Source organism: Vibrio sp. 10N.222.55.C6 (genome assembly GCF_041473395.1).
Classification (GTDB): domain Bacteria; phylum Pseudomonadota; class Gammaproteobacteria; order Enterobacterales; family Vibrionaceae; genus Vibrio; species Vibrio crassostreae_C.
The window spans coordinates 1-115343 of record NZ_JBFRSD010000016.1; the positions used below are offsets into that span (position 1 = coordinate 1).

General features: G+C 43.2%; 87 protein-coding genes and 3 pseudogenes (1 of these 90 running past the window's edge). 39 read left to right on the forward strand and 51 right to left on the reverse strand.

Going from position 1 to position 115343, the window contains the following annotated elements:
- A partial coding sequence (locus tag AB4486_RS12355) for an Lrp/AsnC ligand binding domain-containing protein (RefSeq protein ID WP_372117260.1) occupies nucleotides 1-261 on the forward strand: 261 nt, incomplete at its 5' end.
- A 29-nt stretch (nucleotides 262-290) separates the two neighbouring features.
- Here the strand turns inward: AB4486_RS12355 and tssG are convergent.
- The 13 genes from tssG to AB4486_RS12420 all read right to left on the reverse strand — a co-directional run bounded on the left by tssG (nucleotide 291) and on the right by AB4486_RS12420 (nucleotide 16179).
- Complete coding sequence (gene tssG, locus AB4486_RS12360) at nucleotides 291-1289, reverse strand: type VI secretion system baseplate subunit TssG (protein ID WP_029235222.1); 999 nt, start codon at nucleotides 1287-1289, stop codon at nucleotides 291-293.
- The gene (gene tssF, locus AB4486_RS12365; RefSeq protein WP_017064523.1) at nucleotides 1286-3034 is read right to left on the reverse strand and encodes a type VI secretion system baseplate subunit TssF; all 1749 of its coding nucleotides are present in this window, start codon (nucleotides 3032-3034) and stop codon (nucleotides 1286-1288) included. Before tssF ends, tssG begins: the two co-directional genes overlap by 4 nt.
- A gap of 10 nt (nucleotides 3035-3044) precedes the next feature.
- A complete protein-coding gene (tssE, locus tag AB4486_RS12370) occupies nucleotides 3045-3455 on the reverse strand; it encodes a type VI secretion system baseplate subunit TssE (RefSeq protein WP_017064522.1) in 411 nt (136 codons plus the stop codon).
- Nucleotides 3456-3515: 60 nt separating this feature from the next.
- Nucleotides 3516-4991, reverse strand: coding sequence for a type VI secretion system contractile sheath large subunit (gene tssC / locus AB4486_RS12375; RefSeq protein WP_017067544.1), 1476 nt, complete (start codon nucleotides 4989-4991; stop codon nucleotides 3516-3518).
- Between the two features lie 8 nt (nucleotides 4992-4999).
- Nucleotides 5000-5506, reverse strand: coding sequence for a type VI secretion system contractile sheath small subunit (tssB, locus tag AB4486_RS12380; protein ID WP_017064520.1), 507 nt, complete (start codon nucleotides 5504-5506; stop codon nucleotides 5000-5002).
- A 17-nt stretch (nucleotides 5507-5523) separates the two neighbouring features.
- Nucleotides 5524-7098 carry a type VI secretion system protein TssA gene (tssA, locus tag AB4486_RS12385; protein WP_029235906.1) on the reverse strand — a complete coding sequence of 525 codons (1575 nt, stop codon included), beginning with the start codon at nucleotides 7096-7098 and terminating at the stop codon, nucleotides 5524-5526.
- A 1-nt stretch (nucleotide 7099) separates the two neighbouring features.
- Nucleotides 7100-9091 carry a serine/threonine protein kinase gene (locus tag AB4486_RS12390; protein ID WP_371722020.1) on the reverse strand — a complete coding sequence of 664 codons (1992 nt, stop codon included), beginning with the start codon at nucleotides 9089-9091 and terminating at the stop codon, nucleotides 7100-7102.
- Nucleotides 9092-9758: 667 nt separating this feature from the next.
- Nucleotides 9759-10712 (reverse strand): hypothetical protein, encoded by a 954-nt coding sequence (locus AB4486_RS12395; RefSeq protein WP_102361670.1) that lies wholly within the window; start codon nucleotides 10710-10712, stop codon nucleotides 9759-9761.
- Entirely contained in the window at nucleotides 10705-11697 is a 993-nt protein-coding gene (locus AB4486_RS12400; RefSeq protein WP_372058373.1) for a DUF2169 domain-containing protein, read from the reverse strand. The genes AB4486_RS12395 and AB4486_RS12400 overlap by 8 nt, the downstream gene beginning before the upstream one ends.
- A complete protein-coding gene (locus tag AB4486_RS12405) occupies nucleotides 11678-12997 on the reverse strand; it encodes a hypothetical protein (protein WP_372117264.1) in 1320 nt (439 codons plus the stop codon). Before AB4486_RS12405 ends, AB4486_RS12400 begins: the two co-directional genes overlap by 20 nt.
- A gap of 25 nt (nucleotides 12998-13022) precedes the next feature.
- A complete protein-coding gene (locus AB4486_RS12410) occupies nucleotides 13023-13508 on the reverse strand; it encodes a hypothetical protein (protein WP_017062589.1) in 486 nt (161 codons plus the stop codon).
- Nucleotides 13508-15586, reverse strand: coding sequence for a type VI secretion system tip protein TssI/VgrG (tssI, locus tag AB4486_RS12415; RefSeq protein WP_372102461.1), 2079 nt, complete (start codon nucleotides 15584-15586; stop codon nucleotides 13508-13510). Before tssI ends, AB4486_RS12410 begins: the two co-directional genes overlap by 1 nt.
- Before the next feature lie 74 nt (nucleotides 15587-15660).
- On the reverse strand, nucleotides 15661-16179 hold the full coding sequence (locus tag AB4486_RS12420) for an Hcp family type VI secretion system effector (RefSeq protein WP_012600867.1): 519 nt from the start codon (nucleotides 16177-16179) through the stop codon (nucleotides 15661-15663).
- Between the two features lie 454 nt (nucleotides 16180-16633).
- On the opposite strand from AB4486_RS12420, the gene tssH reads away from it, so the two are divergent.
- The 3 genes and pseudogenes from tssH to AB4486_RS12435 all read left to right on the forward strand — a co-directional run.
- A complete protein-coding gene (gene tssH / locus AB4486_RS12425) occupies nucleotides 16634-19327 on the forward strand; it encodes a type VI secretion system ATPase TssH (protein ID WP_372117266.1) in 2694 nt (897 codons plus the stop codon).
- A pseudogene (locus tag AB4486_RS12430) lies at nucleotides 19314-20697 on the forward strand (sigma 54-interacting transcriptional regulator); the annotation flags it as partial. The gene tssH and the pseudogene AB4486_RS12430, both read left to right, overlap by 14 nt.
- 80 nt (nucleotides 20698-20777) lie before the next feature.
- Nucleotides 20778-20942, forward strand: a pseudogene (locus AB4486_RS12435) (helix-turn-helix domain-containing protein); the annotation flags it as partial.
- Between the two features lie 83 nt (nucleotides 20943-21025).
- Here AB4486_RS12435 and AB4486_RS12440 read toward each other — a convergent pair.
- From AB4486_RS12440 to AB4486_RS12465, 6 genes are all read right to left on the reverse strand, one after another.
- On the reverse strand, nucleotides 21026-25795 hold the full coding sequence (locus AB4486_RS12440) for an OmpA family protein (protein ID WP_372117268.1): 4770 nt from the start codon (nucleotides 25793-25795) through the stop codon (nucleotides 21026-21028).
- A complete protein-coding gene (locus AB4486_RS12445; RefSeq protein WP_017097120.1) occupies nucleotides 25792-26928 on the reverse strand; it encodes a hypothetical protein in 1137 nt (378 codons plus the stop codon). Before AB4486_RS12445 ends, AB4486_RS12440 begins: the two co-directional genes overlap by 4 nt.
- 81 nt (nucleotides 26929-27009) lie before the next feature.
- Nucleotides 27010-28368 carry a hypothetical protein gene (locus AB4486_RS12450; protein ID WP_372117270.1) on the reverse strand — a complete coding sequence of 453 codons (1359 nt, stop codon included), beginning with the start codon at nucleotides 28366-28368 and terminating at the stop codon, nucleotides 27010-27012.
- Nucleotides 28369-29600: 1232 nt separating this feature from the next.
- A complete protein-coding gene (locus tag AB4486_RS12455) occupies nucleotides 29601-29879 on the reverse strand; it encodes a hypothetical protein (RefSeq protein WP_372117272.1) in 279 nt (92 codons plus the stop codon).
- Between the two features lie 41 nt (nucleotides 29880-29920).
- Entirely contained in the window at nucleotides 29921-31018 is a 1098-nt protein-coding gene (locus AB4486_RS12460) for a hypothetical protein (protein ID WP_372117273.1), read from the reverse strand.
- Nucleotides 31019-31045: 27 nt separating this feature from the next.
- A complete protein-coding gene (locus AB4486_RS12465) occupies nucleotides 31046-38407 on the reverse strand; it encodes a hypothetical protein (RefSeq protein WP_372117274.1) in 7362 nt (2453 codons plus the stop codon).
- 258 nt (nucleotides 38408-38665) lie between these two features.
- Between AB4486_RS12465 and AB4486_RS12470 the strand changes: the two genes are divergently transcribed.
- The 3 genes from AB4486_RS12470 to AB4486_RS12480 all read left to right on the forward strand — a co-directional run bounded on the left by AB4486_RS12470 (nucleotide 38666) and on the right by AB4486_RS12480 (nucleotide 42178).
- Complete coding sequence (locus AB4486_RS12470) at nucleotides 38666-39616, forward strand: peptidoglycan DD-metalloendopeptidase family protein (protein WP_372117275.1); 951 nt, start codon at nucleotides 38666-38668, stop codon at nucleotides 39614-39616.
- A 318-nt stretch (nucleotides 39617-39934) separates the two neighbouring features.
- Nucleotides 39935-40870, forward strand: a complete 936-nt coding sequence (ylqF, locus tag AB4486_RS12475) for a ribosome biogenesis GTPase YlqF (RefSeq protein ID WP_029405588.1) — start codon at nucleotides 39935-39937, stop codon at nucleotides 40868-40870.
- Nucleotides 40871-41152: 282 nt separating this feature from the next.
- Nucleotides 41153-42178 carry a GGDEF domain-containing protein gene (locus AB4486_RS12480; RefSeq protein WP_372117276.1) on the forward strand — a complete coding sequence of 342 codons (1026 nt, stop codon included), beginning with the start codon at nucleotides 41153-41155 and terminating at the stop codon, nucleotides 42176-42178.
- Nucleotides 42179-42347: 169 nt separating this feature from the next.
- On the opposite strand, the gene AB4486_RS12485 is transcribed toward AB4486_RS12480, so the two are convergent.
- On the reverse strand, nucleotides 42348-42893 hold the full coding sequence (locus tag AB4486_RS12485) for an N-acetyltransferase (RefSeq protein ID WP_017062600.1): 546 nt from the start codon (nucleotides 42891-42893) through the stop codon (nucleotides 42348-42350).
- Between the two features lie 166 nt (nucleotides 42894-43059).
- Between AB4486_RS12485 and AB4486_RS12490 the strand changes: the two genes are divergently transcribed.
- From AB4486_RS12490 to AB4486_RS12500, 3 genes are all read left to right on the forward strand, one after another.
- Nucleotides 43060-44202, forward strand: coding sequence for a fatty acid desaturase (locus AB4486_RS12490; RefSeq protein WP_017062601.1), 1143 nt, complete (start codon nucleotides 43060-43062; stop codon nucleotides 44200-44202).
- 279 nt (nucleotides 44203-44481) lie between these two features.
- On the forward strand, nucleotides 44482-45870 hold the full coding sequence (locus AB4486_RS12495; protein ID WP_372117277.1) for an endonuclease/exonuclease/phosphatase family protein: 1389 nt from the start codon (nucleotides 44482-44484) through the stop codon (nucleotides 45868-45870).
- A 217-nt stretch (nucleotides 45871-46087) separates the two neighbouring features.
- Nucleotides 46088-46378, forward strand: a complete 291-nt coding sequence (locus AB4486_RS12500) for a putative quinol monooxygenase (RefSeq protein WP_372117279.1) — start codon at nucleotides 46088-46090, stop codon at nucleotides 46376-46378.
- Between the two features lie 230 nt (nucleotides 46379-46608).
- Here AB4486_RS12500 and manA read toward each other — a convergent pair whose 3' ends face one another.
- The 4 genes from manA to mngA form a co-directional block, all read right to left on the reverse strand.
- The gene (gene manA, locus AB4486_RS12505; protein ID WP_372117280.1) at nucleotides 46609-47796 is read right to left on the reverse strand and encodes a mannose-6-phosphate isomerase, class I; all 1188 of its coding nucleotides are present in this window, start codon (nucleotides 47794-47796) and stop codon (nucleotides 46609-46611) included.
- 2 nt (nucleotides 47797-47798) lie between these two features.
- The gene (locus AB4486_RS12510; protein WP_372117282.1) at nucleotides 47799-48965 is read right to left on the reverse strand and encodes a glycerate kinase; all 1167 of its coding nucleotides are present in this window, start codon (nucleotides 48963-48965) and stop codon (nucleotides 47799-47801) included.
- Nucleotides 48966-49010: 45 nt separating this feature from the next.
- Nucleotides 49011-51650: a mannosylglycerate hydrolase gene (mngB, locus tag AB4486_RS12515; RefSeq protein WP_372117283.1), complete on the reverse strand. Its 2640-nt coding sequence runs from the start codon at nucleotides 51648-51650 to the stop codon at nucleotides 49011-49013.
- A gap of 236 nt (nucleotides 51651-51886) precedes the next feature.
- Nucleotides 51887-53821 (reverse strand): PTS 2-O-a-mannosyl-D-glycerate transporter subunit IIABC, encoded by a 1935-nt coding sequence (gene mngA, locus AB4486_RS12520; protein ID WP_102320777.1) that lies wholly within the window; start codon nucleotides 53819-53821, stop codon nucleotides 51887-51889.
- A gap of 317 nt (nucleotides 53822-54138) precedes the next feature.
- Here mngA and AB4486_RS12525 point away from each other — a divergent pair, with 317 nt between their 5' ends.
- Both AB4486_RS12525 and AB4486_RS12530 read left to right on the forward strand, forming a co-directional pair.
- Nucleotides 54139-54855, forward strand: a complete 717-nt coding sequence (locus AB4486_RS12525) for a GntR family transcriptional regulator (RefSeq protein WP_009845448.1) — start codon at nucleotides 54139-54141, stop codon at nucleotides 54853-54855.
- A 267-nt stretch (nucleotides 54856-55122) separates the two neighbouring features.
- Nucleotides 55123-55875 (forward strand): YdiY family protein, encoded by a 753-nt coding sequence (locus AB4486_RS12530; RefSeq protein WP_372117284.1) that lies wholly within the window; start codon nucleotides 55123-55125, stop codon nucleotides 55873-55875.
- Nucleotides 55876-55963: 88 nt separating this feature from the next.
- Here AB4486_RS12530 and AB4486_RS12535 read toward each other — a convergent pair whose 3' ends face one another.
- The 4 genes from AB4486_RS12535 to AB4486_RS12550 form a co-directional block, all read right to left on the reverse strand.
- Nucleotides 55964-59041: an efflux RND transporter permease subunit gene (locus AB4486_RS12535; protein WP_102333513.1), complete on the reverse strand. Its 3078-nt coding sequence runs from the start codon at nucleotides 59039-59041 to the stop codon at nucleotides 55964-55966.
- Nucleotides 59028-60365: an efflux RND transporter periplasmic adaptor subunit gene (locus AB4486_RS12540; protein ID WP_371725142.1), complete on the reverse strand. Its 1338-nt coding sequence runs from the start codon at nucleotides 60363-60365 to the stop codon at nucleotides 59028-59030. Before AB4486_RS12540 ends, AB4486_RS12535 begins: the two co-directional genes overlap by 14 nt.
- Before the next feature lie 194 nt (nucleotides 60366-60559).
- The gene (locus AB4486_RS12545) at nucleotides 60560-61753 is read right to left on the reverse strand and encodes an outer membrane protein transport protein (RefSeq protein WP_372117286.1); all 1194 of its coding nucleotides are present in this window, start codon (nucleotides 61751-61753) and stop codon (nucleotides 60560-60562) included.
- Nucleotides 61743-63974, reverse strand: a complete 2232-nt coding sequence (locus AB4486_RS12550; RefSeq protein ID WP_372117287.1) for a lipase — start codon at nucleotides 63972-63974, stop codon at nucleotides 61743-61745. Before AB4486_RS12550 ends, AB4486_RS12545 begins: the two co-directional genes overlap by 11 nt.
- A 356-nt stretch (nucleotides 63975-64330) precedes the next feature.
- Between AB4486_RS12550 and AB4486_RS12555 the strand changes: the two genes are divergently transcribed.
- The 3 genes from AB4486_RS12555 (at nucleotide 64331) to dcuC (ending at nucleotide 67368) form a co-directional block, all read left to right on the forward strand.
- On the forward strand, nucleotides 64331-65035 hold the full coding sequence (locus tag AB4486_RS12555; RefSeq protein WP_229647837.1) for a winged helix-turn-helix domain-containing protein: 705 nt from the start codon (nucleotides 64331-64333) through the stop codon (nucleotides 65033-65035).
- Nucleotides 65028-65534 carry a hypothetical protein gene (locus tag AB4486_RS12560; RefSeq protein ID WP_372117289.1) on the forward strand — a complete coding sequence of 169 codons (507 nt, stop codon included), beginning with the start codon at nucleotides 65028-65030 and terminating at the stop codon, nucleotides 65532-65534. Before AB4486_RS12555 ends, AB4486_RS12560 begins: the two co-directional genes overlap by 8 nt.
- A 466-nt stretch (nucleotides 65535-66000) precedes the next feature.
- A complete protein-coding gene (gene dcuC, locus AB4486_RS12565; RefSeq protein ID WP_016788598.1) occupies nucleotides 66001-67368 on the forward strand; it encodes an anaerobic C4-dicarboxylate transporter DcuC in 1368 nt (455 codons plus the stop codon).
- A gap of 170 nt (nucleotides 67369-67538) precedes the next feature.
- On the opposite strand, the gene AB4486_RS12570 is transcribed toward dcuC, so the two are convergent.
- Together AB4486_RS12570 and narQ are read right to left on the reverse strand one after the other, a co-directional pair.
- Nucleotides 67539-68171 carry a response regulator gene (locus tag AB4486_RS12570; RefSeq protein ID WP_017062609.1) on the reverse strand — a complete coding sequence of 211 codons (633 nt, stop codon included), beginning with the start codon at nucleotides 68169-68171 and terminating at the stop codon, nucleotides 67539-67541.
- Complete coding sequence (narQ, locus tag AB4486_RS12575) at nucleotides 68158-69888, reverse strand: nitrate/nitrite two-component system sensor histidine kinase NarQ (RefSeq protein WP_017062610.1); 1731 nt, start codon at nucleotides 69886-69888, stop codon at nucleotides 68158-68160. Before narQ ends, AB4486_RS12570 begins: the two co-directional genes overlap by 14 nt.
- A gap of 253 nt (nucleotides 69889-70141) precedes the next feature.
- On the opposite strand from narQ, the gene napF reads away from it, so the two are divergent.
- The 6 genes from napF (at nucleotide 70142) to AB4486_RS12605 (ending at nucleotide 74783) form a co-directional block, all read left to right on the forward strand.
- Nucleotides 70142-70621, forward strand: a complete 480-nt coding sequence (napF, locus tag AB4486_RS12580) for a ferredoxin-type protein NapF (protein ID WP_017062611.1) — start codon at nucleotides 70142-70144, stop codon at nucleotides 70619-70621.
- Between the two features lie 23 nt (nucleotides 70622-70644).
- Nucleotides 70645-70950, forward strand: a complete 306-nt coding sequence (locus AB4486_RS12585; protein ID WP_017062612.1) for a chaperone NapD — start codon at nucleotides 70645-70647, stop codon at nucleotides 70948-70950.
- Complete coding sequence (napA, locus tag AB4486_RS12590) at nucleotides 70947-73436, forward strand: periplasmic nitrate reductase subunit alpha (protein ID WP_017062613.1); 2490 nt, start codon at nucleotides 70947-70949, stop codon at nucleotides 73434-73436. The genes AB4486_RS12585 and napA overlap by 4 nt, the downstream gene beginning before the upstream one ends.
- A gap of 125 nt (nucleotides 73437-73561) precedes the next feature.
- Nucleotides 73562-74023 carry a nitrate reductase cytochrome c-type subunit gene (locus AB4486_RS12595; protein WP_017062614.1) on the forward strand — a complete coding sequence of 154 codons (462 nt, stop codon included), beginning with the start codon at nucleotides 73562-73564 and terminating at the stop codon, nucleotides 74021-74023.
- 29 nt (nucleotides 74024-74052) lie between these two features.
- Nucleotides 74053-74634, forward strand: a complete 582-nt coding sequence (locus AB4486_RS12600; RefSeq protein WP_009845456.1) for a NapC/NirT family cytochrome c — start codon at nucleotides 74053-74055, stop codon at nucleotides 74632-74634.
- An 11-nt stretch (nucleotides 74635-74645) separates the two neighbouring features.
- The gene (locus AB4486_RS12605) at nucleotides 74646-74783 is read left to right on the forward strand and encodes a TIGR02808 family protein (RefSeq protein WP_010430103.1); all 138 of its coding nucleotides are present in this window, start codon (nucleotides 74646-74648) and stop codon (nucleotides 74781-74783) included.
- Between the two features lie 437 nt (nucleotides 74784-75220).
- Here the strand turns inward: AB4486_RS12605 and AB4486_RS12610 are convergent, their stop codons facing one another.
- Nucleotides 75221-75904 carry an SH3 domain-containing protein gene (locus AB4486_RS12610; protein WP_372117291.1) on the reverse strand — a complete coding sequence of 228 codons (684 nt, stop codon included), beginning with the start codon at nucleotides 75902-75904 and terminating at the stop codon, nucleotides 75221-75223.
- Nucleotides 75905-76021: 117 nt separating this feature from the next.
- On the opposite strand from AB4486_RS12610, the pseudogene AB4486_RS12615 reads away from it, so the two are divergent.
- Nucleotides 76022-76569 (forward strand): annotated as a pseudogene (locus AB4486_RS12615) (hypothetical protein).
- A 268-nt stretch (nucleotides 76570-76837) separates the two neighbouring features.
- Nucleotides 76838-77080, forward strand: a complete 243-nt coding sequence (locus tag AB4486_RS12620; RefSeq protein ID WP_017062621.1) for a hypothetical protein — start codon at nucleotides 76838-76840, stop codon at nucleotides 77078-77080.
- Between the two features lie 169 nt (nucleotides 77081-77249).
- Here AB4486_RS12620 and AB4486_RS12625 read toward each other — a convergent pair whose 3' ends face one another.
- A complete protein-coding gene (locus tag AB4486_RS12625; protein WP_017062622.1) occupies nucleotides 77250-77708 on the reverse strand; it encodes an Lrp/AsnC family transcriptional regulator in 459 nt (152 codons plus the stop codon).
- Nucleotides 77709-77857: 149 nt separating this feature from the next.
- On the opposite strand from AB4486_RS12625, the gene AB4486_RS12630 reads away from it, so the two are divergent.
- Both AB4486_RS12630 and AB4486_RS12635 read left to right on the forward strand, forming a co-directional pair.
- A complete protein-coding gene (locus AB4486_RS12630) occupies nucleotides 77858-78787 on the forward strand; it encodes a DMT family transporter (RefSeq protein WP_017064490.1) in 930 nt (309 codons plus the stop codon).
- Between the two features lie 158 nt (nucleotides 78788-78945).
- Nucleotides 78946-79410: a hypothetical protein gene (locus tag AB4486_RS12635; protein WP_017062624.1), complete on the forward strand. Its 465-nt coding sequence runs from the start codon at nucleotides 78946-78948 to the stop codon at nucleotides 79408-79410.
- Nucleotides 79411-79458: 48 nt separating this feature from the next.
- Here the strand turns inward: AB4486_RS12635 and AB4486_RS12640 are convergent, their stop codons facing one another.
- From AB4486_RS12640 to AB4486_RS12665, 6 genes are all read right to left on the reverse strand, one after another.
- A complete protein-coding gene (locus AB4486_RS12640; protein WP_372117293.1) occupies nucleotides 79459-80832 on the reverse strand; it encodes a sensor histidine kinase in 1374 nt (457 codons plus the stop codon).
- A gap of 66 nt (nucleotides 80833-80898) precedes the next feature.
- Nucleotides 80899-81630, reverse strand: coding sequence for a response regulator transcription factor (locus tag AB4486_RS12645; RefSeq protein WP_017067448.1), 732 nt, complete (start codon nucleotides 81628-81630; stop codon nucleotides 80899-80901).
- An 81-nt stretch (nucleotides 81631-81711) separates the two neighbouring features.
- Entirely contained in the window at nucleotides 81712-82392 is a 681-nt protein-coding gene (locus AB4486_RS12650; protein ID WP_017072230.1) for a spondin domain-containing protein, read from the reverse strand.
- A 9-nt stretch (nucleotides 82393-82401) separates the two neighbouring features.
- Nucleotides 82402-83085 carry a spondin domain-containing protein gene (locus AB4486_RS12655; RefSeq protein ID WP_372117294.1) on the reverse strand — a complete coding sequence of 228 codons (684 nt, stop codon included), beginning with the start codon at nucleotides 83083-83085 and terminating at the stop codon, nucleotides 82402-82404.
- The gene (locus tag AB4486_RS12660) at nucleotides 83078-83218 is read right to left on the reverse strand and encodes a hypothetical protein (protein WP_017067451.1); all 141 of its coding nucleotides are present in this window, start codon (nucleotides 83216-83218) and stop codon (nucleotides 83078-83080) included. The genes AB4486_RS12655 and AB4486_RS12660 overlap by 8 nt, the downstream gene beginning before the upstream one ends.
- A 266-nt stretch (nucleotides 83219-83484) precedes the next feature.
- On the reverse strand, nucleotides 83485-83826 hold the full coding sequence (locus AB4486_RS12665; protein ID WP_017062629.1) for a YggL family protein: 342 nt from the start codon (nucleotides 83824-83826) through the stop codon (nucleotides 83485-83487).
- Between the two features lie 254 nt (nucleotides 83827-84080).
- Between AB4486_RS12665 and AB4486_RS12670 the strand changes: the two genes are divergently transcribed.
- Complete coding sequence (locus AB4486_RS12670; protein WP_102428558.1) at nucleotides 84081-86108, forward strand: PhoX family phosphatase; 2028 nt, start codon at nucleotides 84081-84083, stop codon at nucleotides 86106-86108.
- A gap of 256 nt (nucleotides 86109-86364) precedes the next feature.
- Here AB4486_RS12670 and AB4486_RS12675 read toward each other — a convergent pair whose 3' ends face one another.
- From AB4486_RS12675 to AB4486_RS12685, 3 genes are all read right to left on the reverse strand, one after another.
- Nucleotides 86365-86985 carry a LysE family translocator gene (locus AB4486_RS12675; protein ID WP_017064486.1) on the reverse strand — a complete coding sequence of 207 codons (621 nt, stop codon included), beginning with the start codon at nucleotides 86983-86985 and terminating at the stop codon, nucleotides 86365-86367.
- Nucleotides 86986-87149: 164 nt separating this feature from the next.
- Nucleotides 87150-88436, reverse strand: coding sequence for a DEAD/DEAH box helicase (locus AB4486_RS12680; RefSeq protein ID WP_017062632.1), 1287 nt, complete (start codon nucleotides 88434-88436; stop codon nucleotides 87150-87152).
- A 182-nt stretch (nucleotides 88437-88618) separates the two neighbouring features.
- Nucleotides 88619-89602, reverse strand: coding sequence for a GTP-binding protein (locus AB4486_RS12685; protein WP_017069160.1), 984 nt, complete (start codon nucleotides 89600-89602; stop codon nucleotides 88619-88621).
- Between the two features lie 552 nt (nucleotides 89603-90154).
- Between AB4486_RS12685 and clcA the strand changes: the two genes are divergently transcribed.
- Both clcA and AB4486_RS12695 read left to right on the forward strand, forming a co-directional pair.
- A complete protein-coding gene (gene clcA, locus AB4486_RS12690) occupies nucleotides 90155-91561 on the forward strand; it encodes a H(+)/Cl(-) exchange transporter ClcA (RefSeq protein ID WP_102397989.1) in 1407 nt (468 codons plus the stop codon).
- A gap of 206 nt (nucleotides 91562-91767) precedes the next feature.
- A complete protein-coding gene (locus AB4486_RS12695; protein ID WP_104216296.1) occupies nucleotides 91768-92748 on the forward strand; it encodes a TDT family transporter in 981 nt (326 codons plus the stop codon).
- Nucleotides 92749-92906: 158 nt separating this feature from the next.
- Here the strand turns inward: AB4486_RS12695 and hmpA are convergent, their stop codons facing one another.
- Nucleotides 92907-94103 carry an NO-inducible flavohemoprotein gene (hmpA, locus tag AB4486_RS12700; RefSeq protein WP_017062636.1) on the reverse strand — a complete coding sequence of 399 codons (1197 nt, stop codon included), beginning with the start codon at nucleotides 94101-94103 and terminating at the stop codon, nucleotides 92907-92909.
- A gap of 368 nt (nucleotides 94104-94471) precedes the next feature.
- On the opposite strand from hmpA, the gene norR reads away from it, so the two are divergent.
- Together norR and AB4486_RS12710 are read left to right on the forward strand one after the other, a co-directional pair.
- Nucleotides 94472-96064 carry a nitric oxide reductase transcriptional regulator NorR gene (gene norR, locus AB4486_RS12705; protein WP_372117297.1) on the forward strand — a complete coding sequence of 531 codons (1593 nt, stop codon included), beginning with the start codon at nucleotides 94472-94474 and terminating at the stop codon, nucleotides 96062-96064.
- 89 nt (nucleotides 96065-96153) lie between these two features.
- The gene (locus tag AB4486_RS12710) at nucleotides 96154-96513 is read left to right on the forward strand and encodes a glutaredoxin (RefSeq protein ID WP_017062638.1); all 360 of its coding nucleotides are present in this window, start codon (nucleotides 96154-96156) and stop codon (nucleotides 96511-96513) included.
- A gap of 109 nt (nucleotides 96514-96622) precedes the next feature.
- Here AB4486_RS12710 and AB4486_RS12715 read toward each other — a convergent pair whose 3' ends face one another.
- Nucleotides 96623-97258, reverse strand: a complete 636-nt coding sequence (locus tag AB4486_RS12715; RefSeq protein ID WP_029235219.1) for an OmpA family protein — start codon at nucleotides 97256-97258, stop codon at nucleotides 96623-96625.
- Between the two features lie 258 nt (nucleotides 97259-97516).
- Between AB4486_RS12715 and AB4486_RS12720 the strand changes: the two genes are divergently transcribed.
- The 6 genes from AB4486_RS12720 (at nucleotide 97517) to AB4486_RS12745 (ending at nucleotide 103122) form a co-directional block, all read left to right on the forward strand.
- Entirely contained in the window at nucleotides 97517-98143 is a 627-nt protein-coding gene (locus AB4486_RS12720; RefSeq protein ID WP_017062641.1) for a thioredoxin domain-containing protein, read from the forward strand.
- Between the two features lie 76 nt (nucleotides 98144-98219).
- On the forward strand, nucleotides 98220-98693 hold the full coding sequence (locus AB4486_RS12725) for an FKBP-type peptidyl-prolyl cis-trans isomerase (RefSeq protein ID WP_017062642.1): 474 nt from the start codon (nucleotides 98220-98222) through the stop codon (nucleotides 98691-98693).
- 180 nt (nucleotides 98694-98873) lie between these two features.
- Nucleotides 98874-99464 carry a TetR/AcrR family transcriptional regulator gene (locus tag AB4486_RS12730; RefSeq protein WP_017062643.1) on the forward strand — a complete coding sequence of 197 codons (591 nt, stop codon included), beginning with the start codon at nucleotides 98874-98876 and terminating at the stop codon, nucleotides 99462-99464.
- 143 nt (nucleotides 99465-99607) lie between these two features.
- Nucleotides 99608-100639 carry an NADP-dependent oxidoreductase gene (locus tag AB4486_RS12735; RefSeq protein ID WP_102428560.1) on the forward strand — a complete coding sequence of 344 codons (1032 nt, stop codon included), beginning with the start codon at nucleotides 99608-99610 and terminating at the stop codon, nucleotides 100637-100639.
- 35 nt (nucleotides 100640-100674) lie between these two features.
- A complete protein-coding gene (locus tag AB4486_RS12740) occupies nucleotides 100675-101295 on the forward strand; it encodes a glutathione S-transferase family protein (RefSeq protein ID WP_017064479.1) in 621 nt (206 codons plus the stop codon).
- Between the two features lie 150 nt (nucleotides 101296-101445).
- Nucleotides 101446-103122: an RluA family pseudouridine synthase gene (locus AB4486_RS12745; protein WP_017064477.1), complete on the forward strand. Its 1677-nt coding sequence runs from the start codon at nucleotides 101446-101448 to the stop codon at nucleotides 103120-103122.
- Between the two features lie 166 nt (nucleotides 103123-103288).
- On the opposite strand, the gene AB4486_RS12750 is transcribed toward AB4486_RS12745, so the two are convergent.
- The 3 genes from AB4486_RS12750 to AB4486_RS12760 all read right to left on the reverse strand — a co-directional run bounded on the left by AB4486_RS12750 (nucleotide 103289) and on the right by AB4486_RS12760 (nucleotide 105708).
- Nucleotides 103289-103582 carry a YkgJ family cysteine cluster protein gene (locus tag AB4486_RS12750; protein ID WP_080582263.1) on the reverse strand — a complete coding sequence of 98 codons (294 nt, stop codon included), beginning with the start codon at nucleotides 103580-103582 and terminating at the stop codon, nucleotides 103289-103291.
- A 175-nt stretch (nucleotides 103583-103757) separates the two neighbouring features.
- Nucleotides 103758-104942 (reverse strand): D-alanyl-D-alanine carboxypeptidase family protein, encoded by a 1185-nt coding sequence (locus tag AB4486_RS12755; protein ID WP_017064476.1) that lies wholly within the window; start codon nucleotides 104940-104942, stop codon nucleotides 103758-103760.
- Between the two features lie 178 nt (nucleotides 104943-105120).
- Entirely contained in the window at nucleotides 105121-105708 is a 588-nt protein-coding gene (locus tag AB4486_RS12760; protein WP_017064475.1) for a DUF4136 domain-containing protein, read from the reverse strand.
- Between the two features lie 268 nt (nucleotides 105709-105976).
- Here AB4486_RS12760 and AB4486_RS12765 point away from each other — a divergent pair, with 268 nt between their 5' ends.
- Nucleotides 105977-106231, forward strand: a complete 255-nt coding sequence (locus AB4486_RS12765; RefSeq protein WP_017068159.1) for a YgjV family protein — start codon at nucleotides 105977-105979, stop codon at nucleotides 106229-106231.
- A gap of 135 nt (nucleotides 106232-106366) precedes the next feature.
- On the opposite strand, the gene AB4486_RS12770 is transcribed toward AB4486_RS12765, so the two are convergent.
- Complete coding sequence (locus AB4486_RS12770) at nucleotides 106367-107830, reverse strand: diguanylate cyclase domain-containing protein (RefSeq protein ID WP_372117299.1); 1464 nt, start codon at nucleotides 107828-107830, stop codon at nucleotides 106367-106369.
- 294 nt (nucleotides 107831-108124) lie between these two features.
- The gene (locus AB4486_RS12775) at nucleotides 108125-111292 is read right to left on the reverse strand and encodes a chitinase C-terminal domain-containing protein (RefSeq protein WP_136978166.1); all 3168 of its coding nucleotides are present in this window, start codon (nucleotides 111290-111292) and stop codon (nucleotides 108125-108127) included.
- Nucleotides 111293-111768: 476 nt separating this feature from the next.
- On the opposite strand from AB4486_RS12775, the gene AB4486_RS12780 reads away from it, so the two are divergent.
- Nucleotides 111769-113355 carry a BCCT family transporter gene (locus tag AB4486_RS12780; RefSeq protein ID WP_372117302.1) on the forward strand — a complete coding sequence of 529 codons (1587 nt, stop codon included), beginning with the start codon at nucleotides 111769-111771 and terminating at the stop codon, nucleotides 113353-113355.
- A gap of 128 nt (nucleotides 113356-113483) precedes the next feature.
- Here AB4486_RS12780 and AB4486_RS12785 read toward each other — a convergent pair whose 3' ends face one another.
- A complete protein-coding gene (locus AB4486_RS12785; protein ID WP_017062654.1) occupies nucleotides 113484-113846 on the reverse strand; it encodes a RidA family protein in 363 nt (120 codons plus the stop codon).
- Between the two features lie 281 nt (nucleotides 113847-114127).
- Between AB4486_RS12785 and AB4486_RS12790 the strand changes: the two genes are divergently transcribed.
- Nucleotides 114128-114574: a DUF417 family protein gene (locus tag AB4486_RS12790; protein ID WP_017062655.1), complete on the forward strand. Its 447-nt coding sequence runs from the start codon at nucleotides 114128-114130 to the stop codon at nucleotides 114572-114574.
- A 115-nt stretch (nucleotides 114575-114689) separates the two neighbouring features.
- On the opposite strand, the gene AB4486_RS12795 is transcribed toward AB4486_RS12790, so the two are convergent.
- Entirely contained in the window at nucleotides 114690-115208 is a 519-nt protein-coding gene (locus AB4486_RS12795; protein WP_372117304.1) for a GNAT family N-acetyltransferase, read from the reverse strand.
- Nucleotides 115209-115277: 69 nt separating this feature from the next.
- Nucleotides 115278-115343: the end of an acyltransferase gene (locus tag AB4486_RS12800; protein ID WP_017062657.1), read on the reverse strand. The gene runs 399 nt beyond the window's last position; the window shows 66 of its 465 coding nt (coding positions 400-465); its start codon lies off the right edge, out of view; its stop codon occupies nucleotides 115278-115280.

Genomic DNA, 115343 nt, shown 5'->3' on the forward strand with positions numbered 1-115343 from the left:
GTAGAAAATGACGGGAGAAAAGCGGCAAGTTATTTGCTAATTTCTTGTGAAAAAGGTAAGAAAAATGATGTAAGTAATGCATTAAAAGAACTACCTGAAGTCAGACTTACAAGCATTGTTGGGGGTACCTACGACATTATTTCTTTGATTGAAGCTCCTGATCTGCAATCAATACACCATTTATGTAATGAGATAGAGTCTTTCAATGGCATTCGCTCTCTCAATACAACAGTAGTGCTACACCAGCCAATCAGTCGTTAAAAATAAAGCCGCTCTTATGAGCGGCTTTTTTAAATGCCTCCAATTACTCTAATCTTCGCATCTTTCGTACCTGCTTGACCCAACCAAAAAGTTTGCCCCAAACTCGTCCCATCACCTTGACCGAGTTGGTTCTTTGGAACTGAGTCTAAATCAACGGTTAGCTTTAAATCCCAAGACATGGGGTCACGAAGAATAAAACGCATCAACCCCACTAAAGTTTTATGGAAATCTCCTCCATAGGAGAACTTTCGGAACGTCTCGAAATCAATGTTATCAATACAAAGATTAAACTTACCGTTTAGATCTGGGATGCTCTTACCTAAATGTAAATTTGAACCCAAAATACAATTCGTTCTATTTAATTGATTCCTTTGGCATTCGGCAATTTTTACTCTTCGAAAGACCCACTCTTCGATTCGAACACTTGGTAATGAAAAATAGTGCGCAACAATGCCAGAAATCAGTTTCGGAGAGCGTGTCCTGGTAGATAGCTGATTGACGTAAGACAAAATCTTTGCACGATCAAGCCCGATCGTATCAGACTCTTGAATAACATTAGACAACCCTGCTAGGTGCAGCATACGCCCAGAAAAGTCATCTGTTGCATCGCTTTGATACTGAACATGATAACGGTACTTTTTCCAAACACGATAGATTAAACTGGTATATCTATTATGAAAGAAATCAAAGAAGTCTCTAACTGGATTATCATCATCATCTCTACCTACTAATTTTTCTGTATAGTTCGCGGGCAAAGGTGAACTTGAACCGTGTAATCCTAAAAAGTTAGTTTCAATTCTCGAATAGTGCTCACCAGACCTTTCCATATGACTGATGAATTCCATATCACTTTTGGGGAAACAGAGGTTTGGTGAGACACTAAACGCAATTCTCTCTTGATAAAAATATTTGTTTTCACCAACCGCTACAAAATCACTGCCCGGTAATAGTTGGTAGTGCTTCTCTAACAACAAAACTGCTTGAAAAAAGCTAAATTCGTTTATTTTTTCTGATAATTCATCAATCATAAGATTGTTTGCTGTCCAGTTAAACTTGCCCATTGGTAGCTTTCGCCACTGCGTTCATCGTAGACTTCTAACTCTGTAAATGAGTTAACACTTGAATATAAGCGTATGAACTCATTCAATACATTTGCCATCAAAAACATGTCCCCTTCATTGACAAAAAAACTAGAGTTCATCTTAAGCTTAAATTGATTACCACGAACGGATACCCCTCTAAACACTCTATCGATAGGTTTCATTTCTGATGAGATAATGCCGTCAAGCCTGTGCAACGAAGCCCTATGAGCCTGCCTATCCACTCTAGAATGGAAGTCATATGTAGACAGTAAAACCTTGAGTACATCAATATTAGAGAGCGATAGATAATTCAATGACATATTAGCAATCAGTTGCCATTGGAGTTCGCCATTCACTTGCGGGCTAACAGATTGCGTAGGTTTAGTAATATTACTAAACGTGGCGTAAGTTGGAGATTTATGTGTGGTATATATGATGTCTCCTACAGACAATCTTTCAGACAAATCTGCATTACTGCACAATAACTTCATCAAAACCGTTTCGGTTCCTAGGTCTGCAATATCCCCATTGTGGGTATGAAAAGATATATAACGCTCAAGCCCTCTTCCACTCACTCGCTCTGAAACTTTTGACTTGTAGAAATCACGTTTATCTCTTTGATTTATTTGGTGTTCAAAGGACTCAAATTCAATAAGAGATTTTCGTCGCCTTTCATTTTTGCTCCAACTTTCTACTTGGTTTATTGAATAAACTTCGTAGTGATCCTGGTTGTCACTCTGTGGCCGAACTTTATACTCATTTCGGCGATGTTCAAGCCGAATTGGATCACCATCTTTTTCGAATAGGTTCACAGCTGGCGTGCAATGTAACCTTAAGTGCTTATCTTTCAGGACAACTTCGGCAGGTAATGCTCTCTTAAAATGGAATTTAAGGTTCACGGTACTTCTTTGTGGTATCCCTTTTAGCCAATCGAGACCCGTAATATCAAAAAACATAAATTTGTCTGGTAAAGAAAAATATTCTTGCAACAAACGATAACCTGCAAATGAATTGTCGCTATATGGCAGTATCGCTTCGTCGTCTTGGTACCCAACCGGTTTAACAAATTCAGGTCCAAGTTTACGTTTATACCCACCGCCCACGTCTAACTCGACGTAGTCTAAGTATCTAAATATCCATAAGAAAAGAATTCTAGTTATATGGATCTCACCATGTAAATGAAACCTTAATTTATCTAACCCGATACGAGATAACTCTAGCCCATGTTCAGTCGCAAGTGTCACATCAACAGATGAGCTTGTTCGACTGTTGCTTTGGTCAATGCTTGTGATTTTTAAGGGGAAAAGCTCTACGTCATAGCAGGTTCTGAATAAACATTGCGTACCTTCCACTTGTTCACTAGCCATCTCAGCCCCGCGCTTTACCACTGTTTTTTCAGTGACACTTCCCGAGTGTGGCGTTAGTTCGCTAATGCATAACGAAGGAATCGAGCGCATGTAATGTGGCCACAACAGCGTCATTAACGACTGAGTGAGCTCTGGGAGTTCATCATCAATCTTTTCTCTAATACGGCCAGTAAGAAACGCAAAACCTTCAAGAAGACGTTCTACATCAGGATCGAATGTTCCTTCAGACAAAAAGTTGGTCAGTTTTGGATTGTACTTGGCAAATTCGCTGCCGGATTCTCGTAGATATGTGAGTTCATCTTGAAAGTATTTACTGTTACTCAATGGGCACCTACTAAACGTTAAATTGGCCGTCAGTTCCCATATAGACATCGATAGACATCGGAACTTTTCCACCGTTGTGTAAGACTTCTCCGCATATGCCAAAGCCTAATTGAAGAGGGTTGTTGTGATTTTCTCGGTAATGTACTTCAACACTTCGTAGCCGAGGTTCGAAGCTTTCTATTGTGGAAGTGATGTTCTTTTGGATGTGACGAACTAAATTGGTGTTGTTCGATAGAACATCATTGAAATCAGGTAAGCCATATTCCCGATCGATCATTGAATTACCCGCATGAGTATTAAGCAAATCAGCAAGGTGCAGATGAATGGATTCAATTAAATGCCTATGTGAAACCACTTTTTCATAACAATTTTTCGGCTCACCAAGTTCAATTCGTTCTAATAATCGGTAACCTTTTTCCATATAACACTCTAAGAAAAAAAGCAGCCAGTAAACCTGGCCGCTTATTTATTTCCAAACTTATTATTGGTCTAGCTTACCAACCAAAGATAAGTCAAAGCTCGCGCCCATGTACTTGAAGTGAGGACGAACAGACATCGATACTTTATACCAACCTGGGTCACCCTCAACGTCAGACACTTCGACTTTAGCCGCTCGTAACGGTCGACGACCACGAACTTCTGCTGGCGGGTTCTCTTGGTCAGATACGTATTGACGGATCCATTTATTTAGCTCAACTTCCAAATCGGTACGCTCTTTCCAAGAACCAATTTGCTCACGTTGAAGTACTTTAATGTAATGAGCTAAGCGGTTAATAATGAACATGTAAGGTAGCTGAGTACCCAACTTGTAGTTCATCTCAGCTTGCTTGCCTTCAGGTGTATTCGCAAACACTTTTGGTTTTTGAACTGAGTTTGCCGAGAAGAACGCTGCGTTATCAGAACCTTTACGCATTGTTAAAGCCATAAAGCCTTCTTCTGCAAGTTCATACTCACGGCGGTCAGAAACCAGAATTTCGGTTGGGATCTTAGTTTCGATCTGACCCATCGCTTCAAAGTTATAAACCGGTAAATCGGTTACCGCACCACCACTTTGCGGGCCAATAATGTTTGGACACCAGCGATATTTTGCAAACGACTCACTGATCTTTGAAGCCATAGCATAAGCTGAGTTACCCCAAAGGTAATTGTCATGGCTGTCCGTAACCATTTCATCGTAGTCAAACGCCTTAATTGGGTTGTCTTCAACTGAGTATGGCGTACGCAGCATAAAACGTGATGTACACAGCCCAACATAACGTGCGTCTTCGTGCTCACGGAATCCGCGCCACTTAGTATACTGAGGACCTTCAAATACCGACTTTAAGTCTTTTAAGTTTGGTAATTCTTCATAAGAATCTAAACCAAAGAATTGAGAAGATGCAGAAGTAATAAATGGTGCATGAGACATAGCACCTACATTACCCATATATTCCATTAGTTTAATATCAGGCGAAGACGCAGATAGTTGGTAATCACAAATAACGGCACCTACAGGCTTACCACCAAATTGACCGTATTCACGAGTATAAATCTGCTTATATAAACCTGATTTCACTACTTCAGGAGCATCTTCAAAATCATCCAGAACTTCGTCTTTCTTAGCCGAAATAAGTTCGATTTGAATGTTTTCACGGAAGTCCGTGTGATCAACAAGATATTTAAGACCACGCCATGTTGATTCAATCGCTTGAACTTCTTCGTTGTGAAGAATTGCATCAACCTGTTTAGACAACTTTTGATCAATCTCAGAGATCATCAAATCAACTAAAGACTGGTCTACTTTTTCTACTGTTGAGCTGCTTAATAACTCACCAATGAATGCTTCAACGCCACGCTTTGCAACGTCAAAACCCTCATCACTAGGTTTAATGCGAGTCTCATTTAAAATGCTATCCAGAAGAGAGCCTGACTCAACTAGAGCTGCTTCTTGTTCTGGTGCTTGTGCTTCTGCCGACATGATCTTCCTTACTCTGCTTTTTCGCCTTGGTCTGCACCAATGCTTAGTTCATCCAAAAGTTTCTTTCTTGCTTCTTCATCTTGAAGAACTGCTGCAATCTTCTTACGGAAAGCAGGTACATTCCCTAGAGGGCCTTTCAATGCAACCAAGGCTTCACGAAGTTCTAGTAAACCATTCAGCTCAGGAACGCTCTTCGCAATCGACTCTGGAGTAAAGTCCTTCATATTTTTGAATGTAATATCAACGCCAATTTGCGCACCTTCTTCATCAGAAAGACGGTTTTCAACATTTGCTTTGATATTCGGTGCGTAACCTTCTAATACTTCGTTAAAGTTATCTTTATCGATATTAATCGGATTACGCTCTTCGATCGGAGTTTCATCTGCACGAGCAGTGAAGTCACCGACAACCATCATACTTAGGGGCAGTTCAACATCATCAGACGCATCGCCTGTTGCTGGAACATAACGTATATTAATTCGCTCTTTCGGAGCCACCGAGCCATCACGTGACATAATTAGTCCTTTCTAGTTTATTGCTGGTCATAAATTGTTTCCCATTCGCTATATCTCACAGGTAAAAAATCCTTAGTTCGATATAGTTCCTTTAGAGTTTTTTGAATTAGATTTTCTAAAGAAAAAAACAAATGGGGTTCCCAAATTGATAGATTTAGTTCCTTAGCCACCGCCCAACTTTGTTCCAAGTAAGGCAAGCACAAAGGGTATAAACCAACACTTTGGTAGGCTTTCACTAACTTTAAGTGCAACATGAATTGTCCACGACCGGAGTTATCCAACTCGAGTTTGTTTGACAGTTCAGCCACATATTTACCCAAGTCACCTAGGGCAATATCCTCCATCTCAGATAGATCATCTTCAGCTACAACAATAGTTTGAATTATTGACGACTTACCCGAAGGACAAGCGTTACCTGTAGACAACCAAGTAATCGTTGCTTCATCCGCAAATGGAATAGAATTTTTGAAAGAGAGGTTCTCAATTCCCTCAAAAGAATCGACAAATCTCTTTGTTTCTTGCTTTACAGCCAACGCAGCTTCGTCATACCCAAGATTGTCTAACATTGAATAAACGAAATAATGCCCAGTCAGCCAAAATGGCGCATCAGTAAGTGTTCGCTCTAAACGCTTGATCGTATCGATATCACTTTCTTGATTTGCTTTATCTCGATATTCCGCCTGCTGGTCTGATGACACAGCGAGGCTAAGAGGCGTTAGATTGTCTTTGTGATCAGGTAAACCATCAACGTCGGCCCATGTCAGGTGACGGTAAATCCGATATCCTAAAGGTTCAGTCGGATTTGAATGCACCATGATCTCAGACACTTTTTTTAACGTACGCTTTGATGCAGCCGGAGATGAAAAATCTGTGTCAACGTCTACAGTGCTGTGCTCTCGAGGTTTACTTCGTTTCTGATTAGGCGTGGTGTGCGTCTTCGGACTGTCAGCTTCGTGGCTTTGTGGAACGATCGCTTTCTCGGACAGTGCAACAACATCAATGAGCGGTTCGGAATCAGCCAAACTGTGTTCAACCAACGTTTCTTCATTTAAAGATGCGTTCTGCATTAGTTGATTCAAATGACTTTTTAATTCGAAAAAGTCTACATCAGAGTCTTGAAATATCTCGTCAAACTGACGCTGGATACCTTCAGTTAGTGTGATACATCGAGATAGAACTTCCCAGTCAAGGGATTCTGCAGACAATTTAGTCGCGACGAGTTTGAATTGATGATTGAGCCACTCAACAGCCCCATCTCTACCTCTTTTACGTTTAGGGTATAACTCATGACCAAAACGACTGATTGAGTCATTGAGCAAAGATAATCCTTCCTCAAGCCCTATCTCGCCTTTGTCCTCTACCAAAGAACGGATCAGATAACAAAGCGCTTTAAGATCCTTACTATGCTGACTTAGCACTTCAATCGAATGGACTTTTACTATATGCCAGTCAACAGTCTCACCAAATAATGAACCAAATTTTTTCACTTCGGCTTCCATCATTTCATAGCAAAACTCGTACCTAGCATCCTCACCAGTTGGTGAGTGTTCAGATATTGGTGCTAATAGCGTTTCAGTATCGATCAGACTCAAGTTAACCTCTGCTTTCAGAATTGTAATTTCTAATTGCTCGCTCGATTGCTATAGCACCTCGCGCTGGTTTAGATAGTTGATGACTTTTGTCTATAGAATCACTTGCCATGCTATTAAGAATTTCCGTTATTTCGCTGAATTTCTTAGGGGCATTAGTCTCTAGATCAGCTAACGAGTCGTGAAGTTTCTGTCGACCAAATACTGATTGTTCAGTTACAGTACTGAACAAAATAAATTCGCTTCTTGCTACTTTTAGAGCTCTTACTTTAGCTTTCAATTTTGGCGTGTTACCAAAAAATGATTGCGCAGCTTCTGCCTCAAGAATTGCTTTGGTGTAATAATGCTGCTTTGCATTTTTCTCTATCGAGGCATCTATTCCGCTGAGCACTTTGCGTGGTAATACATGACTATAAAAATAGGCTCTTGACTGGTTTACTTTCCAAGCAGTTTCAATATCACTGTCTGCAACATCTGATTTCCCATCTAAGATGAGTTCGACTAAACGCTGTTCTTGATTCCCACCAAAGGCGGCAATATTTTGTGAATTGATGGTCGCCTTATTCAGACTTGCCATCGTTTCCGTCAGCGCTTTATCTGCATAAGGAAATAGAGAGCCGTCACTGTTCAGTTTTTCTCGCAAAACAACGAGATCATGCCGGATCGACATCAGAGTTTTAGGAAGTAGATCGACCGCCCCTTCATATTCATTCAAGTCCGATTCATAGTTTTTATACAACTTAGCTAATTTGCTCTGTTGGACTTCATAAGCTTCTCGGTAAGGAGCTGTCGAGACGACATCTTTTTCCATATCTTGTAACGCGAATTCAATATCCCATGGAGACTGTGCTAAAAAAGACGCGGTTTGTGCAGGTTTAATAGTGCTCACAAGGCTACTCGAACTGTTGGTCGATTTAACAATCGATTTCCATTCAGGCTGACCTTGGTTATATAAATATGTACCAGTGATAATCACGACACACAGAACCAAACTCGCTTCTAAGTATCGAAGCCGACCACTTTGAATTCTGTCAATAGTTCGATGTTTGGTTAGAACGAGATCAGCATTCCGTAAACTACTAAATAAGGGAGCACTTACATCAGCACCAAATTTTTGGGTATCGATCTTGGCTAGTTGCTGCGCAAACGAAGTCGCTGTATACCTGTGCTGTCGAGGGTTGTTGACAACATCTTTAATTAACTTCCATACATGGTTAGGGATTAAACCTGGTCGTTTTTTTGCTTGTAATTGAGTTGTCCAAGCATCGCCAAATGCAGCTCCAAGAAATAGATGCCCAGTTAATAACGCCAATGAATAGACGTCATCTTGAGGTTGAGCCACGCCAGACTTTATAAACGCAGGAGACGCATAGCTCATGCTTGCTTCAGCGTAAGTATTAGATTCACCAACATAACGAGCAGCACCAAAGTCGATCAACTTTACATAATCGGACTCTGTAACAATAATGTTTGAAGGTTTAATATCTAAATGGCAGACACCTCTCGTGTGCATAAACTCAAGCGCACCAGACAATTGATATATCAGCCACGCAATATGGTCATGCCTAAAACCTTTAGGAGTATGACGAGCCATTTTTTCAGCCAAAGATTCGCCCTGAATCCACTGATACATAAAGTATGGTCGATCGAACTCTTTGCCTATTTTAATGAAATCAGCAACACTCGGATGTTGAGACATCTCAAGACGACTGGCTTCATTAATGATTAATTCATTCGCAAGTTCAGATGAACCTTCATTTAGAACCTTACAGCAAACCTGTTTTTCAGGGTTCCCTTTCTTGGCCAGGTGATAAACAGTCGTTTTGCCATTTTTTGAAGGTAATGTATCTAACACGTCAAATTGGGAGAAAATCACATACTCTAGCTTGGGCTTATTTTTATTAGCCATATTCTGAGCTTGCTGATTTTTCTTTTCGATCGCTTTCACAACCAACTTATCTAGATAACCTTTGGCTGTCCCTTGCTTTTCTGGCACGCTAAACTCTTTATCAAACGAAATAAATTAATGCTAGATAATAATTACTGTCCAATACCCTTTTCAATAGCAGTATTTAAAACCATCGGTAAGACTATTAATTCAGTTATTATTACTAAACAACCGAACATTACGACAAACGCTTTAACTAACTATTTTTGGCTAAAAATTAGGGTACTTATCCACGTAAATAACGAACTAAACATACATTGTTAACTGAGTCACATTTTTAGTTCATTCTAATAAAAACGAATTGTTCGTTTATCTGAGTAATGTTCAGAAATAATATTGATTATCTCTATAATTGGAATAGGTGTTTGGGAAGTGGATTCACCAAATAGGAATTAGGAATAGTTCGATATCAAGTGAGTATGGTAAAGCACTAAAATACTGCTCACTTATCATAAAACCATCAAGCCCCGCTCCTAAGCTTGAGTTCGTCATTGGAATGTACAACGCTATACTTAATTACGATGATAAAAATACACATCAGTTTCATCAAGGTGTTACAAATTTAGAAATAGAGCGGTGCAGCAACTAAAGCGGCTTGATGAATAAGGTGGATCTAAATAAACGCTAAGACTAACTTTGTCTACTGAATCGCCTTTCAGATAATTGTCGTGTGATAATGATTATAATATAAGCGTTTCGTATCACGGCTATGCAGTCAGGTCTGTTTCATACAAGTGAGTTGGAGCAACGCCCTTTCTCCTTTAACATCAAACATTAACAGGGTTACAGGGCTATTATGCGTTACCTCTTGGATAGTGCAGGCCATTAATGCCAATGCAGAACAACTACCCAATGTACCCCATAAATCATTAATTAAAGTGGGCTGCTGTGGGTTATCAAAACATTCGGCGCGTGCACCTAACGCGAACCCATAATCTTCAGTATGAGACCTCAGATTAGTCATATCAGAGAATACAGGCCCAAAACTCTTGATATTGCGACTCGCATTCCTGACGAGCTTCATTACTGACCTTCGCGTTGTATTTGCAGGTTCTACTTCGAAATAACCTAACTTTGCTTTGGGTTTAAGCTTTAACGTTTGCACCAAGTTATTCCGACATAACAGTAAACCCGCCCCGCCCTCACTCGGTATTATGCCCCATGGATTAGTTGAACTCATGACATCTCCAGCTTCGATTAAGTCACTGAGATCATCAACAAGTGAATCTACTGAGATACTCATTATTGCATCGAATTGGTTCAACTTAGCCAATGATGTGGTCAAGTATGATGGTCCACTTTGTTGAACCACTTCATAACGTGATATTGAATCACAATGCTTACATTCACTTAACCACTGACTCATCTCCACAGCAGAAATAGAGCCCGGTACATTGACGAGTAACGGAATAGGCTTTAATGATGTAGGTAACTGCTTTAAAAGAGAGTCGATCAAGCTCTCAATAAGCACCGAACACTTGTCAAACAATGATGTACTGGAAATGTATTCAATACTAGCGTACGTGAATCTTTCTATCCCATCACCGGCCACTTGCTGATCGAACCTTCCCAAATCCGCTTTGGCAACTGTTGTGGCAATATCAAGATTCATGCCCGTTGGTGTCATGGCTTCCATACCAATAACGAATCGTGCTGAATTGTTATTCATTATCCGACAACTCCTGTTTTTTATGGATCTTCGTTGACACTAAAAGATGCTCCTCGCCTTGACATGGAAAGGCAGCGCTGTAACTGATTGAAAGTATGCGAGCCTCTGTATCAATGAAAACCGTAGAAATAGGCATATCTACTTGATAGTTGGCATTTTTAAATTGAGCTTCTGCTACATACATCTCTTTGGGGAAACGGAAAGAGAGTGCATCATTATGGCAAAAGCCACTCATCATCAATCGTTCACCGCCAGATATGAAGCCTTTGCATTGTTGGTCTAGTGGCGCACTCTGATAAAAACGCTGGTCAAAGTCTACGGGATAAAGAGGTTTCCTATTCTCTAGCCAATCGTCATCAAAAGTGCCAGCGTATCGCTGACGAGCCCCGAAAAATGGGGCTAACGGGCCAAATCCAGCAACCCGTGTATTCTTGGGTGTCGCACTCCAATCTTCCGTAGGATAAAAAACCGAAGGAACCTTCTGTTTCAATAGTTCCCCTTTAGTATCAGCAATACCTCCGCCGAGCCGGTTTCTTAAATCGCCTCCGATAGCACAGGAGAAGTCCATCTCTTTTTCCACAAATGGGAGTGGTTTACTTAGCGTTACGCTACCTCCGTGCTCAATCCATTGCCTATCACCAAGTACCGATATGGTTTTGTCGATATGGCCATCAATCAAAAGCCGACACTCATGGTACGTAACTGCCTTTTTCGCGTAGCTTCGGGCCTTACCGAAAATCAGTACATCTGTGTTGGTTTTAACAACTGAGAACTCTTGGTCAGCTTTCATCGCGGAAAGCCCTGCTTCACCCAGGTAGACAGGATCGTCATAGATCTCTGCCTCTTCTTGCTCCTTCCAAACAGAACCTACGAGTTGCCATGAACGTTTTCCAACGACAATCCACACCTCATTGCCATTATGATCCCGTTGAAAACGGCCTTTGATTGAAAGTTCTGGATGGTTCTCAATATCCCACAACTGCATTATTATTCCTTAGATTAAACCTTTCTGAGGCTGTTGAATTCTGGGTTAGTCGCGTGATATTCCACTCTTGTTGATGAACTGGCATAGCCATATCCCAAGGGATGTATGAGCGAGTCTGGAGGCAAACCTGACGCCAAATCCAAACCCTAAAAGCAGCACTGACTTGAGTATCGAACATGGCTTGGATACTGGTTTCTAGAGTCAAAGTTTGTCCCAATCGACCCGGTGACGCTTGTCTGTAGGCGCCAATTTCGACCCATTCTTTTAGCTTTTCGAGTATTTCGTGCCACTCAAAGTCTATCCCCAAATTTTTTGGTGTCACTGGTAAACGTTTCCCATAGACAATGTAAAGCGCTTGGATCCAATCCTCACCTTCGAACTCGTCAAGGCTTGATACTAATTCAACTATTTTCGGAACATGTTCATTCAGACCGTGTAATACAAAATCGAACGGAGCCTGTACACTACTCAGATTAAAGCTCTCAAACTCTTTGAGCTCCAAAAGTTTGGCAAAAGTGACCACTTCGGGATCAGATACACTATCGATTGAGGTACCAAATTCCTGACGAAACCATGTCCCTCTATCCTCTTTCGTAAGTAATCGCTCAAACAGGTTCTGACTGCCATTTGAGTTTTCAGCTAACCAGACAACGCTTTCTGCATCGTTTTGTAACGATAAAAATAAATGTGTTTTATGCTCAGAAAACCGCTTGTCTTTAAGCCAACGTTTTAGCAGACCAACTGTGACAGTTTGGCGTAACTGTAGGCACTCCAAGTAAAGCACGGGCAGTTTACAACCACCTTCAACCATTTCGATTACCACAGAGTCGATACCTGATAATGATGACTGAACAACTAGCAATTTTGCGGTTTGGTAATCCAAATCATCAAGTATCGATAAACCACAAAGTAGGTTTTCTTGCTCTTGTCCAATCTCAGAATTCAACATGAGCCAAGCATAAATGGTTGGTTCGCTCTGCTTTAATTGATGAATCAATCCCGGAGCCAATCGATAGAAAGACCAATAAACATTTTTTAGGTCTTCAATCTGACGCTCAGCCAGCGCTAAATACTCCAGTTTAACGCTTGGGTATCCCCTTTTATGTACTTGTAAGCGTTGCTTTAACAAGAAACCGAGTGTCTCCGAAGCCAGTGACAGCTTTTCATTACACATATCCAGCCACTTGATAGGAAGCTCGTCCAATAAAGCGAGCGTACTTTCCGCATTAGTGATGGCGAGTTCCAAATCTTCATTAGTAATCGGCTGGTTTAGTTGATCAATACCTATTTTTTGACGCATCCGTGAATCCAATCTAGTAACACGATCAATTGATCGCGATGGTGCCGCCTTGAATTTTTTGAGCCTTCTCTGCTTGGGAAGTCACATATTTGGCTTTGGTGGTAATTCGGCCATCACGGCCGCTGTAACGAGTCTCTGTTTCGCCACTTCTCACAATTAACTCTTGTTCCGTTTCAATAACCATTTTCTTTGCTCTCAGTACAAATTCATCAGAATCATCCAGAATGGAGAAAAAGATATCTGTGACTAAAGGGAGATTAAAATCGTTATTTAAAAATTCGATACGACATGAAAGTTTGTTATCAATAGCAAGTTGTAACTCGGCTAATTTGAACCCCCGCCCCAACCTCGCATTTATTGGTTGCTGTAAAGGGTTACCTTCGAAATCGACACGAACACCACTTTTAGATTCGTTAATCGATACAATTGTTCCAAAACGCGAAAAGCAAGCCGTTGATTCGGCTTGCTGTTCGGTGATGGTTTGGATAATTTGGGTTTGTTTTTCCATCATTAATTGATCGCTACGTTTCCACCTTTGACTACAACTTTATCGCTTCCTTCAATGGTTATTGAAGAACCGGACAACTTGATAGAACCATCACTATTCATCACTAATGAAGACCCACCCGTTTTCAGTACTATCTTGTCACCGCTTATGATCTGGGTCGCACCATCGGCTTTGTATGAAGTATTTCCTTTAACAGAAACCGTTAAGTTGCCACCAACCGTTTGGTTATCATCAGCTCCAATGTCAGAACTTTTTGAAGCACCTACCGTTAAGTTGCTATTTTCGCCCACATCCAAGTCATCATTCTTACCAATCTTGGTAATTTGATTGTCTCCAATTTCTAGATCAGAGTTATTCTTAACATATTGAGTCTCATTGGCATTGTAAGTAACGGATACATCTTGTTCGACAGTTTCAGTAAACGTACTGTTAACTTGGGTGGTCTTGTGTCCGTCGATGGTCTCTTTGTGATCACCATGAACATCATTTGTTTGATGGCGTGCAACCTTTAAGAACTCATCTTGACCTATATCGCGATAGCGGTTATTCAAAACCTTAGTCGACATGTCCTTTTGCGCATGGATGTAAACTTCTTCTTGGTTCGCTTCGTCTTCAAAGCTCAACTCGTTATAGCCTGTCCCTTTATGCGTTTGCGTTCTAAAAGTTGTCCGCGTTTTGTTCTCTGGTAACGAATATGGAGGATAATGAAGTCCGTTATAAACTGCGCCAGTAACTAAAGGCCTATCAGGGTCTCCCTCTAGGAAGGTAACAACCACCTCATGGCCGATGCGAGGTAGGTATACCGCCCCCCAAGTCGGTGCGGCCATTGATTGGCTAACTCGAATCCAACAACTCGAATGCTCATCGCTCTCGCCATAACGGTCCCAATGGAACTGGACTTTGATTCGCCCAAGCTTATCGGTATAGATCTCTTCACCTGCAGGCCCCACGACAACCGCTGTTTGCGTACCTTCAACCAAAGGAGCTTCAAGTTTTGGAGTTCTAAACTCAACATGTCTAGGAATACACGCGAACTGATTATGATATGTAGTTGGCAGACCATTAGTTTCGTCTTCATGCACCTGAGGGTCATGACCACTATGCATCACCGACAGCATGAGGTAATCGCGGTTAATTGCCGAACGTGGATGCTCACTGATACTAAAACTGTATCCAGACGCCAGTCTCATGACATTACTGGTCGCCTCTACTTGCTGATTATCTACAACGTGCTCTGACATCCATTCATTTGATCTTACTTGCCCCATTGCTGGGTCAACGTAACGTCCTGGAAAATCGAATAATTTCAAATCTAAATCGAGTTCGCCGGAGCTGCTCATTTCCTGAGGGATCTTCGGAAACTCATAGTTATAATCAGTGTAAGTAACGTGGCCAGTTTTTACTCTATTCACGAGTTCAAGGTCAGAGATATGCTCGCGGTCTGCAACACCGCCACCATCCGCATGATAAACAATAGGGCCTAAATAAGATCCGTTTAGTGGCGTGCTCAATAACTCAGCGATTGCATCATTACTGTCGACAATAACCATTGTGTGGTTAGCTTCTGTATGTTCGAAGTAGTACCACATGCCGTGTTCTGCCAGAATTCTCTGAACAAATTCAAGGTCAGTCTCTCGATATTGCAACACGTATTCTTTTGAAGGGTATACACCAGATAGTTCTAATCGATAATCGGTCACTAACGCATCATCTAAAACTTCAGAAATGATCGCTGACGCTGATTTTTGTTGAAAAATACGGCAGTCTTGTCTTTGGCTCAAAAACCAAGCTTGTGGAACAAGAGTCAATTGGTAACGAGAGAATCTCCTGCCCGATCCAAGGTAACGCACCTCATTAACCACGCCGTGAAAGCATCTCGCAGAACTGACACCTTGGCCGTATAGAGTCAAACTACCTGGTTTACGGATGAGTGCGTCAAATGAGATATCAGGATCAAGTGAAAGTAATGATAGGCTGATTTGAAAAGGCTTTGAAAGCTCTTCGATTACCTGAAAGCTCTCCACACGAAAATCATGCGTGGAGCCTTGCAGTTCAAACTTAAATTCTACGTCATTCACCATATCTTTTACCTGATACTAATAATAGAAATAGGGCCAACAGTAGTTGTTGACCCTTTGTTTTTCACGAAAAGCGATTAAGCTTCGCGTGGAGCGCGCCAGTCATCATTACCAGCAGTACCACAGTTTTCGTGAGTAACTTCGATTGCACGGTAAGTCAGCTTAAGTACTTCTTCAGTTACACGATCTGAAGTTGCAGCGTCTTGACAGTGATTCATACGAGTTTGAATATCTACAAGTAGTGCATCAATTAACTTGATTGAGTAGTAGTGCTCTTGCTTACCTTGTACTGAAGTACGGTAAAAACGGATTACACACTCAGGAAGCTTTTCGCCAGACACTAATGCGTTGAATAACAGAGGTGAACAACGGTCTTGTACTTTAGTTACTACTACAGGGCGGTGAACACGTTGACCTGTTGGTTGGCCACTTTGTGGGTCACGTGGAACTGTTAGTACGTGATCAAGTTCTTGAACTAGGAACTCATCAACGTGAGCTTCTTGCCAAGTGTTACCTACAGAATCTGCAGAGTAAGTATCTTTAGTAATGTGACCTTGAGTTTCACCATTGATAGACATATATGCTGGAGTTGGCATCGATATTTCCTTTTTAAAATTTATAATTCATTAATTCACCAAATCGCTTATCACCGCGACTGATTAAGCTAATACAAACATCATGCCAACTTTATAAAACCAATTAATACAGTCAGTTACAAAAAATCACCCGTTATAAACATTATATTTAACAACAATTTGTTGTTTATAAAAACGATTTATTGAACGTGGATACTAATAAATTGAATTTAAAACACAAAGGCAAAATAACCATCTCGAAGATTAGAAATAAAGTCAAAAAAACTAGTAATTAAATCATAACACCTAGACTATTTATTATTTTTAACGGGATTTTAAATATTAGTCAGATAAAAAGCCAAAACAAACAATAAAAGTAACCAATAAACAATAGTAAATTCATCACCGAATAAAAAACCAGTTATCAATTTTAGTATAATTGCTGCATCCCATATACATAACTAATAGAACTAAAATGATAAATATAAACCTTTCCTCTTTAATACAACGTCTGCACCCTATTGTAAAAGTCGCTTTAGAGGATGCCGCTGCATTAGCCGTATCGGAAAAAGCCAATGAAGTGCAAATTGAACACTATCTATTAAGCTTATTAGAAAGGCCAAATAGTGATTTTGATATCTTATTAAGTCATTTCGATTGCTCAGAGACCATTTTAAGGCAATCCATTCGTTCGACTTTAGATACCAACACAACAGGCAACGGCAGCAAGCCCGTTTTTTCTTCGCTTTTAATCGAATGGCTTCAAGAAAGTTGGTTGGTCTCATCTTTAGATCTATCCGAAACTCAGATTCGCTCTGGCGCCCTACTTCTTACACTCGTGAGTAACCCACTACGCTATGGTCAGCACGGCTACGCTTCAATCTTAGACGGTGTAAACCCAGATACCTTAAAGCGTAACTTTTCTGAACTCACAACAAACTCTCTAGAATCTTTAGCAACGACATCAGAAAAAACCGACGCACGTGAAGATGGTTCGGCATTAAGTAAATTCACCACCGACTTTACCGGCAAAGCAAGAAAGGGCGAGATCGACCCAGTATTCTGCCGTGATCAAGAAATCAGACAAATAATCGACATATTGGCGCGACGCAGAAAAAATAACCCAATCGCCGTAGGTGAGCCGGGAGTTGGTAAAACAGCGGTGGTAGAGGGTCTTGCATTAAAAATTACCGAAGGAGATGTGCCAGACTGCCTCAAAGGTGTTGAACTATACGGCCTAGACATGGGCTTACTTCAAGCGGGGGCAAGTGTTAAGGGAGAGTTTGAAAAACGCCTTAACGCAGTACTAGATGAAGTGAAGAATTCACCGACTCCAATCATTTTATTTATAGATGAAGCTCACACGCTAGTTGGGGGAGGCAATCAAGCTGGAGGCAGCGATGCTGCCAACCTACTTAAACCCGCTCTAGCACGTGGTGAAGTAAAAACAATTGCTGCCACCACATGGTCTGAATACAAAAAATATTTCGAAAAAGATCCAGCTCTGGCGCGCCGTTTCCAACTGGTAAAACTTGATGAGCCGTCGGCTACTCAAGCAGCATTGATCATCCGAGGCTTAAGACCAGCCTATGAAAAATCACATAACGTGTACGTACGTGACGACGCAATCACTGCCGCAGCAAACTTAGCTGATCGTTACATCACTGGACGCCAACTGCCAGATAAAGCAATCGACGTGTTAGATACGGCTTGTGCTCGCGTCAATATTAGCCTTAATGCAACACCGGCACCTGTCGAAACATTGCATCAAGAAATTGCAGCTGCGAACCGCGAACTCGAAGCTCTTGAGCGTGACCAACTGCAGCAAACCGGTGACAAACACAGTGCCGCTTTAATTCCTGATCTAAAAGAGAAGATTGAAAAGGCCACCGAAGAACAAGCTACCCTTCAAGTTCAATGGAAAAAAGAACAATCTCTTATTCAAGAAATCATTGAACTGCGTAGCCATCTTTATAGCCTTACTACTCCTTCGACTGAAGAAGACCGTGATCCTAAAGCTGACAATGCGCTTCAAGACAATGAAGCACTAACAAATGACAAGCCAAATTGTCATGAATATTCTGAAGAGCAGACTCGCGAAGCTATTCAATCTTGTAACGAGCGTTTAGATAACGTGCGCGGTACCAATCCACTCGTTCACTACGAAGTGGGTCCCGACGAAATTAGTCATGTAATTTCTGATTGGACAGGCATCCCTATGGGTAAGATGCTTCAAGATGAGTCGCAAGCGACCTTAAACTTGAAGCAAAACCTAATTCAAAACATTAAAGGCCAAGAATTTGCCATTGATGCGCTTGCTGAAGGTATTCAAACCGCAAAAGCGGGATTAGGTAACCCAGATGCACCAACGGGCGTTTTCTTATTAGTTGGCCCAAGTGGTGTAGGTAAAACAGAAACCGCTCGCGCTATCGCCGACCAAATGTTTGGCGGTGAGCGCTTCATGACCACTATCAACATGTCTGAGTTCCAAGAGAAACATACTGTGTCTCGCCTTATTGGTTCTCCTCCTGGCTATGTAGGTTTTGGCGAAGGCGGTATGCTAACCGAAGCAGTACGTCAGCGCCCTTACTCTGTTGTTCTTTTAGATGAAGTTGAAAAAGCAGACCCAGAAGTACTCAACCTGTTCTACCAAGTGTTCGACAAAGGCACGCTAAATGATGGAGAAGGTCGTACCATCGACTTCAAAAATACACTCATCATCATGACGAGTAACCTCGCGACACATGAGATTGAGTCTTTGGTTCACCAAGCGAAAGACATTGATGCCAATATCGTCGCTGAAGCCATTCGCCCAACGTTGAATCAACACTTCAAGCCAGCCTTGTTGGCTCGTATGTCCGTGTTGCCATTCCTTCCACTTTCAGACGCAGCAATGACTGATATCATCCATCATAAACTGAAGAAAGTGTCTGAGCGCCTACAAAGCCACCACAAACTGGCACTTTGCTATGGTGATAACTTAGTGGAATTCGTATTAGGCAACTGCCGCCTTGCAGAGACGGGAGCTCGAAATATTGATGCCGTTATTAACCGTCAACTATTGCCGCAGCTTTCGACTCAACTACTGGTGAATGACAAGGATGATTCACATACTCAAATTGAAGTTTCTGTGGACGAGCAAGGAACTCTAACCTATGCGTTCAGCTAACCATAGTGAGCTTAGTAACGCCCTACTTGCGATCAGCCAATCTCTGGCTGATCGCAGCCAGTTAGCTCAAACTTTGGATGCCGTTCTCACAGCAGCAAGGCAAATGACTTTCGCGAAACATGGCATCATTTACGTGCTTGACCAAACCGGTCAAGCCTTGATTCCGAGCACCGCACACCACCATGAAAAAGTCATTGCCTCACATCCTTGGGAGCCTCTGCAGTTAGACACAGTAAGTGAAGCCGACCCATTCAACTTCGCCGTACGTAACGGCGAAGTTGTCTTGATCAATGAGCTATACACTTATAATGGTTATGACTGCGAAGGCATCTATCAAACCGAGCAAACGTTAGGTCTAAAAAGCAACAACTTACTTGCTTGGCCATTGATTGATGATGAAGGCAAAACCATTGGATTATTGGTTTTGCTCGATTTAAGCGTTATCGATAACGAAACCGCACTTACCGAGTTTTGCCGAATGGCGGCAAGTAATATTCGCCATGCCATTTGGTTAGAGCAATATGGACAAGTGATTAAGAGTTTAAGCGCCGATAACCAAGCATTGGTCCGTGAAAATACTCAGCTAAAAAAGCGGACAAAGAAAACCTATCAAGGTCCGATCGCTGAAAGTGAAGAGATGGTCAATGTATTGAGCCGACTTGATAAGGTGCTCTCTCTGCCTGTCGACGTCTTACTAAGAGGCGAGACAGGTGCGGGTAAAGAAGTCATTGCAAAATACATTCACGAAAACTCGAATCGTTCAGATCAAGCATTAATCGTTCAGAACTGCGCCGCAATTCCTGAACAACTTCTGGAATCCGAACTTTTCGGACACAGAAAAGGGGCATTTACCGGTGCAGACAAGGACAAAGTTGGCTTATTTGAAGCAGCAAACGGTGGCACCCTGTTCCTAGATGAAATTGGCGATATGCCAATGCTACTTCAAGCTAAACTACTGCGTGTGCTGCAAGAACGTAAAGTTCGTCCTGTTGGTGCCAGCAAAGAAATTGAAGTGGATGTCAGAGTCATTGCAGCGACACACTGTAATTTAATGCAGCAGATTAAAGACGGTGGCTTTAGGGCCGATTTATTCTATCGCTTGAATGTTTTCCCTATCACTTTACCACCACTGAGATCCAGACAAGCGGACATTATCCCACTTGCTGAGCACTTTGTTCAGCACACCACGACGATGTTAGGGTTGCCTCAATCACCGGGATTGAGTGCTAATGTGAGAAACCAACTACTTACTTATACCTACCCCGGTAACGTGCGTGAGCTTAAAAACATCATTGAGCGATCGGTTTTATTATCAGATTTCGAAACTATTACTCAGATTGAGTTTGGTGAACAGATCCCTGAAGACGTAGAACACCATCAAGTTGTTGCTCCAGCTACATCGGCAATTCAAACCACGTTCGAACCTGAACCTCTAGGAGATGACGATGTCGCAGTTGGCCTAAAAGAGGTCGTCAGCCAATACGAACGTACCGTAATTATTGACTGCTTAAACTCTTGTAATTGGCACACGAAACGAGCGGCAGAGCAACTGTCGCTTCCATTAAGTACGCTCAATCACAAGATGAAGAAATACGATATTTCTGCGGCGGGTTGAGGCAAAGAGAAAACAATTACAACAGAGTGTTCAGTCAGTCCGATAGAAACAAAAAAACCGCCCGAAGGCGGTTTTTTTTATTTTTATATTGGATTATCTAATGACTTTTCTAAAGGCTTAGGAGCTTGAGTGACTGCTGGTTGTTTCTCTATCCAGTGTTTCAGCCATTTTTTCCGTTCCGAGTCTTCGTACTGTTTCCACGTTTCTGACGCTGACTTATCCACACCATTTTTTGTTGGTTCTTTAAAAATAAGCCATGGCATATCACTAAAGAAATTACCAGCAAGAGCTTTATCTGAGCTTAAAGACGGTAATGACACAACGACATCTCTTCCTTTGTCGTAATCATGTGTGCCATCTACATCAACTTGGTTCAAGTGAGTAACAGACAGTTCAAGGTTCGCTTTGCCTCCGATGACTCCTCCAAATGGCCTTAGACCTTTTAGCTGCGCGCCCGTTGGCGCAACATAACCCAAATCAAACTTCATACAATAGACTGTATAGCTTGTGCCTTTTTGTAAATCATTCTCTTTCTCTAAGCTAGCCACAGCTTGATCAATAAAGATTTTCATCGCATTGATCTCACTGCGATTCTTTTCTGACGATGATTTCGTCAATTCCCAAGAACCATTATCACAAGAAAACTCACCAACATGGTGCATGTCTGAAAAGTACCTAGGACCCTTGACCAACTTACCTTTATTACCTTCTAGTCCCAGTTGAATAGACATATTCACTGAGCCCCAGTCCATTCGTGTCGATTCGTACGCGTCTTTATTATGAGTATCACCCAATAACAAAACGTACATACTCGCGGGGTCTTCTTGTCCTTTGTTTCCCCATGAAAACCCATCGCGTCGAATATTGTGAGCTGAGTTAATCCATTCCTTACTTTGGAAGAAGTTAAGTCCTGAAGATTGAGTTTCGATAGCGACGACTTGTTGCTTTATCCCTTTGATGACTGGAATAGAGTTCTTCTTACTCTTAGCATTCATTAAGGTAAAGCTCTCGACCATAAGATCTTTCTCACGCAAAAGTAGCGCCTTCTCACCGAGATAAGTATCAAGCAACACTAACTTCGTTTCGGTACTCAACACTCCAACTTTTAACTCATCTGGCAAGTCGTCAAAGTCTTTACCTTGTATGTAATCCGCAGGCAGGTAGAAATTGACATCCCCTTTCTTTTTCCTAATCGATAGGCTGTAACGCATGTTTTGAAAGCCGCCGCCTTTTACATAGCGCTTAAATGAATCGGTTTCAGAAAAATAATCACTTGGGTTCCTAGCTTTTGCACTTCCAGAAGCAGCAAGACTAAATATCGCGTCGGCAAACAGTAGCTTAGACTTGGATGTCATCGGCTTCATTCCATCAATCATCACACTACCGAAACGATAGGATGGACAATGGTCGATTGCAATCAATGTTGACTCTTCATTGACACCTTGTTGTTTATAAAACTTAGCAATTTCACCATTTGGGTCAGTTTCAAAATCAGCGACCTTTTTAGGTAACATCCAATCTCTGAAAGCGGGACCATTTATGTTTTCAAGACCGTCTACTCGGTTATAGCCTACGGTCACTTCCTGAGCGTATTTGTGCGCCTTGGTGAGCACTATCTGAACTTTAACTTTATCGTACGGCCCTATATGACCATTATCTGATTGTTTGATCCAACTATCATAAGGTAGCCAATCGGGCTTATCCGATTCTTGAAAGCGCGCCGATTTAATTAAGATTCGACAGAACCCTATCGCTTCTTTTTTTAGTTCACTATCTTGTGGGTTAAATGCCTGAGTAAAGTTTTCAAACATGCTTTCTTCTGGGTGTTCAAATAGCATCGTTTGAACAGGGAAAACTCGATTAAAAGCCCCTGAAGCTTTATTGTTATCCCCAACTTGATACCAAGAGTAAGCATTCATCCTGCTGTTCTCAGAGATTGGTGCCGGCCAATATTGTGAAGCCGCAGGCATTTTTTCAGCCAACGCGTCATAAAATTGATTTTCACACTGGTTCTTCCAATTGGCAGCCATAGTATTTCCTTTAATCGTATGAACTGACCAATCATCTCCTAGAATGTAACGCTCAATATAGTCTTTTACTTTATAACGCTTCACCAAAGATTCAAATGACACCAATGAATCGGCATGCGCTTTAACACCAAGATCGGCGAGTAGTAAAACCAAACCATTGATTGCCAAAGCTCTAAGCTGGTAGCGCTTTAGCAACTCCTTTCTAGATTCTTCACTCTCGAAGTGAGCGACAAGCTCTTTGTAGGAATTGATTTCCTTCCTTTCTAAAGCAATATTACTTTTACGTAGTTCTTTAAGTAACTCAATATGAATATTGGATAATCGTTCCAATTCACGCTTCACATTATGCTTTTCATTCAGCTCATTCAACAAGGAGTCCAGTAGCGCATGGTCGATCATTTTGACAGCTGAAATGGCAGCTTTTGTTCCTTCTTTAGCTACAATTACCCCGCGAGCAACCGGAGCAACAACCGGCACATAAGAAGCGACATCAACCAAACTATCGAATACCGCCATCCGTAATTCGGCTTCAAGTTTGTCTTCTGTACTCATTGCGATTTCAAGAGCTAAACGTGAACGTTCCATCGCTTGTGAGCCATAACGGCTAGGATGGAAATACACATCGAAAGATTGCATATATATGCGTATGACGACTCGTCGGTTCTGTTTTAAGTTTGGATTATTACGGTCAATTTTTTCGCCTTCAACTGGAAGATAGATAGGTCGGCTTTCCCCAAACGCCTCAATTGAAATTCGGTCTTTAAAAACAGAAGATACCTTTAACAGCAGAGCTTTCGCATTTTCCGCTCTATCTGCCGCCACCTGCATGTTTTTTTCAGCGGTATCGACTTGGCATGCATGCCCTTCGACCTCAACCCTTAAATTTGATTCCGCTTCTAACACCTCCGCAAGTGCGGAACCTAGCTCCATGAACACAGCTTCGTTTTCTTTTAGTTCAGTTTCTTTAGAATTAAATTCGAACTTGATTCCAATCCCTGCACCGCGAGAGTCATTCACCATGTAGGCTGTGATTTGTTCTTTAGACTTCTCGCGCGCCTTTTCTAGAGCCTGATCAATCTTATCCTCTTGAGCGGTGTTTCTGGTTTTCCAAACAGGGATATGTTTTAGGTAATCATCAGCGACCTCACCTGTCGCCTTGTCTGCCGTTTCTACTTTTTTGCCCTGCTTTAATACCGCCTTGGCTTTGTTAACCAGGTCGATGCCACTGGTCACTGTACCAAACGCGTTAACCCCAATCGATGTTCCCCCAGTAAGCCAGGCTTCAGCAACTCGCCCTGCCACCACTTTTCGATTACCCATGGCGGCTTCCATTGCCGTGGAAAATGTATTCGTTCGTAGCTCCGGAGTATTAAGCACTTTTGCATGGAGCCATGGTTTCCACCCAACACTTACCGTTTGAGGAGAATGTAATTCACGCAGGGTATCCAGGGCAGCTTTAGTGCTATAAATACCATAGTAAAGTTCTCCAGCGGCTTTCATCGCCGGTGGCATATCTGTTTTCACGGTATCCCAATAGAGTTTCGAGACATTATTAAACACCGCTTGCCTGCCATCACTATCGAGGGTTTCTTGCAGGCTACCACTCATCAGCCCTGCACCTAATTGTGCAGACACATCTCGGATATTCTTAAGTAGTGTGAGACTTCGAGATGCTGGTGTATTGGCTGCTGCTCCTTGTGCATTACCATGAAGGTAGTGCTTCATGTTGCTGAAATACTGCGGGTATTGATAAATCAAAGATTCTTCTAAGGAAATCATATCGCCACTGACAATGGCGAATTTACCTAATGGCGTGCTAGAAGAAAAAGAGATATGTTCACGTAATTCGTATGTGTAAGCAGTATCTAAACCATCGTCATACTGCTCAATATTGGCGTTCTTAACAAAATCAGGAATCGGTTTATCCATTTGACTTGGTATAAATTCTACCCGAATACTGTAAAGCCCTTCATCAAACGCCGCCGAATCTATATAAAACAATGCGCAAGGGTATTGGTTTTGATCAATATTCTCTGTCTTTTTGGGCAGCACAGCTTGAACTGTATCCCCAACTTTCTCATACTTGCCTTCGTCGGTTCCTTTGCCATTCCCAACTTTAAACTTATACAAACTAACTGAAGCGTTTAAATACCCTTCATCCGAAAAAACGATTGCACAGCTAGAAACAACAGGTAGAACAAAGCCCTTAAGTGGTTGCTTGAGAGCACGAACTTCTTCGTACCACTTGTTGTATGCTGCGTTCTCTTCGCTCAGCTGACCGTTTGTATCTTCTTGATAAGGATCTGCCAATTGATCTGTGCTGATCTCAGTTAGTGTAAGTTGAACTTCGCTGTTATCCAATTGACCACTAAGCTTTGCAATTTCTACAGCCAACTCTTTAGGTGATAGCTCTGCAAGTGAGGCAATAAGTGGCAATGATGGGAAACGAAAATTGAAAGTTTGTTCACCCCCTTTTGGTAAGTCTTTGCCTAAGGAATGAATAGGACATTCTGGAGAAAGTACTTCAAACACCCCATTTTTATCCGGCTTCCCATTACCCAGTGAGCATAATTTAAACTCTTGGTTGGTCGCCCAAAGTGCTGGGTTATCGCTATTTGTTAGGTTTAGCATTGGCACTTTTGCTAACGGGCGAACATTAGTTATTTCCTGATTGCCAACTAGGCTAGTTTCTTTATGCCAGGTTGGATAAGTTACTTTGTCTTTCTGTTTTTCCCCTTCTACTCTAGATGCGGGAAAATAAGTGCCAAACAAATAATAATTAGCATGTAATGGAATGACACTACATGATTCAACAGGGTTCATAGTTCATCTCCTGTTACAAAATCACCATTGTTGGCAAAAGCATTATAAAGAGAAGATAGGTCTGCACTGTGACCGCTATTGGTCTGTTTCCATTTTAAATAAGGACCAAAGTGTTTTTCTTCTGTTAGTTTACTAACAACAACTCGAGCTGCTCCTTCATGAATATAATTCGCATCTTTGCCCAAAACTTCAAAATAGCGAAACTTGCCCATTGCTCGTGGAATTATTTCTTCCGATTGGAAGGACTTGTTTTTTACATCTATTAGGTAGCGGTGTGTTCGCGTCTCAGCCCAGACATACCGACCTGTCGGGCTTATAGATTTATTCCTAAAACGTGCAACTGCCACCTCACTCGTTTCATCAGGAACTACGCTATATAGCCATTCATCTTGCGATTCATCATATACTCCAACCCCTAAATCCGAAGCAATTACCCGCTTCCCCTGATAAATCACAGAATACTCGTTAAACTCTGTTTCTACTTGTCGCTTAACACCAGTCGCTAAGGTGTACTTCCAGTCTCTAAATTTATCAACGTAGTAGAGGTAACTGCTGTCTTCCGCCCAAAGGAATTCTGGATAACCGCGAGAGCGACCTAGCTCGATATACTCGCCCGTCTTGAGATCTTTAATGACCTTAAACATCCCTTCTTCGGCGGAATACGCCAGAGCTAAGTAGCGATTGTTTGGAGACATCCGCATTAACCGAACCATACCGCCAAATTCATCTGCGACTAAACGTAAGTCAGTACCATCCGTTTTGACACTCCATACTTTGTCTCCTATCTCATAGAGATCTTTCGAGTCACCTCGTCCATTATCCCAACGGAACACCACTCTAGGTAAATCATAGGAATCTTGGTTGCTAATGTCCTCTCGTGGCCACTCTTTAGCTTTTCGAATGGTATATTTAGGTTTACCCGTTTCTTTATCATAAATAACGTAATTATTTTCGGTAATGTAAACACGACCATCATCCCACTGCTGTGCATTTTTTAACGCAACAGGATCATTTTCAACGGTCTGAGGCTTCACCGCTTGTTGCTGCTCAGGTACTGTTGGTTCTACTGATTCGTTGTTGCATCCTGACAATACCAACAACGCAATAAGGCTTAAGCTATGACGTAGTTTCATTCGTTATTCTCTTTATAATTAGGAGTATTTGCATTTAGGTTAAGCAAATAGATAACATTCTTGATGTAATGGCATTGGCCGCTATTCGCTCGACTTATAAGCCAATAAGTCGGCAATGGGTGTCTGGTGAATTATAACGGTTTGGTTATCACGATTTTGCCTGCTGTTACCCAAATAGCCACGCACTAGATCGACCTTTTCAACTTCAACTGGCCAGCCAGAGAAGCTAATTAACCTAGCCCCTTTGTCTGTTTTTGCACACTGACGAAGCGATACACGTTGTGACCAATCACCATCACACTGCTTGAGCTCAAAATAATCGTCTGACTCATCCAAAGTTGCATAACCGGGATATTCAAAAACAAGCTCTACAGGCTTGTTCAAATAAACAGCAGCCACATTTTGGTTTAGTTGACTTTGAAGGACCGCGTATTCACTCTGCTTATCACTTGCAGCGTTTGGCAAAACAGACAGCAATCGAGTGATCCCATCACCAGTTTTAAAGCTCTGTTCACTACTGTATGTCTCAAGATCGACCAATTTTGTCGCTTGAACTTCCGGAGCCGACGCTAGCTCAGATAACTGCCTGTGACTTAACTGATTCGAACTGTAAAACATATACACATCTTGAGGTTCACCTTGAACTTTGTACGGCACCCAGATATGAGGCAATGAGTAACCTTTTGCTTCCCTTCCTCCAGTGGTACCGTCGACTGGACTAACAAAAGTTTCAACTTTCATTGATATTGGAGGATCATACTCAGTCAAAACTATTTCAATTTCTTCCTCAACTAGATTGAATATGCGCGCCTCACCTGAACCGTTCAACATACCTTCACTTACGACCTCACCGTTTTGCAACACCTTAAAGGGTTCATAAGTATGTATAGCGCCTGTCTCAGAGTCCTCTATATGTATATCGGCATGCCTTCTTGGCCTAGAGTCGGTGGAAGTAACATTAATATCGATATCTGAAAAATAACCATTTCTTTCAATGACTAATTCACGCCATATTTCATTATTCCAAATAACATATACAAATCCTGAGCCGAACATTTCGGACGCCTCATCAGAATGATCACCAGTAGTGAAATGTAGTGGGACAACAGGTACCAGTATATTATCCCATTCGTCCATTTGACTTTCTTTATCGACAGGTTGTAGGTCTTCAGCCAATTTCAATAAAATTGGTTGTGGTCGGTCTTTACAAGGAATTTTGATATAGAGCGTTTTCCCCTCTACTTCAAGATCTTTAAATGTCGCGAGACTGCGGTGTTTATTTTCGGTATCGGCCTTGCCTACCGTGACTTTTTCTTTTTGAGCCTCAGTTTTACCCAACATCAAACATGCCGCATTGCTTGACCACTGGCCAGCAAACTCAACGACGATTTTATGCTCTGGGGAAGGTTCAACCGGCGAGAAGCTGTAGTGACGTGCCAAAGGTACATCATCGACAACTTGCTGGTAGTTGGCTTTGTGAACACGCTCTCCTGTGCCCTTACTTACCCTGTCGACATGTAACTTCAGCCGAGGGAAGCTTGCTAGTTGCTTACTCGTTAGTGGACTACGTCTCACATTGGATGAAAGACAAACCCAGTTCGCTTTTACAAGTTCTACTCGAATAGCATTGAGCAGGCTGTGGACATTTTTTTTAGCCGACGCAGTAATCTGTTGAACCAGAGTGCTTGGTAACTGAGCCAAGATGTTTTTAGGGGTGCGCGCACGCGAAAATAGCCCGACACACTCATCCGGTGTTAAGACATATTGAAGGTCGTTCGTACTGAGAGACGAACTAGATATAAATTTGCAAACTAAGTGCATTTGGATTCTCCACAACCTACAGGTATATATAGTTGCGGTGATAACTAAGCTGATAAGGCTTAAAAAACGATTTGGTTAAATAAATTCTACGCGTAATGCTTATAAATTTCAATAGATTAGAAGGAGTATCGTCAAAAACCATAACACTAGCAATAAAGCTAATTAAACAGGATAAATAGTCATTTCGTCTGACCAACTAAAAAGGCAAATCAATTTGAACGGATGTCACATAACAATCATTTCATTGCGTACTTAAGTAAATACTAACTAGACCAAACACATATCTGGTGGAAGCATTTCATCGATTTAGAAGGTTATATTGAGCATTTTCTCATCTGTAAAAAAGAAAAAAAGTGGGAATAAATTCCCACATAAACTTAGCCAATATAAATAGAATTTATTTTGGAACACTAAATTGGCTTAAAAGGGCGGTACTAAAGTACCAAAATGCAGAACACCACATCAAATAACGATGTGATATAAACACTATATATATTATGCATTTAATATCAAGATGGCACTTTTATAGAGATAACACCAAAAACTACTATGCAAAATATCTATACAATTGCCATTCTGATTACATCACCAGTTATATTAGTTATCTGACTAAAAATATGACTAAATAATGAAATAGGAAAAACAAAATAATTTTCATTTCAATGACTCAGCATCACTAAACTAATCAATATTAGTCACTGGTATACAATAATTTTCTTAATAAAATTGAGGGTAATAAAAATGATTAAGTCCACTGTGCATAATCAAATTCCTACAACCTGAGATACATTTGCAAAAAAGGTCTGCCGAATAGGCAGACCTTTGTCTAATCTTCCATATAGCGATTAGCGTTACGCTGCTAGTTTTGTGCCCTTGTCGTAAATAAGCAGTTGTCGTAATAAACTTGGCACTACGACCACTGCAGCGTTCACATCCTTATTTAATGTAAATGTAGATTCAACCAAAGTAGCATCGGCTCCAAGTGCATTGGCACCATGTAGTGACACCGTCACAGACCCACCTTCGATTGGATCAAGAGTCAGTTCATATTGCCAAACTCCGTTTTCACTAACCAGCACCTCAGCATCTGAAACTTTAACTCCCCCACTGTCTGTGACACTTAGGCTCAACTTATCACCTTCAGAAAAACGAACCGTAGTACCATCGAGAATCAATGTGGGTGACTCTGATTCGTTAACATCGTTACCGCTGTTGATCGCAGAGATGCTAATAGTTGGCGTAATCGGCAGCGAATGTGTGCTGTCTGCGCCCCCACGTTACCCAATAAGTCTTGGTAATCTTTCACCACCAAATCCACCGTCAAATCAGACGACGTCGCGACTAATACATCGACATTGCCCGTCCACACGCTGGCGTCCGCACTCTGCGTCAGCGAGATGACCGTACCACCTAACTCGGCACTGGCCGCTTGCAGCGCTTTATCGAACTTAAGACTGACCGATACGCTCTGACCTATCGCTTGGTGTTTTGGGTTAAACGTCACGCTCGTTAACGTCGGTACCGCTTGCGCGAGCGTAAAGCTTGCGCTTTCGCTTACTTGCACGCCTGCAGCGTTGGTGCCCGTCACAATAACGGTGTAGCTGCCGTTCGGTTGATCGCTGGTGTCCACCGTACTGCTCCAAGCCCCACCGCTTGCTACGGTCGTAACGCCATTTTTCAATACCGTCTCATTGTCTTGCGCTTTCACTGCCAGGCGAAGCTCTTGACCATCAAAACGGGTCGAGGTGCCTGAGAAGGCCAAGTTCGCGGCATTGCTGCCGTCCACACTGCCCACCGGTGTGATGTCCAACGTTGGCGTGATAGGCAGCGAGTGTGTGCTGTCTTGCGTGCCCACATTACCCACTAGGTCTTTGTATTGCTCTGTAATCAAAGCCACTGTTAATTCATTAGTATCAGGCACTCGAACGTTACCCTTCCAAACTTTCTTATCAGCCGTAGCAGTTAGTGAGTTGATTTGATTACCACCAAGCATGGCCGTTACTTCTTGTAATTCCTTATCAAATTCAAGGGCTACTTGTACATCTTTACCTACTTGCTGATGCATTGGATCAAATGTCACGCTAGACAGGGTTGGTAACACACCCTCAATCCCCAAAACCAAACTATCCCCTGTACCGGGGATAGTATTTACGCTTTCGTAACTATTATCACCGACTCGTATGGTTATGTTTTTGTTCTGTTTTTCAGGCGTTATGTAATTGACCGACCAAGTTATATTGTCTGTTGTACTCCATGATGCTTGCTTCAACTCGCCTGTATCATTGCCATCACTTGCTTAAATCTCTACATCTGAAAATTCAAATTGATTAACCTCTTCAGTGAAGGTCAACAAAAGTGGAATTTCAACGCCACCAGCCAAAGGCATTGATGCTGCCGTTGATATTGTTAGCTCTGGAATACTTGCTGCTTCAACTTTTGTATTTAGTGACTTCTCGGTCTGGTGTTCAACTAAATCGTCTGCCGTTACATTTATTAGATAATCGCCAGGAGATAAAAGATAACGTATCAAGTAAGGGTCACCGTCTTTGGTCGGTTCTTCAATTGATTGTGGGTTTACCGGGGCATCGGTACCGTTTTCCGCAGTAGAACCAACACTGCTTAGATTTTTATCGAAGACGTATGCTCTTACATCCAAATAATATAGCCCTTCCTCTGGAATCATCGAATCCTGAGTACTGGTGATACTTGAAATGACCGGTGCTTGGTAATCAACAATGGATGCGATGCCTTCAGCATCGTAAGTCTTGTTGAGCACATTAAAGTCAATAATAACTCGCCCGATAGAATCGGTTACGGTTACTTTTTGCATATACTCAGCTTGAGCATCGATATCAAAAGTCATCGTATCTGAAGCTGTTGAAGAGGCTATTTTCCCAGAAAACTTAATCGTGTTACCTGAAACTGGAACCAAATCTATAGCATAGGAAGCAGCCTTTACATCCTCTCCCTCTTCAGAGGTAATGGTGAACGCTTGGCTATCATTAGTAAAAGCAAGCTTACCCCCTTGTAAACTCGTTATTCCATCAAAAGCCAAATCAATAGTTGGTATCCTAATGTCAATATCAATCGTCTTATTTTGAGTCCAACCTACATTGTCAGTTGCTTCGACATTGACTCGTATCGAATTCAACTCTTCTAACTCAGTTTTTGGAAGATCAAAATAAAGGTGTGAATTGTCGCCAATGTCATCTTTATCAAATACATATTTAGGATTAACTATTGTGTACTTAACCTTTGCTATACCGCTACCTTCATCCCACACAGAAAACTGAAATCTAACTAAGCTAGAATCATCCGGAGATTCATTGAGGGATACAGTGTCGTCAACATTTGGTAGGCTATTATCGACCATTACGCTGACTTCATCGCTTATAGACTCTCCCCATACATCAATAATTTGAATTTTAGGCTTGATAAATTGACCATCTAGTTTGTCATCTAATGGCGCGGTAAACGTCGAGCAAGAATAGTCATCCTCACACTTAGTGAAAGGGCCAAAGTTCTCTGGGTTATCATTCAAATTATATGACGCACCATCTAGAGTTGCGACGACATTTTCAAGATCAGAATTTTGTCCAACCTTCACCTTGAATTTCATTTCAAGGGTCTCACCTCGAATAATAGTATCTTCAGCAGGGCTGGTAATAGCGATTTCTAAATCGCCTTGGGCTGGAAGCAATAATTCTAACGCATGATCCGAACCTAAGTTTCCGGCGACATCAGACAAGTTCTTAATCGTGTATAAGTGCTGTAACGCCCCCGGAGAGAGGATATCGGCATACAACTCTCTATACGTACATGTCGTTATACCCAATTTAGAGCTACAACTATTTGGTTCAAAAGACACATTTAATCGATTTCTTACCAATAACGGTTCGTTACCATCACTAATATCCACACCAGAAAGATTGTCTTTGAAGCTCAATGTTAAGCTCAGAACTTTCTTACCTTCGGCGTTCAAACCAACGTCATTACCAGTAAATTGATATGTGTCTTGTTCAACCGTAGGGGCATCGATATCCATCATATTAAAGCTGAATTTATTGACTGTTTCAGTATCATTCGTTCCTACTGTTTTCGTTATCAAAACCACAGGTGAAACAGACATATTCACATCAGTTGTAATGCTACACTTATAATTTTCTTGAGGATTAGTTATAACACCTGAATAAGCATTGTTCGAACCATCTTCCGGCACACCGTCTGAGGTGTAATTCTCTCTAACCCAACATTCTAATGTTTTTGCTTTTACCTCACCCGCAGGGCCAAATTCAACATTAAGGGTACTTCCCGATATATGACTTTGGAAGTCAGTCGGTTTTACGATTGACAGAGCAACACCTTGACGTTGCACATTGATACTTTCTGACCGTTCGGAAACAGGCCTTTCTTGTTCAGAGCTATAGCGAACGTTATTATATACTTTGAATTCCAACTGATAGGCACCATCTTCCGTTAGATCTGCCTCTGTCAACCTAGCTTCCCAAAGGCCACCTTTCTGAGAAAATGAGATATTGTTGGTTTGTTCCCCATATTTATAAGTACCTTCAACTAGCGGGATCCCGCTCTCATCTTCAGCATCAATACTTATAATTACAGGTTCAACACGAGTAATTTGTATCTGGCCACCAGAAGAAACTGGCGTGCCATCTTCATATGTGAAAGTAACCGAGTTAATAGTGGGCTTTGAGTTTTGAACTTTAACCACATAATCTATGCTTGTCGTATTCCCTCTAATGTCGGAACCACCTAATCTGATAGTGCGAATCGCACTATCACCATCGTTTTCACCTCTTAAAGGAATCTTCATATCTTCACCAACTAAGGTGCTTGCATCAGAGGGGTTTTCTTTGAAAGTCCAATACTCTAATGTTTCATTGTTAACACCGTCTGATGATGGTGTTCCCCTATCATTTAAATCTTGGGCTGAAAGATTGAATACATAATCACCAAGATAGAAACTTTCCGGATCAAACGCATTTAACTTTAGTGATGGGCCTTCACGATCTAGCAGAACAGTTCTAATTTCTGTTTCAGATTCAAACCCATATTCGTCTAGGGCTTTGAGGTACAGGTTAGCCTTTCTGTCTTCGCCAATCACTATAGTGTCACTTTGCGTTTCTGTAATTTCGATATCAAAGGGCTGCGTTGGATCTTTGGGGTCAATTGAACGTATTGCAGCGTTTTGACCTTGTTGCCAAAGTTCAACCTTAGATACATCAGAGTCGTCAGATACTGATGTAAGCTTTACAGTAAATGCGGTACCAAGAACATAGCTTTCACCTGAATTAGTGTCTAAAACCCAAGGGTCAGCTAATTCAATTACTGGTCCCTTGTTGTCGACCAAGAATTCAAATTCACCACTGTGTGTTCCCGATGGAAAAGAACTGTCTGTTGCTGTTACGTAGAAGAAGTTTTTCTCATTATATTTAAATGCCTCCGCAACTAGTCTCACCTCTACGTTAGGCTGCATGCCTAATAGATACGGCTCAGTACTCTCTTCAGGTTCTGTTTCGTAATGTTGCAAAGTGAAACGCCTGCCAGACTCTGACTTCATATCGACTTCAACCAAACTCCCTGGACTCAAGCTCCAAGTAATATCAGGTACCCAGCTAGTATTACCACCTAAGTGGTTAATAATTTTAGATCCGTTTACTACCGGACCTTTTGAATCAAGTAATACACTAAATTGAGGGGCATTGGTCGTCTGGCGGTTAACTATATTAGACAGATTGTCTTCAGCATTAACATACACCACCCAATTACCATCTTCTGGACTAATAATATTACCTTGACTGCTACATTTGTCTCCAGAGCATAGTTTTACCTTAAAATGATCCTCTGTATTACTTGAAAAATGTGAGTTAGCGTCATAATCATTAGTAACACCGGTTGCCGAGTTGTAGAAAGTGAGCCCTCGCTCGTCCAATTTGTCTCCTACAATATCGTCAATGTTGAAAGTGAGTTCTTGAACATAATTGGTGTTCAAATAGACATTTTCGTCAATCGGATCACCATTACCATCGCTCGGGGGAATATAAGTCGCTAAAGGATAATCATTATCCACATACAAAGTTTCCGTATGTGGTTCCTCTCCATTGTAACCATAGCTATTTCCATGCTCATCCATTGCACTGGTCACAAGTGCAAACTCGACAATCCCTTTGAGATTTGAAGACTCGGTATTAAGGGTAAATAAATACTCTTTTTTATAATTATCACCACCTGACTCTCGAATATTCAGATCAATTGGGATTTCCGTATTCGGTTCAGTTTTCTTATACCACACTGTAACAAATAATGGCTGACTGCCTTCTTCCACGACAATGCCTGACGGATCTTCCAAAATAATCCGTGAATCTAAAACACCAGCAACGTACCGTTTATTTCCAACCCATGTTTCTCGGCCATTTTCGATACTTAGCGAAGGTTGAGGCGGTGATTTATCAATACTTTCGCCATCACCGTCTATAATCTGTTCGCCATCGAGGCTTGGGTTCGCCATTGATATCTGATCGGCGTATCGCTGAGCTAGGTTAGCTGCTACACCATACTTTTCAGTCATAATGTTATAGTATGATTGCGCTAAGTCATTACGGTAAGACTTTGAGCTAAATTCATATGAATCTAGAACTATTTTTTCACCCCCACTACCAATACCGTTAGCTTGGCCATCGTACTGCAAGTCATCATAGATAGCGGAAGCAAAATCAACAGAGTTACTTAGTAGCATATTGTTTATTTGGGTAATGTCATAAATCGCTTCTACTAAAAACCGATGAATATAATTATTAGGCAGTTTTTCCGGAATAGCACCTTTCAATATTTCATTCGTTGCATACGAAACGATCGTTGGGTCGAAACCAAAGAATGAATCGCTTCCACCAGCGAGAGCATATTGTACGTCGTCTAAAATTCGTGCGGCATTCTCTGGAGTCTTGTTTCCAGCTTCAACTTGATTCCATTGAGAGTCAAACAGTCCGGTTTGGTATGTTGCTAGCTCGGTAATATAAAAAGTCTTAGAACCATTAAGTTTAAAGTAGGCACCTATATTCGCGCTATTTAGGTTCACTTGTTCTGATTGTGTACCTGGATCACTCTCCCACTTGTAGTAATACGGTTGCGTATTACCATCAATACCGATTAACCGCACTCGCATAAAGTCGTAGTTAACTACATCAGTTGTTGTTTCACATCCAGCAACATCGAGTGCTTTATTTGTTCCATCACTTTCTAAGTGCTGAATCGTGGTACATCTTCCTAGCGAGGTAAACTCTCCCTTCGAGTTTAATCCCTCCAATTGCACACTAGCCCCGATAAATGGAGTAACGATCGTCATTGTCGGCAAGTCGAAGCTACTACGAAAATAAACTTCTTGCTCAGCACTTTCATTTTCAGACTCGTCAATAGTTTGAATCACTAGTTTTTGACTGCTGTTCTCGGACGTCGAAGCGAAGTTGTCACCAAGCATTTCTTTTACAAAAGGAACATAATAGATAACCTCATTTACGTGTCCTTCAGTATCAGAGATAGTTTCGTGGGGTATGTTAGCGGCAGAGGCTACGGTATCGGTTACCTTCTGAAGCACGTAGTTATTATCATTGTTTGCGCTTACTAAATACTTAACAACTAGCTTAAGTTTGTCGGCACTAGATCCTAACCCCATATCCCCGTTGCCATCTGAGACTCTGACACGAACATATGGAATTTTGTTATCTTTGAGGTCGTTGACATTAAAGTCACTAAAATCGACATCGGGAATTGAGTTTAAAATCCCCTTGCTCGCGTAAATGTAATCAATCTTCAAATAATCACGAGTGGATTGAACCGTTTCTGATGTGTAGGTGTCTTGCGTATAAACATCTTCTTTAGTTACGCGTTCCCCATCAACACTAACGTTGACATAATTCATTGGAGCATTCTCTGGGTAGCTAATCACTTGCGCCGGCGCTTGATCATCACGAACGACTTCGTGAACTTCCTTACCAATATTCCCGTTGCTATCGGTGGCTTTAATTTCAAATGTTGTTATCGATACGAATTCATCGGTTGAATATCCCTTACTGAATTCACAGGCACTGCCTGACTCTAAAGTTATATGACCACAAGAAACGCTATCATCTAAACCGCCTTTAAATGAAACCGTTACCGAATCAATTTCTTGTGATTCTTCTTTTACAGTGCCTTTAAGCACATACTCTTTTGCACTGTTGTTTATAGAACTAGCCGAGGTTACTTCAATTACCGGCGCATTGTTGTCCCATTCAAAGTTTACATAATGGCCAACATCTCGCCCTTGAACTAATTCGTTACCTAAGACGTCAGTCGTATAAAAAACCAAACGTGCCGCAGTTACATTTGAGAGTCCCGTATCCGAATCAACTTCTACCGCGTCAATGGATTTTGTGTCTACACTTACTTTAATACTTGTTTCTCTAAGACCAGATTCAAAGCCGTCGAATTCCAAGAAACAAAACTCACTACCCGCAGTTTGTTCATCGTCACACTGACTCTCGAGAGACCAGACACCGTCCAGTTGGTATTCAAGGTACGCTGAGACACCTTGAACACCAATTTCATCATTGAGCTTAATATCCACTTTATCGAGGCTTACCAATACATCACTGTCTGTTCTAGACACTGTAGGCGCTTCGGTATCAATTTCGGTTTCGTCGCGAGGTGGGATCACACCGCCAGTACCGCTATTGGTGCCTTGGTCATTAATCTTACGGCTAAACTCAACATAGTCGTCTGCGTCTGTTCCTGAAATATTTAAGTTAGGATCATTGACGACAATTAGAACATGCTGTGCCAAATCGTGAGTGTAAATATCACTAGAGACTTTTTGTTGACCGAAGGTTAAAGGGGTTACCCCTCCCGACACAGTACTTATTTCCAGCCCATCAAGAAGACCATCGGCAATGACATCTCGATATTGGATATCAGCCAAATGCATCGATGTGTAAATATTACTCTGAGTATCACCGTATTTTTGAATTAGGTCGTACGAATAAGAAGAATAAGCGGTTAACAAAGCACCATATTGGTGACCGGATGTAGCAAAACTACTTTGACCACCTTTGGTTATGTCTATCGGAGTAGTTTCATTGACATCGAAACCATACATATCGTTAATGCTATTTAGTGATTCCGATATAGCAGTAGAGTCTGTCACTCCCCTGCCTACTTTGTATTGAGTTAAGCCTGAAACGATGTTCGTCAAAGGGGTCAGCATTAAGTTTTGATCACGCCCTTCTTTGTAATTGAGCATGGCTTCTAAACGCAGTGTTTTGCCGTTACTGACAGACACTGTATTTTTCGTTAAGGGATCGGTATAACTGCCTTCTTTAGCTACGATGAAAAGTGGCATCGATGAAGATTCAAATTCAACCTTGTAGTCACCAAAAGCATCGGAAGTCGTACTTGCTAACTTCCTACCTAGGTTTCCATCCTTGTATTCAAACACCTCAATTTTCGCACCGCTCACAGGAGCGTCAAAAACGTTACCTGAGATGCTTCCGGTATTCCTTGCTGGCGGGGTGTTATCACCTCCGCCTTCCCCACCGCCACATGCGCTTAAGATAAGCGACGTAACAATAAGACCTAATGTTGATTTCAACGTATTTTTAGTGAACATAGTTTTCTGGCAGAGTATATTTTTCCGCGATTATATTATCGTCTAAGATTTTCTCAACATGACATAATAACTACTTATAAAGTACAGTTTAGCTAAATCAAAAGGTGAAATGTTTGTTTTTTATCTCTCTAAAAACACACCCTATACCTTTAGCTAGTCATTACGAAGGAATGAACTAAAATAACATGCAAAAAAAACAAATAAATATTATGATCTAATTCTTATTTTTATCCATTAACCGAATTTTATTGATAATTTATGTATTTGAAAATAAATAGCCATTTAAGTCGCCGTACCCTTTCCTTTGGCCTTTTGATGGTTTTTTTGATCGTTTCAACAGCCATATCGCTAAGCTACAATCATTCAAATACTGATAAAAAACAGGCACCTAAAATAGCCAATCCCAAAAGCATTCATATTCCAACCCCAGCTCCGACATCTGAAATGGTTTCAGGGGTTGTGAAATACTCTTTTGTCAGTTCTATACTATCCTCTGGTTTGACGAACAATGAATTAAAATCACTATTGAGTCTATTAGGTGATAATTTTGACATTATTAAATCAGTTAACAACGGTGATAAGTTTTCAATAAAAACCCAACATGATGGTACAAAAACAGAATATGTCAGTGCTTTTTACTATTTAGGTAGTGATATAGAATTTTTTGCTATGAGAGGGGCGGATGATAATATCTATAACGAAAATGGATATAAAATAAACAATGACTATGTATTCCCTCTTGCTAAGCATTATCGAGTGAGTTCATCATTCGATTTAAACAGGAAACACCCTATAACGAATCGAATTGCACCTCATTTTGGAACGGATTACGCGACACCTATTGGCACAGAGATTCATTCGTTGTCCAACGGTGTCGTTTTGAAGTCTCGATATAACCGTTTCGCAGGTAACTACTTAACCATAAAACACACTGATGGAAACTATGCGCGCTACCTTCATCTTTCAGAAAGACATGTCTTAGCTGGGGAATACATCACTAAAGGTCAGATAATCGGTCTTACTGGGAATTCAGGCCGAACAACTGGACCTCACTTGCATTTAGAGCTTTCGGTTGCTGGAGTACCAGTTAACTTCGAACAATATATCAATACAGACAGAAGTTATAACAACCAATTCATTTATATCGCTCAAGCAGAACGTAAACAGTTGATGAAAAATCTCGTTCAATCAAATCAACCACAGACATAACCCCATAGGATTATGTCTCCAGTCGGATCTTCGAGATAAAACACTCAATGCAATAGTATTTTATCTTTCAACAATTGGCGACACACAAAAACTTACTTTTCGCCGAATCCATTTCAAATCATCAACTGTTAAATCAAATGCCTGCTAGATGGATTACAGCATTTGAAATCTCTACGTATGCGCCCCTTACAATCGCTCACTGCAATAATATTGCCTGTAAGGACTTTCACTCTGATTAATCTAGGGCAACATAGCGCTTTACACGCCCTAACGAACCCTTACAATGTGCAGCAAATATATTTATCAAGGTTTATCTCTATGTCTATTCAATGGTTTCCGGGTCACATGCATAAAGCCCGCAAAGAAATCGAAGAAGTTATCCCACAAGTTGATGTGATCATCGAAGTACTGGACGCTCGTATCCCGTTCAGTAGTGAAAACCCAATGATCTCTTCACTGCGCGGCGATAAGCCTTGTGTAAAAGTGCTGAACAAGCGTGACCTTGCAGATCCTGAACTGACTCAACGTTGGATTGAGCACTTCGAGAAGGAGCAAGGCGTTAAAGCGATTGCGATTACGACTAGCGTAAAAGAAGAAGTTAACCACGTTATGGAGCTGGTACGTAAACTGGCACCGCACCGTGAACAGATGGGCAAAAACATTCGTACAATGATCATGGGCATCCCGAACGTGGGTAAATCGACCATCATCAACTGCTTGGCTGGACGTACGATTGCGGTTACTGGTAACCAACCTGCGGTAACTCGTCGCCAACAACGTATCAATCTGCAAAATGGCGTGATCCTTTCAGATACTCCAGGAATCCTTTGGCCTAAAGTAGAAAACCCACACAGTGGCTTCCGCTTGGCTGCAACAGGTGCTGTAAAAGATACAGCAATGGAATACGATGAAGTGGCATTTTACACAGTAGAGTACCTAGCAAAACAGTACCCTAACCTTTTGCAAGAGCGCTACCAAATTGAAGAGCTGCCTGAGTCTGACATCGAACTGATGGAAGCGATTGGCCGTAAGCGTGGTGCACTTCGTGCCGGTGGTCATATCGACATTCACAAATGTTCAGAAATCCTGCTTCACGAATTGCGTAATGGCACTTTAGGTAAGGTAACGCTTGAGTTGCCAGAAATGATCACACAAGAGCTGATCGAAGTTGAAGAAGCGGCTGCGCTGAAAGCGGAACAACAGATTAAGAAAAAAGAAGAGCGTCGTAAGCGTTACCTGAAGAACAAGCGTTAATCGCGATTAGTTTTTATAATCTGCTTTAATTTCTGTTTACCACTCTTACACCAGCCTCTAGATATTCACGCTCTATCGATAATAGAGCGTGAATATTGCCCGCTACCGTTTGTTGATCTAGCTAACATACTGACAAATCTATAGAAATGGTCGTTTACAATCCCAAAGACTGTGACATACTACGCAAATTATTGTGTATCAATCTCGGCTAATTTCTCAATGCGCTCTTATTCTGGGTTCAAGAATCAAAGATTTAAAACCTATTTCGATAATGAAATTTATTTGCCGTACATAAATTTCATCTACATCCCTATCTCAATATTCTGTGCTTTTATCGTCACCGACTACATCCACTTTGGTAGCGAGTGCATTACGCCTATCATTTTCCGAGTCATACTTTTTTTATTGATGATGGCCGCCGCCAGATACTGTATTACAAACAAACCCAACGTTTTGGAACTCGTAGAAAGTGCCTTCCTTGTAATTAGCTCACTTTTCTTGGTCTATATCGGTCGACTAGCCATCGAGCTGAACAACTTCGATTACCAAGGTGGCATCATTTTAGTGATGATCTACATTGGTACGTTTTCAAGATTGTCAGCCAGATACAGTATATCTACGCTGTCGTTTATCTTTTTGGCTTATCTCATCGGCCTTGCGCCACTGCTTTATGAAGCGGAGCCAGAGCATGAAATAGAAACAATTTCCGTTTATATCTCGGCTTACATCCTAATCTCAGCGGCCTGTGTTAGACGTGACCTGGAAGTACACAAACGTTTCGCTCAATCCGAGCAACTCCGCAAACAAGCGATTCAGCTTCGCAAGCAATCTAATATGTTCGAGGCCCTTTCCTATCAAGACGCACTAACGGGCTGCTACAACCGCCTTTATCTTCATCAGGTGATAGAACCGAGCATAGACCGTCAGCGATCCATTACATCGCTCATGATAGATATTGATCATTTCAAATCGATTAACGACACCTACGGCCATCAAATGGGTGACATGGTGATTAAAGAACTGGCCGATGAGATTCAAAAACGACTACCGACTAGCAGTAGCTGCTTTCGATACGGCGGTGAAGAGTTTTTGGTGCTGGTCCAAGGAGAAACCGAGGCTTCAATTGAATCGCTGGTTAATGCCCTTTTAGAATCCCCTACTCGCCTTAGATTAGAAGTAACAATTTCAATCGGTGTGAAACATGCCCCTCAAGCCCTTGGTTCTGTCGAGCAGCTTATCGACGACGCTGACCAAGCACTCTACATTTCGAAAAAAGGCGGTAGGAATAAGATCACATGGTGTGATTAATCGCCCAATATTTCACGCATCTTTGCGAATCATTAAAACGACCACTAATTCAATCAAAAAAGCCCCGAGCAACTTAATACTCGGGGCTTTTGTCTTTGTTCTTCTGCTTTAAAATAGCTTCGTTAAGAACCTGCTACTCAGCAAAAAAACAGTATTCAACAAGAATCGACTAAGAATACACAACGCTCGCTGTTTTCTGTTCAAGTTCAACGGGAGAGCTCCAAGAAATCACTTTTTCATTCACTTGGCTGCCACATGGTGCGTTCCAAACTTGCTCTAGTTCTTCTTTGCCACCAATCGCCTGATAAAAAGCAATCGCTTGGTGGTTCTCAGACATCACCTCTAGGTAAAGCCCTGAGTCCGAATAGTATTGCTGCAACCACTTCGACAATTCAGACAACAGACGCTTGCCTACACCTCGTCCACGATAATTATTATCTACATGTAACGCATCGATGAACGTACCACGCTCAAAGTTGTGATTACCGAACGCGCAGACAAAACCAACCAGTAAACCGCCTTCCTCAAGCAATAAAACATGTTGGTTGAAAGGAGGATTAATCAAACGAGTCTGCCAAATAACAGATCTGTCCTCCAAAACATCATGTTCTAGGTAATCATCAGCAAGAATGCCACGGTAATATAGCTTCCAGCTATCCGCGTGTAATTGGGCAATCCGCTCATAATCTTTATATTCAGCTACCTTAATTTCCATTTATTAGCCCTTAGTACTTCCATTTATGACTTGCTACTACATTTCACACTACCTTTATACAATATTTAAGCAAAACATACTAATACACGTTTACACTTTCAATATTGACTTACACGTGTACGCTGATATTCTAGCGCACAGATGTAAGCCCAATGGAAATTTGCTAATGAATAGTGCCGACAAACAATCTACAAAAAAGCCGCCATTAATCTGGCTCAATATTTTTGTGTTCTCTTTTAGTATGCTGCTTGCTGTTGTAGCGGCTCCCGTTTATGGCTACTTTTTTGGCTATGGCATGGAGCACTGGATATGGCTAGCAATCTGCTTTACGTTCTGTAACCTTTCAATCACGACAGGTTATCACCGCTTATGGTCACATAAAGCGTTTGAAGCGCATTCAAGCCTAAGATTCCTGTTTGCATTAGGTGGTGCATTTGCCCTGCAGAACAGCGCGCTACACTGGTCTTCTGATCACCGTGTTCACCACAAGCATGTCGATAACAACGACAAAGACCCATACTCTGCAAAACGTGGATTTTGGTACTCACACATTGGCTGGATGATTCGTAATTACAGCACCTCAATGTACGAAAACTACGAAAACTGCCGTGACCTTAAAAAAGATAAGATTGTTATGTGGCAGCACAAGCACTATGTTCTGTTAGCATTACTAATGAATTTCGGTGTTCCTATCGCTTTAGGCGTGATTTACGGTGACGTGATTGGCATGTTGTTAATCGTAGGTGCAGTTCGTTTGGTACTTAACCACCACACAACATTCTTTATTAACTCTCTTGCTCACATCTGGGGTAGCCAACCTTTTACTGACAAAAACACAGCGCGTGATAACGGTGTGTTAGCAGTACTCACTTTCGGCGAAGGCTACCACAACTTCCACCACATCTTTGAGAACGACTACCGTAACGGCATCTACTGGTGGCAATACGATCCAACAAAATGGTTGATTAAGAGTGCTTCGTTGATGGGACTGGCAAGTAAGCTTAAGAAAACCCCTCAAGCTCGTATTGAGAAAGCTGAAGCGTCAATGTTACTTAAACGCACCCAGCAAAAAATCATGCATCGTGCCGACAAGCAACAAATCGCAGAGAAGCTTCAACAAGAGTTTGATGCTCTAGTATCAAACATGAACGAATATTACGAAGTTAAAAAACAGCTACTTGAAAGCAAGCGCGAAGACGTTGTGAAGAAGTACGAACACTCTGTTCTTAAGGTTCGTTATCAGCAAATCAAAATGAATTTCGAACAACAGAAGAAAAATTGGGCAATGACGGTTGAGCAATACGCTTAAGCTAAAACAGTACGCTTAACACCCCAGTAACAACACAGTTTGATTCTTATTCAAAAGCCCTCATATTGCTATGAGGGCTTTTTTAATTCACAGCTCTAATTAAACCCATGAATTTTAAGTCTTTATTCTAATAAAAGACACTAGTTCCAAATGTCACACTTTCACTGCAACAAGATGTCAACCTATAGAGCTTGCTGTGACAAATGTCACTTACAGAACGATACCCATCCCATAACATGCGCGTCCCAAAATTCTTTCAGCAATTAGCGGACCCATTTTATGAAAATGTTAAAATCATCCCTGGCCCTAGCGATTTCTACTTCCCTTTTATTTGGTTGCGGTGACGAAACAACAAATAACTACTACCCTGTCGTCCCTTCTTCTACGGAAGCTAAAATCGCTACGTATAACCTGTCGTTTGATCGTAAAACCTTTGAAGCTCTTGTTGCTGAAATGCAAATCGAACCTAACGCTCAAGCGATGTTAGTGTCCGACTATTTGGATAATACAATTAGCGCCGCTGACAAAGAAACGGCAGCAAAAGTTATTCAGATCCGCAACGTCGCAGCTGTGATTCAAAAGAATCGCCCTGACGTGCTTATGATGGCTGAATTTAACAATGACGGCACAGGTACTGATAAATCAGCGCTAGAAGGTTTTCAAAAGAACTATCTCTCTGTCGCTCAAAGTATTGAAGGTGCAGGTGGCGACGCAAACTTAGAGCCAATCTCATACCCATACTTTGAAAGCTACTCAACTAATACAGGTTTACTGAACGAATTTGGTTTTGATTTAGACAATGATGGTAACGCTGGAACACTGCCAGGAGATGCGTGGGGCTTCGGTTTGTATCATGGGCAATACGCATTTGCTCTGATGTCAAAATATGAAATCGACACAGCCAACACGCGTACATTCCAAGAGTTTAAATGGAAAGATCTCGAAGGTGCTACTATTCCAACAATCACTGTTTGCGACGATCCTAGTAAGTTCCCAACAGGTATGGTTTGCGGCGATGAGTGGTACACGAACGACGAATGGGCAGAAGTTCGCTTGTCTTCAAAGAACCACGTTGATGCGCCAATCCTCATCCCAACCAAAGATGGCACAGAAACTGTTCACTTACTGATGTCACACCCTACTCCGCCTGCTTTCGATGTAGGTAAGAACATTGAACAGAACGCAGCCGAAGTAGACTTCTGGCACCAATATATCCAGAACAAATCGTTTATCTATGACGACTCTGGAAAAACGGGTGGCCTTGAGCAAGGGCAACACTTTGTCATGATGGGCGATCAAAACCTAGACCCAGTAGATGGCGACGGTATTAGTTCTGTGATGCAAGACTTGCACAACGATGCATTAGTTAACCAAGATGTCACCAATGGCAGCTTGTATCCGACAAGTTACGGTGCTGCTGAGCATGCCGTCGATAAATCATCATCTCACCCACAGCCAAACCGTATCACTTCGACGTTTGGACTTGCTGTTGATTACGCGCTGCCTTCAGCAACACTTAACATCGTTGATTCTGGTGTTTATTGGGCGGCTTCTTATGAAGAAGGTCGTAAGCTATTTAACGACACTCGTATTGGCGACTATGGTAACGGCAAAGACGTATCATCTGATCACCGAATGATCTGGGTAAAGGCTGATTTCAGTCACTAACCCATTCAATTGAGACCTACGAAGCCCTCTTGTTTCTATGAGGGCTTTTTAATAAGCGTAACCGATTACCACTAGCTCTATGCTCTATGCTCTATGCTCTCGAGTTTGAATTGTGGATGCCAAGAACCATAGTTATTGGATTCCAGAACTCTTTCTTCAATCTGAATTTATACTTATATTACTTTAACTTACTGAGTTTAGACCTAAGGAATTGAAAATGAGCAAACTGACTATTATTGCAACAATCGTCTCTAAAGAAGATAAGATTGAGTTAGTTAAATCAGAGATGATTAAATTGATCGATAAAACCCGTGCTGAAGACGGCTGTATTAATTACGATCTGCACCAAGATAACAGTAACCCTGCCCACTTCATTTTTCATGAGAACTGGGAATCTGAAGCTCATCTAGAGAAACACTTAGCGAGCCAACACATCGCTCTGTACATGGCTGCGACTGAAGACTGTATCGAAACCTTTGTACTTAATAAAATGACGCACATTGCCTAACCAGTCACTCAGTACTGATTCAATAAAAGCCCTGCTCTCAACGCAGGGTTTCTCTTTTGTACAAACTTATATCGGCTCATTCTACTTATAAAAAAACCCGCAAGAGTAGCGGGTATGGTCAATAATCATGACTGTCAAAGACAGATAGGTAACAACCATCAATCCAATATTGAGTACCACTTTACAGTGGCACTCTGACATTTCTTTTGCTGATCGCTAGCACGGGGGCACTAGTTAAAAGCACGAGCCAAAATGCCATTCCCTTGATATTGGTAAACACTTGAATTACTACTTACAAAGACCGATTCTCCAGGCTTAAGAGAAACTGTACGACCTTCTGAGGTTACGGTCGCCTCTCCTTCCACACAGAACAAGATCTCCGCGCTACGTAAATACTGTGACTTGCTCTCATCAGTCGCAGACAAGATATCAAAGCCAAAGTCATCCACTGGAATCGGATAGCTCATCTTGCCCTCTTTCAATACAGGCTTAAGACGAATATCTTCTGGCTTAATCGGCTCAAAGATCGTGTTATCGATAAGCTCAGGAACGTCTATGTATTTGGGTGTAAGACCGGCGCGCAGCACATTGTCTGAGTTTGCCATAATCTCCAAACCTGTGCCTTGAACATAAGCATGAGGTGTTTCTGCGAACAGGAACATCGCTTCACCGGGCGCCAGTTCAACCGTGTTGAGCATCAATGGTGCAAACAAACCAATATCACCCGGATAGTGCTGTTTGAATTCAATGCTGTATTGCAGAGCTTCACGCCCCATGACCGTTTTAGCTGGTCGCGCATGTGCAGCATAAAGCTCATTAAGCGCAGACGCTTTGCGGTCACCTTCAAGAGACATAATTGCGCTAAAGAAAGACTTCAGAGAATCACTGTCGGCATTGGCTTTAAGTACATTAAGCTCAATCGCTAACGAAGGAATATCTGCTTCTTCGAACAAGGCAATAATATCGTCGATTGGACGAAAGCCATTCATCGCTTTGTAGAAGGTCAACGCATAAACCAACTCAGGCTTATGGTTTGGATCTTTGTAGTTACGATTAGACGCATTCAAAGGGATGCCAAGTGCATTCTCTCGCTCAAAACCTAATTCAGATTTTCGCTTATTCGGATGAACCTGAATCGACAACGGAGTTTCAGCGGCCAACACCTTAAACAGGAAAGGGAGTTCACCGAAACGTGACGCCGTATACCCGCCTAATACATCGATTTTATTCTCATCAATCATGTGAGAAAGCGACTCGCCGGTATCACCTACTTTTGAGCAACCATTAGGGTGAGCACCCATCCAAATTTCTGCCTGAGGTTCTTGGTTTGGGTTCACAATACCAAAAAGTTGGTTAATGGAGTCTTTGCTTCCCCATGCGTAGTTTTGAATAACGTTGTCGAGTTTAAATAGAGACATAATTACTTCTCATTAAAAATCAGGCTGCCAAGCTTGAGCGTGGCGGCGATATTACGGGCAGTACGAGTCAGGTTTTGATTCGCTTCTGATAAAACTTGGTCTAAAGACTGAGGTGAACGTACGGTTCCAAATAAGCTAGACATTGAGCCGTAAAGTTTTTCAACGTCTTGCCCCAAAGAGCCCGCAATTCCAATGGTTGGAATATTCAGCTTTTGAGCTCGCTGAGCGATACCGAAAGGTGTTTTACCTTGCAGGGTTTGGTTGTCCATCTGCCCTTCTCCGGTCACGACCAGTGAAGCACCTTCAAGAACCTTATCTGCATCCAAAGCATCTAATACCATCTCAATACCCGCTTTAATTTGGATATTGAATGCAAGACTTAACCCCAGAGGTGTACCACCAGCCGCACCAAAACCAGCTGTGTCGCGATGACTAATACCCGTGCGCGCTTGAGCGATATCGGCAAAGTGTCCGATCGCAGTATCAAGTTGTTCAACTTGAGCTTGTGAAGCCCCTTTTTGTGGACCAAACACGGCACTGGCTCCGCTTTCGCCACACAGTGGATTATTCACATCACATGCGACCACGAACGTCACTTCTTTGCATCTAGGGTGCAGTCCATCAAGATCGATGCTTGCTAACTGGCTTAACTCGGCGCCGCCACCAGATAGCTCGTTGCCTTGTTTGTCGAATAACTTGCCTCCCAACGCTTGTAAGATGCCTGCACCTGCATCGTTGGTGGCGCTACCGCCCAAGCCGATAATGATTTGTTCAACGCCTTGATCTAGCGCATCTCTAATCAGCAACCCTGTGCCGTAAGATGATGCTGTAAGAGGTGATCTTTCTTCTACCGTTAATCGATCTAAGCCAGACGCTTGAGCAAATTCTACCAAGGCAGTTTTTACATTTTTTCCATCAACAGCCTGCTCTAACGATGCCCAGTAAGCTGTGCATTCACGTCCGATTGGGTCCATCGTTTGCAACCCTTGTTTCTTACCATTGAGCGCCTCTAGCAACACGTCTACCGTGCCTTCTCCGCCATCGGCGAGTGGCATTTTTACAAACTCTGCATGAGGGAAAACATCAGCAAACCCACGCTCAATACAAGACGCAACTTGATGAGCGTCGAGTGATTCTTTAAATGAATCGGGGGCAATTACAATTTTCATTGTCGTTCACCATTCCCGCTCACCAAGGTGAGCGGGTGATTGAAATTAGAATTTGATTTGGAATGTTTTTGCTTGGCAAGATGCCAACTGGCCGAAGTCTTCAGATGCTACATCACCTTCGCGTACTCGCTCGTCCATGCTTGTCTCTTTCCAACTCGAAACGGTTTGAGTGAAGGAGATTGAATCTGACACTGAACCTGTTTCTGCCGGGTTGTAGACACGCATGATCAACGCATCTTCATCTTCCGCTTTCTTCAGTACACTCAGCACAGCGCCTGATTGTTGCTTAGACAAAAGGCTAAAACTCAACGGTAGGTTCTGCTCACCTACGTTTAGCTTCATCGCGTTGTAAGGGATCTTGTTGTAGCATTCGATTTGAGTGACATTGTCACGTGCTTGCGCCATGATGTTGGCGTCAATATGGTTGCCAGAGAAGCCACACAGCGTGAATTCACACACTAGCTTGCCGCGCACTTGTGAATCAGGGGTCGGGATCTTGATACCTGAAGGACGACCCGGACGAAGCAATAGCTCTTCTTTACCCAACACACCGATACCACGAAATAGTGTCAGTGCGAAGGTATCTCGGTTTTCGTCACCTTGAGATGCAATCACTTCAAATTCACGTAGACCATTCGACATGATTGCCATGCCCGCGTTACCGTTTTCTAACGCAGCAAAGTTCATTAACTGATACACAGGAACTGGCGCTTCTTTCCACTTCTCTTCTTCCCAAACCGCCATAGCAGGGTCATTGGTTGGTCGAGTAATACAACCGAACTGGTTATCTGCAACCACAGTTTCAGAAACGAATGGCGTTGGTACTAGCACACGTACACGGTGGTCGTCGGCTTGGTTGTCTAGTTCCATGCGTACTTCAATGCGGCGAGAACCTTGCTTCAATACCACTTGGCATTGCGCTTCAACGAATCCGTTTTGACCCGTGCGTTCTTCACGCTCTGTAAGGTTGGCAGGCACGTTCATGCGGAAAGCGATGTTCGCTACCGATTGGAAGCCTTGGTGATCAATCGATGTTTCGACTGGGAATTCATCTGAGTACAGTAACCACTCTTGACGAGATGGAGAGTAATCGTACTCATCGCCGTCATCAGAACCGTCTTCTAAACGAAGGACTTGGTCGAATACTTGCTCTGTCTCTTTATCGAAAATAGTCAGAGTACCGTTGTCGTTTACATTGATTCGGTAGTACTCGTTCTCTAATAAGTAGTCTTTTTGTTCTGCAACTTTTACTGCACCCTTCTCGTTACCTTGGATGTGTAACGTGGTGAAGCCCATTGCAGGAACACTACGTTTGATTTGAATATCAAACTCCATGAACGGGTCGTAGTTACCGTAGTGAACGATTTGGCGGTCTACTTTACCCGGGTCAATTTGGCGCTTGTCTTGGATGAAGTACTCAACTGGGTTTTCGTTTTCATCAAAGATTGAGAATTCTTGAGCACGGATAGTAATGGTTGTGTTCACCACTTCTTCACGCTCGTATGGAGAAAGGTTAAACATCGCCAGTTTGTCGCAACCTTCGCGATCCGGCATGTGGTCAACAATCTTACGCTTGTAGAAATGAATCAGGTTGGTCGCCATGTCGTCCGCAAGGATGTAACGGTTTAGGATCTCAGCGTGAACCTTGTCAGAACAGCAGCAGCCAATCGAGTCATGAGCGTGGTTCTTCATGCTCTCCTTCCACATTTTCTCAATCAAACCGTGGTGGTATTCAAAGCCTAATGTCCAAGCGATAGATGCTAGCGGTTCTAAGATATTTACAATCTTGTTTTCGATTTCTGCATGGATCAGTTTGATGTCCATACGCGTAGACGAAATAGTACGGTGAACACGCATGTATTTACCGTCGTTGAATTCGCCTTTAATTGTGTCGAGTTGGTCGCGTGCTGCTTCTACTTTTTCGAATACTTCTTCAAAGCGACTCATTGAGAACTCGCGATCTGGGTAGATTTCGCGAAGTTTGTCCATTACTTCAAAGATGTCTTTTTGAATCGGCATTTGGTCATGGCCATTCGGCAGCAAAATGTCTTTCGTTACCGATGGCTTTTCTAGCACTGGGAAGTACTTATCTAAACGAGCACGCAAGCCTTCTTCGTCTTGTGGAAGGTATTTGCCAATTGCGTAACCTAGCGGAAGCACTTGTGCCGTAACTTCACTGCCGTCGTTTGATTGCCATAAGAATTCTGTTTTGTTGGTGCCATGACGTTCTGAACAACCACGCCAGAACATTGCACGCGTGATGTCGAAACCGTTGTAGATCATCGGCAGCTGTGAGCTCATGCTGAATGAATCTGGTAGGTAACCAATCTTCATTGCATCGCCAAACTTCATACAGTCACGAATACCATACATCATGTTGCGTACAATTGACTCACCAGAAACTTGCATTGTGTCGGTTTGAGAATACCAAGGGCCAATAATTAACTTGCCCGCTTCAACCAATGCTTTTACGCGCTCTGTGTTTTCTGGTTTGATTGCGAAGTAGTCTTCTAAAACGGCGGTTTGACCATCTAGAACGTAGTATTTGTATTCTGGATCGCTCTCCAGACGGTTCATGATTTCTTCCATGTTGTTCACAAGAAGAATACGAGACTCTTCTGTTGTGAAATACCATTCACGATCCCAGTGCATGTGAGGAGTAATATGTACGCGTGATGTAGTCATAATCATTTACCTAAATGTGTCGCTTCGAGTAAAACTAAAGTTCGAACCCAAATACGACTAAATTAAATTTTTTCAAGGGGTTAAAATTGGCTGCCACTAAATTTAGGGTGCAGAAAACCACGCCCAGAATCTGTGTGAATAAAACCGTTAGGAGCACAGGTATTTAGGGCAGCCAGTTGTTTGTTATTTTTTATATATTGATTTCGCAGTGAGTTAGGAGCTAACTCAAAATTTAGTTAGTTCTGTGTTGCAGTACTTGCTTCAAATTTACCCTTTTTTACAGCGTGACCACGCCACATCAGAAGAGTAATGGTTGAAATCACTGTGCCGACAATCGCAGCACCGAACCAGATTGCAGCAGCAGAGAATGCGCCTAAACCAGAATCGTGTAACAAGAAAATAGAGAAGATACCTGCGCCCGGAGTGGATAGACCAATACCTGCCGCACCAACCATCGCGCCTGTAACCACAGAGCCTAGTAGGAATGAACCGATTACACGGATTGGATCTTCAATCGCCATTGGGATTGCACCTTCAGTAATACCCGCTAAGCCAAGTAGCCAAGTTGATTTACCGGTTTCAATCTCAAAGTCTTTGAATAGGCGTGGAGCAATCATGGTTGAAGCCGTTACGGTGAACGCCGATACCATTTTTACTGAACCAAAGATTGCGTATGGGCCATAAACACCGTTCGCCATTGCACCTAAACAGAATGCGTAAGCGGCTTTGTTTACCGGACCACCTAAGTCGAATGATACAAACAGACCAAGAATCGCACCCAATAACAGCGCATTGGTGCCTGACATACCGTTCAACCAGTCCGTTAGACCTTGGTTTAGGAACGCTACAGGTTTACCGATAACAAACAGCATCAAGCTACCTGCCACCAAAGTACCGATCACCGGATAAAGGTAGAAAGTAAGGAAGCCGTTAAATGCAGGGCCTAAGCGAACATGCTCTTTTACCCAACGCATCACGTAACCCGCAATCAAACCACCAACAACACCGCCTAGGAAACCAGAGCCAATGATGTTTGCTGCAATACCTGCGGCAAAACCAGGACCAAGTGCCGGTTTATCTGCTAATGAGTAAGCTGTGTAAGCTGCCAGTACTGGCACCATCAATGTACCCAGTAGGCCGCCACCTAGTTTGCGATACATCCATAGCCAAGAATCTTTTGTTGCATAGAGCTCTTGCAGGTCAAAAATTTGCGCGATAAGAACAGCAACCGCAAGAACAGTACCACCAGCAACGATAAGAGGAACTGCGTAAGAAATACCAGAAAGCAGTGCTTGTTTGAGCTCAGTTTTCAGTGGCAGTTTCTTCGGTTTATCATCAGTAGCTACTTTACGCTCTGCACCGTTGCCTTTTTTCGACTCTTCGATCGCTTCGTTTAAAATGCGCTCACCGTGTTTAATCGGTTCTGCGACTGGCGTTTCAATACGAGGAATGCCGTTAAAGCGCTCAGATTCTTTAATCGCCACTTCAGCAGCAAACACACACGCTACAGCATTATTAAGTTGTTCCGCAGTTAAGCGATCTTCAATACCGTTTGCGCCCTGCTTTTCAACATGAACCTTGTAGCCAAGCTTTTTGCCGGCTTTTTCTAGGTATTCTGCCGCCATATAGGTGTGAGCAATGCCTGCAGGGCAAGCAGTAACACATACAATTGTCGGCGCATTTGTATCTAAGTTGTCTTGTTTTTCTTCTTGCTGATTATCGCCATCAAGAAGCGCGAAGATTTCATCAGCGGTTGTTGCTTTTAATACTGCTTCACGAACATCGTCATCAACCAATGTGGTTGTCAGTTCGGTCAGCAGGTGCATGTGGGTAGAACCCGCTTCTGCATTTGGAATCGCAATTAGGAAGATAAGATTCACATCTTCGTCTTCATCTAGGCCTTTCCATTTCATGTCTTCTTTCAATGTTGCAACAGCGAAACCAGCTTCTTTAACCGCGTCAGTCTTGCCGTGCGGTACTGCTAGGCCTTCGCCAAGCGCTGTCGGGCCTTGCTCTTCACGAGCAAATACTGCATCAAGATACTCTTGTTTGTTGTGCAGTTTGCCTTGCTGATTCAGTTGGTCAGCAAGTGCGTAAATCGCTTCTTCTCGACTGCTAAACGTAGTTTGCAGATTTACGAGCGACTTATTCGTTAGAGTAGTAAGTTTCATAACCTTTGTCCCATAGTCACGGATTAGTACGACAGTCGTCCCTGTCGACGAGAAGAATAATACAACCTCAAGACATTTAATCCGTGATCACGATCTCATCAATACATATTTGTATTTAATTTGTATTTAAATCGTATTGGTAAATCCTTTAAGAAAGCTTGTTATGTATCGTTTAATTTGTATTATATGTACTACAAAACGCCGATACGACGCTCACACTAACCTTTAAAGCAAGGCTTATATAGAGCAAATTTACGTATTTAAGGTACAGGTTGTTAATCAAAGTCTAGTTGTCCTAGCGCACAAATGAGGCAAAAATGGCAAGACTCCCTATGTATCGCCAAATCGCCGATGCAATAAGAGAAAAGATCAGTTCTGGTGAATATAAAGTTGGAGAAGCACTCCCAACGGAAGCGCAATTGCGTGAAGTATTCTCGGTAAGTCGTGTAACGGTTAGACAGGCGCTGAAACTACTGATCGAAAACGATGAGCTGGAAAGCGTTCAAGGTAGTGGTACTTACGTCAAAGAGAACAAGATCAATTACGACATCTACAAACAGTCGAGCTTTCAAGAAAAGTGGGCGCATTTGGATGTGGTTACACACAGTGAAGTTCTGGCCTTCGAAATGAAGCCGTGTTCTTTGGCGATGTCTGAACATTTAGATATCAAAGAAGGCGAATTGGTTTTCTACGTAAAACGTGTTCGTTTCATAGACAACAATCCAATCACGGTTGAAGAAACTTGGTTACCTGTTGCCCTATTCCCAGATCTCACCTATCAAGTGATGCAGACATCAAAATACGACTTTATTGAGAACACCAAAGGCATGGTGATTGATCGAAGTGAGCAGGAATTGGTACCGATTCTTCCGCCTGAAGACGTTGCTAAACAGTTAGGTATTGACCCAGCTCAGCCTATCATTGAAAAACGTACTCGCGGTTACCTCGCCAATAACACGGTGTTTGAATACAGCCGTAACTACTTCACGTCTAACGATTACCGATTTACTTTGGTCGCAAGACGCCAGAGATAATGCTCATCAGCAAGTTTCGATAGTAGCAAAATGACCAACACAGAGAGCGCCTTGCTCTCTGTGTTTCTGAGCTGTTATTTCAATCATAAACCCAACTTTCCTCCCCAAATATTCCTAAACCAATATCAAGTAACCTCACGAAAGATCATTCACATTCATTTAAATACTGTTCTGGCGCTTTGAACATAAACTAAGCACCCATTAACCAACACAGTTTTATACACACGCTCCCTAGCAAAGCTGCCTCTATTTCTCATCGCGTTCTCTATGCCCGTATTTGCCGAAGAAGTTGAAGAAGTAGAACTCGAGGGCGACGTCGTATTAAGCGAAGGTTCTGACTTAAAAGAAGAAGCTCAAGAATCCCCTTTTACAACCCTGACCAAACTCGGGTTTATCTACTCACAAAACACCAGCTCATCTTTGTCGATCAACTCTGGAATCTCTGTTGGATACAAAAAAGAGAACTGGGGCCAACGAGTTCAGTTTGATACCTACTATACCGATGCTGAAAACGATGAAGACGGCACCAATCGCTATACCACCAACTATGGCATCAGCTATGACTTGAACGAAGTCACCTATTTGGTCGCAACAACACGTTTTGAACACGACCACTTTGGTACTTATCGTAAGCAATTTATAACGGCTACAGGATTGGGTCGCCACTTTTATGATACTGAAAGAATCAAACTTCAAGGCTCTGCTGGTCCGGGTTACCGAATCAGTCAACGCCAATCCTCCGATGAAGAGTTCCCGAACAAAGAGAACTATGAACTGATCGTGAATGCCAGTGTTGATGGCTCTCTGACGATCACAGAAACGTTTTCTATGGGGGCAACGGCTAACATGGCTTACGGTGAAGAGAACACCAATTACAACCTCAAAGGCTATCTAAAGAACATCTTAATGGGCAATTTGGCGCTGACTTTTGATACAGAATACATCTACAACACCACTGTCGCATCAGACCAAAGTAACGCCGAAATCTACAGCTCAATGAATCTAAACTACGACTTCTAACCGCTCTCCTCACTTAATCTAGCCCACAACAGCAAAAGGTCCTCACAATGAGGGCCTTGAAGTATCTAGCTAAACCTAAAACATCTCGCTACGCTGGTTTCGTTCTCAATCGAGTCAACAAATCCATTTGCTTTAGGTTCGCCATACCGACATACGCGACTGGCACTAAGAACAATGAGAAAAAAGTTCCGACAGACAAGCCACCGACCAGAACCAAACCAATATTGATTCGACCTAAGGAACCCGGGCCATCCGCCAGTGCCAATGGCAATGAACCGAGGATCATCGTCAGTGAGGTCATCAAGATTGGACGTAACCTTGAACGTGCACTGCTGATCGCCGCTTCTTTCGCACTCGCGCCAGATTTGCGTTTCTCGTTGGCAAACTCCACCAGCAAAATACCGTGTTTGGTCACGAGACCAACCAGTGTCAGCAATCCTATCTTCGAGTAAATATTGAGGCTTTGACCAAATACCGAAAGCGTCAAAATCGCGCCCACAATACACAATGGAACCGTTAGCAAGATGATCATTGGGTCAACAAAGCTTTCAAACTGCGCCGCCAAGATCAAGAAGATGAAAATCAACGCCAATACGAACAGCACTTGTGCGCCCGCGGTTGAATCAACCAGGTCTTTAACTACGCCATTGAACTCGTAGCTCTGAGCAGGTTTCAACAGACTTGGTACCGTGTCATCAATGTATGCCTTCACGTCGCTCGCCGTATATCCGGGCATCAAGTCCGCGGTGATTTCAGCACTGTCTTTACCCATGAACGTCTTGAAATTAGATTCCGATGTCACTTGCTTGATTGATACAAACTGAGATAAAGGAAGCCTTTGACCCGACTGTGAATCCACGTACAGCTTATCGAGCACCTTGAAATCGCCAAGATCACTAAGATTTACTTGAACTTGAATTGGGTACGTATAGCCATCATCCGCTTGTAGATCTGCCGCTTTCACTGATCCTAAGAAAGTAGATAGCGCATTGGTGACATTACTGTAATCCACACCAGACAATACGATAGCATTGCGGTCAATCGACAAGTCATAACGCAATTGGTCACGCAACATCGAATTTTTAATGTTGGTCACGCCCTCATAACTCTCAAGCGCCTCCACCACCTCATTCGCCGTTTCCGACAATACGGTGGTATCACGGTTAACCGTCGTTAACTCTAGGATCATATTAGTGGCAATGTTCAAGTTATCAGCCGAGCGAACCTTGAAAGACATGCCATAAGCAGAGACCGAACTTTGCGCTTTAGCGATAAACTCGTTCACCAACTCATCAGCTGACTGGTCACGCTCGCCCCATGATTTCAATAAAACGTGATTGGTCGGAGTCCCTTCGATGTAAGATAAATTCGCTTCTACTGAATTATCACCTTTGAACACACTGTTGAGTTGCTCGTTGTTGTCTAGGTGATACTGACGTCCGACTCCTGTAGGAGGCGTTGAAGTGACCTCAACAAAACCAGTATCTTCCGTTGGAAGCAACACTTGAGGCATTGTCCAAACCGCTAAGGCCGATAAAGCGATCAGCACTAAAGCAATACCACTCATCAGAGCCTTACGATCAAACCATTTGCCTAACTCTTTCGTGTATAAATCCGATAACACATTCAGTTTCGCATCAACTTTTTGATACCACTTCGCCGGGGTTGATACTGGCTTCATTAAGTAAGCACTCATCATTGGTGAGAGCGTTAACGCCACAAACCCAGAGATGATCACCGCTGCTGCAAGCGTGAACGCGAACTGCCTGAATAGATCGGCGGTTAGGCCTGCCATCAAGCCAATTGGTAAGTAAACAACGGCCAAAGTCAGCGTCATCGCAATCACTGGAAATACGATCTCTCGACACCCTTTAATTGCAGCATTGAACGGCGTTTCACCCTCTTCGATATGACGGTAGCAGTTTTCAGCCACAACAATCGCATCATCAACCACCAAACCAATGGCGAGAATGATAGCGAGAATCGTCAGTACGTTGATGCTAAATCCAAGTAAATGCATGACGGCAAATACGCCTATTACGCACACAGGAATGGTGATAATAGGAATAGACGCCACACGAACTGAACCAAGGAACAACACGACAACGGCTGAAACCAGAACAATCGCTTCCACTAAAGTCATAAAGCCTTCGTCAATTGCAGTTTTAATAAAATCAGCTTGGTTGTAGACCATCTTCATCTCAATGCCTTCAGGCAACTGAGGTTGAATCACGTCTATTTGCTTCTTAACCTTATTGGCAACCGTCACTGGGTTTTCACTTTTCAGTGGCAGTACCTGAATCGACATAGCTAAGTTGTCGTCAACACGAAGAATACTCGGTGTAAGGCTCTCCTCACCCATTTTTACTTCAGCAATATCGCCAATGCGAATGATTTTGCCGTTATCGACACGAACCACCAAATCTCGCACATCATCAACACTGGTCACTTGGTTGACTGGGTTAATGGAGAAATCTCGCACCTGACCTTTGATAGTACCCGCGGTAAATGTCGCATTGTATGAGCTTAATGTTCCAACCACATCGGATGCACTCATATTGAGCGCCATCATTCGATCTGGTTGTAACCACACACGCACCGCTTTTTCACTGCCACCATACGGCCCCCAAATCCCCCCCACACCTTGTATGTGCTTAAACTGGGGCACAACTTGCTGGCTAATGTAGTCATACATGTCTTGCTTAGACATCTTGCCGGTATTCACAAACGTGATGATGTTACTCGGCATACTGGTATCAGAAGAGTCATCCGTTACCGTTGGCTTATCCGTCATACTCGGAGGAAAATCACCAATCGCTTCAACACTGCTACGCAGGTTGTTCATCAAGCTGGTGTATTCGACGTCATTAATGTCATCTTCAAAAATGATTTTTAGATTACACGTTCCTTCCTGACAGTCGGTCGTCATGGTTTTCACGCTGTCTAAGCCTGTTGCCGCCGTGATCAGTTTATCTGCCACATTGCGCGACATGAACTCAGCGCTCGCGCCATTGATCGCCGCGGTTACAGTCGCCGACGGTGTTTTATGTTCAGGAAAGTATTGGATTGAGAGCTTTTGAAACGACAAAAGCCCAAGCAAAACAATGGTAATACTCAGAACAGACGCAAACACAGGGTGCTTGATACAAATCTCAGGAAGCTTCATTCAGATTCTCCTTTGTTACGGCTTCCTTGCTTTGGATTTCCTTGCTGTGAGTTTCCTGGCTTTGGATTTCGCTCGATGATTGCTCAGCGGCCGCATTAGTTTCCGCACGCTCGTTATTTTCGTTGACCGCTTCGTCTACACCTTTTGTTGCTTCCGTCCAATCAACCGAAGGCTCAACCGGATGTGCTTCATCAATCTGTGTTTCGGTCTTTTCTACCTCGGGCTTAACGGTCTGCTTAGTGACCACTTTATCTACCGGCTCCGTTATTAACTCAACCGTTTTCTGCTCCGCATTAGGGTTCATTACCTTAACTAGAGACGCTTTCTTTAGGTTCTGCTGTCCCGTCACTACGACCTGATCACCCAGTTTCAATCCGCTTTCTACAACGACATACCCATCGTTAGTATTCACGCCCAATTCAACAATGCGTTGCTCGATTTTTTCGCCATTCACAATCCATACAAAACGTTGTGTATTTTTTGCTTGAACGGAATTTTGGGAAACCACCATTTGAGTCGTGTCTTCGCTCGTCATTTGGCTTACTTTGGCAAACATGCCCGGAACTAAGCGATGATCTGGATTGGTCACGTGCGCGTGTACTTCTACGCGACCTGAACTCTCATCAACCGTGGGGGCAATGTAATCCACCACACCAGAAAACGCTTCATCGACAAAAGCATCAACTTGGATAGAGACATTCTGCCCAAGTTTTGCGTTGCCTAAATCCGATTGTCCAATGGAATACTGAACTTCGACAGGATCGAGTTTAATCAAACTCACCAACGCGGTTGCGCTATCAATCTTACTGCCCACTGAGTGGGTGAAGTTAGTTAACTGCCCATCAAATGGTGCTACCAATAAATAGTCATTCATCAGCGCTTCTTTCTGACGGAAATCAGCTGCGGCTAGGTTCGCCTGTTCGCCCAGTTCTTCCACATCTTGTTGAGACATAGAGTCAGGCTGTTTCTTTAGTAATTCTTGTACTCGCTTTAATTTCGACTTTGCTAACGCTAGAGAGCTTCTTGCTTTGTCTAAATCGGCTTTCGCTTTGGTATTGTCCAGTTGAGCGATCAACTCGCCTTTTTTAACTGAATCTCCATCTTTGAAATGGATGTTGAGAATTTTGTCGGAGGCACTGAATGTCAATGCAGCAGAATCCGTTGCCCTGATTTTGCCAACCTCGTTGATTGAAGATGTGAATGCTTGTTTGTGCGCTTTTTCGATAGTCACAGGAATCAAGTTTGAGTCTTGGGCAAACGATGGAGAGATATGTAAGGCAAACAGTGCCAAACAGATTGTTTTACTAAGCTTTGTAAATTTCATTTTTAATAACCATAACCGTTGAATTCGTCTGAATTAAAACGTTTTTCTAAGCAGCTATTTCTTACTTAATGAGCTTCCAGCTATTTAAATAATGCTAAAACAGCTAATAATGAGAAAAGGGCTCAACTCACTGTCGAGCCCTACAATTTTTATATGATTCCTAAATTTTTACGTTCTGAACTCCAAAGTAAAAGTTAAAAACGATGTTGATATTGAACACCAAGCAAGAGAGCATCGGCAGTCACATCAGCAGTTATATTGGAACTCGTTCCTGGAATCGTCGTCAGGTTTTCGTCAATATCTTGTAATTCTCCGATGATAAATCCGACTCCAACGTCCACAGAACTGGCATTGGTGAAGTTATATGTCCCTCCGACCGTGAGCCAGTGACGGTTAACATCAGGAATAGAGAGCGATGTGAGTTCGTCAGTTGGGGAAATGTCGTACATGTAACCCGCTCGTAGAACGATGTCTTTCGACATGCTGTATGTACCACCGACAGAAACATGTCCTGCATCTTTCCATTGATACTCTTTAATAGAGTCGTCATAAGAGTCAGATGTTAGCGAGTCAAATTCAGACCAATTCACCCATTGCAGGCTGTAGTGAAAAGCCCACTGTTCGTTGAGCTGGTGCCAACCGGAAAACTCTAGAGTGTCTGGTAGAGGTACGTTCATCTTGTCGGCAGGGACACCGCCTTTGGTAATGTCACCTTCCACTTCGATATCTGGGCTGTAACGATAGGAAATACCAAATTTGTTATTCTCATTAACTTGATAGGTAGCACCAATATTGGCGCCCAAGCCAAATCCATCAGCATCAACACCGAGTAAACCTTGACGCGAAATTTCACCTTCACCGTAGATAACATCAATACCAGCACCTAAGTTGAGCTTTTCAGAGATCTCATAAGCGACAGCGAAACCCACATTGATACTGGAAAGCGCCGTTTTGCCTCCAAACTCATCCGCTTCGAACGAGTTATCAAATTCGACGTCAGTACCGAAATTGGAGTGAACCGTTACACCTAATGTGAACTTCGAATCTTCGATAGAATGAACATAATGAATGTTTGGAACTAATGTCCCTGCGTCTAATGATTGGTCATCCAACATTTCAGTATCACCAATCATTGGCGTGTAGCTAACATTAGACACATCAATACCACTATCGACATAGATAGCACCTACAGAAAGTGTTGGTTGCTCGATGTAAGCCATCGCAGCGCTGTTCTTAGCCACAATTGCCGCACTATCGGCCATAACAGCATCACCCGCGAATGCACGACCTAACCCTGTTACGGACTGTGCGTTAAGTTGAAAACCGGCCGCGTTAATCAGGCAAGGAACAAGAGCAACTGCAGTGCCCAAAAAAAGTTTATTCTTCATTTTGAGGCACCTCTGTTTCGATATGATCTTCGTTATTAATGACAACAAGCGAACCTTCAGTCATCACCATCGAAGCAACAGCTAACTGTTGGGTTGTCACGGCTTCACGTACATCTGACATATTTCCGCCTGGCATACCCGGTAGGCCATTTTCATCAACGGGGCCTTCATACGGGAATAAGTACGTACCATGTCCACCGGTTGTCGTTCTTATGACTCCACCGAGTTCGATCTGATCACGCTTTGTACCCGTTATTGGGTCTAAACCAAGGGCAGTAATTAAGGGCTCAGTGCCAGTTCGAATATTATTTGGCGCGGTATTCGGAATTACGCTGTCTGGCACATAATCAACGCCAACGTCACAGGTTTCGCCGCAATCTCCAACTGCAGCTAACAAAAGAGTCGGTTGCTCAGCCTTAACTTGACGAGAGATGAAACTAGCAGGGTCTGCACTATCAATTGTTGCTTGAACTCCTTGTTTAAGGTCGGTAACAACTAAATCGAAGATGTCGTTCTCTAGCTGATTAACAAGCAGCGCGTTATCAGATGAAAGCTCTACAAACTCTCTAAGTGCTTCAATACATTGTTGATTCGTTGCTTCTGTTATGCATGTATCTAGTATGACAGTTTCAGCAATGCCACGCTGAACATCAGGAGACTTCTTAACACCTTCAGACATTTCAGGGCCTAAGGTTTGAGAAGACAGAACCAAGTTGGTTAGCCCCTGCCCCGGAACAACAAAGTTCACCGTATTGAATTCAAAATTAGGATTAGTATCCGAGTGAAAATCAGGGCTTGCTTGACTAAACTCACTCACCATTACCGACATGATCCCACCCAACGATTGTCCGATTAGATGAACGTTATTGTTATCAACCCAACCTTCTTGGCTCAACGCATAGCGTAGACCCAGAAAATCAGAAACAGACTGCTGGAGGTTAGAACGAAGCGCTAAAGGGGAATCAATATTGATGAAGAAGGCTTTGTTTGCTCGGGCACTAATTTCCACGTGCTCAGGGCTTGAGTCATAACGTATCCGCTCACCGTGATATGGCATATCGATCGCAACCACGGCATAACCTTTATCAGTATATTCCGCAGCCATTAAAGAAGCAGTGCCGCGCTCTGCTGTAACACCATGAATAAAAATAGCGACAGGTAACTCTATAAAACTATTCCAGTTAAACTCTTTTGGTACGTATATATCTGCCGTCACCTCAAGGTCTTCTGTCTTTTGAGGCATTGGATTCTCCGCAGTTGGAAAACTACCGGAAGTGTTGGTAATCCATTCATACAGTGGTGGGCAATTTTCTTTCGGGTCAAATTCATCGACGATACATTCCGCCTCCCTCTCTTTTGTAAAAGGTAAGTACGACGGAATTTTTAGCACTTTTGTATACAGGTTATATCCCCGCTTTTCCTCTACAATTACAGGCTCTTCTTGGGTGAATAAACTACCATATTGCAGATGGTTTCTTTTCATTGCATCTAGCGACGAATACGAACTCTGTGTTTTAAACTGCGCAGCATAAACGGGAATACCTTTCTCTGGATATAACGCATAATATGATTCAATAGCACTCAATACTTGATCTTGAAGGACTTCTTCTTTTTCGTTATTTAATGGGACGTCTGAATAAATCAACTCATCAAAACTGGCATCTGATTTTAAAGGCTCATTAAATTCAGTTTTTACCCCGTCAGTAACAACGATCGAATAAGTCGTCCCCTCTTTTAATCCTGATTCGCACTGAATAATTATATTGGAACCATCGGCCGATATTTGAGTGTCAACTTCATCACCTGTTATTTCATCAATTAATACAACATTCCCGGCTAAGGTTTCGTTATTGAGTGGATAACGTTTATCAGAATTAACACTTTTTAGAGGAATCAAAATCGGTTCTGCACAAAGTCCCCAACCGTCTAGGGCTGCGTATGAGTTGTTGTAGTCCTGATAATACGCGTCGTTAGTCGATGACATTACGACAACGTCTTCACCGACACCGGATATTGTTCCATCCTCGTCATACCCATAACCATCGTTCGGTTTTGGTAATTCATTAATGTTGTAGGGAACCAATATCAATACGGCATCTTGAGCCGAGTCTTCAGACTGACAGCCGAGTAAGGCAAGCGTAATTAGTCCACATATATACGGCTTATTGAAATCTTTCAAAACAGCTCCTTCGTAGCTTTCGCATTTAACTGGTGTGGTCATGCGATTTATCGTTATTTGAATTGCCGATTGAGTCGGAGGTAAGCTCGACTTTTATTCGTAGAGAGCAAGGCAACACAGAGTTGGAATGACACGTTGATAAAACTACGTAAGAAATTTGAGCAGTTAACCCACACCCACTAAATCAGCGTCACCCGTTAATGATCTAATAGCGACTGGCGGCAAGCACCTGAAACCACATTAAACAACCTCAAAAAGTTTTATAAGGGAATATGAAAAGAGGGATAATCAAACAAATTCAATTATTTAAACATAAAATAAGACAAAGTGAGTGAGTTTATATTTATAGTGGTATTTGTTATATTTAAGTGAGAACGCTTATAACAATGAGAACCCAGATATCTGCTGAATTTATTATCAATGATGATATACAGGTCAATTTAGAAGAGAGTGAAATCCATCACTTTAAGACAGGTCGTACGTACCCAATAGGTTCTAACGAATCAGAGCTACTTAAGTTTTTTATCTCGAGACCCAATGAGGTGATCACGCGCCAAGTTCTTATTGAACAAGTGTGGGTGTCTAAAGGTATCTACGTTGAAGATGGCAGCCTAATGCAAACCATCTCGATTTGCCGAAAAGCGTTAGAAGATAAGAGGGGGATGATCATCGTCACTGAGCGCGGTAAAGGCTACCGATTTGCAGGACAAGTGACACAAGACAAAGAACGCGCGCTGCGTATAGTTCAATCGCAACCAATACAAGAAACGAAACAACCTGAAGACAACACAGCGCCAGAAAGATCACCAACCGAGACAACGGCCGCTACGAAAAAAACAAACAGTGTGTTAGCACTGGTTGCATTATTTGTAGTGGCTGCAGGTTTATCCCATTATCTGTTTTCTTATTTAGATAGAAATAGCCTAGGCGAAGATCTCGTGGGTCAACATTTTATCTCTTGTAAAATCGAATCCGACGAGTTCACTTTTAATGAGTTATTCAACGTGACGCTTTACGAATATAAGGGAAAAAAAATCATCATCGATAATTCAGGAAAATCTCTGAGCTTCCCAAGTGAATTTAAAGGAGTGACTTGTGAATAAAGAAAAACAGATCTTCGTTGCAATCGCCATAATCGGTATTATGGCCGGATGGATGACAACCTTTATTCCTCAAAGTTATCTTAAAGATCATTATTTATCCAACACAGCCTCGGTGGTCAACCCACAAGAAAAAGTCATTTATAATCAAGCTGCCGTTAATATCGAGTTTAAGAAGAATAACAGCTATGAATTGTTATATGTCTCTACGAAAGAAGCTGGCTTTGCGTCGTCAGGTACTTACGTGGTAACCCAACACGACATTTCTTTAGACGAGACTCAACATGAACAAATCATACCAAATAGAGAGCTCACATTTTACGAAAAGGTGATGATCAGTGAAGGTGCAGTGCTTTCTTCAGATGCCATGGCTTATATCCCACTAAATAATGATGAATTATTATTGGTCACTCAGCGCGGAATGATTCACTTTTGTAAAAAAGTGATATGCGCCGACCTGCCCACTTACTCGAATGTAGATCCTGAATTGAACATTAACTAATCGTTTAACTATCAACTATTTCGGTCAGTAGCTGTACTTAAGCCAATACGTTAGGAGCTATGCATTTCCACATCAATTCAACTCTCGCTGAAGCCTACTTAACTTTCCATTCCCAGTAGGCATCAGTTCATAAATTAATCCGATATCATGTAAAAATACACACTTCTTTTTAGTTCTGCACGTTAGGCTCCAAAAGTCATAGATTTATAAATCCACACCTCTGTATACAACTCCTCACTATAAAGGTGATCCAAGTTATATTCTATTGAGATAGATAATTTGTTTATTAACATCTAAACAACAGTAGTTGTTCATGATTTACAACCACAATTAACATCAAAGAAAATGTTTGTCTTAGATCATATCAACCTCAACTATGCCTCGTGCCACAGTGCAGTTTTCTGTACATTCATTGTCATATTCTGAAACACTTTCTTATATTTTTTTAAACTTTGTGGAGATTTCTATGTTAGAGCTCTTGATCGGATTAGTGATTACTATCGCTGTTGGTTACTTTATTGTGAAAGGCTATAAAGCGGCAGGTGTATTACTGACAGCTGGCCTTGCCCTACTTCTTATTACTGGCCTTATAGGTCACACAGTCTTACCCGCTAAGGTCGCTTCAACAGGTAACATGGTTACCGACTCACTAGAATTCGTTAAGTACATGCTTCAGTACCGTGGAGGCGGCCTAGGCATGCAAATCATGCTTCTTTGTGGCTTTGCTTCTTACATGACGCATATCGGCGCAAACAATGTGGTAGTAAAACAATTCTCTAAACCGCTTGCTGCTATCAAATCTCCATACGTACTTCTTGTTGCGGCTTACATCGTAGCGTGTCTAATGTCTCTAGCAGTAAGTTCTGCAACAGGCCTTGGCGTGCTATTGATGGCGACCCTATTCCCAATGATGACGGCAATGGGTATTTCTCGTCCAGCAGCGGTGGCGGTTTGTGCATCACCTGCAGCAATCATTCTTTCACCAACGTCGGGTGATGTGGTTATCGCAGCAGAAAAATCAGGTATGTCTCTTGATGTGTTTGCTGTTCAAACGGTACTGCCTGTTTCTATCTGTGCGATCATCGTGATGGCGGGTGCGGCTTTCTTCTGGAACAAATACCTAGATAAGAAAGAAAACACGCCAATGGAAAAAGTAGACGTTTCAGAAATTGAAACGAATGCGCCGGCTTTTTATGCTGCTCTTCCATTCTTACCTATTTTTGGAGTATTTCTATTCAACGGTCGTACCATTCCGGGCCTTTCACTTGATATCTACACCATCGTAGTAGGTTCAATTTTCGTGGGCGCTGTTATCGATTACGTTGTGAAGAAGTTTGACGGCGAAAAAACACTAGAAGACCTAGATTCTTGCTACCAAGGTATGGCCGAAGCATTTAAAGGCGTAGTAATGCTGTTGGTTGCGGCGGGTGTATTTGCTCAGGGCCTAATGTCTATCGGTGCAATTGATAACCTAATCGGCCTTGCTGAATCAGCTGGCGCTGGCGGTATCGCATTAATGCTTATCCTGACTGGTCTAACAGTTGCTGCTGCTATCGCGACAGGTTCTGGTAACGCGCCATTCTATGCATTCGTAGAACTGGCTCCGTCACTTGCTGCGAAAATGGGCTTGAACCCTGCGTTCCTAATCATCCCAATGCTTCAAGCGTCTAACTTAGGCCGTACAATTTCTCCTGTTTCGGGTGTAATTGTAGCGACTTCTGGCATGGGTAAAATCAGCCCGTTTGAAGTCGTTAAACGTACTTCAGTACCAGTAATCTGTGGTCTTATCACGGTGATCTTCGGTACGCTTGTTCTAGTACCAATGGCAGCTTAATTGTCAGTAAAACAGACATGATTATTTGGATATAAAATGCCCTAATAAAAAGGCGCTGAACTTAGTAAGTTCAGCGCCTTTTTTAATGTCACTTTCTCACATCGTCAAAACTATCGAGACATGTATAAACAGTCAGGCTTGAAATAGTGTTATCTCAAAGGACCCAAGCCCTACTTCATTTCACCATAGCGTTCTAGATACAGAACCGTGGCAGCGGTACGGGAAGGCACTTGCAGCTTTTTCAGTAGACTCTTCATATGTACCTTAACTGTCGATTCAGAAATGAACAGGTGATCAGCGATCTGCTTATTGCGGTAACCTTTCGCGACTTCTTGAAGGATCTGCATTTCGCGTTCAGTCAGTTGTTCGAAGATATCATTGCGGCTTCCAGCATCATTTAGGTAACGAGCAACCACACTGCTGTAAGCCTTGTCACCGCTGTGTGCTTGCTTAAGCAGTTCAATTAACTCATCGGGTTCAGTGTCTTTCAACAAGTAGCCATCAGCGCCTGCTTTTACAATCGCTTCAATGTCTGCAGGGCTATCAGAAACCGTTAGAATAACAATGTTTGCGCTAGAACCGTCAGTGCGAAGTGCTTTCAAGGTATCTAACCCTGACATGCCCTTCATATTGAGATCCAAAAGGATCAAATCAGGTTCTTCTTCATGAGCAAGAGCAACCGCTTCAGTGCCGTTACTTGCTTCTGCAATCACTTCGAATTCGTCTTCAAAGCTCAGTAATTGGCTTATACCTCTGCGCATCAATGGATGATCATCAACCAGCATTACTTTACAAATCGTCAACTTTAACTTCCTTCAAACTTTTATATTTCAATATGACTGTACAGCCTTCACCTTGCGCCGCTTCAATCGTCAAGTCGCCATTCAGTCTTGCCGCACGCTCCTGCATAATGCTCATCCCGTAGTGGTTCACCTTGGAACTACTTGAGTCAAAGCCATCTCCATTATCTTTTATCACGACTAATACTTCACCGTCCTCATCGATACAGCATACATCTATCAAGTCGGCATTGGCGTGTTTTATTGCATTTATTGTTGCTTCACGAATCAATTGAAGCAAGTGAACCTGACTATGCGCATCAAGCTCGATCGATGAGAGATTATTAGTGAGGTTAATCTTCGCATCGGTTCTCTCGCTGAGCGCCTCAAGCATGGTACTTAAGGCGTCTCCAAAGTTGCCCTCTTTAATGGTCAACCTAAATGTGGTGAGTAGCTCTCTTAACTGGGTATAAGCGTCGGCTAAGCCGTTTCCGATCTCAGACGCGATTTGTTCAGATTGCTCTCGGTGCTGTTGCTCTGGCAGTTTGCCAATCACACGCTTTAATAGTGTAACTTGAATTTTCAAGTACGACAGTGATTGAGCCAATGAATCGTGGAGTTCACGTGCAATCGTGGCACGCTCTTCCATGATAATAAGCTGTTCAGCTTTCTTTTGAGCACGATTGTAGTAGATCGCTCTCGATAGCAGTTGAATGAAGCTTTCGATCAGAGCTTTAGTTGAGTGCCCGTGGTGATATGAACAGTATAAATAGCCGAGAATAAGTTCGTTATCGTCGAGTTTCATCTCAAACTTTTCGTAGTCTAAATTCGAATCGTAACCTTCATCCATAATCAATGAACGGCCTGAGTTATCGACAATCTCGAGCCTCAGTGATCCAATCCCTTCCAAGCTCACGAGATGCTGCAAGATAGCTCGGAAGTTTTCAGGAGCAATACGCGTCACCGTGAGCTCTTGTGACGAGTTATAAAGTGCCTGCAGCGACTGGTTCGCATTTTGCAGCTCAATCGTCTTTGCATCCACCACATCTTCAAGGTTTCGATAAAGCACGCCTAAATCTTTGGCCATCGAGTTGAAGGTTTTGGTCAAAATGCCCATTTCGTTGTTACTGGTCACCTTGAGTTCTACCTCGAAGTCGCTGTTTTTGATTCTTTGGCTCGCACCGACAAGAGCATGTAGCGGTTTAACAACCTGTTTACGTACAAAGTGAACAACAAAAAGAGATATGACCAGAATCCCACCAAGGCCGATACCACCAGCCCACGCTAACTTTATTAACTTGTCTTCAGAGAACTCTTGCAGCTTATAAACGAAGCCATCGATTTCAGCCACGAAGTTTTCAACCAACACGAGATAGTGATCGCGCTCTTCGCTATTCAAGACCTGTTTTAGCTCATGCCAACGGCCGATAATTAAATAGTAATCTTCTGTGATGTCTGTCGGAACATTCCAACTGACCAAATTAGTCATGGATGGCGAGTAAAGAGAACTTTCGAATTCACGAATATGAGATTCATAATCGACAGATTCTATTTGAATATCATGGGCTAAACGGTAGCTTTGCATTCGCATTGAACCGGCCACGTTAACCGCTTCTGCATCATTCAAACTTGAAGCCAAAGTAAAGATGGCAAAGCCAGTCGTAGCAACCGACAACAGCAGTATAGAGAGCAAAGATTTTGCTATCGTACTTGTTACAGATGAAACCGGTTTTATAAGCAAAAGTGCCTTCCTATTGATAAATGACTTGCCAGCGATATCGTATTGTCACACATCAAAAATCATAGCTCCATTCAATATGTGATCACTCGCTCCGTAATTTATTGATCTAAGACAATATATGCCCCCAATTAGCCCTTAGGGGGTATTTATACAATTGTTTCTAAAACTACACTACTTGTGAGGACTCATTACAAGATATTAATAGAATAATGACCTACAATTACAACATCTTAGTAACATCTATAGGTATCTAGTGGTAGATCTATCAAAACGCCGTCTTTTTTCAAGACGAAAAGTTGACTCAAGCCAGATTCGTTTGCCTTGGATTGACAGCCTAGAAAGCTTTACAGATGACTGTACTCGCTGCGGTAAATGCATCGAGAGTTGTGAGACTAAGATAATCATTGTAGGCGATGGTGGTTTTCCCACTGTAGATTTCTCTATTGATGAGTGTACGTTCTGCTATCAATGTGCAGATGTTTGTCCCGAACCCATTTTTAAGCCAAAGCAAGGAGAGCCTTGGCAAGCAAAAGCACAAATCTCTGATAAGTGTTTAGCGCAACAAAATGTTGAATGCCGAAGCTGTGGTGACATGTGTGAACCTATGGCCATTCAATTTGAACTTAGAGCAGGCAGTGTTGCTCTACCAAAAATCGAGTTAGATGAGTGTAGCGGTTGTGGGGCCTGCGTAGCAATTTGCCCTACTTCGGCTATTCTTGTGAGTAATGCATAAAACAAAAATAACGAGAGCAATTTATGGCACTAAATGAAGTGCATATATCAAGTTTAGTCGTGCATGTGAGCCCTGAGCATCTAAATGAGATCAAAGCGGAGATCGATCAATTCGATAACGCTGAAATCTACGGAGATAGCCCTGAAGGCAAAATCATCGTGGTCCTAGAAACTGAAAACCAAGGTTTTGTAACGGACACCATCGAAGCAATAAACAACATTAAGAACGTTTTGGGGACAGCTTTGGTTTATCACCAAATCGAAACTGGACTCGACGAAACGGATTTAGAAACTGGAAGTAACAATTCTCAACTTGAGGGTGAAGTATGAAAATGACAAGACGTGCGTTTGTGAAAGCAAACGCAGCTGCATCAGCGGCAGCCGTTGCAGGTGTAACTCTACCGGCAACAGCAACCAACCTGATTGCTAGCTCTGATCAAACAAAAATCACGTGGGATAAAGCGCCTTGTCGTTTTTGTGGTACGGGCTGTTCAGTACTAGTAGGTACTCAAAACGGTAAAGTGGTTGCGACTCAAGGCGATCCAGAAGCTCCTGTAAACAAAGGCCTTAACTGTATCAAAGGCTACTTCCTTTCAAAAATCATGTACGGCAAAGACCGTCTAGAACAACCTCTTCTTCGTATGAAAGATGGTGAGTTCCATAAAGATGGTGATTTCGCACCCGTATCTTGGGACAAAGCGTTCGACGTGATGGCTGAGAAATGGAAAGCTTCACTGAAGAAGAACGGTCCAACAGGTGTTGGTATGTTCGGTTCAGGCCAATGGACAGTAATGGAAGGCTACGCAGCCGTTAAGATGATGAAAGCGGGTTTCCGTTCAAACAACATAGATCCAAACGCTCGTCACTGTATGGCTTCTGCTGTAGTAGGCTTCATGCGCACTTTCGGTATTGATGAGCCAATGGGTTGTTACGATGACTTTGAACACGCAGACGCATTCGTACTGTGGGGTTCAAACATGGCAGAAATGCACCCAGTACTATGGACTCGTATTACAGACCGTCGTCTAAGCCACCCACACGTTAAAGTAAACGTACTGTCTACTTACTACCACCGTTCTTTCGAGCTTGCAGACACGGGTTACATCTTCAACCCTCAGTCTGACCTTGCGATCGCAAACTTCATCGCAAACTACATCATCCAAAACGATGCGGTTAACTGGGACTTCGTGAACAAGCACACGAACTTCAAGCAAGCAACGACAGACATCGGTTACGGTCTGCGTGACGATGATCCACTACAGAAAGCAGCCGCAAACCCTAACTCAGGCGAAATGACTGCTATCTCTTTCGAAGACTACAAAGCGTCTGTTGCTGAATACACAGTTGAGAAAGCGTCTGAAATGTCAGGTGTATCTCAAGAAGACCTTATCAAGCTGGCTAAGCAATATGCCGATCCAAACATCAAAGTAATGTCACTTTGGACTATGGGTATGAACCAACATACTCGTGGCGTATGGATGAACAGCCTTGTATACAACATCCACCTTCTTACAGGTAAGATTTCTACTCCAGGTAACAGCCCATTCTCACTAACTGGCCAACCGTCAGCGTGTGGTACAGCGCGTGAAGTTGGTACATTCGCTCACCGTTTACCTGCCGATATGGTGGTTGCTAACCCTAAACACCGTAAAATTGCAGAAGATATCTGGAAACTTCCAGAAGGCACCATTCCACCGGTACCCGGCGCTCACGCTGTTCTTCAAGACCGTATGTTGAAAGACGGTAAAATCAACGCTTACTGGGTAATGTGTAACAACAACATGCAAGCGGGTCCAAACATCAACACTGAACGTCTGCCAGGTTACCGTAACCCAGATAACTTCATTGTATGTTCTGACCCGTACCCAACGGCAACAGCTCAAGCGGCTGACCTCATCCTTCCAACAGCAATGTGGATTGAGAAAGAAGGCGCTTACGGTAACGCAGAGCGTCGTACACAAGCATGGTACCAACAAGTGAAAACTGTAGGTGAAGCTAAGTCTGACCTATGGCAAATCATGGAATTCTCTAAGCGCTTCACTATTGAAGAAGTTTGGGGTGAAGAACTGGTTGCGAAAATGCCTGAGTACCGTGGCAAAACCATGTACGACGTGCTTTACAAAAACGGCAACGTTGATGCATTCCCACTGTCTGAAGCTCAAGAGCTTAACGACGATGCACAAGCTCAAGGTTTCTACGTTCAAAAAGGTCTATTCGAAGAATACGCAGCCTTTGGTCGCGGCCACGGTCACGATTTAGCACCATACGATCGCTACCACCAAGTTCGTGGTCTACGTTGGCCTGTTGTTGACGGTAAAGAGACACTATGGCGCTTTAAAGAAGGTTCAGATCCATATGCTAAGAAAGGTTCTGATTGGGACTTCTACGGCAAACCAGATGGTAAAGCACTGATCATCAATGCACCATACGAAGCGCCACCTGAAGTACCAAACGATGAATACGATATGTGGCTATGTACAGGTCGTGTTCTTGAGCACTGGCACACAGGTACTATGACTCGTCGTGTACCAGAACTTTACAAAGCAGTACCGGATGCACTTTGTTACATCCACCCTGCTGATGCTAAAGCTCGTGGTCTTCGCCGTGGTGATGAAGTTCTTATCGAAAACAAACGTGGTGAAGTACGCGTTCGTGTTGAAACTCGTGGTCGTAACCGTCCACCACAAGGCTTGGTATTCGTACCATTCTTTGATGCAAGAATTCTGATCAACAAGTTGATCTTGGATGCAACGGATCCTCTGTCTAAACAGACGGATTACAAGAAGTGTCCAGTTAAGATCACTAAGGTCGCTTAAGGACAATATGTTCTTACCACTTAGCTCGTAGATCTGACGTTTTTAATATTGCGACTGCTTTTTTCGTTACTTTTTGAAAGAAGTAGTCCACTCAAAGAATTAGCCTTTAGGCGGAGAAATTAACCATGAAAAAACTGATTACTGCCCTACTATCAGCTGGTCTTTTGCTAGCTGGTGCAGTTCAAGCTGAAGCTGAACTGGATAACCCAGGCGGCATTGGTGGCGTAGAATCTCTACGTGGTGCAAGTGAACTTGAAGCAACTCGCGCAGCAGATGACTTCAAAAAGTTCCCTCGTGACCAAGTACTTGAGAGTGACTACGTATACCAACCACCTCTAGTGCCTCATACTATTCGTAGCTATGAAGTTTCTCTTAACGCTAACAAGTGTCTTTCTTGCCACAGCTGGAAAAACGCAAAAGAAATGGGTGCTACTAAAGTGAGTGTAACTCACTACATGAACCGTGAAGATGCGGTACTTGCAGACGTATCACCTCGTCGTTACTTCTGTCTACAGTGTCACGTACCTCAAGCTAATGCTAAGCCACTAGTTGAGAACGAGTTCAAACCTGTAGATTCACTGCGTTAATCGTAGCCGGACTGTAAGAGAGGCTATATATGATAAAATTACTTAAAGCGTTTTGGAAAAGACTTGCGACACCAAGCAAAGCAGCCGTAGGCGTTGTTTTGTTCTTGGGTTTCTCGGGTGGTCTTTTGTTCTGGGGTGCATTCAACACGGGTATGGAGGCAACCAACACGGAAGAATTCTGTTCTGGCTGTCACGCACCTATCGTTGCTGAAATCCAAGAGACAATTCACTACTCTAACCGTTCTGGTGTTCGTGCTATCTGTTCAGACTGTCACGTTCCTCATGAATGGACAGATAAAATTGTTCGTAAGGTTCAAGCATCTAAAGAGCTATACGCACACTTTATTGCGAAAACCATCAATACTGAAGAAAAGTTCAAAGCACGTCGTGCTCACCTAGCGGAACGCGAATGGGCTCGATTGAAGAAGAACGATTCACTTGAGTGTCGTAACTGTCACCAGTTCGATTACATGGACTTCTCAGAGCAGAGCCCCCGTAGTGCGAAACAACACTCGACTGCGCTAGCTTCTGGTGAAAAAACGTGTGTAGACTGTCACAAAGGTATTGCACACAAACTACCAGACATGCACGGCGTTGAAGGCTGGCAATAAGGAGCGATTGAATGAGTACTTTAGAAAGCGTAATTTGGCACATCCTAGGTTACAGCGCTATGCCAGTTATCATTCTTGGTGGCTTTGCAGGTGTTGCAGCCGTATCTCTTTGGATTTTATCTATGGGTAAAGACAAAGAAATCGATTAACAATCGAGATTCCATCAACTTCTACCAGATAATTCTGATATGAGTTGATACGAAAAAGCCACTGATTTCAGTGGCTTTTTTTATTGTCTGGTGCTTCGTATTTCGACTGTTAAGGTATTCCTACTGTTAAGTAAGAGGCAAAACGTTAAGCTTGGTTTTCCGAAGCTTCTGGATCGACGTTCTCTTTATCGACATCTTCCTTATCAAGAATCGGCAGCACCTGCTTTACGGAATCCCGACAACAATACTCTCATACCATAAAAACTGTAGACCCATTGTTTAAACGGAATAGCCAGATACTGCTTATATCGGATTAAATATAATGAGGTGCCAATAAAGAAGCCCACTCTGCGATAAAGTAAGATTTCAAAAATTTTACTTATGAACGGTAACCCTAAAGAATATTAATACGTCCAACACTTAAAATGGGGCGATTTTTACTTCGTAAATATTTCATTTGTATTTACATCAAGATAAATTTTGTTTTCAAGGGACAACCCACCACAATAAATAAAATATACATCTCGATTGCTGTACTTAACAGATTTCACCCATCCGCCTAATTCTTCAAAATCACTTGGGGCACACTCCCCCTCAGAGATCAGTTTAGCCACCGAATTACGGAATTTTTCTTGATGGATCTTGAGATCATCAGACTTAACCAAATAGGAATCCAATATCTCTTTGCTTTCTTTTTCCGAAATAATGACTTCATCATTCGATAAGCCTGACATAGAGACCCATTCCGCCGTCTGTGGGCCGCCATCTTTAAGGACAATATAGTCTGAGATACGAGCCCATTCTCCCTGTTTCTCGAGTACCTCCACCTTTTCTCCTTTATAGAGGTAATCTGTTATCAAGCCATCAATTTCAGGTTGCTCGACCACTTCAAGCTTTCTCTCCAAAACATAAAATTCCGTCTGCTCGGGTTCAGGCTGAAGATCCATGGTAGGTACAAGGTCAGATTCAGATTGCTCGGTAGCTTCTAACGCCGGCTCTTCCGTTTTCTCTTGTGGGATTGGGTCTTTATTCATGACCAAGAAGTAGTATGCCGCTCCTCCCCCTCCGCCCAATATTAACAACACAAGTAAAGCGATCAGCGCTTTTTTCATCAAATCCACCAGCTCTTCCGTTTTAGGTATCTTTCAAGTGTACATCAACTCATGCTGCTGCTCATCTATACTCTCTATAGAGAACGCAGTAAGTAGAGGAAAGTCATGAGTTTTTGAGGGAAAGTTATCATTGTAAGCGTAACTTTGAGTGCCAATGTCGCTCTAGCGAATCATTGTGACCGTGAAAACTGGCAAACACTGTTGGATCGTCAGCTCTCTTTTGAAGGTCGCTATAGTCAGTACACCAAAGAGTTCAACCAAGTTCTTTCAACCTATGAGTCACAGACATTGTTATCTAAACACTTTAATGAAAAGCAGAGCTTTGGGCAAAGTACGAAGAAAGGTTTAATGTGCAGCTCAATAGTCATATGAATACCGCGTATGACGTCTCCGAGGTTTTGCTACAACAGGCGTATTTTGTGTCTAGTGAACTTGAAGGCGCTGACTCTCTAGCGTATTCATGGCAAGCCGTCGCCAAACACTGCACCAAAGCAAGACTCCCGCGCCAGGCAGAAAGCGCAAAGGTGCACGTACAAAGCTCACAATCACTCTCCCGAGATCTCCATACACTCAGTGAAAAATTCCGTCAGCTGTCTTCGAAATACCGCAGAGAAGCGACGATGATTGATGAAGCGCGCCACATAAACCAACCAGTAAACGATGCGTCAAACTGAAATCACCATTAGATTCTCTCACTCGTTCGACTGGACTTTCCGATAAATATGCTCAATCCCATCCATAATATTCTAAGAACTCGTTAATCAAAGCTTTATCAATAGGTTGTAAAAGTAATGTGCTATCTATCAACAATGAAGTTCAATTTCCGACCAATGCAAGCGAGTATGTGAGATATCCATCACAAAATAGATTTACAAACGCCAGAAAATTGTTATCATGAATCTTCATATAACTTAATAACAAGAAACATTTTGGCTAGGTAATATGCAAAAGACTATGGCTTTCAACTGCTTGAGTAACACGGAATGGACTGCAGAGATAAGAGGTAAACTTTTATCTGTAGCTAAACACATGGAAGAGTTCGGTTCAGTAAGTGAGCTAGAGCTATGTAAGATATTTGGAGAGACAATTTGGAATGACGGCGTGGATTATCATTCACATGCTTTTTCATTCAGAATTAATGCACAAACTGGGGATTGTTCAATCTCTAACTTTAAGTATCACTAAGTTTTGCACCTATCATATACGGAGTACCTTTCACGAGGTGCTCCGTTTTTTATTGCCTGAAGCCTGACACTTAATGGATGATTTTTGATATTGACCGCGCTTCTACTTCAGGAGTAAACCATTTCGTTTTCAGCTCATTCTGCCTTCGTGTTACTGCTCAGAGTTTGGCTTAATCGGTATAAATTGGCAGTGGTGCATTGCCTTTTACTTGTCTTATCGCAAGGTGGGTATGAATATCTTTCACGTTAGAGAGCCTTTGAAGTTTTCTTGTAAATGCCTCGTAGGCCATCAAGTTCGGGCTAACCACTTCTAGCAAATAGTCATAAGCCCCAGATACAACGTGGCAACTGATCACCTCTTCCATCTCTACAACAGCCGCCTCAAACTTATCTATCGACACTTCTTGGTGGTTGTTTAGGCTCACCTCAACAAACACACTCATTGCGATGCCGACTTGTTCTCGTGACAAGCTCACACGATAACCGTCAATAATGCCCTTTTCTTCTAGCCTTTTGACTCGTCTTGCACAAGGCGAAGGTGATAAACCCACTTCATCAGCAAGTTCAGCCGTGGTTAACCTGCCATCTTTTTGTAGCAGTTCGAGAAGATGCCTATCAATTCTATCCATAGTAAATGCCAAACATTAGTTAAATCCGTTAATTATTTGGTGAATATTAGCAGAAATCATCAACGATAGTTCAATTTTAGCCAAAACTTGCCAACCTGTGGCACACCAACTGTTCCATAATGAGTCATCACCCACTCTCCTTCTATATTATGAATCTTGGCTACTTATCTATTACTGTCACCCTACTCATTTGGGCGAGCTTTTTTCTTTCTCTTAAAGGCGGCGCAAATTCAGATTTAACACCTGCCGATATCGCTCTCACAAGATTTCTCATACCGGCTTTGGTGTTATTGCCTTTGATGTGGAAAGCACGCAGCGCAATTGCCGTCGTCCCTAAACGGTATCTAACGGGTATGTTCGTAGGTAGCGGATTACCTTATCTGCTTGTTGCCGGAACGGCCATGCAGTTTGTTCCGGTATCTCATGGCAGTGCTCTTGTTCCGGGCACGCTTCCTCTGTTCGTTACAGGAATTGCGGTACTCTTTTTTAAGCAGCCACTCAGCCGACATCGTGTTGTTGGTTTAGGTTTGGTTTTGCTCGGCATACTGTTGTTTTTAGGGAGTAGCTTAAGCAGCTTCAACTTCGAATACACCAAAGGTCATTTGTTGTTTTTATGCGGAAGCTTAATGTGGGCGATGTTCACCATCTCAGCCCGTGTCGCTAATCTTAATGCGTTAGTCAGTGCCGGTTTTATTTCTCTCTGTTCTACTTTGCTTTTACTCGTCCTAATCCTGACTGGAACCCTCCCAAGCCACCTAATGGACACACCAATCGCTAATTGGCCCTTCACGGAGCTTGCCGTTCATTCAACAGTGCAAGGCGTTGGGGCGGGTTTAATCGCTGCGTTCACTTACCTTTATGCGGTTAATACCTTAGGGGCTGAACGCTCTGCCGCTTTTGGCAGTGCAACACCCGCAGTGGCGACCTTGTTGGCGATCCCACTATTCAACGAGATTCCTGATGCGATGACTTGGCTCGCCCTTGGTTCTATTTGCATCGGCAGTTTGGTCGCGAGCAACATATTCATGAGAAACGACCAGTCGATGCAGTACCAACCGCCAAGCCACAGCAAAGCCTGATACTGCGTTCAAACCTAAATACAGTTCCCCTAAGCATCGATTTTAGGGCTTGTAGTACACAGATAAGCCCACAAACGTAGGCTTATCTAAAATCTGCTTTTTCTGAGCTCGCTTCTCCATTAAACTGTCCGACCTTTTTGCAGATCCAAGAGAACACCATGCAACGCGACTACACCTTAAATTGCTTAATCACCATGCCTCGCCATGAACTAGAAGAATTTAGTTTAAGAATGATTCATCGCCTTGTTCCTGAAGATGCAATGACGGAATTGTTTACGTTCGAGCAAGAAGAAGTCACCAGCGAAGAACGCATGCAATCAGCGAAATTTGACGCAATGCTTCGAATGACAGCTATCGCGCTTGGTGAAGTAAACCTAGCCTTCTCAGAGTCGGATAACTCGCAACAGAACATCGAGCGAATGACTCGCCTACTGCTTTGGCACTTCTACTCAATTTCTTTCAACCTTGAAGAAGCAATCGCAATCGAAGTGCACTGTGAGAAAGTAGAAAAGATCTTAAAGAACGCACCTAAAGATGCGTTTGGCTGGGTTAAAGAATTAACTGAGCTACTTCACTTCTACGCGAAAGTGAACGAAGGCAACGAAGACAGTAAAGACGCTTAACGTTAGTTCTACGTAAGTATACATCGAGCTAAACGAAGGCAGACAGAGCTATACCGAAGGCAAATAAAAGCTTTGCTGAAAGGAGTTCTCTGCCTTTGTTGTTTCTAGCACGCTGTGATGTAACATCAATATCGACTGCGCGATCTTGGTTCCTATTCCCAAAGAACCATTCGGCGCTTCCAGTTCAACCTCATTATGAATCACCACCTTCACCCGTTTGGAATCCGCTTCAAAACCAACATCTAACGACACCACAGTGCCACTTGGGCTATGCCTCAATGCATTATCTAACAGATTCAAAATCAACCTCTCAAGCAGATCACTGTCACCCACAGCCTTGATTCCAATAGGCATATTAATGTTCAACTCAACATTTTTATGGCGATATTTGCTTTGTATCGTTTCTAAGCATTCGCTCATCAGCCCATTGAAATCGATTGAAGCGTATTGATATGTGGGGACAGGATTGTCATGTTTGGCACTATCGAGCAGCGAATGCAGTTGTTCAGACAGTTTATTGCCATTGCGGTAAGCCACGTCAATCAGAGGATCTGAATGTGGATTTTGGATCTTCCATGTTTCTAAGTAACCCAACACACTCGACAGTGGTGTTTTCAAGTCATGACTCAGCTGCAATAAGCTTTGTCTACGATGCGAAGACTGATACTCAAGCTGTAAGAATTGCTGCTGAATGTGTTTCGCCATCAATTGATAAGATCGTGCAATCGGCACCAACTCTGGAACTTGGTGAATAAAGTTGGGGTCAAGACGGAAATCTTGTTCTGCTTGCTGCTGTAGTTTGTTGGTGACGTCTTCGATAGGGTTTAAGAGGCTGCGTTTAACTAATAGATAAGCACCTACGGCGAAACCTAGAATAGAGATCAGCATAAGTCCTGCTAGCGCCATATAAGGTGTGTCGACTTGTGAATTGGCGATCACGGTATGGCGATTACTGCCAATCAAAACGTACAGATACCCGACGGTCGAACCTAGCTCTTCAATCGCTGCTACGGAAAACACCTTACGAGCCCCGGGATTGATCGGATCTTCCCCCAGAATGGGATAAGGCTCGTCGTTTAAAAACTGTTGAATGGGTGCTAAGTCTATCTGGTTGGCTAACACAGTGCCTTCTGGCGCAGCATGAGTCGTAATCTTGCCCTGGCTGTCGAGGAAATAGATATCAAAATCTGGCCCTATCAACATCAAGGTGTGGAAAATGGATTTGAGCGCTTTAGGGTTGTAGTCGGTACCAATCATCAGAGGATTATCATCGCGCATATGAACCGCGAGCTCTTTGTGTAAGCTCTGCTTAGTTCTTTGTTCTATGGTCTCTTTTTGCCAATTATAGGTATAAGCAATCACCACACTCACGAGCAGAAACCACAAACTGGTGAACAACACTAAACGCGATTTGAAACTCATGTTCTCTCCTCGATGGCTCTTAGGTCTTACTGGCCTTTTAGTAAACTTCGGACGCGACACATAGGCCTAAGCTTTCGACTCAAACTTATAACCAACACCCCAAACGGTTTTAATGAAATCATCATCACTATTCGGCATCGCAAGCTTGGTTCTTAGACGGTTGACTGTGCTACACACGGTATGGTGATAGCCAGAGTGATGAGTATTCCAAACATGATCGAGCAGCTCGTCTTTGCTATACACACGCCCCGGGCGGGTTGCTAAGAAATGAAGTAAGGTAAACTCGGTAGCTGTCAGCGGTACGTCTTGGTTATTGAGTGACACCTGATGGCGTTCAGGTTGAATAGTGAGCACACCAAAATTCATAATCGATTCTGCTGTCACAACCTCTTGAGTCGCTGATTCGACATGGCTTAAACGGCGAAGCACGTTCCTCACTCTTGCTTGAAACTCGAGAACGCTGAAAGGTTTCGTTATGTAGTCATCAACACCGGCTTCTAAGCCTGACACCTTATCTAACTCAGCGTCTCTTGCGGTTAGCATGAGTACTGGCGTCCAATCCTCTTGCTGACGCAACATTCGACAGAAATCGAGTCCGTCACCGTCTGGTAAGCCACGATCCAGTACGATCAAATCGAAATGACCCTCTTTATAGAGCGCCTGAGCCTTTTCAATCACATTAGCTCTGATTACGTTATGCCCTTGGAACTTAAGATGCATCTGCACCAGTTCAGCCAAGTCATCATCGTCTTCAACCAACAATATGTTTGCCATCAAATTTACCGCAGCACTATTCATGATCCCTGCTCTATTCTGAGTCCGCCCACCTTTCAATTGACCGGAACAGAGCAGGAATTCTTTCATCGTGCTTTCAACCTGTTACTGAGTTCGAGTAATGGTGATTCTTGCACCGGGGTTAAGGAAACGATGATTTGCACTTAAAGTAGAAGTCGTAAGGCCATCATCTTGGCTGATTACGCCAGAGTGAAAACTCACTATATCGGTGTCGTCTCGTGTGGTATTAAAACCTTCACCACCGCCTGCTGGTCCCGGAATGGTTGCAGCAAGCTCATCGTTCAGCTCAGTTCCCGAATCCCAAACATTCATGTTCATGGTAAAGGTATCACCCACCGCTAATGACTTGAGCGATAATCCGGATTCGCCGACAAACGCATCATTGGTGTTCACCAACATGGAAGCAACTGAGATATACCCTTCTTGATTTGGGTCGACACGAATCGACACCGTGTCTTGCTCACCTGAAAGAATCAGTCCATTGCCTGAGATGCCTTGATAAACATTGGCGTCACTGTCACTGAGCGCAAGCAATTGTGCATTACTACCCCCTTCCGCCAAGTATTCCAGATCGACAGAGGCACTTTGCCCAACTTCAAACAGATCAAAATTCGTATTGTGAGTCAACACCGCGAGTGGTGACATTGGTTGATTGGGGGTGAGGTTAGTAACACTCACATCATAGCGATAGTAATCGTCGTCATCGTCCGGACAACCCGCTAACACAGCTACTGATGCAGCGATAAATAGAATTCTAGCTTTCATACATCCCCCTTACTTCACAACAATGGTGATAGTTGCAACAGGGTTTAACCATCGATGGCTACTGCTATCGAGGTCACTGATGCCGCCCGCCGCATCACCATCACCAATGTTACCTGGATGAATATGAACCTTAGCGTTTGATACTGCCGTTTCTACACCTGTGCCACCAGCGCCAAAGGTAATGAATGGAGGGTTCGGCATACTGCCCGCCAGCTCATCACTGGCTTCTGTGCCTGCGTCATAACCATTTAGAGTCGCTTTGTAGGTGCCCGCTTGAGTTGGGATCTTCCAGCTATCTAGACCAACAAAGCCGTCGTTTGTCGGCAGCAACATTGCACCCAATGATAGGTACTCTAAATCACCAGTACTGATATCAAACGTAGTTGCGACGCCTGGATTGAGGATGCCGGCCGCTGGGTTCTCAACCACCACGCCTCCCGCGTTGGCAATGACACCAGATAAACCTGAAATATCGCCACCTTCGGCCATGGACTCTAGTTCCGAAGAAGCCGTTTCACCCGTTCTAAACATGAACAAGCTTGAGTCATGAGCCGCCGCTAAGATAGGCGTAAAGTAGATCCCTTTCGTTGCATTAGTGACAGTGACTTCAAGCTCAGCAGCCTGAACTTGAGCCGCTCCGAAGGCCAACATAGCCGAGCTGATCACTAAGCTGATTTGAGTACGTTTATTCATTTTGATTCCATCCTTTATCGAGTCCTATCGTTGCCAACAAAACGAATAACAGCGATATACCGTTACCTTTGCCAGAACGAACTGTGGTGTTGTTGACTCTAAGAATGACGATCAAATCTATCAGCAACTTCATTGAATTCTCATAAAACTCTCACAAGTTTATCCAAACTTATTACTGCAAATAAAAATAGCGATAAAGTACTAATATTTAATCGAAAAATATCAATTTATCATTTACGTCAGAAGGGATAGAAAAGAAGATAAAGAATAGAAATGGAACGAATAAAACGCAAAAAGGCCGAATCGATTTAACGATTCGGCCTTTATTCTAGCGTACTGTTGTTACTCTTTCCTAAGCCGTATTTGGCCTTTCAATCGAGCTAACAACACAACATCAAATTAGAACGCGTAGTTTGCGTCAATCAGTTCGCTAACTTCCACTTTGCTTACTTCAGCACGAGCTTCAAGCCATTGAGCAACTTGCAGTTGTTCTGCTTCTGTTACTGAACGGTAGCGCTCAATTGAGCATAAGAAACCTTCAAACAGCTCAAGGCCGCCGCCACCAAAGCACAGACCGATGCTGTCGATGAAATCAATGAACTCATCAATGAACACATCGTATTGATCAAAATCAGTAATCGATGTCTTGCAGCTTACTTCAAAACCCAGAATCGCGAATTCACCTAGGTATAGCTTTTTGCGTAGGCGACGATTTTTGTTTTCGATTTTATCTAATTTCATAACTGCCTCTCTTTTCGTTTGATAAAGCATTTATACACAGTTCCACATCAATCCCCAAGAGTTTTGTATTACACAAGGGTGTTAATGGCAAAAATCGTGCTACAGAAACAAAACCTTAATCAAATCTATAAAAATCTGTCACTTAACTGCTTCACGATTAGTCACACATTGACCCAACTTATTAACCAATTAGTTAGTAGGTGGGTAAGTCATGAATAACGAATAATAAAATCAGCCAATAGGAAGCAGTAAAGATGAGCAAGGAAACATTTGATAGCACTCGTTTTAATAAGAGCAAAAACAAACCCTTCGAAGAAGTTTTAGATGCGAACCTTTCAAGAAGAAATGTTCTCAAAGGCGGTTTAGGCATCAGTGCAATGACGGCGTTTGGTGCTTTTGGTTTAGCAGGCCACAGCACAGCGCACGCGGCGACAGCATCATCTAGCGCACCGCAAAAAAGCACTGCTACACTTGCATTCGAATCGGTTAAAGGCTCACTGACAGACAGTGTCGTTGTGCCAAAAGGCTATACGGCACAAGTATTGGTTCCTTGGGGTACTCCACTTAACAAGCAAGGCAATGCTTGGTTAAAAGATGGAACCAACAACGCACAAGATCAAGCAAACTCACTGGGCATGCACCACGACGGCATGCACTTCTTCCCGCTTAATGGCAACAGCAACGACGGTTTGTTGGTGATTAATCACGAATACATCGACCAAAAAGCACTGCACGCTAATGGTCCTACATACGATGAAGGCAACCGCCCTAGCCTTGATGAAGTACGTAAAGAGATCAACGCACACGGCGTGAGTGTGGTTCGTGTAAAACTTGAAGGCAACCAATGGGTGATGGTCGATAACGATCCTCTGAACCGCCGCTACACAGGCGCGACCGTAATGGATCTGTCTGGTCCTGTTGCACACAGTGAATTTACCAAAACCAAGTTCTCACAAGACGGCAGCCAAGCTCGTGGCACCTTGAACAACTGTGGTAATGGCTACACACCATGGGGCACTTACCTAACGTGTGAAGAAAACTGGCCGGGTTATTTCGTTAACAAAGGCGAGACAACACCAGCGCAAGAACGTATTGGTATCGCTACTGACAAAACACGTTACGGTTGGGACACGCTTTCAGGTAACAAACAAGAACGCCTAGACGAATTTGCTCGCTTTGACGTAACACCAACAGGTGAGTCAGCAATGGACGATTACCGTAACGAAGCACACGGTCACGGCTACATTGTTGAAATCGACCCATACACAGCAAACTCTCGCGCTAAGAAACGTTCTGCACTGGGTTGTTTCCGTCACGAAGGCTGTACGTTTGGTAAGTTGACCGAAGGCGAGCCAATCGTATTCTACTCTGGTCACGATTCTCGCTTTGAATACCTATACAAATTTGTTTCTGAAGAGAAATGGGACCCGCGTGACGCAGAACCGAGTAATCGCCTAAGTGCGGGTGACAAGTACATGGATAAAGGCACGCTGTATGTGGCTAAGTTCAACGATGACGGTTCAGGTACGTGGCTACCACTAACGTTGGGCAGCAAGACTACAAACGGCGGCAAGCTAGGTGATTCATTTGACTCTCAAGCAGCGCTTATCATCAATACAGCGGGCGCTGCCGACCTTGTTGGTGCAACGCCAATGGATCGCCCTGAATGGTGCTCTGTTGACCCAATGACGGGTACGGCTTACCTAACGCTGACTAATAACAACAAGCGTAAAGAAGCGAACTCTGCGAACCCTCGCGTAGACAACAAGTTCGGTCATGTTATCCGTTGGGATGAAGGCAAAACGGCAGGCGAGTTCGATTGGGATATCTTCGTATTTGGTTCACCAGCAGTGGAAGACAAGTCTATTAACCGCTCTGGTCTAACAGACATGAACCAGTTCGCGAGCCCTGACGGCTTAGCGTTTGATGCTCGTGGCATCTTGTGGATTCAGACAGATAACGGCGCAGACGAAGTAACTGGCTACACCAATGACCAAATGCTGGCAGTGGTTCCATCTCAGTTAACGGATGACAACGGCAACAGTGCGGTGATTGATGCAAACAACCAAGCACAGCTTAAACGCTTCTTTGTGGGTCCAAACGGTTGTGAAGTGACTGGCTTTACCATCAGCCCAGATTTCAAGTCACTGTTTGTGAACATTCAACACCCGGCAAACTGGCCATCGTCTGAAGATGCAACCGCACAAACTCAAGGCAAAGTCCGCCCAAGAGCATCTACGGTTGTGATTCGTCGAGAAGACGGCGGTGAAATCGCGGTTTAAATATACAACGCAGGCTAAGATCAGAAACATTTCTGTTATCTAGTCTCTGTTCGCTAGCTAAGTAAAATCAAAAAGAGCGATAAGGCCAAATGCCCTATCGCTCTTTTTATATTCTATGCATTCTTCGGTTTAAGTAAGAATCCGAATTTTCAAAACTCACCGTAATCCTAAGTCGTCATCATCCCACGTACGCGTCACCCTCGAGAAGGAGGAACGACTGAGTCGGGGATCTCTGCTCGTTGTAGGCTAACCAGAATTAGCTCACGAACAACCAAACACCAACGCCCATCATCAACGTACCTGCAATGCGGTTCATCAACTTAACATTGTCGGCTTTGCCCAGCATATGCTTTAAGCTCTTTCCGCCTGTCGCGTATAAGGTCATGCAAACAAACTCAGAAACCAGAATGATTGACACGAGAATGAACAACTGCGGTGCTAAGTCTTTATTGCTGTTAATAAAAGGAGGCAGCAAAGAAATCATAAACGCCCAGCCTTTTGGGTTCGCAATTGCAGTGACAAAACCTTGAACCACCAAGTCCCAATCATTGCTGACTTTTGTTGTTTGGTTGTCAGTACTGATCGCCAGTTTGCCTCTCGAACGCCACATCTGAACGCCTAAATAAAACAGGTAACCCGCACCAACAAATTTAAAGCCCGTAAATAGCCATGGGTAATTCAACATGATCGAAGCGATACCCAATACCGCGGCAATAGAAACCACAGCGACACCAGCCAGTTCACCGATCATCATCCATAATGTACGCTTGTATCCAACACTCATTCCAAGTGTCAACGCCAAAGTCATACACATACCGGGCGTGATTGACACGAAGAAAAACGTGGGAATAAAAGCCCAAAGTAGTGCGCTATCCATATTATTACCTTATCGACTTGTTTTTATTTATTAGTTCTTGTTTCTTGATCGGGCTTGAAATGAAGCGAGGTTGAAACGAAGCAGTAATGACAATAAACAATATTGCGATCAATACAAACAAAAAGAGCCACATAACAGTGGCTCTTTTCAATCACCAACCGTAATTACTTACGACGGTTTTTAATTCGCTTCATCATAGTCAAACGACGTTCAGCGCTTGCTTGATCTTGTGGCTCTTCGTTCGCGTTGTTCTTACGACCCTGACGGTTTTTGTAAGCCGATTTAGTGTTCAGCTTCTCGATGTAAGCATCACGTTTCTTCGGTTCATAACCCGGTTGTTCAACACGACGAATGCGCTGTTGAATCAGTTTTTCAACTTGAACGACAGTCAGCTCTTCTTCGCGGTTAACGAAAGAGACAGCGTGACCTTGCTTACCTGCACGACCTGTACGGCCAATACGGTGAACATAGTCTTCTGCTAGGAAAGGCATGTCGTAGTTAATTACGTGTGGTAAGTCTTCGATATCAAGACCACGAGCCGCAACGTCGGTTGCTACCATTACACGCGCTTTACCTTCTTTAAAATCGTCTAGAGCACGACGACGAGCACTTTGCGCTTTATCACCGTGACACAGTACTGCTTTAATGCCGTCTAGCTTAAGCTCTTTAACTACATCGTTCGCTGTTTCTTTGTAGTTAACAAAAACAAGCACTTGGCGCCAGTTTTTACGACCAATCAGCTCAGAAAGCAGTTCTGTTTTACGCTCTTGATCCACTGGGTAAACCACGTGGCCGACAGTAGCAGCCGTTGAGTTTTCGCGCTCAACACTAATACGTTTTGGTTTACGCAGAATATCAACAGACAGTTGGTTTAACTGAGTAGAAGTCGTTGCAGAGAACATCATGATTTGCGGTGATGTTTCTACATCCAACATGATCTTACGAACGGCATTGATAAAGCCCATATCAAGGATACGGTCAGCTTCATCAAATACTAGAAATTCTAGGTTAGCAATAGACACGTTACCCGCTTCTAAGTGCTCTTCTAAACGGCCAGGTGTTGCAACCAAAATATCCACACCCAGTTCTAGTTGACGAACTTGTGAAGACATCTTGTTACCACCGTAAACCGCAGAAACACTTAGATCTGTGTATTTAACGTAGTCTTTAATGTTTTGAGCGATCTGCGCAGCAAGCTCACGAGTTGGAGCAAGAATAAGGCCGCGAGCCGTTCCTCTAGACGCCTTTTTACCGCTGTTCAAAAGGTGCTGAATAACAGGCAATGAAAATGCCGCTGTTTTACCCGTACCGGTTTGAGCAGTAGCAAAAATATCATGGCCTTTACGAGCCATTGGAATCGCTTTTTGTTGAATTGGAGTGAGTTTTTCATAACCACACTCAGTCAACGCTTTGACTAATTCAGGAGCAAAACCTTGAGAGGAAAATGACATTGTTACGGGTTCCTTAAGCAGACAGCCTACATTCTTATTTCAGCCGAGCACTATAAAGTAATTAGAGTGATTTATCTCACATTTATCGTGATATAACGCAAACTTTCTCATTTAATCTGGTGTTTATCCCGCCTTCAACGAGGTAAACACCAAGATCCTTGGTTCAAACAGCAAAAACAGGGCTATTTGATGCCACACAGCTTGAGTAGAATCTGCTCGAGATCGCCCCATGGCATGAGCTGCGAGTCGATCACTTCCAGTCGAGATTCAAAGCCATCAAGCGTAATTTCGTTCACAGACACGACTTGATTCGCCACATTGAATGCGTAGCAACCTTGGTCGGTGTTCACGACAGCTTTTACACGCTCGGCCGTTAGATCTGACAACATAGAGAATAGCGCATCGAAGTCGAACTTATGCTCTGCGCCAAACAACCAACCACAACTGAAATAGCCCTGTCCTTTATTCTCTTTACGGATGAAAGCTTCACCAGGAGGAAGTTGGAATTGAGGCTCTTGTTCAGCATGATCGTGATGATGCGCTTCAATATGAGATGAAGCACTGCCGTATACTCTTTCAATGTCTAACACTTCCAATGGCACTTCACCATCGTGAATTAGCTTATGGAAGACTTTTGCTGGCGTTTGATCCGTCACCCAATCATTGAACACATCGATGTCTTCAGAATGAACAAGGTCAACCTTAGTACCAAGAATCACATCTGCACTATTTAGTTGATCATTAAAATTCTGATTCGAGGTGTACTTTTCATTAGACAGATTTCGTGGGTCAACCAAACCAAGCGTCGCTTTTAAATCGACATATGGTGTGTACTGATCGGAAGTCAGTGTCGCTATAACCTGTTTAGGGTGACCAAGCCCTGTCGGCTCAATCAATAAACGGTCTGGCTTTTGGCGAAGTAAGGCATTAATACCCACTGACATAGGCACGCCCGCAGTACAGCACATGCATCCACCCGGCACTTCTTTAATCAAAGCGCCTTGATCTGTCATCAATGCACCGTCAATGCCGATTTCCCCGAATTCATTAACCAGAACAGCCCAGTTTTCATTCTCAGGTTTATTTTTTAGCAGGTTCAAGATGGCTGTCGTTTTACCAACACCCAAGAAACCCGTAATGATGTTTGTAGGAACTTTTTTAGTCATATCAGTTCTCCTTTTTAAGGGAGTATATACTCAATCACCAAAAAGTTGACCCCAATCGATTGTTTACACTGAGATTCGTTAATAGAGGTTGGCGCGAAAATAATCAGAAGAGATAAAGCAGTAGAAGCGGAATGAGGAAATGGGATGCTCCAGACGAACTAAAGGCGTACTTACTCAGTACGCCTCACCCTCGTTACTCAATCGTGAGTTCGCGAATCAGGAAGCCTTAAATATCGACCTGAACATTTAACGAGGAACTAAAACTTTGTTTCTGAATCCATCCAAATTGTGTGTAAAACCTCACTTCTCCTTGCGGTTCGTTATGTTGCTTTACGATTTAACTATGGTTCATTTTTGGGGATATTCAAGCCGCCGCCAGAGAATCGATCAAAACTGTGACGGTGATTCCACTATTGAGCATATATTCTATTTATGTAACACGTACATTCCATAAATGAAATTCAACTTTTCAACTTTGTTGCTATAGGATATGCAGAGGAAGCGTATAATTTAATGCAACCCCGCCTTAACTCATTCAGGAAACTTATCTTTATGACCAGAAGAGAGAAAATTAAGCAATCCTTATTAGCCAAAATGCCAAGGGATGCTATTAATCAATTTCTCTCAAGAGATAAGACACCCGCTTCCGTTCTCTTTCTTTCTTGTATTGTAGGTGTACTTGCTGGCGTAGTGGGTACCTATTTCGAAGTCGCGGTTCATTTCATCACAGAAACTCGTACCGATTGGCTTAAAGATGAAATCGGTAGCTATTTACCCCTTTGGTTGGCCGCTTTCCTTATTAGTGCTGCATTTGCCTTTATTGGTTACTTCCTCGTTCACCGCTTTGCTCCAGAGGCTGCCGGTTCAGGTATCCCTGAAATCGAAGGTGCAATGGACGGCATGCGCCCTGTTCGATGGTGGAGAGTATTACCCGTAAAATTCTTTGGCGGCATGGGCGCGTTAGGCTCTGGTATGGTTTTAGGCCGTGAAGGGCCAACCGTTCAAATGGGCGGCAGTATCGGTCGTATGGTCACTGATATCTTTCGAGTCAAAGACGATGACACTCGCCACTCACTGTTGGCTTCAGGTGCCGCTGGTGGCTTAGCCGCCGCATTTAACGCACCACTGGCAGGAATCATGTTTGTGGTTGAGGAGATGAGACCACAGTTTCGCTACTCACTCATATCAATCAAAGCTGTCATCATCTCAGCAGTTTCAGCCAACATTGTATTTCGTTCTATCAATGGCCAATCTGCCGTTATCACAATGCCTCAGTACCAGCCGCCTGAACTCGACGCACTTTGGTTATTCTTATTATTAGGTGTGTTGTTCGGCCTGTTTGGTGTGATTTTCAATAAACTGATTACGCTTTCCCAAGACCTGTTTGTGGCGATCCACAAGAATGACCGTAAACGCTACTTGATGACAGGCACCCTACTTGGCGGTTGCTTTGGCTTGTTGCTCCTTTATATACCTGAATTAACTGGTGGTGGTATTGGTATCATCCCGAACATCACGAATGGCAGCTACAGCGCCAATGTGTTGTTGTTGATTTTCTTAGGCCGAGTCCTCACTACCCTGCTTTGTTTCGGCTCTGGTGCGCCAGGCGGTATCTTTGCACCAATGCTTGCGCTAGGAACACTCTTTGGTTATGCGTTCGGGCTTATCGCAGCGGCATTCTTTCCCGAACTGAATATTGAACCGGGTATGTTTGCAATTGCTGGCATGGGAGCATTATTTGCCGCCACCGTGCGAGCGCCTATCACTGGCATACTGTTGGTTATCGAAATGACCAATAACTACTACCTGATCCTGCCGTTGATCATCACCTGCTTAGGTGCGGTAATCATTGCTCAAATGTTAGGTGGGCAGCCAATTTACAGTCAACTGCTTAACCGTACGCTGAAAAACGAAAAACTAAGACAACAAGATCTCCCTCAACAAGAGGAAGTACGTTAATTACAAATGACTCATGAAACAAAAGCACACATTCAACGTGCTTAATCTCCCGATTCCGTATCAAAATCAAAAAAGCAAACGTTAAACTTGGTATCATCCACTCAAAATTAGTTGAGTGCCCTCAAAATCTATTGATGGAAGACCTACACACTCTAACTAAGGCAAATAGTCCAATATTCTGTAATTAACTAAGTCGGAGCAAGTCGTTGAACTGGAGAAGATTAACCCAAGTAAAAAATGTGCCGCCATCTCAGGCGTCTTTAGCACTTGGCGTTATTGGGTTAGGACAAGCTTGGGCGTTATATATCCCGGGCATTGGTGAGATAATTCGTCCCTACCTCGCTGCATTCGGCGCGCTATTATTGCTGCCTGTTTTACTGCGCTATTTAACGAGCTTTAATACCTTCCTTAATGATATTCGCCACCCGTTAAGCGGAAGCTTGATGGCACCAATGAGCATGGCTTTACTGATTCTGTGCGACTATTTAGCCGAGATATCGCCAGCTATCGCCTACCCAGTTTGGTTCTGCGCGCTATTGCTGCACTTTACCATGATGGTGTTGTTCTTCAGTTTTCAGATCATCAACTTCAAAATGTCGAACATTGTACCGAGTTGGTTTCTGTATCCGGTCGGTTTGATCAGCAGTTCCTTAGCTGGCACACAGTTCGGGCACACCGTATTTTCAGAAACACTTGCGGTCACTTGTATTGGTATCTATTTCCTTATGTTGCCAGTGGTGTTGTACCGCTTGGTATTCGAAGGCAATCTTCCTCGCCGAGCAAGACCAACACTCGCTATCATGGCAGCTCCGGTTAACTTGTCTTTAGCCGCTTACTTGGTTAACTTCGACAACCCAGACCCGATTCTAACAGGTGCATTGGCGGGCATTGCCATCACCATGACTTTGTTGATTTACTTGTGTTACATCCGCCTGATGCGTTTGAAGTTCCAACCTTCGATTGCTGCCGTCACCTTCCCATCTGTGATCAGCGCTATTGCCATGCATCGTCTAACTACATTTTTCGGCGCGGAATACCCACAATGGTATTGGCTACACAAGTTTGGTTTCTTTGAGCTAACCATCGCCACCATTCTAGTGATTTGGGTTGCCGGTGGTTACGTAAAAATGTACTGGCCTGAGTTTTTCGATTCCGACTACATGTCCAAGAAGATGAAACGTTCTTAGATAGAAGCGAAAAGATCTTAGCTGAACCATCGTGTTCTGCAGTAGTCGATGATGTCAGACAAAACCAACCAAACCCAAAAAGGCCTCACACTGTGAGGCCTTTGAATAGGCAAGGTATTAATAGTTCAGGCGAGTGTTACTAGAAATGCCGAGACCTATTAGAAGTTAGCGTGAGGGCCGAATACTTCGTAGTGAACGCGTGAACGGTCAACTTTCATTGCATCTAGCTGCTCTACGATATTCTTCATGAAACCAACAGGACCACAGATGTAGAAATCGCTCTCTTCAAAGCCTTTAGTATCAGAGATAGACGCTAGATCCATTTGACCTTGATGCGTGTTTTCACATGCAGATTCATCTTTGTTCATGTACCACGTTTTCGCTTCCCAACCTTTGTCGGCAACAATATCTTTAACACGAGTCGTGAAAGAGTGTTGGCCTACGTTCTCACAAGCGTGAAGGTAAAGTACTGGCTCGTTTTTATCTTCCGTGTTTAGGAACTCAAGCATAGACTGCATTGGCGTTACACCAACACCTGCAGAGATAAGTGTTACTGGCTTGCTGCGCTCTTGATACATGAAGTCACCCGCTGGTGCGTATAGGCTAACCTCATCACCAACAGCAACCGTATCGTGTAGGTGGTTAGATACAACGCCTTGTGTCTCTTGGCCTTGTCCTTCACGTTTAACAGAAATACGGTATTGCTTGCCGTTTGGCTTATCAGACAGTGAGTATTGACGAATCTCGCTGTATTGAGAGCCTTCTGGTTTCACTTCGATACCGATGTATTGACCTGGTGTGTAATCCAGAACTTCACCGCCGTCTTTTGGCTGAAGGATAAAGCTTGTTACTAGCGCTGACTCTTCGATTTTGTCTGCAATCACAAACGCACGCGCTGCTTCCCAACCACCAACAGCTTGCTTACGCTGTAGGTAAAGTTCAGCTTCACGATCGATGAATACTTGCGCCAAGAATAGGTAAGCGGCTGTCCATGCTTCTTCCACTTCTGGAGTAAAGGCGTCAGCAGCTAGTTCACGTAATGTCTCAATCAGGTGCAAACCAACAATTTGGTAGTGCTCTGGTTGAATGTTAAAGCTTGTGTGTTTCTGAGCAATACGTTCAACGGCAGTTGTTAACGCTGCTAGATTTTCAATGTTCTTTGCATATGCCGCGATAGCTTCAAACAGTGCTACGCCTTGGCGACCTGTTCTTTGGTGAGTCATATTGAAGATATCTTTCAACTCAGGGTTATGCGTGAACATACGTTGATAAAAATGCTGAGTTAAAGCTGGGCCTGCGCTCTCAAGTAGAGGAATAGTAGATTTGATGATTTCGATATGTGCATTGTTAAGCATGAATTTACTCCGAACACTGAGCCTTATGACCTATATGTCATTTTGACTACTAAAAATTAAGAATGACTTATCGATTTTCTGAAACCTTAGTTATTTTTAGAAACTGAGTTATTTTGACTCGTTTTCATTTCAAAAAATCGCGAAACCTGATTAATGCAACCTGATTGATTGAGATCAAGAATAGTCTGTTTAATCAGCGCTATAATTGGGCTTCTCTGTATCTTCTGCACAATCAGTGCCAACTTTATCAATCCCCGTCATTACTGGTTTTCTTCTCAAAACTCATCTTATAAAAATGTCAAAAAGACCTTTTTTTTAAGTCAATAAGACTCTATTATGTAGATAAACACACACAGTTAGAGTTTTTTATGCAAGATATCTCCGCATCTACCCTCATGGAAATGACCATTGGCCTCGCAAGTGGTGTCAACGATCAAGATCGTTTCAATCGCCTGATCGATGCCATTCGCAAAACCATAACGTGTGATTGTGTCGCGCTTTTAAGCCTTCAAGGCGACACGCTAGTTCCTATCGCAATGCAAGGGCTCAGCCGAGATACGTTCGGTCGTCGCTTTATCATTTCAGAACACCCACGGTTTGAAGAGATCTGCGCGTCTCGCTCTCCTGTTCGTTTCGATGCTGACAGCTCCTTCCCCGATCCTTTCGATGGTTTGCTTATTGACCATGATGGCGATTTACCAATGCATGCTTGTATGGGCTTGCCTTTGCTATTTGGCGATAAGTTATTGGGCATTCTGACTCTAGATAGCTTGAAACCTGATGTCTTCGCGAATATTCCGGCGCGTAACCTTGAAGTACTGGCAGCTATTGCAGCCTCAACCATGCAGATGGCACTGACCTTCTCGCAACTTGAGCATCAAGCAAAACAGTCAAAGCAATTACTCGAAGAATTGAACGTAGAAGCGTGGGAACGTGACGGCGGTGAGTTGATTGGTAACAGTGACACCATGGTCGCGCTTAAGAACGACATCGCTGTTGTAGCTCCATCTGAGTTTAATATCTTGATTCATGGTGACACCGGGGTTGGTAAAGAGCTTGTGGCTCGCACCCTGCACCACCAATCTCAACGTAAACGTAACCCACTCGTCTACGTAAACTGTGCTGCAATTTCTGAAAACTTAGTAGAGAGTGAACTGTTTGGTCACGTTCGTGGCGCGTTCACTGGCGCAGACAAAAACCGCTTAGGTAAATTTGCTTTAGCCGATGGTGGCACACTGTTCCTTGATGAGATTGGTGAATTGCCTTTGGCCGCTCAAAGTAAGCTCCTACGTGCGCTGCAAAACAACGAAATCCAACCGGTTGGCCAAGACAACATTCAAACCATTGATGTGCGAGTATTGGCAGCGACAAACCGAGATCTAAAACAAGAAGTTGAAGACGGTCGATTCAGAGCCGATTTGTACCACCGATTGAGTGTGTATCCTATCGCGGTGCCAGCACTGAAAGATCGTGGTGACGACATCAGCCTATTAGCGGGTTTCTTCTTAGAACAAGCGCGTCGTAAGCTTGGTATCAACCAAGTTAAGTTCCGCTCCGACGTTCTTTCTTTCCTAAACCGTTATGGTTGGCCGGGTAACGTGCGTGAACTTGAGCATGTGATCAGTCGTTCCGCATTGAAAGCGTTAGCGCGCAGCACCAATAAAAACCTGGTGACAATCACCAAGGAAGATTGTGGTCCTCTAGACCAAGATCAGCCAATTGCGACGACTCAGGTGAAAAACACACCATTATCGACACCAACGATCGACCTTTCTGCAGGGCTACGTGGTGCAACGGACGATTTTCAACGCAGTATCATTACTGAGGTGTTGGAAGATGCCAACTTTAACTGGGCACAAGCAGGGCGAGTTCTGAAAACAGACCGAGCAAATCTGACTCGACTGTCTAAGCGTTTAGGGCTAAATGTGGCTAAGTCTCATACGATCGAACGGACAAAATAGATATTAGCGGTTTGTTGCGAGCATCTGACAAAACTTGTGTATATAATGCTGCAAATTGTAACGCTAATTTTAAATATGTAGAGAGAGTTATGAAGTTTATCCGTTGGTTCTTAGGTCGTGTCATCTTGTTATTGAATTTTGTTTTCAGCCCACGTGGTGTGAAGCGTTCTCAAGAAGAACAAAGCAAAGTAAATGAGCAAGCAAAAACGCACACGTTATACCAATTCGAAGCGTGCCCATTTTGTGTGAAAGTGCGCCGCGCGATGAAACGTCAGTCGGTTCAATTTGAACTTCGTGATGCAAAAAACAACGAGCAACACCGTGCTGAGCTTGAAGCTGGCGGCGGTCGTGTGAAAGTGCCTTGTCTACGTATCGAAAAAGACGGTAAAACTGAGTGGATGTACGAATCTTCAGATATCGTGACTTACTTAGAAAAGCAGTTTGCATAAGCAATAAAGCAACAAAAGTCAGATACAAAAAATCCCTCGAATGTGAGGGATTTTTTATGTCTGTTATTTGGCGTTAATCGCTTCAAATTGGGCGCGAAAGTTCAAACGACTACTTCGTGACAATCAGCATCAATTCAACACGGCGGTTACACGCCTTGCCTTGCGCAGAAGCGTTCGTACAAGCTGGAACATACTCACCGAAGCCACGAGTATAGATGGAACGACTTGATACGTAGTTACTCTCTAATCGAGCCTTCACTTCTTTTGCTCGCTGCTCTGAAAGCGGATCATTGATTCGATCTGTGCCCGTGTTATCGGTGTGCCCTTCAATCACCACATCAATATCTTGGCGTTGAGCAAGGTAGCTGCCTAGCGTATCTAGCCATTGATTATACGCTGGCTCAGGGAATGCTGAACCTGTTTTAAAGTTCACGTGCTGCTCAAGCTTTACCATCACATGGTTACCCGGCAACACTTCAAAATCGATGCGGTTTTGTCTTAAAAAGACTTCCAGTGGGTCGTTAGTCGAAACGCCACGTCCGTAGTTGGTCGTGATGGTTCTGTGTTGATGAGTGCTACTCTGGATAGAGTACCCACGATTGCTTGCTACATGAGTCGTTTGAACCACACCCCATTCAGGATGCATCAAGTCGTAATCGGTTTGTGGTGCAGTCTCTAGCATATCACCGCCAAGTAAGTCAGTTGGTGACGTGGCTTCACACCCAGCCAAAGCTATGCTTAACATTATCGCTAAATATCTCATTACTTCACCAACCACTCATGCAGATAAACCATTCACTAATGTCTATATCGGCACCGAGGGAAAAACTTTAGACGAAAAGAAAGCAGAACCCAAAAAAGTGCTGTTGATCACAGTTAACCGTCTACTAGCTTGTCTTCAGCCGCTAGTTCGAACTGTTTGCATTTATTTACCTTATAATTGTTTTCCAATTCGTACTAAATAGTTAGAATCTCACGACTTCTCAACGCTAGAGCAAACATTATGTTTAAACCATTTACTAAATTCATCACAGCACTCGCTGCCGTACTCATTATCGCGGGTTGTAGTGAAACAGACGAGCCACAAAAAGGCGTTCAATACGAAGCGCTTCCTACTGCTCTAACAGAATTTAACTTGTCTCCGATCACTGAAATCTTCTCTCTTAACTGTGGTCACTGCCGTCAAATGGAAAGTGCCATTCCAGAGATTGAATCTCTAACAGACCAAACTATTGGCAAGATGCACGTGACGTTCAACGAAAGCGCTCAAATCAGCGCAATGATCTACTACACAGCAGTGATGCAGCTTGATGCGACGCCTGACCACGCATTCATGGACGACCTATTTGGTGCCGTTCAAATGGGTGCAGATGCAACACCTGAGCAGCGTCAACAAGCACTAGAGACAGCGTTTACTTCTCGTGGTTTGGTTAGCCCATACCAGCTGAATAAAGAACAGCAAGTCGCTCTTTTCGACTACGTTAAGCAAGCAGAAGAGATCTCAGTAAAAGGTCAGATCAACTCAGTACCAACCTTTATCATCAACGGTAAATACCAAGTACTAACAGCAGGTCACCAAGACGTTGCTGGCATTGCAAAAACGATCAACTACCTTTTGACTCAACCATAATCACGGCTTTAGTCAACTGATTAACACATTTTGTATTAACTACGAAATTCAGCACTCAATATAAATAGGTTTTACTATGTCTAAATTTGTCATCCCGGTCATTGTCTTTCTTTTGGCGGGTTTCATGATTTACCGTACTTGGACGAATCATAAGTCTGGCGGAGAAAACTTCGAACAAGGCCAACAATTTCTAATTGAAAACGGCACTAAAGAAGGCGTGATTACGACTGAAAGCGGTCTTCAATACCTTGTTCTTGAAGAAGGTACAGGCACAGAGCACCCAACTAAGAACAGCAAAGTAACGGTTCACTACCACGGTACGCTAATCGACGGCACTGTTTTCGACAGCTCTGTTGAGCGCGGCGAGCCAATCTCATTTGCTCTTAAGCAAGTAATTAAAGGCTGGCAAGAAGGTTTGACTTACATGGTTGAAGGCCAAAAAGTTCGTCTATTTATTCCAAGCACTCTAGCTTACGGTAAAGGCGGTTCAGGCCCTATCCCACCATCATCGACTCTGATTTTTGATGTAGAACTCATCTCTATCAAATAATCGAAGTTACTGATTTAAGCCCCAACATACGCGCTATGTCGGGGCTTTTTTATATCTGAACATTTGAAGCCTCTTTAGATATTGAGCTATTTAGCTATTTAGCTACTGTAACAACGACCAAATATACCCTCGAAAACCGACCACTAGACGACTGGTCTAATTTAACTTATAGTACCGCCCATGAACGAAAAAACGAATGACACACGCCTGCATGTTTTAGATGTTGGCTACCAATTAATAGTGAACAACGGCTTTAACGGCGTTGGCTTATCGCAATTGCTTAAAGAAGCGGACGTGCCGAAAGGGTCGTTTTACCACTACTTTAAATCGAAAGAGCAATTTGGCGAGGCTCTGATCCAGCACTATTTTGAGACCTACATCAGCAGAGTTGAAACTATTTTGGTTCATGGTGAAGGCAACCATTACCAGAGAATTGTCAGTTATTTCACTCGATGGTCACAGATTGAAAACGGCACCTGCAATGCTCATAAATGCTTGGTCGTTAAACTCAGCGCGGAAGTTTCTGATCTTTCTGATCCTATGCGCCAAGCGCTATTAAAGGGTGCAGAAAAAGTGACGAATACCATCGAACAGTGCATTGTCGGCGGTATTGAAGATGGCTCCATAAAGGTTGAAGAGAGCCAAGAAGCAGCTCAGAACCTATACTCAATGTGGTTAGGCGCCAGCTTATTGAGCAAGCTGAGCCAAAGCTCACATAGCTTACAGTCAGCTTTGAGCCTTACCGAACGAATTTTAAAAGGTGAAAGCTAATAACGCGCAGCGCGCTTTATTGGCTTTAACTTAAAAAAATCACCCGCCCTCTTATCAATTTGATGACGGCGGGATTTTTAGACAACAAGACTAGACGACTGGTCTAATTCTAAATGTATAAAATACACAATTAAGGACATCCAATGACTCAACAAGACAATCGCCGAATCGTATTGGCTTCTCGCCCAGTTGGCGCACCGACTCAAGACAACTTCCGTTTAGAGACAGTAGCTGCGCCAAGCATCAAAGACGGCGAGATGTTACTTCGCTCAGTTTACCTTTCTCTAGACCCATACATGCGTGGTCGTATGAGCGATGCTAAATCCTACGCAGATCCCGTTGCGATTGATGAAGTGATGGTAGGCGCAACCGTATGTCAGGTTGAAGAATCAAACCACGCTGATTACGAAATTGGCGAGTGGGTACTGGCTTACACAGGTTGGCAAGATCTTGGTGTGTCTAACGGTGAAGGCCTTATCAAACTAGGTAAAGAACCAACGCACCCTTCTTACGCGCTTGGCATCATGGGTATGCCTGGTTTTACTGCTTACATGGGCTTGCTTGATATCGGCCAACCTAAAGAAGGCGACACGCTAGTCGTTGCAGCAGCAACAGGTGCTGTAGGCGCAACCGTTGGACAAATCGGCAAACTAAAAGGCTGTCGTGTTATCGGCGTTGCAGGCGGTCAAGAGAAGTGTCAGTACGCGAAAGAGATTCTTGGCTTTGATGAATGCATCGACCACAAAGCTGACGACTTCGCGGAGCAATTGGCTAAAGCGTGTGACAACGGCATCGACGTTTACTTTGAAAACGTTGGCGGCAAGGTATTCGATGCAGTAATGCCTCTGCTTAACACAGGTGCTCGTATTCCTGTGTGTGGCCTTATCTCTCAATACAATGCGACTTCACTGCCTGAAGGACCAGATCGTATGTCTAGCCTGATGGGTATGCTGCTTGTTAAAAGAATTAAGATGCAAGGTTTCATCATCTTTGATGACTACGCACACCGTTACAACGAATTTGCTGTTCAAATGACAGAATGGTTGTCTCAAGGCAAGATGCACTATCGTGAGCACCTGGTTGAAGGTCTAGAAAATGCGCCACAAGCATTCATGGGCCTATTGGAAGGTCAGAACTTCGGTAAGCTTGTTATCAAAACGAACGAAGCTAAATAAATTCAATAAACTGAACCCGTTAACTAGGTAGAATCATGATTACTTTGCATCACCTGAATAAGTCGCGCTCAAAGCGCATCATCTGGCTATTGGAAGAGCTTGGGGTAGATTACCAAATCAAACCCTACCAACGAGACAGTGTCACTTTTCTTGCACCACCAGAACTCAAATCCATTCACCCATTGGGTAAATCTCCTGTCATTGAAGACGATGGCGTCGTGATCACTGAATCTGGTGCTATCACGGAATACCTAATCGACAAATACGGTCAGGGTAAGTTCGCACCTACACGCGGCACCGCAAACTACGTTGAGTATTCGCAATGGCTTCACTTCGCTGAGAGTTCAGGTATTTTGCCAATGCTGCTTAAGATCTTTGTAATGAAGGACGGCTGCGAAACTAACTTCCTAGGCGGTTATGCAGACGATGAAAACCAAAAGATCTTAACTTACGTGAATAATGCACTTGAAGGTAAAACCTACTTGGTTGCAGACACACTAACAGGTGCAGATTTTATGATGTCATTCATCGTAGAAATCGTTGGTAACTTTGGTGCAACTGCGCTTTACCCTAACATCGCTAAATACGGTGAACTTTTAAAGAGCCACCCTGCTTACCAAAAAGCTGAGCAAGTAGAGCTAGAACACTCGAACTGATCGAGTTTCACTCAAACACGTGCTTGCTAGAGTAAACACAAGAAACTAAATGAAGCCAAAGCCGATTTATCTTCTGCTTTGGCTTCTCATTTGTCTTCATTTCGACAACAATACCGAACTCTAACTGAACAGCCATAGAGTTTGATCTTAATGCCAACAAACGTCGCTCAATACACACCTCTGCACCTAGCAAACACGAATGTCGATTTAGCGCTACCGACTCGTTTTACGTTTCCGTATTACTATACCCCGCACCCTGTGTGTGAATTCGCTATGCTGCAGCTTCAGCAATCACTTGTCGACTGTGGTGTGAATGAAACCTCGCAAGGTAATCTCTACGCTGTGCTTCTTGTTCAGAATCCAACCACACAAGGGTTAGGTTACCTTTCTGCGTTTTCAGGCTTGCAGTTAGATCCGGCTTTGGTCTCTCAGTTAAACAACATTCACTTTGTTCCACCAGCCTTCGATTCAAAACAGTTTCAATCTCAAAACAGTGCGAACCTTGCTCGACAATTGCAGCTCTCGGACGACATTGAAAAGCTGCAACAGTCGCACAATCTAGACACATTATTGGCCGAGCTTGAAGGGTTAAAAATCGAATCAGCAAAAGCTATCGAAGCCTTTCAGTTAGCAATGGCCGCAAACAAAGCTCAGCGTAACGAACTCAGAGAACAAGCCAATCAAGAAAAAGCATTAGGGAATCTAGAGTCAGCGGCGAATTTGCTCAAACAACTGGGCAATCAAAGTAGCCAAGAGAAACGTGACCTAAAAGCACTTCGTATTGAGTGGAAACAGAAGATCGCAGAGCGCCAATCACAAATTGATTTGATTGAAAGCGAACTGAAAAACCGTAAGCAAGATCACCAAGCAGTTTCACAACAGTTGGAAACTCAACGCCTCTCTCACTATCGCTTTATCAATCAAGCCAAGCAATCTAAGAATTTACTCGAGTTGCTCGATGGTAAAGACGCGCTTGAAGGCTCTGGTGACTGCTGCCTACCAAAGCTGCTTAACTTCGCCTTTGAACACGGGTTCAAGCCGTTAGCTTTGTCTGAATTTTGGTGGGGATTACCGCCTACAGACATCATTCGACAACACGCAAACCTCTACCCTGTTTGTCAGAGTAAAAGCTTTGAGATCCTCGAACACCAGTTAAGTGGCATAGAGCTAGAAGATAACCCGCTTATCGTGAACCCTGCGGTTGGTAAGTCTTTTAATATTGTTTATGAAGACGATGAAATCGTAGTCGTCAATAAGCCAGAAGAGTTCTTGTCGGTTCCCGGTAAGTTCATCGAAGATTCAGTTTATACCCGCATAAAAGCGCGTTACCCGGATGCGACTGGTCCTTTGATTATCCATAGGTTGGATATGTCGACGTCAGGTTTGTTGATCTTGGCGCTCACGGCGGAATCAAACAAGCATATTCAGAAGCAGTTCATTAATAGAACCGTAGAGAAACGCTACACCGCTTTGTTAGATGGCGAGATAACGGGCGAATCTGGCAATATCAGCCTTCCTTTGCGCGGCGACATCACGGACAGACCAAGACAACTGGTTTGTCACCAACACGGCCGAAATGCAGAGACCCATTGGCAAGTGGTTAGCACTCACAATGGCAAAACCAAGGTTCACTTGTACCCTAAAACAGGGCGAACCCACCAGCTGCGAGTGCACTGTGCTCATCCATTAGGGCTTGGTGTACCTATTCGTGGTGACGACTTATACGGATACAAACGCGAGCGCTTACACCTGCACGCTGGCTACTTAAAGTTGATTCACCCGACAACCGGTGAATGGATGGAGTTTGAAGTGCCTTCCGAGTTCTAAACTCTAACTTATCGAGCTAAGACTCTTATCTCACTCAATATTTGATCTCATAAAACGCATCAGGGTTCTACAACTGCTTAAGGTATAGAACCCTGATATTTAATTTTAATGTGATTATCACAGTTCATTAGCGTACTTTAGTTACTGAGTTCAATACTGCAGACGCCTAGCCCATCACATCTTTGCGCTGGTCAACACATTCGAAAGAGCCCATTTCGAACTCGCGACAGATCCATGGTCGGTTTTCGTAGATAGTACACATCAGTGTTTCTCTATCTACCGCAGAACACCAGCCGTCGTCTAAGCGCTTCATGGTTTCACCGCCCCATTCATCATAAGCGATGTGCTCTTCAGGTACGCCCGTATCTGTGATGATCATAACCTCTAAACGACAACAGCATGCCTGACAATTTGCACAGGTTACTTCGGGTTCGGTTACGTTCTTTATATCTATCGTCATAAGTGACTACACTGCTAAATTTTGCGTATAGTAATCGAAACCGCCCGCTACGGCTAATAAAGATAGTGCGGCGCGGCGTTTTCATTGATGTAGAAATAACAAAGGGCGCTGTGATTCACTCACAACACCCATAATATTTCGACTTTTCAGCGCGGCTTATCGCCACAGGCTCTATTTAGAACAGGCTCGCGAAGAACAGCTTAACGTAGTCTATTAAACGTTTGAACAAACCGCCCTGTTCAACCGCTTCAAGCGCGATCAAAGGCTGAGTTTGAACATCTTCGCCATCAACGGTGTAATGAACCACACCTAGAGTTTGACCTTCTGCAATTGGCGCTTTCAGTTCAGAGTTAAGCTCGATAGATGCAGTCAGCTTTTTACTGTCTGACTTAGGCAACGTAATGAACGTGTCTTCTGCCACACCTAATTTCAATGTGTCTTGCTCACCAAACCATACCTTCTCTTCAGCCACTTGATCGCCGCCTTTATGCGGGTTTAGTGTATCGAAGAAACGGAAACCGTAGCTCAACAGCTGTTTGCTGTCTGATTCACGGCTCTTAACGCTTGATGCGCCCATAACAACCGCGATAAGTCTCATCTCACCTTGTGTCGCTGAACTCGCCAAACTGTAGCCAGCACCAGAGGTGTAGCCCGTTTTCATGCCATCAACGGTTAAGCTTCTATCACGCAACAAGCCATTACGGTTATGTTGAGTGATGCCGTTGTAACTGAAAGAGCGTTCGCTGTATAAGCCATACACATCCGGTAAATCACGAATAATGGCACGACCGAGTAACGCGATATCGTAAGGAGTCGAATAGAGGTCGTCTGCATCCAAACCATGTGCATTGGCAAAATGGGTGTTTTCTAGCTTCAGAGAGGTAGCCCAAGAGTTCATCAGGTCAACGAATGCATCTTGTGAGCCTGCAACATGCTCTGCAATCGCAACGCTAGCATCATTACCGGATTGAATAATCAAGCCACGATAAAGATCCATCATTGCTACATCGGTGTTTACTTCGATGAACATTTTTGAAGAGTCTGGGAAGTTCTTCGCCCACGCGTTCTCACTGATTCGTACCTGATCATCAGCAGAGATGTTGCCTCGCTTCATCTCTTGACCTGCCACATAGCTGGTCATCAGTTTGGTCAAGCTTGCTGGGTTTAACTTCGTATGTGCGTTTTTTTCTACCAGCACATCACCAGAATTAAAATCAATTAACACATACCCTTTTGCGCCTAGGCTAGGTGGGCTTGGTACTATAGAAGGTGCTGCGATAGCTGCATTACTTACCATCGCGGCGTTACTTACAATGAATATACTTAATAGAGGGAGAGAGTATTTGGAAAACAGTTTCATTGAATCAAACCTAAGTTAACGTTTTGAGCAGTATAGACAAATGCTAGCAAAAGAAGCGCGAACTTTACGTTGCTTTACGTATTTGTACCATTCGTTACAAATAAAAAAGTATAATCTGCGATCTGACCATATTTTCCACAAGTAATATTTACTCCACGAATGCATTCAACGCCTAATGCTATCGCTCAGGCATGCGTCTAAATAACATTTCAACAAAGCCAGTAATACGCTGTTTGCTCTCGCTTGGCTCTAAATCAGGTTGGATGCCAGACTGTGCTAATGCTTGCCATTGTACGACCTCTGAGTTAGGTACGAAAAACGCAATGTACAACGACCCTTTCTCCGCGACTTTACCTTCACCATCGTAAAATGGCACACCAGTAGATAGCTTAATCGCATCGAAGATAGACTCATCGTTCAGTTCCGATTCTTCCGCTAATCCAAAGCCTACAACAACATCACCGACACCATCCTGCTTTAACTGATAACCTTTACTTGAGAGCTGTTCTTGAATCGAATCACGCACTAAATCGGTTACCACGGTTTCATCGTATTTTTGAGAAAGGTAAACCTTTTCTGACTCAGGGTGCCAGGAGTACGTCATCACGCCGTGTTTCATGAAACCAAAGTCACCGCTAGTGACCACACCATAATTGTGTGTGGGTGGTATTTCTTGCGTAGAGCATGCGGTCAGCCCAATAGCCATCAAAGCCAATAGTGCTGCTTTTTTTATGCTTTTTGTTGCACAAATGGATCGTTTTATCATTCGAGGCTTCCTTACCTATATAAGAATAACTATCAATTCAACCTCCAACATAAATAGTAATTATGTTAATAGAAAGGTCATTAAACGTTTGCGTAATCGCTAACCTTCACCTCTGTCTGTTTTGGGGGTTTAATCACAAAAACAGAGTTGGTATAGTTCTCCCCGTTAAACAAAACCAGACCATTCGAGGCACGGAGCTTCCTCAATCATCTCATGAAGAGAAGAATTGGTACCGACAAAGTATCGGCAAATTTAAGAGGGTCAAACAATGGAATTCAATATGGTTGAAATTTTAGGTTACGCTGCGTCTATTATGGTCGCAATTTCATTAACAATGAAAGATATCGTTCGTCTGCGTGTCCTTAACTTTATTGGCTGTGCACTCTTCACAGCATACGGCATCATGATTGACGCATGGCCAGTTGCAGCCACCAACGGCTTTATCGCTTGTGTAAACATCTACTTCCTTGCAAAAATGCAAAAGGAAAAAAAAACGGAAGCGATGAAAGCAGCGAAAGCTTAAATTAACGATTAGCCTTTCAAATAATTCTGAAAAAACCCAAATAGAGCGATCTATTTGGGCTTTTTTGTGTTTGTCGTTCTGAAGAGCTCGATTTGTGTGAACAAAACTTTTCAATTCAATGAGGCTTTCAACCGATCACATGTAAGCAACGTGATATTCGTTCTCTCGATACGCTTGAGTGTTGTTACGTCCACTCTCTTTTGCTTGATAAAGCGCTTTGTCGGCTTTATCGATAGCGGTTTCAATGTCAGTCAGTGCTTGAGCATGGCAACAACCAGCGCTGATTGTTACTGGCGACACTAAGCCTTGAAGTTGCTCAACACATAACCGTAACGCCTCTGATAATTCGAATAACTCATGTTCATCACAATCAAACGTCACCAAAATAAACTCTTCACCGCCATAGCGTGCAATCAAACGACGACGGTTAACAAATCTCTTCAGTGATTTTGCGACCTCACAGATAAACCTATCGCCTTGAGCATGACCATATTGATCGTTCACCCGTTTGAAATGGTCAATATCAAGCAAAATGACACCGACATTTGTTAGCGGATAAGGCGACCTTTGAGTAATTTTCAGTTTTAGCTGTTCGATAAAACTCCGTCGACTAGGAAGCCCAGTAAGGTAATCGAGGCTTGCCACATCCAAGATTCTAAGATGACGATGCCGCAGGTAAAGCACCAACACGACAATAATGCTCAACAAACTTACAACCAAAGCCATCAAGCTAATAAACAATAGGCTATGATTTCGATTAAGCTCTTGCTCTAAGATACCTGCAGAAATGACCCAATTAAGATAAGGGTAAAACTTATAGAAGATTTTTTTGTTGGTCGTGCCACTATCACTGGAAATCGAGTAACTGAATTGACCTTCTGGTTTGGTGGCGATTCGATCAATAAGCAGTTCAGACGAGTAGCCTATTAAGGATTTCAATGATTTGTGCTCATAATCTGGATGAAGCACTAAGTTACCCTGCAGATCGACAATGTACACATATCCGCTATCACCAAACGCATACTTTCTAAGTTTATCTTTTAAACCTTCAAGATCGACCAAATACATCAATTCTTCTTTATAGGTCGTCGCAACCAAAGTATTACCACTCGGTAGCCTCATCGAATAAGCGACTTTGGCTCTGCGGCTTATCTCATGAGGGTTAGCGTGAAAGTACTCGATCATGCCAGAGTCAATAGTGAGCTGTTTTTGGATATGAGTAAGATGCCCACGCTTCTGACCTTGCAAGAATGGATGGTAGAGATGGACGCCTTGGGGTGACATCAAATAGATATAACCCGATTGTCCAATATGCAATTCACGGGCAATTTGGCTTACCTGTTCAACTTCTTGTTCTGGCGTGGTATGCCATACATGAGACGCAACGGTATCCGTAATTCCTTTAAGATATGTCTTTATCGCCTCATTAACTGTGGTGTCGACAATATCGTAACTCGCGTTCACAATCGTACGAAAAAACAGTTGGTTAGATTCCAACAATGACCTTTCAGTTCGATTAAATTGAAAGGCAGAAAGAATCATCGACACGACGGCGAGCGCAATTGAAAAATTAAGAATGTATTTACGTCTGACTTTCAAGATTACCCCGTAGATTTATAATTTCAGGTAACGCTGTGACTTCTCTTATATACAGACTGTTTTATATCATGTTTTTATTTTTTACTGAACGAGTGTCGATATTTTTAAGGGTTTCTATACGTAATCTGTGACTTATAACAAAAACGCCGAACTGGATTCAGTTCGGCTTTTTGATTTTACGTCTAGATTGATTACTTAATTGATACTAATTCCTGATAAATAGACTTAAAAGCATTTGTGTTTATTACCTATTACTACACTCTATTGTCTATAAATAGTTTGCTTAGCATTAAATTAAGAACAAACTTGAGTCCAGCTACCATCGCTACCCGGTTCAGAACTTGTCCACCAGTTTGCTTGGTAAACACTACCGTTGTGAACCACTTGGTCTCCTGTGTTTGCATGGCTTGGGTTACCTGCCCAATCTTTCTGAGGTAAGTCTGGGTAAACCGCTAAACCTGCCGTATCACATGTACCTGGATTGGTGCCACCATCGCCAGGGTTACCGCCACCTGAACTGATATCACCTAATGGAAGATCTGGCTGCTCGAAGCTAAACGCGTAATCAACGCCACCGACATTCACCGCGTAGTTAGCAGGGCCAGAAATTGGCAAGTAATACACCATGTCTAACTCATACACACCGCCAGCAGGAAGCTCTTCCCATGTCGGCAACGTAAACGCCACTCGGTGCATGGTTCCATCTAGTCCACCGATGTTATCCGCGCGAGTATGACCTGAAGCAATCACGGTCAAACCACCACCCGATTGATCTTTCGCGTTATCAGGTGCAGATACTGGGATATCGAATTGGAACTCAGTTCCACCCGGAAGAGCTTGCCCTGTGTTGTTCGTGAACGTGATCTTAGGGTTGATTGGGTAGTTTTGGTCACCGACTTTGAAGCCACCAACCGATACCGCGATATCTAGCGCTTCTGTTGGAATAGCACCCGTCGCTACTTTGTTTCCATATGGTGTTGCAGACTTAAACTTATCGTAGATAGCTTTCGTCATGGTGTTACCCATGTGGAACTCACCGTTACCGCTGTTACACGCTTGCTCAGTCGTATCGATAGAGCTTCGGTTGCCATTCGCATCGAGAACATAACAGTTATAATCCCCTGCTAGTTCCCAGAACATAATGCCGCCGATCTCTTTGTCGATAACGTAGTCCGCTTTCACGTCGATAGACTGTTTATCTTCTGTTGAAAGGAATACGCCCTTCTCTGCGTTCCACAACCAAGGGGCAACCGCCACACTGTCGTAGTTTCTCGTGTAAGTGCCCGTTAGAACATCTGAAGGATCATTCACAGGATCAAGCTTGTAAGCTTCAGCGTAAGAGCCCCAAATACCCTTCTCTAGGTTCTTCGCGTGCCACATAGGGTTAGAACCCGCGCCCATTTCGTTACCTTTTGGATCGGTATCGTGCCACATGTTGTCGATACCAATAGCGCCATGGCCACAGTTGTTTTTCTCGCCTTCACCCGTACCCGCTGAACATTCATATTGGTTTGGCAGTGCTGCTCGGCCCCAAAGACCATTCTCACCACCCGTTACGCCTTGCCAACCACGAGTGTAGTAAGGCACACCGATGTTAATACGGCCTGCTGGCATAGAACCACGGAAGTAATGGTAAGCCCAATCCGTGTTCAGATAACCAATACCACCGTAAGCCGCCGTGTCGTATACGTTCCACTGCGCTAGCTCTGAATCTTTACCCGTATCAAACAAGGCTGCGTTATGACCTACGTGATCGTTCCACGCACCGTGAAGGTCGTAAGACATGATGTTTACGTAATCGAGGTACTTGGTTACATCGAATGTTTCCATACCGCGTAATAGGTAACCAGAAGAAGGCGCTGCGATCGTTAACATGTAGTGATTGCCATCTTGCGCAGACGCCGCATCGAGCTTCTCACGTAGCACTTTCATCAACACTTGGTACGACGCCCACAGGTATTGACGACGCGGCTCCATGAAGTCTTTGTCGTATGGGTTACCTGCGCCAGCCATAGAAGTTGGGTATTCGTAATCGATATCTAGACCATCGAACTGGTACTTACGCAGCATTTCGACCGCTGAAGTCGCGAATGTTTCGATACCTTGATGGTTGATAGAACCATCAGCATTGGTCGTCATGGTGTAGAAACCACCATCAGCCACGCGGCTGCCATCAGTCGCGAAGTGACCACCTGTTTCAGCCCAACCACCGATTGAGATTAACGTTTTCACGCCGTGTTTTTTCTTCGCTGTCGCTAATGCACCGAAGTGACCTTTGAAGCCTAATGCCGGATCAACTTCCACACCCGGCCACTCTTTACCAACCGCTGCGTTATTTGGATCGTTTACATCACCGACGTTTACTTTGCCATCTGAACCGATGCTCACGAAAGCGTAGTTAATGTGTGTGAGTTGTTCCCAAGGAATATCATTTACTAGGTAAGCAGCTTGTGGGTCATCCCCTGCACGCCAACTTGTGAAGTAACCAATGACACGACGGGGATGGTCTGCGCCCATTTTCTCACGGCCTTCATCATCGTAAATTGTACAGTAAGGAACATCGACACCTTGAGTTTGATATAAGCCATCAGGGCGACATGTGCTCACTGTTGGAGCGCCGTTCACGGTCAAAGATGCCAACGCAGAATCTGCAGTCGCACCTTGGTCGTCTGTTGCTTTCGCGTAAACTGCTAAAGAACCCGCTTGAGTTGTTGTGTAATCTAACGTGTAAGGGCTCGTTGCAGCAGTGCCCACAAGAGCACCCGCTACGTAGAAATCAACCTTATCAACCGTGCCATCGCTATCTGCTGCCGTTGCTGTCAGTGTGACTACACCACCAACATCAACAGATGTCACTGAAAGTGCAACTGAAACTGTCGGTGCTTCATTCCCTGGTTGTGCTGAATCAACAGAAACAGAAACCGCACTTGCAACACTTGCTGCGCCTTCATTATCCGTTGCAACAACAGAAACCTGATGATTACCCGACGTTGCAGCCCAAGTCGCTTCGAAAGGTGCCGCTGTGACTACCGCAACAGATGCGCCATCAACAAAGAACTCAACCGAAGCCACACTGCCATCAGAATCTAGTGCTGTTGCACTCAATACAACATTATCGCCTTCAGTAATCACGTCAGAAGCAGAGGGTGCCGTTAATGAAGCCGTTGGTACTTCATTTGGCGTACCGCCACCTCCGCCACCACTACACACATCAATCTTTTTCCATTGTGCATAGTCACCCTCAAATTGGCTCGGGTTGTTATTTTGATTCCAGTAATTCGCTGAGTACGCGCTGCCGTCATGTGAAACCTGATCACCACCGGTGTACACCGTGGCGGAATCCCACGCTTCTAACGTTGAACAATCCACAGCCGCGTAGCTGTTGAACGCCATTAAGCATGACGCGGTGAGAGTACTGAGTGTAAAAACTTTCTTGGCCACTCTTCCTTGGTTTAGGTGCATGTTAGCTGTCCCTTAAGTTATTGTTTCAAGATGCTTAATTTAAGTGTCATATTTCTCATCACTTAAATCTCTTCGCAAAACAACTGTAGGTAACAGTGCCAATTTAACACCTAAAATATTCGATATTTATAAAATGACTCGCATTAATTTGTTTATAGCATGCAATGAGTCGACACTTATTTTGCACGAACAACTAATATTAAATTTATTTCGGTACGCTAAAAAATATCGCCTAATTCGTATCCTTAATTACAAAACTCTATTCATATCTGCTTTATTTGTTCGTTCTGAAATTTCGTTTTAAAACTAACCAAAAGGGATTGATTTCGCCGTAGAACTGATTTCTTTTATAAATTTGCCCACTTTTTCTTAACAATTGTGGTAGTATCGCGGATTTTTTTGACGAACCTCACATTTACAATGCAAGTGTGGGAGAAATACATAGGCTCGAAAGAGCCAAATATAGCGAAGAAATAATGTCCAACTTGACGCAAGTCGCCAACGAAAACATCAACGCAGAATCTACTTCTATCGATTTCAATAAAGCTCAATCTTTGGGTGAAAAACTGGAACTCGGAAACCCAGTCTTTTGGCTTAGTGGCAGTTTTTTAACCCTCTTTGTCATCCTAGCCTTCACCAACACCTCCGTGTTGTCCGAACTTGTAAACATCGGCTTTAGTTATTCAACTAAGTGGTTCGGTGCTTTCTGGCAAGTCCTACTACTTCTCAACTTCATTATCGGTTTAGTGCTTGCACTAGGTCGCACCGGCCACGTTCGCTTAGGAACGCTTGCCCTACCTGAAATGACCACCTTCAAATGGATGTCTATCGTCCTATGTACGCTGCTAGCTGGCGGCGGTGTGTTCTGGGCAGCCGCAGAGCCTATTGCTCACTTTGTTTCGGCTCCGCCACTTTATGGCAACACTGATCCACAAGCGATGGCGTTTAACGCTCTATCACAATCTTTCATGCATTGGGGTTTCCTTGCATGGGCAATCTTAGGTGGCTTGTCTTCTATCGTGTTAATGCATCTGCATTACGACAAAGGCCTTCCTCTTAAGCCTCGCACGCTGCTTTACCCAGTACTTGGCGACAAAGCGATTAACAGCTGGGTTGGTAACGTAGTCGACGCATGCAGCATCGTGGCTGTAGCCGCAGGTACTATCGGCCCTATCGGCTTCCTTGGCCTACAAATCAGCTACGCGCTAAGCGAACTGTTTGGTATTTCCGACAGCTTTGCTACACAAAGTGTCGTTATTATCTTTGCTATCGCAATGTACACGCTTTCTGCTTTGAGCGGCGTGAACAAAGGTATCCAACTGGTAAGCCGTTACAACATCATCTTGTCTGTGTGTCTAATCGGCTACATCCTTCTTGTTGGCCCAACGAGCTTCATCGTTGATGGCTACCTGCAAGGTATGGGCGAAATGGTTGATAACTTCATCCCAATGGCGCTATACCGCCAAGATACAGCGTGGCTAGGTGGTTGGACGGTATTCTTCTGGGGTTGGTTCTTAGGTTATGGCCCAATGATGGCTATCTTCATTGCTCGCATCTCACGTGGCCGTACTATTCGCCAAATGATCGTTTCTATCAGCATCGTTGCACCGCTTGTAACGTGTTTCTGGTTCAGCATCGTTGGTGGTAGCGGTTTAGCGTTTGAATTAGAGAACCCAGGTGTGATCTCTAGTGCATTCGAAGGCTTTAACCTTCCTGCTGTGCTACTGGCCATTACCGCTCAACTGCCGTTCCCGACTTTGATTGCAATTCTGTTCCTGATCCTGACGACCACGTTCATCGTGACAACAGGTGACTCAATGACTTACACAATCAGTGTGGTAATGACGGGTACGACAGAGCCAAACGCAGCGGTACGTACCTTCTGGGGTATCATCATGGGTGCGGTAGCGATCACACTTATCTCGATGGGTTCAGGCGGCATCTCCGCTCTACAGTCGTTCATTGTAATCACAGCGGTTCCGGTATCGTTTATCTTGCTCCCGTGTCTATGGCACGCGCCGAAGATCGCGAAGCAGATGGCAAGAGATCAAGGTATCGCTTAATACCTGACCCGATTTAGTTTCGGGTAGCGTAGAACACTAAAAAGCCACTCAAGTGATTCACCTGAGTGGCTTTGTTTTATCTGTTCGTTACTTCTATCTACGAAGCTTATTTCAATCGATAGTTCGGCTTATTGAAACTTTTCACCCGCAGCAACCATAAACGACATCTCAACCAGTAGCTCAGGATTAGCAAGTTCTGCTTTCACGCATGCACGGCTTGGCGCGCAGCCTTCAGGGAACCACGCTTCCCAAACTTCATTGAGTGCATCAAAGTTAGCGAAATCCGTGAGATAAATAGTCACTGACAATACGCGAGATTTGTCGCTGTCTACCAAACTCATCATTTCTTCGGCTTGTTCGAAGATTTGCTGAACCTGACTCTTAATTCCTGCTGTTGTATCCGTCTCTGCCACTTCCACAAAGCTTGCAATACCGTTAAAAACAGTTACATCAGACCAACGTTTGGTCGGGTTAATTCTATGAATTTTCACTGGTTATACTCTTCTTATAATTAGGGTGAACATCAGCGTAATCTAATCCAAATCATGAATATTGAAAACAAAAATTAGAAAGCTCGCGTTACCTTTTGAACAGCACTATCGCCTACCCATTGCTTTGGTTCTCAACATCACTAGCCTTTGAGTTCCTATCGAGACAATAAGTCGCTACCTATTAAGTTTTTAGATAAATATATTAATTATTATTCTCAATGCGAAATTTAATCTGAGCTATTGCGGTCATATTCAGGGAGTTTATTAAATTGAGTACTTTTATGCATGTTCAAACCTATGATTTAAAACAGAGTAATGTGGGATATAACCTAGGCGTGATTGGCGTAGCGTTGGTGTTAGCTTGGATTGGTATTTACAAGTTTACGCCAACCGAAGCAATGCTTATCGAGCCTTTAATCGCAAACCATCCTGCAATGAACTGGCTTTACAATCTGTTCTCAGTCCAAGCTGTGTCTAACATGGTGGGTGGCGCGGAGATCATTGTCGCGATTGGACTGATCGTTGGATTTAAGAAACCGACAGTTGCCTTCTACTCAGGCATTGCTGCATCGGCTATCTTTGTTGTGACACTTAGCTTCCTGGTTACAACGCCAAACGCTTGGAAAGTATCGGATGGCATCTTAGTCACTAACTTCTTCCTAGTGAAAGATATCCTGTTTTTGGCTATCGCGATTAGCGTAATCGAACATAACAAACCTCAGAAGTAACCGTAAATCTAGAAGTGGCCAAACCTAGAAGTAACCTTAAACCTTTAAATAAAAAGACTCGAAGCTGGCTAGAAGGACGCTGCCAGCTTCTAATGTATAAGGCACTGATAGTCACCTAGTCAGCTAAAACCTTACGATAAAAATTAGCATCTTGATGTTCTCCTTTAAACACCGCGTAGCTCTCAACATACTCGACCAATTCAAAACCGGTATTGGATAAGATTTTGTTGGAACCGATATTGCCCACTAACGCATAGGCATCAACATATTTAAGATTGGTCTGTTCCTCCAAATAGAGTAGAAACTGCTTTACTGCGTTAGACGCAATGCCTTTTGAAGCAAAGGAACGACCTACTCGATACCCTAGCTCCCCACTTTCACGGTTACAGTCAATACCACGAATGTTGATTCTTCCACAGACAGTGCCATTGGCGTCTTTGATCAACATAGGGATCATCTCTCCGTTTTCATATTCAGTCAGAAAGTCAGTGATTTGCTCGGCCACACCCTCATTGGAATAGAAACGGTCTTCCCTAGCTGGAACAAATTGCTCAAACCACTCTCGATTTTCGACCTCAAAATCCAAGAGCGCACTCGCGTCATTCGGTTGAAGTAAGTGTAAAAATACATCCATGACAAATACTCTATTGTTTCCCTAAAAAGCCGCACCTTATGATTCATGAACCACGGCTTATTAATACGGTTACGGTAAACCTCTCAATTTCTTGGCTGGGTTACCTGCGTAGATACCTTTTTCGGTGATGTCTTT

Excerpts from the sequence above, each read along its gene's own strand:
- tssG (WP_029235222.1), bottom strand. The coding sequence starts at position 1,289 with ATGATTGATGAATTATCAGAAAAAATAAACGAATTTAGCTTTTTTCAA.
- tssE (WP_017064522.1), bottom strand. The coding sequence starts at position 3,455 with ATGGAAAAAGGTTACCGATTATTAGAACGAATTGAACTTGGTGAGCCG.
- tssC (WP_017067544.1), bottom strand. The coding sequence starts at position 4,991 with ATGTCGGCAGAAGCACAAGCACCAGAACAAGAAGCAGCTCTAGTTGAG.
- tssB (WP_017064520.1), bottom strand. The coding sequence starts at position 5,506 with ATGTCACGTGATGGCTCGGTGGCTCCGAAAGAGCGAATTAATATACGT.
- AB4486_RS12395 (WP_102361670.1), bottom strand. The coding sequence starts at position 10,712 with ATGAATAACAATTCAGCACGATTCGTTATTGGTATGGAAGCCATGACA.
- AB4486_RS12400 (WP_372058373.1), bottom strand. The coding sequence starts at position 11,697 with ATGCAGTTGTGGGATATTGAGAACCATCCAGAACTTTCAATCAAAGGC.
- AB4486_RS12405 (WP_372117264.1), bottom strand. The coding sequence starts at position 12,997 with ATGCGTCAAAAAATAGGTATTGATCAACTAAACCAGCCGATTACTAAT.
- AB4486_RS12410 (WP_017062589.1), bottom strand. The coding sequence starts at position 13,508 with ATGATGGAAAAACAAACCCAAATTATCCAAACCATCACCGAACAGCAA.
- tssI (WP_372102461.1), bottom strand. The coding sequence starts at position 15,586 with ATGGTGAATGACGTAGAATTTAAGTTTGAACTGCAAGGCTCCACGCAT.
- AB4486_RS12420 (WP_012600867.1), bottom strand. The coding sequence starts at position 16,179 with ATGCCAACTCCAGCATATATGTCTATCAATGGTGAAACTCAAGGTCAC.
- tssH (WP_372117266.1), top strand. The coding sequence starts at position 16,634 with ATGATAAATATAAACCTTTCCTCTTTAATACAACGTCTGCACCCTATT.
- AB4486_RS12440 (WP_372117268.1), bottom strand. The coding sequence starts at position 25,795 with ATGAACCCTGTTGAATCATGTAGTGTCATTCCATTACATGCTAATTAT.
- AB4486_RS12445 (WP_017097120.1), bottom strand. The coding sequence starts at position 26,928 with ATGAAACTACGTCATAGCTTAAGCCTTATTGCGTTGTTGGTATTGTCA.
- AB4486_RS12465 (WP_372117274.1), bottom strand. The coding sequence starts at position 38,407 with ATGTTCACTAAAAATACGTTGAAATCAACATTAGGTCTTATTGTTACG.
- AB4486_RS12470 (WP_372117275.1), top strand. The coding sequence starts at position 38,666 with ATGTATTTGAAAATAAATAGCCATTTAAGTCGCCGTACCCTTTCCTTT.
- ylqF (WP_029405588.1), top strand. The coding sequence starts at position 39,935 with ATGTCTATTCAATGGTTTCCGGGTCACATGCATAAAGCCCGCAAAGAA.
- AB4486_RS12485 (WP_017062600.1), bottom strand. The coding sequence starts at position 42,893 with ATGGAAATTAAGGTAGCTGAATATAAAGATTATGAGCGGATTGCCCAA.
- AB4486_RS12490 (WP_017062601.1), top strand. The coding sequence starts at position 43,060 with ATGAATAGTGCCGACAAACAATCTACAAAAAAGCCGCCATTAATCTGG.
- AB4486_RS12495 (WP_372117277.1), top strand. The coding sequence starts at position 44,482 with ATGAAAATGTTAAAATCATCCCTGGCCCTAGCGATTTCTACTTCCCTT.
- AB4486_RS12500 (WP_372117279.1), top strand. The coding sequence starts at position 46,088 with ATGAGCAAACTGACTATTATTGCAACAATCGTCTCTAAAGAAGATAAG.
- manA (WP_372117280.1), bottom strand. The coding sequence starts at position 47,796 with ATGTCTCTATTTAAACTCGACAACGTTATTCAAAACTACGCATGGGGA.
- AB4486_RS12510 (WP_372117282.1), bottom strand. The coding sequence starts at position 48,965 with ATGAAAATTGTAATTGCCCCCGATTCATTTAAAGAATCACTCGACGCT.
- mngB (WP_372117283.1), bottom strand. The coding sequence starts at position 51,650 with ATGACTACATCACGCGTACATATTACTCCTCACATGCACTGGGATCGT.
- mngA (WP_102320777.1), bottom strand. The coding sequence starts at position 53,821 with ATGAAACTTACTACTCTAACGAATAAGTCGCTCGTAAATCTGCAAACT.
- AB4486_RS12525 (WP_009845448.1), top strand. The coding sequence starts at position 54,139 with ATGGCAAGACTCCCTATGTATCGCCAAATCGCCGATGCAATAAGAGAA.
- AB4486_RS12530 (WP_372117284.1), top strand. The coding sequence starts at position 55,123 with ATGCCCGTATTTGCCGAAGAAGTTGAAGAAGTAGAACTCGAGGGCGAC.
- AB4486_RS12535 (WP_102333513.1), bottom strand. The coding sequence starts at position 59,041 with ATGAAGCTTCCTGAGATTTGTATCAAGCACCCTGTGTTTGCGTCTGTT.
- AB4486_RS12540 (WP_371725142.1), bottom strand. The coding sequence starts at position 60,365 with ATGAAATTTACAAAGCTTAGTAAAACAATCTGTTTGGCACTGTTTGCC.
- AB4486_RS12545 (WP_372117286.1), bottom strand. The coding sequence starts at position 61,753 with ATGAAGAATAAACTTTTTTTGGGCACTGCAGTTGCTCTTGTTCCTTGC.
- AB4486_RS12550 (WP_372117287.1), bottom strand. The coding sequence starts at position 63,974 with ATGACCACACCAGTTAAATGCGAAAGCTACGAAGGAGCTGTTTTGAAA.
- dcuC (WP_016788598.1), top strand. The coding sequence starts at position 66,001 with ATGTTAGAGCTCTTGATCGGATTAGTGATTACTATCGCTGTTGGTTAC.
- AB4486_RS12585 (WP_017062612.1), top strand. The coding sequence starts at position 70,645 with ATGGCACTAAATGAAGTGCATATATCAAGTTTAGTCGTGCATGTGAGC.
- napA (WP_017062613.1), top strand. The coding sequence starts at position 70,947 with ATGAAAATGACAAGACGTGCGTTTGTGAAAGCAAACGCAGCTGCATCA.
- AB4486_RS12595 (WP_017062614.1), top strand. The coding sequence starts at position 73,562 with ATGAAAAAACTGATTACTGCCCTACTATCAGCTGGTCTTTTGCTAGCT.
- AB4486_RS12600 (WP_009845456.1), top strand. The coding sequence starts at position 74,053 with ATGATAAAATTACTTAAAGCGTTTTGGAAAAGACTTGCGACACCAAGC.
- AB4486_RS12605 (WP_010430103.1), top strand. The coding sequence starts at position 74,646 with ATGAGTACTTTAGAAAGCGTAATTTGGCACATCCTAGGTTACAGCGCT.
- AB4486_RS12620 (WP_017062621.1), top strand. The coding sequence starts at position 76,838 with ATGCAAAAGACTATGGCTTTCAACTGCTTGAGTAACACGGAATGGACT.
- AB4486_RS12625 (WP_017062622.1), bottom strand. The coding sequence starts at position 77,708 with ATGGATAGAATTGATAGGCATCTTCTCGAACTGCTACAAAAAGATGGC.
- AB4486_RS12630 (WP_017064490.1), top strand. The coding sequence starts at position 77,858 with ATGAATCTTGGCTACTTATCTATTACTGTCACCCTACTCATTTGGGCG.
- AB4486_RS12635 (WP_017062624.1), top strand. The coding sequence starts at position 78,946 with ATGCAACGCGACTACACCTTAAATTGCTTAATCACCATGCCTCGCCAT.
- AB4486_RS12640 (WP_372117293.1), bottom strand. The coding sequence starts at position 80,832 with ATGAGTTTCAAATCGCGTTTAGTGTTGTTCACCAGTTTGTGGTTTCTG.
- AB4486_RS12645 (WP_017067448.1), bottom strand. The coding sequence starts at position 81,630 with ATGAATAGTGCTGCGGTAAATTTGATGGCAAACATATTGTTGGTTGAA.
- AB4486_RS12650 (WP_017072230.1), bottom strand. The coding sequence starts at position 82,392 with ATGAAAGCTAGAATTCTATTTATCGCTGCATCAGTAGCTGTGTTAGCG.
- AB4486_RS12655 (WP_372117294.1), bottom strand. The coding sequence starts at position 83,085 with ATGAATAAACGTACTCAAATCAGCTTAGTGATCAGCTCGGCTATGTTG.
- AB4486_RS12660 (WP_017067451.1), bottom strand. The coding sequence starts at position 83,218 with ATGAAGTTGCTGATAGATTTGATCGTCATTCTTAGAGTCAACAACACC.
- AB4486_RS12665 (WP_017062629.1), bottom strand. The coding sequence starts at position 83,826 with ATGAAATTAGATAAAATCGAAAACAAAAATCGTCGCCTACGCAAAAAG.
- AB4486_RS12670 (WP_102428558.1), top strand. The coding sequence starts at position 84,081 with ATGAGCAAGGAAACATTTGATAGCACTCGTTTTAATAAGAGCAAAAAC.
- AB4486_RS12675 (WP_017064486.1), bottom strand. The coding sequence starts at position 86,985 with ATGGATAGCGCACTACTTTGGGCTTTTATTCCCACGTTTTTCTTCGTG.
- AB4486_RS12680 (WP_017062632.1), bottom strand. The coding sequence starts at position 88,436 with ATGTCATTTTCCTCTCAAGGTTTTGCTCCTGAATTAGTCAAAGCGTTG.
- AB4486_RS12685 (WP_017069160.1), bottom strand. The coding sequence starts at position 89,602 with ATGACTAAAAAAGTTCCTACAAACATCATTACGGGTTTCTTGGGTGTT.
- clcA (WP_102397989.1), top strand. The coding sequence starts at position 90,155 with ATGACCAGAAGAGAGAAAATTAAGCAATCCTTATTAGCCAAAATGCCA.
- hmpA (WP_017062636.1), bottom strand. The coding sequence starts at position 94,103 with ATGCTTAACAATGCACATATCGAAATCATCAAATCTACTATTCCTCTA.
- norR (WP_372117297.1), top strand. The coding sequence starts at position 94,472 with ATGCAAGATATCTCCGCATCTACCCTCATGGAAATGACCATTGGCCTC.
- AB4486_RS12710 (WP_017062638.1), top strand. The coding sequence starts at position 96,154 with ATGAAGTTTATCCGTTGGTTCTTAGGTCGTGTCATCTTGTTATTGAAT.
- AB4486_RS12715 (WP_029235219.1), bottom strand. The coding sequence starts at position 97,258 with ATGTTAAGCATAGCTTTGGCTGGGTGTGAAGCCACGTCACCAACTGAC.
- AB4486_RS12720 (WP_017062641.1), top strand. The coding sequence starts at position 97,517 with ATGTTTAAACCATTTACTAAATTCATCACAGCACTCGCTGCCGTACTC.
- AB4486_RS12725 (WP_017062642.1), top strand. The coding sequence starts at position 98,220 with ATGTCTAAATTTGTCATCCCGGTCATTGTCTTTCTTTTGGCGGGTTTC.
- AB4486_RS12730 (WP_017062643.1), top strand. The coding sequence starts at position 98,874 with ATGAACGAAAAAACGAATGACACACGCCTGCATGTTTTAGATGTTGGC.
- AB4486_RS12735 (WP_102428560.1), top strand. The coding sequence starts at position 99,608 with ATGACTCAACAAGACAATCGCCGAATCGTATTGGCTTCTCGCCCAGTT.
- AB4486_RS12740 (WP_017064479.1), top strand. The coding sequence starts at position 100,675 with ATGATTACTTTGCATCACCTGAATAAGTCGCGCTCAAAGCGCATCATC.
- AB4486_RS12745 (WP_017064477.1), top strand. The coding sequence starts at position 101,446 with ATGCCAACAAACGTCGCTCAATACACACCTCTGCACCTAGCAAACACG.
- AB4486_RS12750 (WP_080582263.1), bottom strand. The coding sequence starts at position 103,582 with ATGACGATAGATATAAAGAACGTAACCGAACCCGAAGTAACCTGTGCA.
- AB4486_RS12755 (WP_017064476.1), bottom strand. The coding sequence starts at position 104,942 with ATGAAACTGTTTTCCAAATACTCTCTCCCTCTATTAAGTATATTCATT.
- AB4486_RS12760 (WP_017064475.1), bottom strand. The coding sequence starts at position 105,708 with ATGATAAAACGATCCATTTGTGCAACAAAAAGCATAAAAAAAGCAGCA.
- AB4486_RS12765 (WP_017068159.1), top strand. The coding sequence starts at position 105,977 with ATGGAATTCAATATGGTTGAAATTTTAGGTTACGCTGCGTCTATTATG.
- AB4486_RS12775 (WP_136978166.1), bottom strand. The coding sequence starts at position 111,292 with ATGCACCTAAACCAAGGAAGAGTGGCCAAGAAAGTTTTTACACTCAGT.
- AB4486_RS12780 (WP_372117302.1), top strand. The coding sequence starts at position 111,769 with ATGTCCAACTTGACGCAAGTCGCCAACGAAAACATCAACGCAGAATCT.
- AB4486_RS12790 (WP_017062655.1), top strand. The coding sequence starts at position 114,128 with ATGCATGTTCAAACCTATGATTTAAAACAGAGTAATGTGGGATATAAC.
- AB4486_RS12795 (WP_372117304.1), bottom strand. The coding sequence starts at position 115,208 with ATGGATGTATTTTTACACTTACTTCAACCGAATGACGCGAGTGCGCTC.